This window comes from Streptomyces sp. TLI_55 (assembly GCF_900206255.1).
Taxonomy (GTDB): Bacteria; Actinomycetota; Actinomycetes; order Streptomycetales; family Streptomycetaceae; genus Streptomyces; species Streptomyces aquilus.
This window is the reverse complement of record NZ_OAOJ01000001.1, coordinates 9,232,790-9,346,478: the sequence shown is the minus strand read 5'-3', so window position 1 is coordinate 9,346,478 and position 113,689 is coordinate 9,232,790. Positions and strand designations below refer to the sequence as shown.

Annotated in this window: 99 protein-coding genes and 16 pseudogenes (2 of these 115 cut by a window edge); 65 read left to right on the top strand and 50 right to left on the bottom strand. The window is 69.0% G+C overall.

What is annotated here, in order from left to right:
• Together ptsP and CRP56_RS42730 are read right to left on the bottom strand one after the other, a co-directional pair.
• A protein-coding gene (ptsP, locus tag CRP56_RS42735) for a phosphoenolpyruvate--protein phosphotransferase (protein WP_218878030.1) crosses the window boundary here: on the bottom strand, positions 1–1,239 show its 5' portion. Its footprint begins 438 nt before the window's first position; 1,239 of the gene's 1,677 nt are visible here — the first part of the coding sequence; its start codon is at positions 1,237–1,239; its stop codon lies beyond the left edge, outside the window.
• Between the two features lie 15 nt (positions 1,240–1,254).
• Positions 1,255–1,512 carry an HPr family phosphocarrier protein gene (locus CRP56_RS42730; RefSeq protein WP_079658482.1) on the bottom strand — a complete coding sequence of 86 codons (258 nt, stop codon included), beginning with the start codon at positions 1,510–1,512 and terminating at the stop codon, positions 1,255–1,257.
• A gap of 793 nt (positions 1,513–2,305) precedes the next feature.
• On the opposite strand from CRP56_RS42730, the gene CRP56_RS42725 reads away from it, so the two are divergent.
• The 3 genes from CRP56_RS42725 to CRP56_RS42715 all read left to right on the top strand — a co-directional run bounded on the left by CRP56_RS42725 (position 2,306) and on the right by CRP56_RS42715 (position 6,579).
• Complete coding sequence (locus CRP56_RS42725; RefSeq protein ID WP_097273480.1) at positions 2,306–4,213, top strand: beta-glucoside-specific PTS transporter subunit IIABC; 1,908 nt, start codon at positions 2,306–2,308, stop codon at positions 4,211–4,213.
• A complete protein-coding gene (locus CRP56_RS42720; RefSeq protein ID WP_097273478.1) occupies positions 4,200–5,651 on the top strand; it encodes a glycoside hydrolase family 1 protein in 1,452 nt (483 codons plus the stop codon). The genes CRP56_RS42725 and CRP56_RS42720 overlap by 14 nt, the downstream gene beginning before the upstream one ends.
• An 88-nt stretch (positions 5,652–5,739) precedes the next feature.
• Positions 5,740–6,579, top strand: coding sequence for a PRD domain-containing protein (locus tag CRP56_RS42715; protein ID WP_218878029.1), 840 nt, complete (start codon positions 5,740–5,742; stop codon positions 6,577–6,579).
• Positions 6,580–7,052: 473 nt separating this feature from the next.
• On the opposite strand, the gene CRP56_RS42705 is transcribed toward CRP56_RS42715, so the two are convergent.
• Positions 7,053–7,901, bottom strand: coding sequence for an SDR family NAD(P)-dependent oxidoreductase (locus tag CRP56_RS42705; RefSeq protein ID WP_097273474.1), 849 nt, complete (start codon positions 7,899–7,901; stop codon positions 7,053–7,055).
• Between the two features lie 152 nt (positions 7,902–8,053).
• On the opposite strand from CRP56_RS42705, the gene CRP56_RS42700 reads away from it, so the two are divergent.
• Positions 8,054–8,659 carry a TetR/AcrR family transcriptional regulator gene (locus tag CRP56_RS42700; RefSeq protein ID WP_257041806.1) on the top strand — a complete coding sequence of 202 codons (606 nt, stop codon included), beginning with the start codon at positions 8,054–8,056 and terminating at the stop codon, positions 8,657–8,659.
• Positions 8,660–8,991: 332 nt separating this feature from the next.
• Here the strand turns inward: CRP56_RS42700 and CRP56_RS42695 are convergent, their stop codons facing one another.
• Positions 8,992–9,582 carry a TetR/AcrR family transcriptional regulator gene (locus CRP56_RS42695; protein WP_097273472.1) on the bottom strand — a complete coding sequence of 197 codons (591 nt, stop codon included), beginning with the start codon at positions 9,580–9,582 and terminating at the stop codon, positions 8,992–8,994.
• 105 nt (positions 9,583–9,687) lie between these two features.
• Here CRP56_RS42695 and CRP56_RS42690 point away from each other — a divergent pair, with 105 nt between their 5' ends.
• Positions 9,688–11,913, top strand: a complete 2,226-nt coding sequence (locus CRP56_RS42690) for an MMPL family transporter (protein WP_097273470.1) — start codon at positions 9,688–9,690, stop codon at positions 11,911–11,913.
• A 348-nt stretch (positions 11,914–12,261) separates the two neighbouring features.
• On the opposite strand, the gene CRP56_RS42685 is transcribed toward CRP56_RS42690, so the two are convergent.
• Positions 12,262–13,026, bottom strand: coding sequence for a glucose 1-dehydrogenase (locus tag CRP56_RS42685; RefSeq protein ID WP_097273468.1), 765 nt, complete (start codon positions 13,024–13,026; stop codon positions 12,262–12,264).
• Positions 13,023–13,493, bottom strand: coding sequence for a VOC family protein (locus tag CRP56_RS42680; protein ID WP_179851269.1), 471 nt, complete (start codon positions 13,491–13,493; stop codon positions 13,023–13,025). The genes CRP56_RS42685 and CRP56_RS42680 overlap by 4 nt, the downstream gene beginning before the upstream one ends.
• A 160-nt stretch (positions 13,494–13,653) precedes the next feature.
• On the opposite strand from CRP56_RS42680, the gene CRP56_RS42675 reads away from it, so the two are divergent.
• The 3 genes from CRP56_RS42675 (at position 13,654) to CRP56_RS42665 (ending at position 17,364) form a co-directional block, all read left to right on the top strand.
• On the top strand, positions 13,654–15,111 hold the full coding sequence (locus tag CRP56_RS42675; RefSeq protein ID WP_097273464.1) for a benzaldehyde dehydrogenase: 1,458 nt from the start codon (positions 13,654–13,656) through the stop codon (positions 15,109–15,111).
• A 44-nt stretch (positions 15,112–15,155) separates the two neighbouring features.
• A complete protein-coding gene (locus tag CRP56_RS42670) occupies positions 15,156–16,856 on the top strand; it encodes a thiamine pyrophosphate-binding protein (protein WP_097273462.1) in 1,701 nt (566 codons plus the stop codon).
• Between the two features lie 61 nt (positions 16,857–16,917).
• Positions 16,918–17,364, top strand: coding sequence for a MarR family winged helix-turn-helix transcriptional regulator (locus CRP56_RS42665; RefSeq protein WP_097273460.1), 447 nt, complete (start codon positions 16,918–16,920; stop codon positions 17,362–17,364).
• Positions 17,365–18,076: 712 nt separating this feature from the next.
• Here CRP56_RS42665 and tcuA read toward each other — a convergent pair.
• Entirely contained in the window at positions 18,077–19,549 is a 1,473-nt protein-coding gene (gene tcuA, locus CRP56_RS42655) for an FAD-dependent tricarballylate dehydrogenase TcuA (RefSeq protein WP_097273457.1), read from the bottom strand.
• A gap of 243 nt (positions 19,550–19,792) precedes the next feature.
• Here tcuA and CRP56_RS42650 point away from each other — a divergent pair, with 243 nt between their 5' ends.
• Entirely contained in the window at positions 19,793–20,698 is a 906-nt protein-coding gene (locus CRP56_RS42650) for a LysR family transcriptional regulator (protein ID WP_097273455.1), read from the top strand.
• A gap of 305 nt (positions 20,699–21,003) precedes the next feature.
• Here CRP56_RS42650 and CRP56_RS42645 read toward each other — a convergent pair whose 3' ends face one another.
• Positions 21,004–21,909, bottom strand: coding sequence for a LysR family transcriptional regulator (locus tag CRP56_RS42645; RefSeq protein WP_097273453.1), 906 nt, complete (start codon positions 21,907–21,909; stop codon positions 21,004–21,006).
• Between the two features lie 145 nt (positions 21,910–22,054).
• Here CRP56_RS42645 and CRP56_RS42640 point away from each other — a divergent pair, with 145 nt between their 5' ends.
• The 4 genes and pseudogenes from CRP56_RS42640 (at position 22,055) to CRP56_RS47870 (ending at position 26,161) form a co-directional block, all read left to right on the top strand.
• Positions 22,055–23,173 carry a PrpF domain-containing protein gene (locus CRP56_RS42640; protein WP_097273451.1) on the top strand — a complete coding sequence of 373 codons (1,119 nt, stop codon included), beginning with the start codon at positions 22,055–22,057 and terminating at the stop codon, positions 23,171–23,173.
• The gene (locus CRP56_RS42635) at positions 23,170–24,567 is read left to right on the top strand and encodes a dicarboxylate/amino acid:cation symporter (RefSeq protein WP_097273449.1); all 1,398 of its coding nucleotides are present in this window, start codon (positions 23,170–23,172) and stop codon (positions 24,565–24,567) included. The genes CRP56_RS42640 and CRP56_RS42635 overlap by 4 nt, the downstream gene beginning before the upstream one ends.
• A gap of 561 nt (positions 24,568–25,128) precedes the next feature.
• Positions 25,129–25,825, top strand: a pseudogene (locus CRP56_RS42630) (transposase); the annotation flags it as partial.
• Entirely contained in the window at positions 25,808–26,161 is a 354-nt protein-coding gene (locus CRP56_RS47870; protein WP_257042091.1) for an NADAR family protein, read from the top strand. The pseudogene CRP56_RS42630 and the gene CRP56_RS47870, both read left to right, overlap by 18 nt.
• A 409-nt stretch (positions 26,162–26,570) precedes the next feature.
• Here the strand turns inward: CRP56_RS47870 and CRP56_RS42620 are convergent, their stop codons facing one another.
• The 5 genes and pseudogenes from CRP56_RS42620 to CRP56_RS42595 all read right to left on the bottom strand — a co-directional run.
• Positions 26,571–26,918 (bottom strand): DNA-3-methyladenine glycosylase I, encoded by a 348-nt coding sequence (locus CRP56_RS42620; protein WP_097273444.1) that lies wholly within the window; start codon positions 26,916–26,918, stop codon positions 26,571–26,573.
• Entirely contained in the window at positions 26,885–27,268 is a 384-nt protein-coding gene (locus CRP56_RS42615; protein WP_097275064.1) for a cupin domain-containing protein, read from the bottom strand. Before CRP56_RS42615 ends, CRP56_RS42620 begins: the two co-directional genes overlap by 34 nt.
• Before the next feature lie 92 nt (positions 27,269–27,360).
• Positions 27,361–27,657, bottom strand: a complete 297-nt coding sequence (locus tag CRP56_RS42610; protein ID WP_257041798.1) for a YciI family protein — start codon at positions 27,655–27,657, stop codon at positions 27,361–27,363.
• Positions 27,658–28,163: 506 nt separating this feature from the next.
• Positions 28,164–28,435 (bottom strand): annotated as a pseudogene (locus CRP56_RS48795) (ISAzo13 family transposase); the annotation flags it as partial.
• A 395-nt stretch (positions 28,436–28,830) separates the two neighbouring features.
• Positions 28,831–29,823 (bottom strand): annotated as a pseudogene (locus CRP56_RS42595) (RHS repeat domain-containing protein); the annotation flags it as partial.
• 47 nt (positions 29,824–29,870) lie between these two features.
• Here CRP56_RS42595 and CRP56_RS47860 point away from each other — a divergent pair.
• Positions 29,871–30,041: a hypothetical protein gene (locus tag CRP56_RS47860; RefSeq protein ID WP_179851267.1), complete on the top strand. Its 171-nt coding sequence runs from the start codon at positions 29,871–29,873 to the stop codon at positions 30,039–30,041.
• 78 nt (positions 30,042–30,119) lie between these two features.
• Here the strand turns inward: CRP56_RS47860 and CRP56_RS42590 are convergent, their stop codons facing one another.
• Entirely contained in the window at positions 30,120–31,028 is a 909-nt protein-coding gene (locus tag CRP56_RS42590) for a LysR family transcriptional regulator (RefSeq protein ID WP_097273440.1), read from the bottom strand.
• 137 nt (positions 31,029–31,165) lie between these two features.
• Here CRP56_RS42590 and CRP56_RS42585 point away from each other — a divergent pair, with 137 nt between their 5' ends.
• Together CRP56_RS42585 and CRP56_RS42580 are read left to right on the top strand one after the other, a co-directional pair.
• On the top strand, positions 31,166–31,984 hold the full coding sequence (locus CRP56_RS42585) for an inositol monophosphatase family protein (RefSeq protein ID WP_097273438.1): 819 nt from the start codon (positions 31,166–31,168) through the stop codon (positions 31,982–31,984).
• A gap of 42 nt (positions 31,985–32,026) precedes the next feature.
• A complete protein-coding gene (locus tag CRP56_RS42580; protein ID WP_097273436.1) occupies positions 32,027–32,623 on the top strand; it encodes an NADPH-dependent F420 reductase in 597 nt (198 codons plus the stop codon).
• A 147-nt stretch (positions 32,624–32,770) separates the two neighbouring features.
• Here CRP56_RS42580 and CRP56_RS42575 read toward each other — a convergent pair whose 3' ends face one another.
• Positions 32,771–33,571, bottom strand: a complete 801-nt coding sequence (locus tag CRP56_RS42575) for a hypothetical protein (RefSeq protein ID WP_257041795.1) — start codon at positions 33,569–33,571, stop codon at positions 32,771–32,773.
• 172 nt (positions 33,572–33,743) lie between these two features.
• Between CRP56_RS42575 and CRP56_RS42570 the strand changes: the two genes are divergently transcribed.
• The 4 genes and pseudogenes from CRP56_RS42570 to CRP56_RS48790 form a co-directional block, all read left to right on the top strand.
• A complete protein-coding gene (locus CRP56_RS42570; protein WP_097273434.1) occupies positions 33,744–34,418 on the top strand; it encodes a hypothetical protein in 675 nt (224 codons plus the stop codon).
• A 310-nt stretch (positions 34,419–34,728) separates the two neighbouring features.
• Positions 34,729–34,875 carry a hypothetical protein gene (locus CRP56_RS47855; RefSeq protein ID WP_179851266.1) on the top strand — a complete coding sequence of 49 codons (147 nt, stop codon included), beginning with the start codon at positions 34,729–34,731 and terminating at the stop codon, positions 34,873–34,875.
• A gap of 122 nt (positions 34,876–34,997) precedes the next feature.
• Positions 34,998–36,473: an alginate lyase family protein gene (locus tag CRP56_RS42565; protein WP_306459464.1), complete on the top strand. Its 1,476-nt coding sequence runs from the start codon at positions 34,998–35,000 to the stop codon at positions 36,471–36,473.
• A gap of 30 nt (positions 36,474–36,503) precedes the next feature.
• A pseudogene (locus CRP56_RS48790) lies at positions 36,504–36,608 on the top strand (Lrp/AsnC family transcriptional regulator); the annotation flags it as partial.
• A 486-nt stretch (positions 36,609–37,094) separates the two neighbouring features.
• Here the strand turns inward: CRP56_RS48790 and CRP56_RS42555 are convergent.
• From CRP56_RS42555 to CRP56_RS42540, 3 genes are all read right to left on the bottom strand, one after another.
• Entirely contained in the window at positions 37,095–37,886 is a 792-nt protein-coding gene (locus CRP56_RS42555) for a bestrophin-like domain (protein WP_097273429.1), read from the bottom strand.
• A 546-nt stretch (positions 37,887–38,432) separates the two neighbouring features.
• Positions 38,433–39,890, bottom strand: a complete 1,458-nt coding sequence (locus CRP56_RS42545; protein WP_179851265.1) for an RICIN domain-containing protein — start codon at positions 39,888–39,890, stop codon at positions 38,433–38,435.
• Positions 39,891–39,966: 76 nt separating this feature from the next.
• Positions 39,967–40,893, bottom strand: a complete 927-nt coding sequence (locus CRP56_RS42540; protein ID WP_097273425.1) for a hypothetical protein — start codon at positions 40,891–40,893, stop codon at positions 39,967–39,969.
• Positions 40,894–41,483: 590 nt separating this feature from the next.
• Between CRP56_RS42540 and CRP56_RS42535 the strand changes: the two genes are divergently transcribed.
• A complete protein-coding gene (locus CRP56_RS42535) occupies positions 41,484–44,363 on the top strand; it encodes an ATP-binding protein (protein ID WP_097273423.1) in 2,880 nt (959 codons plus the stop codon).
• A 295-nt stretch (positions 44,364–44,658) separates the two neighbouring features.
• Here CRP56_RS42535 and CRP56_RS42530 read toward each other — a convergent pair whose 3' ends face one another.
• The 3 genes and pseudogenes from CRP56_RS42530 to CRP56_RS42520 all read right to left on the bottom strand — a co-directional run bounded on the left by CRP56_RS42530 (position 44,659) and on the right by CRP56_RS42520 (position 47,293).
• Positions 44,659–46,203: a CYTH and CHAD domain-containing protein gene (locus CRP56_RS42530; RefSeq protein WP_097273421.1), complete on the bottom strand. Its 1,545-nt coding sequence runs from the start codon at positions 46,201–46,203 to the stop codon at positions 44,659–44,661.
• A gap of 76 nt (positions 46,204–46,279) precedes the next feature.
• A pseudogene (locus tag CRP56_RS42525) lies at positions 46,280–46,643 on the bottom strand (zinc ribbon domain-containing protein); the annotation flags it as partial.
• A gap of 8 nt (positions 46,644–46,651) precedes the next feature.
• Entirely contained in the window at positions 46,652–47,293 is a 642-nt protein-coding gene (locus CRP56_RS42520; protein WP_257041790.1) for an IS5 family transposase, read from the bottom strand.
• A gap of 76 nt (positions 47,294–47,369) precedes the next feature.
• Here CRP56_RS42520 and CRP56_RS42515 point away from each other — a divergent pair, with 76 nt between their 5' ends.
• Together CRP56_RS42515 and CRP56_RS42510 are read left to right on the top strand one after the other, a co-directional pair.
• Entirely contained in the window at positions 47,370–47,558 is a 189-nt protein-coding gene (locus tag CRP56_RS42515; RefSeq protein WP_257041787.1) for a hypothetical protein, read from the top strand.
• A 410-nt stretch (positions 47,559–47,968) separates the two neighbouring features.
• Positions 47,969–48,112: pseudogene (locus CRP56_RS42510) on the top strand (IS110 family transposase); the annotation flags it as partial.
• A 198-nt stretch (positions 48,113–48,310) separates the two neighbouring features.
• Here the strand turns inward: CRP56_RS42510 and CRP56_RS49485 are convergent.
• Together CRP56_RS49485 and CRP56_RS42500 are read right to left on the bottom strand one after the other, a co-directional pair.
• Positions 48,311–49,474: pseudogene (locus tag CRP56_RS49485) on the bottom strand (IS30 family transposase).
• Between the two features lie 153 nt (positions 49,475–49,627).
• Positions 49,628–50,083: a carboxypeptidase-like regulatory domain-containing protein gene (locus CRP56_RS42500; RefSeq protein WP_097273419.1), complete on the bottom strand. Its 456-nt coding sequence runs from the start codon at positions 50,081–50,083 to the stop codon at positions 49,628–49,630.
• A 458-nt stretch (positions 50,084–50,541) separates the two neighbouring features.
• Here CRP56_RS42500 and CRP56_RS42495 point away from each other — a divergent pair, with 458 nt between their 5' ends.
• The 6 genes and pseudogenes from CRP56_RS42495 to CRP56_RS47850 all read left to right on the top strand — a co-directional run bounded on the left by CRP56_RS42495 (position 50,542) and on the right by CRP56_RS47850 (position 55,247).
• Positions 50,542–50,787 (top strand): ABC transporter permease, encoded by a 246-nt coding sequence (locus CRP56_RS42495; RefSeq protein ID WP_257041785.1) that lies wholly within the window; start codon positions 50,542–50,544, stop codon positions 50,785–50,787.
• A 394-nt stretch (positions 50,788–51,181) separates the two neighbouring features.
• Positions 51,182–52,420, top strand: coding sequence for a hypothetical protein (locus tag CRP56_RS42490; RefSeq protein WP_097273415.1), 1,239 nt, complete (start codon positions 51,182–51,184; stop codon positions 52,418–52,420).
• A gap of 203 nt (positions 52,421–52,623) precedes the next feature.
• A pseudogene (locus CRP56_RS42485) lies at positions 52,624–53,285 on the top strand (IS5 family transposase); the annotation flags it as partial.
• A 302-nt stretch (positions 53,286–53,587) separates the two neighbouring features.
• The gene (locus CRP56_RS42480) at positions 53,588–54,355 is read left to right on the top strand and encodes a GNAT family N-acetyltransferase (protein WP_097273413.1); all 768 of its coding nucleotides are present in this window, start codon (positions 53,588–53,590) and stop codon (positions 54,353–54,355) included.
• Between the two features lie 152 nt (positions 54,356–54,507).
• A pseudogene (locus tag CRP56_RS49395) lies at positions 54,508–55,068 on the top strand (glycoside hydrolase family 48 protein); the annotation flags it as partial.
• Between the two features lie 38 nt (positions 55,069–55,106).
• Positions 55,107–55,247 carry a hypothetical protein gene (locus CRP56_RS47850; RefSeq protein WP_179850905.1) on the top strand — a complete coding sequence of 47 codons (141 nt, stop codon included), beginning with the start codon at positions 55,107–55,109 and terminating at the stop codon, positions 55,245–55,247.
• Between the two features lie 315 nt (positions 55,248–55,562).
• Here CRP56_RS47850 and CRP56_RS42465 read toward each other — a convergent pair whose 3' ends face one another.
• Genes CRP56_RS42465 through CRP56_RS42455 form a run of 3 tightly spaced genes read right to left on the bottom strand, consistent with a single transcriptional unit; the run spans position 55,563 to position 57,117 of the window.
• The gene (locus CRP56_RS42465) at positions 55,563–55,979 is read right to left on the bottom strand and encodes an arsenate reductase ArsC (RefSeq protein ID WP_097273411.1); all 417 of its coding nucleotides are present in this window, start codon (positions 55,977–55,979) and stop codon (positions 55,563–55,565) included.
• 32 nt (positions 55,980–56,011) lie between these two features.
• Positions 56,012–56,746, bottom strand: coding sequence for an aquaporin (locus CRP56_RS42460; protein ID WP_097273409.1), 735 nt, complete (start codon positions 56,744–56,746; stop codon positions 56,012–56,014).
• Positions 56,743–57,117 (bottom strand): ArsR/SmtB family transcription factor, encoded by a 375-nt coding sequence (locus CRP56_RS42455; protein WP_097273407.1) that lies wholly within the window; start codon positions 57,115–57,117, stop codon positions 56,743–56,745. The genes CRP56_RS42460 and CRP56_RS42455 overlap by 4 nt, the downstream gene beginning before the upstream one ends.
• Before the next feature lie 104 nt (positions 57,118–57,221).
• Here CRP56_RS42455 and arsM point away from each other — a divergent pair, with 104 nt between their 5' ends.
• From arsM to CRP56_RS49385, 4 genes and pseudogenes are all read left to right on the top strand, one after another.
• Positions 57,222–58,115, top strand: a complete 894-nt coding sequence (gene arsM / locus CRP56_RS42450; protein ID WP_097273405.1) for an arsenite methyltransferase — start codon at positions 57,222–57,224, stop codon at positions 58,113–58,115.
• A 67-nt stretch (positions 58,116–58,182) separates the two neighbouring features.
• Positions 58,183–58,404, top strand: a pseudogene (locus CRP56_RS49390) (transposase family protein); the annotation flags it as partial.
• 195 nt (positions 58,405–58,599) lie between these two features.
• A complete protein-coding gene (locus CRP56_RS48770; protein ID WP_257041784.1) occupies positions 58,600–58,725 on the top strand; it encodes a hypothetical protein in 126 nt (41 codons plus the stop codon).
• Between the two features lies 1 nt (position 58,726).
• A complete protein-coding gene (locus tag CRP56_RS49385) occupies positions 58,727–59,047 on the top strand; it encodes a transposase (protein ID WP_097273400.1) in 321 nt (106 codons plus the stop codon).
• Between the two features lie 189 nt (positions 59,048–59,236).
• On the opposite strand, the gene CRP56_RS42435 is transcribed toward CRP56_RS49385, so the two are convergent.
• Positions 59,237–59,521 (bottom strand): DUF7336 domain-containing protein, encoded by a 285-nt coding sequence (locus CRP56_RS42435; RefSeq protein ID WP_097273398.1) that lies wholly within the window; start codon positions 59,519–59,521, stop codon positions 59,237–59,239.
• A gap of 344 nt (positions 59,522–59,865) precedes the next feature.
• A pseudogene (locus CRP56_RS42430) lies at positions 59,866–60,762 on the bottom strand (IS701 family transposase); the annotation flags it as partial.
• Between the two features lie 339 nt (positions 60,763–61,101).
• Here CRP56_RS42430 and CRP56_RS42425 point away from each other — a divergent pair.
• From CRP56_RS42425 to CRP56_RS42390, 8 genes are all read left to right on the top strand, one after another.
• On the top strand, positions 61,102–62,049 hold the full coding sequence (locus CRP56_RS42425; RefSeq protein ID WP_097273395.1) for a phosphotransferase family protein: 948 nt from the start codon (positions 61,102–61,104) through the stop codon (positions 62,047–62,049).
• An 887-nt stretch (positions 62,050–62,936) separates the two neighbouring features.
• Positions 62,937–63,776: a TauD/TfdA family dioxygenase gene (locus tag CRP56_RS42420; protein ID WP_218878027.1), complete on the top strand. Its 840-nt coding sequence runs from the start codon at positions 62,937–62,939 to the stop codon at positions 63,774–63,776.
• Between the two features lie 623 nt (positions 63,777–64,399).
• The gene (locus CRP56_RS42415; RefSeq protein WP_097273391.1) at positions 64,400–65,458 is read left to right on the top strand and encodes an aromatic ring-hydroxylating oxygenase subunit alpha; all 1,059 of its coding nucleotides are present in this window, start codon (positions 64,400–64,402) and stop codon (positions 65,456–65,458) included.
• A gap of 7 nt (positions 65,459–65,465) precedes the next feature.
• Entirely contained in the window at positions 65,466–66,260 is a 795-nt protein-coding gene (locus CRP56_RS42410; protein ID WP_097273389.1) for a PDR/VanB family oxidoreductase, read from the top strand.
• Between the two features lie 131 nt (positions 66,261–66,391).
• Positions 66,392–67,498: an ABC transporter substrate-binding protein gene (locus CRP56_RS42405; RefSeq protein WP_097273387.1), complete on the top strand. Its 1,107-nt coding sequence runs from the start codon at positions 66,392–66,394 to the stop codon at positions 67,496–67,498.
• 83 nt (positions 67,499–67,581) lie between these two features.
• On the top strand, positions 67,582–68,454 hold the full coding sequence (locus CRP56_RS42400; RefSeq protein WP_097273385.1) for an ABC transporter ATP-binding protein: 873 nt from the start codon (positions 67,582–67,584) through the stop codon (positions 68,452–68,454).
• Positions 68,451–69,230 carry an ABC transporter permease gene (locus CRP56_RS42395; protein WP_097273383.1) on the top strand — a complete coding sequence of 260 codons (780 nt, stop codon included), beginning with the start codon at positions 68,451–68,453 and terminating at the stop codon, positions 69,228–69,230. Before CRP56_RS42400 ends, CRP56_RS42395 begins: the two co-directional genes overlap by 4 nt.
• Entirely contained in the window at positions 69,227–70,072 is an 846-nt protein-coding gene (locus tag CRP56_RS42390; protein ID WP_097273381.1) for an ABC transporter permease, read from the top strand. Before CRP56_RS42395 ends, CRP56_RS42390 begins: the two co-directional genes overlap by 4 nt.
• A 452-nt stretch (positions 70,073–70,524) precedes the next feature.
• Here CRP56_RS42390 and CRP56_RS42385 read toward each other — a convergent pair whose 3' ends face one another.
• From CRP56_RS42385 to CRP56_RS42375, 3 genes are read right to left on the bottom strand one after another with little or no spacing between them, the layout of a single operon-like run.
• Positions 70,525–71,214, bottom strand: a complete 690-nt coding sequence (locus CRP56_RS42385; RefSeq protein WP_097273379.1) for a CE1759 family FMN reductase — start codon at positions 71,212–71,214, stop codon at positions 70,525–70,527.
• A 5-nt stretch (positions 71,215–71,219) separates the two neighbouring features.
• The gene (locus tag CRP56_RS42380) at positions 71,220–71,699 is read right to left on the bottom strand and encodes a MarR family winged helix-turn-helix transcriptional regulator (protein WP_097273378.1); all 480 of its coding nucleotides are present in this window, start codon (positions 71,697–71,699) and stop codon (positions 71,220–71,222) included.
• Complete coding sequence (locus tag CRP56_RS42375; protein WP_097273376.1) at positions 71,696–72,883, bottom strand: CE1758 family FMN-dependent luciferase-like monooxygenase; 1,188 nt, start codon at positions 72,881–72,883, stop codon at positions 71,696–71,698. Before CRP56_RS42375 ends, CRP56_RS42380 begins: the two co-directional genes overlap by 4 nt.
• A 661-nt stretch (positions 72,884–73,544) precedes the next feature.
• Between CRP56_RS42375 and CRP56_RS42370 the strand changes: the two genes are divergently transcribed.
• From CRP56_RS42370 to CRP56_RS42360, 3 genes are all read left to right on the top strand, one after another.
• On the top strand, positions 73,545–73,730 hold the full coding sequence (locus CRP56_RS42370; RefSeq protein ID WP_097273374.1) for a hypothetical protein: 186 nt from the start codon (positions 73,545–73,547) through the stop codon (positions 73,728–73,730).
• The gene (locus tag CRP56_RS42365; RefSeq protein WP_097273372.1) at positions 73,727–74,674 is read left to right on the top strand and encodes a DUF6286 domain-containing protein; all 948 of its coding nucleotides are present in this window, start codon (positions 73,727–73,729) and stop codon (positions 74,672–74,674) included. Before CRP56_RS42370 ends, CRP56_RS42365 begins: the two co-directional genes overlap by 4 nt.
• A gap of 570 nt (positions 74,675–75,244) precedes the next feature.
• A complete protein-coding gene (locus CRP56_RS42360; protein WP_097273370.1) occupies positions 75,245–76,162 on the top strand; it encodes a YihY/virulence factor BrkB family protein in 918 nt (305 codons plus the stop codon).
• Positions 76,163–76,605: 443 nt separating this feature from the next.
• Here CRP56_RS42360 and CRP56_RS42355 read toward each other — a convergent pair whose 3' ends face one another.
• Complete coding sequence (locus CRP56_RS42355) at positions 76,606–77,415, bottom strand: maleylpyruvate isomerase family mycothiol-dependent enzyme (protein ID WP_097273368.1); 810 nt, start codon at positions 77,413–77,415, stop codon at positions 76,606–76,608.
• A gap of 571 nt (positions 77,416–77,986) precedes the next feature.
• On the opposite strand from CRP56_RS42355, the gene CRP56_RS42350 reads away from it, so the two are divergent.
• Both CRP56_RS42350 and CRP56_RS42345 read left to right on the top strand, forming a co-directional pair.
• Complete coding sequence (locus CRP56_RS42350) at positions 77,987–78,898, top strand: alpha/beta hydrolase (RefSeq protein ID WP_097273366.1); 912 nt, start codon at positions 77,987–77,989, stop codon at positions 78,896–78,898.
• Positions 78,899–79,085: 187 nt separating this feature from the next.
• Positions 79,086–80,975: a propionyl-CoA synthetase gene (locus CRP56_RS42345; protein ID WP_097273364.1), complete on the top strand. Its 1,890-nt coding sequence runs from the start codon at positions 79,086–79,088 to the stop codon at positions 80,973–80,975.
• 72 nt (positions 80,976–81,047) lie between these two features.
• Here CRP56_RS42345 and CRP56_RS42340 read toward each other — a convergent pair whose 3' ends face one another.
• On the bottom strand, positions 81,048–81,680 hold the full coding sequence (locus CRP56_RS42340) for a TetR/AcrR family transcriptional regulator (RefSeq protein ID WP_097273362.1): 633 nt from the start codon (positions 81,678–81,680) through the stop codon (positions 81,048–81,050).
• A 94-nt stretch (positions 81,681–81,774) separates the two neighbouring features.
• Between CRP56_RS42340 and CRP56_RS42335 the strand changes: the two genes are divergently transcribed.
• Both CRP56_RS42335 and CRP56_RS49480 read left to right on the top strand, forming a co-directional pair.
• On the top strand, positions 81,775–82,752 hold the full coding sequence (locus CRP56_RS42335; protein WP_179851364.1) for a zinc-binding dehydrogenase: 978 nt from the start codon (positions 81,775–81,777) through the stop codon (positions 82,750–82,752).
• Positions 82,746–82,851: pseudogene (locus CRP56_RS49480) on the top strand (IS982 family transposase); the annotation flags it as partial. The gene CRP56_RS42335 and the pseudogene CRP56_RS49480, both read left to right, overlap by 7 nt.
• 40 nt (positions 82,852–82,891) lie before the next feature.
• On the opposite strand, the gene CRP56_RS42330 reads toward CRP56_RS49480, so the two are convergent.
• Positions 82,892–83,500: a TetR/AcrR family transcriptional regulator gene (locus CRP56_RS42330; RefSeq protein WP_097275058.1), complete on the bottom strand. Its 609-nt coding sequence runs from the start codon at positions 83,498–83,500 to the stop codon at positions 82,892–82,894.
• A 511-nt stretch (positions 83,501–84,011) separates the two neighbouring features.
• Here CRP56_RS42330 and CRP56_RS42325 point away from each other — a divergent pair.
• Together CRP56_RS42325 and CRP56_RS42320 are read left to right on the top strand one after the other, a co-directional pair.
• Positions 84,012–84,863, top strand: a complete 852-nt coding sequence (locus CRP56_RS42325) for an alpha/beta fold hydrolase (protein ID WP_097273360.1) — start codon at positions 84,012–84,014, stop codon at positions 84,861–84,863.
• A gap of 797 nt (positions 84,864–85,660) precedes the next feature.
• Entirely contained in the window at positions 85,661–86,527 is an 867-nt protein-coding gene (locus tag CRP56_RS42320; protein ID WP_097273358.1) for an alpha/beta fold hydrolase, read from the top strand.
• A gap of 224 nt (positions 86,528–86,751) precedes the next feature.
• Here CRP56_RS42320 and CRP56_RS42315 read toward each other — a convergent pair whose 3' ends face one another.
• The 3 genes from CRP56_RS42315 to CRP56_RS42305 form a co-directional block, all read right to left on the bottom strand.
• Entirely contained in the window at positions 86,752–87,345 is a 594-nt protein-coding gene (locus CRP56_RS42315; RefSeq protein WP_097273356.1) for a TetR/AcrR family transcriptional regulator, read from the bottom strand.
• A gap of 452 nt (positions 87,346–87,797) precedes the next feature.
• The gene (locus tag CRP56_RS42310) at positions 87,798–88,865 is read right to left on the bottom strand and encodes an alkene reductase (protein ID WP_097273354.1); all 1,068 of its coding nucleotides are present in this window, start codon (positions 88,863–88,865) and stop codon (positions 87,798–87,800) included.
• A 201-nt stretch (positions 88,866–89,066) separates the two neighbouring features.
• The gene (locus CRP56_RS42305; protein ID WP_097275056.1) at positions 89,067–89,906 is read right to left on the bottom strand and encodes an alpha/beta fold hydrolase; all 840 of its coding nucleotides are present in this window, start codon (positions 89,904–89,906) and stop codon (positions 89,067–89,069) included.
• Positions 89,907–89,974: 68 nt separating this feature from the next.
• On the opposite strand from CRP56_RS42305, the gene CRP56_RS42300 reads away from it, so the two are divergent.
• Positions 89,975–90,646 carry a TetR/AcrR family transcriptional regulator gene (locus tag CRP56_RS42300; RefSeq protein WP_257041775.1) on the top strand — a complete coding sequence of 224 codons (672 nt, stop codon included), beginning with the start codon at positions 89,975–89,977 and terminating at the stop codon, positions 90,644–90,646.
• A 171-nt stretch (positions 90,647–90,817) separates the two neighbouring features.
• Here the strand turns inward: CRP56_RS42300 and CRP56_RS42295 are convergent, their stop codons facing one another.
• Entirely contained in the window at positions 90,818–91,222 is a 405-nt protein-coding gene (locus CRP56_RS42295; protein ID WP_179851264.1) for a DUF4345 domain-containing protein, read from the bottom strand.
• A 375-nt stretch (positions 91,223–91,597) separates the two neighbouring features.
• Positions 91,598–92,384 (bottom strand): annotated as a pseudogene (locus tag CRP56_RS49175) (LysR family transcriptional regulator).
• 81 nt (positions 92,385–92,465) lie between these two features.
• Between CRP56_RS49175 and CRP56_RS42280 the strand changes: the two are divergent.
• Together CRP56_RS42280 and CRP56_RS42275 are read left to right on the top strand one after the other, a co-directional pair.
• Positions 92,466–92,960, top strand: coding sequence for a cupin domain-containing protein (locus tag CRP56_RS42280; protein WP_179851263.1), 495 nt, complete (start codon positions 92,466–92,468; stop codon positions 92,958–92,960).
• 114 nt (positions 92,961–93,074) lie between these two features.
• Positions 93,075–93,406: pseudogene (locus tag CRP56_RS42275) on the top strand (DoxX family protein).
• Between the two features lie 170 nt (positions 93,407–93,576).
• On the opposite strand, the gene CRP56_RS42270 reads toward CRP56_RS42275, so the two are convergent.
• Together CRP56_RS42270 and CRP56_RS42265 are read right to left on the bottom strand one after the other, a co-directional pair.
• Complete coding sequence (locus CRP56_RS42270) at positions 93,577–94,407, bottom strand: enoyl-CoA hydratase/isomerase family protein (RefSeq protein WP_097273348.1); 831 nt, start codon at positions 94,405–94,407, stop codon at positions 93,577–93,579.
• Between the two features lie 453 nt (positions 94,408–94,860).
• Complete coding sequence (locus CRP56_RS42265; protein WP_097273346.1) at positions 94,861–95,559, bottom strand: SDR family oxidoreductase; 699 nt, start codon at positions 95,557–95,559, stop codon at positions 94,861–94,863.
• Between the two features lie 228 nt (positions 95,560–95,787).
• Between CRP56_RS42265 and CRP56_RS42260 the strand changes: the two genes are divergently transcribed.
• A complete protein-coding gene (locus CRP56_RS42260; RefSeq protein WP_218878025.1) occupies positions 95,788–96,192 on the top strand; it encodes an amidase family protein in 405 nt (134 codons plus the stop codon).
• Positions 96,193–96,247: 55 nt separating this feature from the next.
• Here CRP56_RS42260 and CRP56_RS42255 read toward each other — a convergent pair whose 3' ends face one another.
• Positions 96,248–97,261, bottom strand: coding sequence for an NADP-dependent oxidoreductase (locus CRP56_RS42255; RefSeq protein WP_097273342.1), 1,014 nt, complete (start codon positions 97,259–97,261; stop codon positions 96,248–96,250).
• A gap of 160 nt (positions 97,262–97,421) precedes the next feature.
• Here CRP56_RS42255 and CRP56_RS42250 point away from each other — a divergent pair, with 160 nt between their 5' ends.
• Positions 97,422–97,934, top strand: coding sequence for a winged helix-turn-helix transcriptional regulator (locus CRP56_RS42250; RefSeq protein ID WP_097273341.1), 513 nt, complete (start codon positions 97,422–97,424; stop codon positions 97,932–97,934).
• A 505-nt stretch (positions 97,935–98,439) separates the two neighbouring features.
• Here the strand turns inward: CRP56_RS42250 and CRP56_RS42245 are convergent.
• Positions 98,440–99,267: an SDR family oxidoreductase gene (locus tag CRP56_RS42245; RefSeq protein WP_097273338.1), complete on the bottom strand. Its 828-nt coding sequence runs from the start codon at positions 99,265–99,267 to the stop codon at positions 98,440–98,442.
• Positions 99,268–99,330: 63 nt separating this feature from the next.
• Here CRP56_RS42245 and CRP56_RS42240 point away from each other — a divergent pair, with 63 nt between their 5' ends.
• From CRP56_RS42240 to CRP56_RS42220, 5 genes and pseudogenes are all read left to right on the top strand, one after another.
• On the top strand, positions 99,331–100,557 hold the full coding sequence (locus CRP56_RS42240) for an acyl-CoA dehydrogenase family protein (protein ID WP_097273336.1): 1,227 nt from the start codon (positions 99,331–99,333) through the stop codon (positions 100,555–100,557).
• A gap of 133 nt (positions 100,558–100,690) precedes the next feature.
• Positions 100,691–101,185 (top strand): MarR family winged helix-turn-helix transcriptional regulator, encoded by a 495-nt coding sequence (locus tag CRP56_RS42235; protein ID WP_097273334.1) that lies wholly within the window; start codon positions 100,691–100,693, stop codon positions 101,183–101,185.
• A 30-nt stretch (positions 101,186–101,215) separates the two neighbouring features.
• Positions 101,216–101,365: pseudogene (locus CRP56_RS46910) on the top strand (transposase); the annotation flags it as partial.
• 219 nt (positions 101,366–101,584) lie between these two features.
• Positions 101,585–102,340 carry an SDR family oxidoreductase gene (locus CRP56_RS42225; protein WP_097273330.1) on the top strand — a complete coding sequence of 252 codons (756 nt, stop codon included), beginning with the start codon at positions 101,585–101,587 and terminating at the stop codon, positions 102,338–102,340.
• 39 nt (positions 102,341–102,379) lie between these two features.
• Positions 102,380–103,066, top strand: coding sequence for a TetR/AcrR family transcriptional regulator (locus CRP56_RS42220; RefSeq protein WP_097273328.1), 687 nt, complete (start codon positions 102,380–102,382; stop codon positions 103,064–103,066).
• Positions 103,067–103,352: 286 nt separating this feature from the next.
• On the opposite strand, the gene CRP56_RS42215 is transcribed toward CRP56_RS42220, so the two are convergent.
• The 4 genes from CRP56_RS42215 to CRP56_RS42200 form a co-directional block, all read right to left on the bottom strand.
• On the bottom strand, positions 103,353–103,598 hold the full coding sequence (locus CRP56_RS42215; RefSeq protein WP_179851262.1) for a hypothetical protein: 246 nt from the start codon (positions 103,596–103,598) through the stop codon (positions 103,353–103,355).
• A gap of 29 nt (positions 103,599–103,627) precedes the next feature.
• Positions 103,628–104,692, bottom strand: coding sequence for an LLM class flavin-dependent oxidoreductase (locus CRP56_RS42210; RefSeq protein WP_097273326.1), 1,065 nt, complete (start codon positions 104,690–104,692; stop codon positions 103,628–103,630).
• Complete coding sequence (locus tag CRP56_RS42205) at positions 104,692–105,222, bottom strand: SRPBCC family protein (protein ID WP_059210380.1); 531 nt, start codon at positions 105,220–105,222, stop codon at positions 104,692–104,694. The genes CRP56_RS42210 and CRP56_RS42205 overlap by 1 nt, the downstream gene beginning before the upstream one ends.
• A gap of 111 nt (positions 105,223–105,333) precedes the next feature.
• Positions 105,334–105,831, bottom strand: coding sequence for a winged helix-turn-helix transcriptional regulator (locus CRP56_RS42200; protein WP_097275052.1), 498 nt, complete (start codon positions 105,829–105,831; stop codon positions 105,334–105,336).
• Between the two features lie 106 nt (positions 105,832–105,937).
• Between CRP56_RS42200 and CRP56_RS42195 the strand changes: the two genes are divergently transcribed.
• Positions 105,938–106,834, top strand: a complete 897-nt coding sequence (locus CRP56_RS42195) for a short-chain dehydrogenase/reductase (RefSeq protein WP_097273324.1) — start codon at positions 105,938–105,940, stop codon at positions 106,832–106,834.
• Between the two features lie 34 nt (positions 106,835–106,868).
• On the opposite strand, the gene CRP56_RS42190 is transcribed toward CRP56_RS42195, so the two are convergent.
• Complete coding sequence (locus tag CRP56_RS42190; protein ID WP_097273322.1) at positions 106,869–107,552, bottom strand: TetR/AcrR family transcriptional regulator; 684 nt, start codon at positions 107,550–107,552, stop codon at positions 106,869–106,871.
• Between the two features lie 261 nt (positions 107,553–107,813).
• Here CRP56_RS42190 and CRP56_RS42185 point away from each other — a divergent pair, with 261 nt between their 5' ends.
• From CRP56_RS42185 to CRP56_RS42170, 4 genes are all read left to right on the top strand, one after another.
• Entirely contained in the window at positions 107,814–108,782 is a 969-nt protein-coding gene (locus CRP56_RS42185; RefSeq protein ID WP_097273320.1) for an enoyl-CoA hydratase/isomerase family protein, read from the top strand.
• Between the two features lie 7 nt (positions 108,783–108,789).
• Positions 108,790–109,713, top strand: coding sequence for an alpha/beta hydrolase (locus CRP56_RS42180; protein WP_097273318.1), 924 nt, complete (start codon positions 108,790–108,792; stop codon positions 109,711–109,713).
• 37 nt (positions 109,714–109,750) lie between these two features.
• A complete protein-coding gene (locus CRP56_RS42175) occupies positions 109,751–111,226 on the top strand; it encodes a class I adenylate-forming enzyme family protein (protein WP_097273316.1) in 1,476 nt (491 codons plus the stop codon).
• A gap of 464 nt (positions 111,227–111,690) precedes the next feature.
• Positions 111,691–112,005: a hypothetical protein gene (locus CRP56_RS42170; protein WP_143664992.1), complete on the top strand. Its 315-nt coding sequence runs from the start codon at positions 111,691–111,693 to the stop codon at positions 112,003–112,005.
• 536 nt (positions 112,006–112,541) lie between these two features.
• Here CRP56_RS42170 and CRP56_RS42165 read toward each other — a convergent pair.
• Both CRP56_RS42165 and CRP56_RS42160 read right to left on the bottom strand, forming a co-directional pair.
• Positions 112,542–113,275: pseudogene (locus CRP56_RS42165) on the bottom strand (transposase).
• Positions 113,276–113,329: 54 nt separating this feature from the next.
• Positions 113,330–113,689: the 3' portion of an SUKH-3 domain-containing protein gene (locus CRP56_RS42160; protein WP_179851261.1), read on the bottom strand. It continues 90 nt past the right edge of the window; the window shows 360 of its 450 coding nt (coding positions 91–450); its start codon lies beyond the right edge, outside the window — the gene reads right to left on this strand; it ends in the stop codon at positions 113,330–113,332.

Here is a 113,689-nt window from a genome sequence, read left to right as displayed (position 1 = left end):
GCCGGCGGTGAGTCCACGGGAGCGGACCTCGGCTGCGAAGCCGGCCGCCTCGTCGACGGTCGCGACCATGGGCGCCATCACCCAAGGGGAGGTGCCTGTCGTCGCGGCGGCAAGAGCGACGGCGTCCAACTGCCGCTCCAAGAGGCCGGAGTTGGCGAACGAGAGGCGCAATCCCCTGACGCCGAGGGCGGGGTTGTCCTCGCCTGCCGACGTGGCGTAGGGGATGGGCTTGTCGGAACCCGCGTCGAGGGTGCGGATCACCACGGTTCGTCCCGTGTCGAACGCGGCGAGCACCTCGGCGTAGATCGCCGCCTGTATCTCGACGTCGGGCTCGGTTTCGCGGCTGAGGAAGCAGAGCTCGGTCCTGAACAGCCCGACACCCTCAACGGGCTTCGGGGCCGCGGCTCGGGCTGACCGGCCGTCGGCCACGTTGGCGAGCAGCTTTACCGGCGCCCCGTCGGCAGTTCTCGCGGGGCCGCACCAGGTCGCCAGCCGCTCACGCCACGCGCGGCCCTGCGCGACCCGCCGGTTCGCGTGGGTCGCGTCGGGCTCGGACTCGATGGTTCCTGACGTGCCGTCGACCAAGAGCCGTGTGCCGTCCGGGACAGAGGTGACGCCGGACGCTGCGACGATGCAGGGAAGCCCCAGCTGCCGGGCGATGATGGCGGTGTGGCTGGTGGGGCCGCCCCTCTCGGTGACCAGGGCGAGGATGCGCCCAGGGTCCAGACCGGCCGTGTCGGCCGGCGCCAGATCCTCGGCAACGAGGACGCTCGGTTCGGCCGGGAGCACGAGCCCCGGCTCCGCCACCCCCACGATCCGTGCGGTGATCCGCCGCTCGATGTCCTCCAGGTCGGTGACCCGTTCGGCCATGAGGCCGCCCATCTTGGTGAAGAGGACGGTGAACTCCTCCACGGCCCCGGAGACCGCGGTCAGCAGCGGCTCGCGCGCCTCGAGCCGCTTGTGTACAGCGTGACGCAGGCCCTTGTCCCGGACGAGTCCGGCGGTCGCGACGAGGACCTCGGCCGCGCTCCCGGAGGCGTTGGCGGAGCGGGTGTGCAGCGACTCGGCCACCCGCGCCACGGCACTGTCGTACGCGAGGAGGAGTTCTTCGGGGTCGCCTGGCGGGCGGCGGCGGTAGGCGTCAACGGCACTGAGGGGAATCTCGTTGGTGATCCGGGCCGCCGGGCCGTAGACGACACCGGGCACCACAGGCGTGCCGCTGAGGATGTTCGACGTCATGGTCATCATCGCTCCTCAGGCATCCAGGTCGCGTGCGATCAGGTCAGCAATCACATCGATAGCCGCCGGATCCTCACCGGCCACCTCTACGGTGTCCCCCCGCTGGGCGCCAAGGGTCATGATCAGCAGCGCCGAGGAGGCGTCAACCGCTTCCTCGCCCGGCTTGGCGAGTGTGATGCCGGCGTCGTACTCGCTCACCGCTGCCGCGATGAGTGCGGCGGGACGGGCGTGCAGACCGACGGCGGAACCGACGGTCACAGTGCGGGAGGGCATATCGGACCCTTTCGAGACGTGTTGGCCTGCCGGTTCCGGCACTCGACGAGCATCCGGACGACGTGCAGATGAGGGGGCGGCCTCGCCCTCGGTGAGCGGCTCTCCCGGACGGAACTCCAGGACCTGCAGCCGGGAGCGGCTCGTCAGGCTGGGGTCGGACGGTGCGCGTGGCGGTGCTCTGCCGGTGCGATCGCCCTTGAGCTTGCGACCGTTGGGAGATCGGACGAAGAAGTACCACAGGGCAGTGATGAATTGCGCCGCGTCGACCTGTACCTCTGAGAGGTCCGTCCGCTGGACCGCTCGCAAGGAGGTCGAAGAGCTACTGGAGAACCCCCGGCCGTCCGACCGGAGATGACCCGCTGGGGCGGCAGCCAAGGTAAAGCGGGACACCCGCCACACGCAACTGTGACGCAGGCCACGTCACCCGGGGCCTCGCTGCGCGCGGAACGCCCACCTGCCGGCATGGCCGGCGTCTTGCCGGCGTCGGCCAGGTCCGGCGGGCACGGCCGTGGAAGGAACAACTCGCTTGCCCCGCGCGGGCCTTGACGCGCTGTTCGCCGTCACCCTCGACGACCTGTCGCGAAACGTGCCGTGTTGTTTCTTCCCGCTGTATTGACACCCCTGTCACCTTCCTGCAACCTGTCGCCAGGACATGTGACTGGTCATGCAGGCAGGATCCGAGCGGAAAACGCGTAACCGAACGCGTTTGCCGCCGGGTCCTTTTTTGTTGCCCGAAAACACCCTGCCTCCCAGATCAGTCCCGTACCGGGCCACAGGCGCAAGGAGTATTGGTATGGACGTGAACGGGAGCGCGAAAGCGGTTCTCGACGCCCTGGGCGGCGCGCAGAACGTCGCCGCCCTGCAGCACTGCTCGACCCGGCTGCGCTTCACCCTGGCGGACGACGCGAAAGTGGACGCACAACACCTGCGGGCCATCCCGGGTGTGGTGGGGGTCGTGACCGGCCCGCCGCAGACGCAGGTCGTCGTCGGCAGCAAGGTCATCGACTTCCACAACGCCTTGAGCAGGCTGCTCGGTGACCGTGACGGGGATGGTGGGGCGGTGCCCGCCGCCAAGACGCCCTGGACCTGGAAGCGCCTGGGCGGCACGGTGATGGACTTCGTGGTGAGCGTCTTCACCCCGGTGGTCCCGGCCATCGCCGGCGCGGGCGTACTGAAGTCACTGCTGCTTCTGCTGACAACGATCCACTGGGTGTCGGACACCGATCCGACCTACCTCCTCTTCGCTGCCATTCCGACAGCGGTCTTCACTTTCCTGCCACTCTTCGTCGCCTACACGACGGCGCGGAAACTCAACGTGAACCGGCCGGTCGCGCTCGGCACCGTCGGGGTGCTGCTGCATCCCGGATTCACCGAGCTGATCACGCGAGAAGGTGGAATCTCGATGTTCGGGATCCCTGTGACGAACGTGCCTTACAACGCGCAGGTATTCCCCGCAATTCTCGCCGTTCTGTTCCTCGCGATCGTCGAGCGGTTCTTCAACAAGTACACGCCGGGGCCGATCCGGGTGTTCTTCGTACCGATGATGTGCTTCCTGATCGTCGTGCCGGTGACGATGCTGGCGCTGGGCCCCCTGGGTTACGGCATGGGCACTCAGCTCACCTCGGCGATGCTGTGGATGCACTCCACGCTCGGCTGGGTCGCGGTCGCACTGCTCGCCGCACTGCTTCCCTTCGTGATCTCGGTCGGCATGCACAAGGCGTTCATTCCTCCGACGATCAACACCATGACCGCGACCGGCTCCGAGAGTCTCTACAACCCGGCCTCGCTGGCGCACAACATGAGTGAAGCGGGTGCGACCCTGGCCATCGCCCTGCGCACCAAGAGGCAGGAACTGCGCGCCACCTCCCTCTCTGCCGGCGTCTCCGCGCTGTTCGGCATCACCGAGCCCGCTCTCTACGGCGTGACCCTGCAGAACAAGCGGACCCTGGTGGCGGTGGTCGCCGGGGCGTTCAGCGGGGGCGCCTACGTCGGCATCACCCACGTCTCCTCGTACGCCGTGGTCGGCCCGGGTCTGGCGAGCATGTCGATGTTCGTCAACGCCGACGATCCGTCCAACATCGTCAATGCGGTCGTAGGCCTGCTGGTGGCCTTTGGGGTCGCCTTCGCCATCTCTGCGCTGACCTGGAAGGACTCCACGTCCGCGGCCGTCGCCGAAAAGACCCGTCAGGCAGGTCCCGAGTCCGTGTCCGCCGGGGCGTCGGGCGCCGGCGAGCTGCTGATCACTCCGGTCAGCGGCGTCGTGGTTCCGCTCTCCGAGGTCGGAGACCAGGTGTTCAGCTCGGGAGTGCTCGGTGCGGGAGTGGCGATCGAGCCGACCTCCGGCCGGTTCGTCGCGCCCGTGGACGGCACCGTCACCTCGCTGCTCCCCTCCAAGCACGCCATCGGCATCACCACACCGTCAGGCGCCGAGATCCTGGTCCACATCGGGATCGACACGGTGAAGCTGGCCGGTGAGCACTTCACCGCGCATGTCGCCCAGGGCGACACCGTCACCGCGGGCCAGCTCGTCGTGGACGTGGACATCGAGGCGGTCAAGGCCGCAGGCTACGTGCTGACCACGCCGGTCGTGGTCCTCAACTCCGCCGACCACCCGCTCTCCGACATCGCCACCGGCCCGGTCGGGACCGACGGCCCGCTCGCCACCCTCCGCAAGAAGGAACTCTCCGATGCCGCTGCCTGACAACTTCCTCTGGGGCGGCGCCGTGGCCGCCAACCAGGTCGAGGGCGCCTGGAGCAAGGACGGCCGAGGTCCCGCCGTGTCCGACGTAGCCGCCTACAAGCCGCACCTGTCTCCCACGGAGTACGCCGCCTTCCACACCTGGACCCGGGACAGCGTCGAGAAGGCGATCGCCGACACCGACGACTCCCGCTACCCCAAGCGGCGCGGCATCGACTTCTACCACCGTTACCCCGAGGACTTGGCGCTCTTCGCCGAGATGGGATTCAAGACGCTGCGCGTCTCGATCTCCTGGACCCGGCTGTTTCCGACCGGGGAGGAAACGGAACCGCTACAAGCAGGCATCGACCACTACCGGGCGATGTTCCAGGAGATGCGCCGCCTCGGCATCGAACCGCTCGTCACCCTCTCCCACTACGACCCGCCCCTGCACCTGGCGCTGAAGAACAACTGCTGGGTCGAGCGCTCCACGATCGAGCTGTTCGAGCGCTTCGCCCGGGTCTGCTTCACGGAGTTCGGCGCGTACGTGAAGTTGTGGCTCACGTTCAACGAGATCGACGGCATCCTGCGCCACCCGTTCACCTCGGGCGGCATCATCCCGGACACCGTCGAGGGCAGCCTCGACCAGGCCTGCTACACGGCCCTGCACCACCAGTTCGTGGCCGGTGCCCGCGTCACCGCACTCCTGCGCGAGCTGGTCCCGGACGCTCGCATGGGATGCATGCTCACCATGCTCCTGACGTATCCGAACACATGCCGACCCGAAGACGTCGCCGCCACCCAGCTCAAGGAGCGCCTGCTGTACCTGTGCACGGACGTTCAGGCCGGCGGCTCATATCCGAGGCTGGCCCTGCGCGCCCTGCAAAGCAAGGGGGTGACCATCCCCTTCCAGGACGGCGACGAGGAACTGCTGGCCGCGCACACCGCGGACTTCATCTCCTTCTCCTACTACAATTCCTCGACGGAATCCGTCAGCCCCGACGCCGAGCGCACCCCCGGCAACACCATCCTCGGTGTGAAGAACCCCTACCTCGACTCCACCGAGTGGGGCTGGCAGATCGACCCGGTCGGCCTGCGGATCGCGCTGATCTCCCTCTACGACCGCTACCACCTCCCGCTGTTCATCGTCGAGAACGGCCTCGGCATGCGGGATGAGCTGACAGCAGACGGAAAGGTGCACGACCCCTACCGCATCGATTACTTCCGGGCCCACTTCGCGCAGATGATCCAGGCCGTCGACGAAGGCGTGGACCTGATGGGATACACCAGCTGGGCGCCGATCGACCTGATCAGCTCGTCCACCTCACAGATGTCGAAGCGCTACGGGTTCATCTACGTTGACCAGGACGACGAGGGCAACGGCAGCCTCAACCGCTACCGCAAGGACTCCTTCGACTGGTACCGCAAGGTCATCGCCACGAACGGAACGGACCTGACCTGAACCGGACCGTCCCCGCCCTGCCCGTGCCGTCCGCTCCAGTGCGGGTAAGGCCGCCCGACCCGCTTTCACCCCGTTGAGGATGCAGACAGTGTCGTCTCGCCAGACCATCAAGAAGGTACTCAACTCCAGCGTCGTCCTCGTGGAGGACGACACCGGGGTGGAGCGGGTGCTGCTCGGCAAGGGCATCGGCTTCGGGCACAAACCGGGCGACACGGTGCCGCCCAACGCCCCCGACCGCGTATTCGTCCCCCTACCGGACGACGACCGCCAGCACCTCACCGAGCTCCTGGCCGCGATACCGCCCGGCTACATCGAACTCACCCGGGAGATCGTCGCGCTGGCCGCAGACAAAGGACTCGACCTCGACCCGCACATCTACCTGGCCCTCACAGACCACCTCCATTTCGCAGCCGAACGGACCAGACAGGGACTGCGGGTCGCCAACCGCTTCGCATGGGAGATGCGCACGCTCTACCCCGCGCAGTGGACGATCGGGGTACGCAGTGTCGAACTCCTGCGGGAACGACTGGGGGTTCAGCTGCCCGAGGACGAAGCGGCCAACGTCGCGTTCCACTTGGTCAACGCGGACACAGGAGCCGAGCACGCCGACCCGATGCGCGTCGTTCAGCTGCTGAACTCGGTGCTGCAGATCGTCACCCACACCACCTCGGCCCGGTTCGACGAGGACGATCTGCACAAGGCCCGGTTCATCAGCCACCTGCAGTACTTCGCTGAACGGCTGTTCAGCGGAAAACTCCTGACCAGCACCGACGACTTCCTCTACACCCAGCTCGCGGGCCGATACCCGCGTGCGGTGGACGCGGCCGGGCGCATCGCCACGTATGTGCGGCAGACCTACGGCGCGGAACCGCCCAACGAGGAGATCGCCTACCTGGCACTCCACATCGCCCGAGCGGCACCAGAGTAGGAAAGCCCCTGCCCCACCCTTGAGGCGACTTGGCATGTGAATGGGTTTCCGCGCACCTGCGGTGGATTGACAGTGCTTCCCCGACCAACGCGCCCCTGCGAGCCGGGCTCTGGCGGGCAGGTACGTGCCGGTGGCAGTAGCCCTCCGGCTGCCCGCCCCGTCCCTGCAGCCACGGCGGCACGGGCATCGCGTCCCGTACGATGACCCACTCGGTCTCCGTCATGTCCGAGTCGTAGCCGCGCACACGGTCCGGACGGTCGCCCGCATTCCCGAACCGGTGAGCGAGGCAATCACACGACCGGGCAGGCGAGTTGGACGACACGGGCATAGGAACGCAAGACCGCGACACCAGGCCTCCTGGCCGGCTCGTTTGGACTTCGACAATCCCGAGCTGGACAGGAGGCCCTGCCTTCATACGCGAACCCGCTGGAGATCACCCGACCGAGTCACCTCAACCGAACCGATGCCCACCACTAGGCCGCCTCGGGAAGCGGGAAGCTGCGGCGCATCAGGGCGTCGAAGGCGGCGTCGGGGAGCAGGCGCTTGGCCAGCATGGTGGCGCGGGCGAGCGCGCCGATCGCGTACCGGGCGCGGGGCTTGGCGGTGGTGGCGGCACGGACGATCACCTTGGTGGCGGCCTCGGCGGGGACGGCGCCGCTGCGGCGGGTGAAGGCGTGGTTGGCGTACATGTCGGCGAGCTTGGCACGGAAGCCGGCGTACGGGTCGGCGGCGTCCGAGGCGGGGGCCATGGTGCCGACCGCGGTGCCGCTGAACTCGGTGATGGTGGGCCCGGGTTGGACGACTACGACCTCGACGCCGAAGGGTGCGACCTCCAGGCGCAGTGAGTCGCTGATCGCCTCCACGGCGTGCTTGCTCGCGTGGTAGAAGGCGCCGCCGGGAGGGGAGAAGCGGCCGGCCATGGAGGAGAGGTTGACGATCCGGCCGTGCCCGGCGCGGCGCATGCCCGGCAGCACCAGCTGGGCCATCCGGACCAGGCCGAAGACGTTGGTGTCGAACTGGGCGCGAACCTCGGCCGGGGTGGCGGACTCCACGGGCAGGTGCAGCCCGAATCCGGCGTTGTTGATCAGGATGTCGACGCTGCCGTGCTCGGCCTCGACGGCGCCCACCGCGTCCGCCATCGACCGCTCGTCGGTGACGTCGAGCGGCAGGGTGGATATGCCGAGCGCGGCCAGGTCGGCCAGGGTCTCGGGGCGGCGGGCGGTGGCGTACACGCGGTGGCCGAGCCGGTGCAGGGCCAGCGCGGCCTGTCGGCCCATGCCGGAGGAGCAGCCGGTGATCAGGATGGTCCGGGTCGGGGTCATGGGGTGGCCTTTCGGTGCAGGAGGTCCCAGACGGCGTTTTGGCGCGGTCCAGGTCATCGGTGGGGAGGGAGTCGAGGCCGCCGGGGCGGTCGAGTTTCACCCTAAGCCTTTCTGCAGCAGACTGCAACATTGCGGTGGACTGCAGTTTGCGAGTGTTCTGCGAGCAAGGTCTGCGGGAGCGCGGTAAGGCAAGGCGCAGCGAGGCGGTCATCCGTGCCGCCTTCGAGTTGTTCGCCGAGCAGGGCTATGACGCCACGACGGTGGCCGAGATCGCGGAACGGGCCGAGGTCTCGCCGCGCACGGTGGCCATGTACTTCCGCTCCAAGCAGGACATCGCCATGTCCAAGTTCAGCGAGGGCGCGGACCGGCTGACCGAGGCGATGCGCGAGCGGAGCCCCGACGAGCGTGCGGTGGACGTCCTCGGGCGGTGGCTGCTGGCGGAACACGAGTCGGGCGACGACGAGATGGTCGAACTGGAACGCCGCATGTTCGTCGCCAACCCCGAACTGGCTGCGCTGCGGACGGCGCGGATGGACGCCGCCATCCGCGAATCGACCAGGGTCGTCGCCGAGGACCTCGGCGTCGCCCCGGAGACCGTCGGGCCATCATCACCGAGCCGTACCGCTGCGCACCACACTCCGCGGACACCGCACCGGCCCCGCCCCGCCGCGCTCCAGCTCACCCGGGCGACGCCGACCGGCCGCACCACCGGACGCCGGCAGCGCACCCCGCCCCGGCACGTGAACCACCCCCAGTGACCTCCCGCCCGCGGCCCTGCTCCCGCTGGTCGATTCCCGGGCCCCCAGACACACCCCACCCCGCGCTCCGCCTCACCTTCGCGATGCCCGCGGCCCTGGCGCTCCTACCCCTGGTGACCGCTCGCGCTTTCGCCCACGGGGTGCACCACTCCTGAGAGTGCGGAGAGCCGGCGTGCGGTGCCAGTGTCGCGGCAGGCAACCTTCGCCCCGAAGCGACGGCTTCCCCCCGGCCCCAAGGGGAGTGGGAGGTGCCCCCATGCACGCTCGCCCAGCCTTCGGCAGGGAGGTGCCCCCTTCGCCGCGACTGGCCGAAAACCCAAGGACACCCGGCGCTAGCCGGCGTCCCGAGGGAGGGACTCGATGGCCGCCTCAATGAGGCGCAGGGCGACCACCGCGGCCTGTTCGAGGTCGGACTCCTGGATGCCGGTGAAGAGCTCGATGATGATGGCGGTCGCCGCGACGGCCACCATCCGGGGCCCGACGGTCTCCGGGGCGACGCCGAGATCCTCGGCGACGACCCTGGTCGATTCGCGGATGGCGGCGTCCATCCGTGCCGTCCGCAGCGCAGCCAGTTCGGGGTTGGCGACGAACATGCGGCGTTCCAGTTCGACCATCTCGTCGTCGCCCGACTCGTGTTCCGCCAGCAGCCACCGCCCGAGGACGTCCACCGCACGCTCGTCGGGGCTCCGCTCGCGCATCGCCTCGGTCAGCCGGTCCGCGCCCTCGCTGAACTTGGACATGGCGATGTCCTGCTTGGAGCGGAAGTACATGGCCACCGTGCGCGGCGAGACCTCGGCCCGTTCCGCGATCTCGGCCACCGTCGTGGCGTCATAGCCCTGCTCGGCGAACAACTCGAAGGCGGCACGGATGACCGCCTCGCTGCGCCTTGCCTTACCGCGCTCCCGCAGACCTTGCTTCACCATGGCGCCAAGATTACTGCAAAATTACAGCTCCTCGCAATATTGCAGCGCACTGCAAATTTAGCTTAGGCTGCAGTCGTCTCGACGGATCGGCGACAGGGAACAGTCATGGCTGGAAAGTTGTACGCACTTGGCCGGTGGGCGGCGCGCCGCCGGCGCTGGGTGGTGGCGGGCTGGCTGCTGCTGCTCGCGGTGGTGGGCGGGCTCGGGATCACCCTCCACGGGAACCTCTCCACACAGTTCAGCGTGCCGGGGATCGAGGCGCAGCGGGCCACGGACCTGCTGAAGAAGGAGTTTCCGGAAGCTGCCGGCGCCGACGCGCGCGTGGTGTTCGCCGCGCCACCCGGTGCCACGCTGCTCGGCGGGAAGGAGCAGGCCGCGATCGCCACGAGCCTGCACAACGCCGCCTCGGTGCCCGGGGTGCTCTCCGTGTCCGACCCGGTGACGGGCCAGACGATGTCCGCCGACCACACGATCGGCTTCGCCGACGTCCAGTTCGCCAAGGCGGCAGGAGAGGTGCCGAAGTCCGCCACCGATGCGCTGACCTCGGCGATGGGACCGGCCCGGGACGCCGGCCTCACGGTCGAGTACGACGGCTCGGCGATGGATCCGACCGTCTCGGTGAGCGGCCCCGCCGAGATCATCGGGATCGTCGTCGCGTTCCTCGTACTCGCCCTCGCCCTCGGGTCGCTGGTCGCGGCCGGGCTGCCCATGGTCACCGCCTTCGTCGGAGTGGCGATCGGCGTTCTGGGCGTCGAGTTCGTGGCCGGCTTCGTCCAGATGACCGAGACCGCGACCACCCTGGCGCTGATGATCGGCCTGGCCGTCGGCATCGACTACGCCCTGTTTCTGGTGTCCCGCCACCGCGAGCAGCTGGCCGGCCAGGGTGACGACGAACTCGACGTGCAGGACTCGATCGGTCGCGCCACCGCCACCGCGGGCAGCGCCGTGGCGTTCGCCGGCCTCACGGTGATCATTGCGCTGGCGGCCTTGTCTGCCACCGGCATCCCGTTCCTGACCGTCATGGGCCTGGCCGCGGCCTTCACCGTGCTCCTCGCCGTCCTGGTCTCGCTCACCCTGGTGCCGGCCGTGCTGGCCTTCGCCGGTGAACGGCTGCGTCCCCGCGCCAAGCAGCGCCGCTCCCGGAGCGCACGTCCCGACTCCGCCGGGGCGTGGGGCCTGGCCTGGGCACGCATGATCACCCGTCGGCCCGTCGCCGCCCTGCTCGTCTGCCTGGCGGCTCTCGGAACCGTCGCGCTGCCGGTCGGCCACCTGCGTCTCGGCCTGCCCGGCAGCGAGACCCAACCCGTCGCCAGCACCCAACACCGCGGCTACGACCTGCTCGGCCAGGGACTCGGGCCGGGCTACAACGCCACCGTCACCGTCGCCGTCGACACCGCCCGCGTCCCGGACGCCCAGCGCACCGCGCTCCTCGACAACCTGGCCGACACGCTGCGGGGCGACACCGGCGTCGCCGCCGTCGCCCCGCCGGTGACCAACCAGGCCGGCACGGTCTCCCTCCTCAGCGTCATCCCCACAACCGGACCGGACGACCAGGCCACCACCGACCTGGTGCACCGGATGCGCGACAACGACAAGCAATCCGTCACCCAGGCCGGCGGCGTCATGTACGTCACCGGCACCACCGCCACCGCCATCGACGTCTCCGCCAAACTGGCCGACGCACTGCCCCTGTTCATCGCCATCATCACCATCCTGGCCATCGTCCTGCTGACCATCGCCTTCCGGTCACTGCTGGTCCCCCTCAAGGCCGTACTCGGCTTCCTGCTCTCCACCGCGGCCAGCCTCGGCTTCGCCGTCTGGGTCTTCCAGGACGGCAACCTCACCGACGCCTTCGGAGTCGCCGCCGCCGCACCCGTGGTGGCCTTCCTCCCCGTCCTGCTCGTCGGAGTGCTCTTCGGCCTCGCCATGGACTACGAGGTCTTCCTGGTCAGCCGCATGCGCGAACACTTCGAGCACACCGGCGACGCCCGCGAAGCCGTCGCCCACGGCGTGGCCAGGAGCGGACGCGTGGTCGTCGCCGCCGCACTGATCATGATGGTCGTCTTCGGCGGGTTCATCTTCACCGACGACCCCGTCATCAAGTCGATCGCCTTTTCCCTCGCCTTCGGCGTGCTCTTCGACGCCTTCGTCGTCCGCCTGACCATCGTCCCCGCCGTCATGGCCCTGCTCGGACACCGTGCCTGGTGGCTCCCCCGCTGGCTCGACCGCGTACTGCCCGACGTCGACATCGAAGGCGCCCGCCTGCCCGCTACCACACCGACCGCCAACACCCCGGCGACCAACCCGGTCCGGCAGCTCGACCACGTCTGAGCCGAACACCCGCTGACGCGCAGTATGACGGTGCGTCAGCGGGTGCTCCCGGCTGCGGCCTCGCGCGGTCAGCCGCCGCGAACCTCGAATCCCCACTGCCGAACGCCGGTCAGACAGACACAGGGTGATGTCGTGTCAGGAGATCGTCGCCTCACTGGGGCTGGCGCCGGTCACGGCCAGTGTGGAGGGCGTGCAACGGCTTCTGACAGCACATACGTGAGTCGGGCCCGCGGCACCAGGCCGCAGGCCCGACGTGTCTCACGCAGAGGTGTTCGGACACAAGAGTGCCGGGGGACCGAACTCGCGGGTCACGCCCGGCACTTGCCTCGTCCTCCTCCGCCGGAGGGTTCACATCGCCGACGCCCCCGCGTCGACCGGCAGACCGACCCCCGTCACGAAGCTCGCCTGGTCCGAGCAGAGCCACACCACCGCCGCCGCGACCTCCTCCGGCTCACCGAGCCGCTTGATGGCCATGCGGCTGACCCACTGGGCGAGCTGATCGTCCGTCAGCGCGTCCATGAGCGGTGTGCGAATGGAGGCAGGACACACGGCGTTCACCCGGATTCCGGACTCCGCGTACTCCACGGCGGCCGTCTTGGTGAGGCCGAGCACACCGTGCTTGCTCGCCACGTACGCTCCGAGCAGCGGCGGCGACACCAGCCCGGCCAGCGAGGAAGTGTTGACGATCGCGCCGGTGCCGCCCTGGGCGAGCATCTGCCGGATCTGGTGCTTCAGCCCCAGCCAGACGCCCTTGAGGTTGACGGCGATGACCCGGTCGAAGTCGGCGGCCTCCATGTCGACGAGGCTCGCCTGGTGCTCGACGCCGGCGTTGTTCAGCGCGAAGTCCAGCCTCCCGTAAGCTCGTACGGTTTCGGCGACCAGCCGTTCCTGGTCCGCTTCGCGGGTGACGTCGCAGGGAACGAAGGCGGCGCGGCCGCCCTCCTTGCCGATCAGCTCGACCGTCTGCTCCCCGCCCTCCCGGCAGCTCTCCAGGTCGCTGACGAGCACCGCGGCACCCGCCCGTGCGAAGGCGAGCGCGCTGGCCCGGCCGATACCGCCGGCGCCGCCCGTCACCAGTCCGGACTTCCCCTCCATGAACGGTGTGCCGGTCACAGCGTTGCTCCCTCGCGAATCTGGATCAGCTCGATCAGGTTGCCTTCAGGATCGGCGAGATAGCCGAAGCGGACATCGGGGTGGGGGGCCGGGCCCGGTGGCACGATCGCCGAGGCGCCCGCGGCGAGCACTCGGTCGTAGAGGCCGTCCAAGTCGGTCACCCGAAGGCAGAAATGCCCGTAACCCTGGCGCAGTACGGCCGAGTTCGGGTCGGACGCGGGGGGCGAGGGGACCGAATCGGGGCGGGACATGAGCTCCACCGCGTAGCCGTCGGCGCCGCGCAGCACCACAACACGCATGCGCTGGTCCTCGACCTCGAAGCGGAACTCCTCGGTGAGTGCGAGGGCCTTGGTGTAGAAGACGACGGCCGCGTCGAGATCACGGACCGACAGTCCGACGTGGTCGAGGGTCGTGGTTGCGGTCGAGGCGTGGGGCGCCGCTGCCGCCGTGGGGTGCATCGAGCACATCGCTGCCTCCTGCGAGGTAGTCAACAATCTGAGATATCTAAGCAGTCTGACCATGTCGGCAACAAGGCTTCTGCAGGTGGAAGGACCATCTGGGCACAGGTCTTGCGAATTTCAGATACTCGACAATAGTGTGATGTCTAATCACTTCAGGGAGTGCATCGTGAGCCTTCTCAACGCGGACACATGGACTGAGAAGATCTTTACCGGCGGCTGGTCCGACGGTTCCGGCGGGACCGCCCCGGTCATCGAGCCCGCCACCGGGGACCGGCTCGGCGTCATTGGGCTGGCCGACGCGGAGGACGCGCGCAAGGCCTCCGCCCGAGCGGCGGCCGCGCAGGCACAGTGGGCGGCCCGGCCGCCCGGGGAGCGGGCCGCCGTCCTGCGCAGGGCCGGCGCGCTGTGGGAGGCGCACGCCGAGGAGATCCAGGACTGGATCGTCCGCGAGAGCGGCGCCATCCGCGCCAAGGCGGCGCTGGAGACCCACATCGCCGCCCAGGAGTGCTACGAGGCCGCCGCGCTGCCCAGCCATCCGCACGGCACCGTGCTGCCGTCCGACGAGGCACGCTGGAGCTTCGCCCGGCGCCGCCCGGCGGGCGTGGTCAGCGTCATCGCACCCTTCAACTTCCCGGTCATCCTGTCCATCCGTTCCGTCGCCCCGGCCCTCGCGCTGGGCAACGCGGTACTCCTCAAGCCCGACCCGCGCACGGCGGTGTGCGGCGGAGTCGCCCTCGTACGGATCTTCGAGGAAGCCGGTCTGCCGGAGGGACTGCTCCAACTACTGCCCGGCGGCGCCGACGTGGGCGAGGCCGTGGTGACCGCTCCCGAGGTCCGCGTCGTCTCCTTCACCGGATCCACGGCGGCGGGCCGCCGGGTCGGAGAGCTGGGTGCCCGCCATCTCAAGCGCACGCACCTGGAACTCGGCGGCAACAACGCCCTCATCGTGCTGCCCGGCGCGGACCTGGCGCTGGCCGCCTCCGCCGGCGCCTTCGGCTCCTTCATGCACCAGGGCCAGATATGCATGTCCACCGGCCGCCACCTGGTCCACGAAAGCCTGCACGACGCCTACGTGGAAGCCCTGTCCGCCAAGGCCACCCACCTGCCCGTCGGCGACCCGGCGTCCGGTCAGGTCGCGCTCGGCCCGCTCATCGACGACCGGCAGCTCGGGCGCGTCGACGACCTCGTGCGGCGGACCGTGGCCGCCGGCGCCCGGCTCGCCGCCGGCGGCACCTACCAGGACCTCTTCTACGCCCCGACCGTGCTGGCCGCCGTGACCCCGGCAATGCCCGCCTGGACGGACGAGGTGTTCGGCCCCGTGGCGCCCGTCGTGCCCTTCGCCACGACGCAGGAGGCCATCGCTCTCGCGTCCGAGAGCGAGTACGGACTCTCCCTCGGCATCCTCGGTGACGTCGGCGACGCCATGGCCATCGCGGACGCGGTTCCCAGCGGCATCGTCCACATCAACGAGCAGACCGTCTCCGACGAGGCCAACGCCCCCTTCGGCGGCGTCGGCGCCTCCGGTACCGGGTCACGCTTCGGCGGCCCCGAGGCCAACATCGAGGCCTTCACCGAGACCCAGTGGCTGACCGTGCGGCCCCGGATCGCCCCCTACCCCTTCTGACCGGACACCCACAACCAGCATCACAGAACAGGAGTCGCGCCGCCATGGGCGAGATCAACGCCGGTCAGGCCATCGTCAATGCCCTGCGGGCCGAGGGCGTCAGCCATGTCTTCGGCATGCCGGGCGGCCATGTTCTGCCCCTCTACGACGCCATCCACCGCACGCCCGGCATCAGCAGCTTCCTGGTACGCCATGAGCATCACGCGGCGGCCATGGCGGCGGCGTACGCCCAGCTCACCGGCCGGCCCGCAGCGGTCCTGGTCACCGCCGGACCGGGCGTCACCAACACCCTCACCGCGGTCGCGGAGGCATACGTCGGGGCCCTGCCCATGATCGTGCTCGGAGGCCGCGGCGCCACGGCGACCGCGCACCGGGGCGCCAGCCAGGAGGTCGCCACCGACCAGGTGTTCGCCCCCGTCACCAAGTGGTCGGTCCGGGTCGACCGGGCCGACCTCCTCACCGACGTCCTGCGGCAAGGCTTCGCCCGCGCCCGCGGCGGCAGGCCGGGCCCCGTCCTGATCGACATCCCGCGGGACCTGCTGACCCTCGACGTCCCCGACAAGCCGTACCTGCCGGTCGGCCCGCCCGCCCGGCCCGCCGCCGACCAACCGGCCGTCGACGCCGCGGCAGCGGCCCTCGCCCGTGCCCGCAGCCCGCTCCTCGTCGCGGGTGGCGGAGTCGCCTCCTCCGGCGCCTTCGACGCACTGCGCGCCCTGGCCGAACGCCTGTCGGCCCCCGTACTGACCAGCCTCGCCGGACGCGGCAGCCTCCCCGACGACCACCCCCTCGCGGCCGGTGGCCTCGGCGCCCACCGCAACCCGGTCGCCAAACGGCTGCTCGGCGAGGCGGACGTGGTCCTCGGCCTCGGCACCCGCTTCGAGGAGATGGAGACCAACTGGCAGCCCACCGCCCTCCCCTCCCCCGACGCCACCTACATCCAGGTCGACATCGACCCGGCCGAACTGGGCCGCGCCATCCCGGCCCACGTCCCCGTCACCGGCGACATCAAGAGAGTCCTGGAGCAACTGCTCACCGCCCTGCCCGAGGACACACACGCCTCCCCCGGCCGCACGGAGCACCTCCTCCAGGACATCACCGCCCTCGACACCGCCGTCGACCGCATGGCACTCGACGACAGCACCCCGATCCATCCCGCCCGCGTCATCCGCACCGCCCGCTCCGTCTTCCCCCGCGACACCGTCCTCGGCGTCGACGTCGGCGCCCTCGCCCAGCACATCGGCGGCGCGTTCCCCTTCTTCCGCGTCTACCAACCCCGCTCCGTCATCACCCCGTCCAGCTTCTACGGCATGGGGTTCGCTGCCGCCGCCCTGCCCGCCGCCCGCCTGGTCCACCCGCAGCGGCCTGCCCTGTGCTTCGTCGGCGACGGCTCGTTCCAAATGGTCATGAACATCGTGCCGATGGCCGCCCAGTACGGACTCGCAGTCACGTGGTGCGTGCTCAACGACGACGCCCTCGGCTCCATCCGGGACCTCCAGGAACACACCTACGGCAACCGCATCCAGGACACCGAGTTCTCCTTCCAGCCCGACTTCGCCCGCCTGGCCGAGGCCTGCGGCGCGTACGGCGAACGCGTCGACGACCCGGCCGCCGTACCCGACGCCCTGAAACGCGCCCTCGCGGAGAACGCGACCGGCCGCCCCGCCGTCCTGGACTTCGCCGTCGCGCGCACCCGGCTCGCGCAGACCAGGGAGCACTACTTCACGACCTACCCGCAAGACGACTGATCGGCGCCAGCCTCAGACCCTCCAAAGCGGGCACCGCCCGATCGAGTGAGCAGCGCTCGGGCTGAGATCAGCCGTAACCGAGCGGCTGCGCAGTCCCCCCACGCGGCCGCTGTCCCGCGCCGCGATCCATTCCGATCGTCGGGTCAACAAGGCGCTGGCTCGCGCGGACGCCCGAAAATGGCACTACGCGGTACTCGCGACGCTGGACGAGTTCGGTCCCGCCAGCCAGGCAGAGCTGAGCTCGCGCACTGGCATCTATCGCAGCGACCTGGTCGCGGTCATCAAAGAACTGACAGAACGGGGTCTGACCGAACGCGCACCCGACCCTGCCGACCGCCGACGGAACATGGTCACGCTGACCGAACCGGGCCGCCGGCAACTGCTCAGACTGGGCAAGCTGCTCGCCGACGTGGAAGACGAGGTGCTGGCCCCGCTGTCGCCGGCACAACGCGAACAACTGACCTACCTGCTCACCACCCTGGTAAATGACCACGGCCAGCAGATATGAACGATCGAAGTCGGTGACAGCCATCCGTTGACCCCGACGATGTGCACGGCGGCCTCATAACGAACACGGCCTGGAAGACTGATTGATCGCCTCCCGAATGGTCTTGCCGGAGACGGCCCGCCACTGGCCACCGCTGGACCCCTGGAAGCGCAGCGGAGCCGGTGACGGAGCCCCCGAATCCTCGGGCCCTCCTGACGACGAGACGTCGTGTACGGGGTGCGGATGGACTCGGACGACCACGGGTTGGTCAGGGCGAGATCGGATCTGCTCGTTCGTCGGGGTGGGCGGTGCTGGAACGGGACTGCCTCGATCCCGCACGGCATCACCGTGCCGTCCTGGGACTCGCCGACCAGACTGGGCAACCTCTGCGCGGCGACCGGCAGATCACCAGTCGGCTCGCCCGCACGGTTCGGTAGGCCGACCGCAGCTTCACCAGCCGCACGCCCACCCTTCCGGAGCCCGCCAATCACTCACTCGCGGTCGCGACAGCTACCCTCGGCCTGCTGAACGCCCCGGCAACGACCGCGCCCGCGCAGCGGAAGCCGCCGCCGGCCGCGCCCGCCGACGCTTCGGACCGGAGATCGTCCGGCCAGCGACTCTGGCCGGCCGACTGCCTTGAGTTCCGCGCGACTTCTGGCACGGCTTTCATTCATGCGCGGGTGAGTTGTGCAGCGGACATGGTCCAGTGAGCTGTCATTCGGCTGGGGCGCCGTCAACGCGTGCCGGAGGCTGCTGAGTGCCCGGCGCGCCTGCCCAGCACCGAACCGGCGGTGAGGCCAGAGCCACCGGGGTAGTTGAACCAGAAGAGCCCGCCGACGAGTTCGCCGGCCGCGTACAGCCCCGGGACGGGGCGGCCGCTCAGATCCAGCACGCGCGCGTCGGCGTCGATCCGCAGCCCGCCGAAGGTGAAGGTGATGCCGCAGGTCACCGGGAAGGCGACGTACGGAGGAGTGGTCAGCGGCTGGGCCCAGTTGGACTTGGGAGGGGTGATGCCCTCGGTCCGGCAGCCGTCCTTGGCCGTCGGGTCGAAGCGACCGGGGACCACGGCGGCGTTGAACCGCTCAACCGTCTCCGCCAACTGGCCCTCATCTATGCCGAGTTCCTTGGCCAGGCCCTCCACGGTGTCGGACTCCACCCTGGTGACGCCCGCCGAGGCGTACTCCTCGGGGCGCAGCAGCGGCGCGGACGTCGCGTCGAAGAGCTGGTAGGCGACGCCTCCCGGTTGCTTGAGGATCTCGGCACCGTACTTGGCATATGTGTAGTTGCGGAAGTCCGCTCCCTCGTCGACGAACCTGCGGCCCTCGGCGTTGACCACGATGCCGAACGGGTAGCCGCCGCGCGTGAGTTGGTTGGTCAGCTCACGGTCGCCGGTCGCTTCGGCTTGGCTGTCCCAGGCCACCGCGTGGCAGCCGCTCCAGTGGCCGTAGGGTTGCGCGCCGGCCGCCAGGGCCATGCGGATGCCGTCGCCGGTGTTGTGCGGGGTTCCACGCACCAGGGCCAGGTCCCAGCCCGCGCCCAAGTAGCCGGCCCGCATCTGCGGGTTGGCCTCGAAGCCGCCGCTGGTGAGGACCACGCCGTCGGCCGCGATGCGCTGCCCGTCGGCGAGCATCACGCCGCGGACGGAGCCGTCGGATCCAGTGGCCAGACCGGTGACAGGGCTGTCGAAGCGGACTTCGATGCCGCTGCGGTCGGCGGCGGCAAGGTGCTGGTCGATCATTCCTTTGCCCCCGCCGACCACGCCGACGGCCAGTCCGCCCCAGAACCGGTAGCGCCCTTCCACCTCGTAAGCCTGCCGGTGGAACATGAGCTCGAATCGCAGGCCGAGGCTGCGCAGCCAGGTCATCGTCTCGCGGGATTCACCGACCAGGATCCGGGCGAGTTCAGGGTCGGTCCTTCCCTGTGTCACCCGGTTCAGGTCGGCGAGGAACTCGTCGTCGGTGTAGGGGGCGAGGTCGACGCGTCCTGCGCAGTCCGAGGGAAGTGGCTCGACCAGCGAGGTGAGGTCGGTGAGCCCGCCGTGGCTGGTGCGCATCGCCCCGGCGGTGAAGTAGGAGTTGCCGCCCGCCCATCGGCGGGGGGCCTTCTCCAGCAGCAGCACCCGTGCTCCCTGCTGCCGGGCGGACTGAGCCGCGCTGAAGCCGGCGTTCCCGCCGCCGACCACGACGACGTCCCACTGCTCGTTCATGTGTACTCCAGAGGTTTCGGACAGCAATTGCCCGGATCGGAGGTCCCTATCGGGGCTGGGGCGTACGGATCAGGGCTGTGTGCGTACGCGACCGCAGCATGGGGCTCTTTCACCAGGGCCCGGTGAGCGGGGGTCGCCGGCTGCGCGGCCCGCCTGCCGGCCAGTACGACGATGCGCCCGCAGCACCATCAGTACAATCGAAAGAAATTGAAGTTGCTTTCAGGAATACTTAAGGCGGTTGGGATGAGCCTCGACGTACGCCGCATGCTGGTGCTGGCCGAAGTGGCTCGCCGGGGTTCCATCACGGCGGCCTCGATCGCCCTGAGCTATACGCCCTCGGCGGTGTCCCAGCAGATCAGCAGGCTGGAAGCGGAGGCCGGGCAGCCGCTGATCGCGCGGCACCCCCGGGGCGTCACCCTCACCGAGGCCGGCCGCACTCTGGTCGAGCATGCCGCACGGATCGATCGCCAGTTGCGGGCCGCACGCCGATCCCTCGACGACATCGCGGGCCTGCACAGCGGGACCTTGCACATCGGCACCTTCCCCACCATCGCCGCATCCCTGCTGCCCCGCGTCGTGCGCGCCTTTCGCACCCGGTACCCGCAGGTTGAGCTGGCCGTGCACAGCGACCGCAACGCCGGCCTGATGGACATCCTGGAGAGCCGGGAGATCGAGCTGTCCCTGATGTGGGACTACCCGTGGCGGCGCCTGGACGAGACCAACCTCGATGTCATCCATCTGCTGGACGATCCCACCTGCCTGGTCGTCGCCACCAACCACCCGCTCGCCGCCCGGCACTCCGCCGGTTTCGAGGAGCTGGCCGAGGAGAACTGGATCGTCCGGGGCGATCACCCGGTCGCCGAGCTGCTCACCCGTAGCTGCCGTGCCGCCGGCTTCGAGCCGAAGATCGCCTACCGGGCACACGACTACCAGGAAGCCCAGGCCATGGCAGCGGTCGGCCTGGGCATCACGCTCGCCCCCAGGTTCGCCCTGGCCAGCCTGCGGGATGACGTCACCACCGTCGATCTGGGCCCCGCGGCCCCGGTTCGCCGCATCCTGCTCACCCGGCTGCGCGACATCCCACCGACACCGTCAGCCAAGGCCATCACGGAATTGTTCATCGAGACCGCCCGGGCGCTGTCTTCATAGACGGGCCCTCCGCGGTGTGACTGCCGTGACCGCCGCCGTCCTGCGGGGCCATGCCCGGGCCCCGTGGCCGCCGAGATGCGCGAGCGGACGCGGGCGTCGCCGTTGAGATGCGCCGCCCGTCCCTTGGCCAGCACCTGCTCGACAACTGCGAACAGTGCCGCACTCAGCTCGGTCCTGGACGCTGACACGTAACTGCCTGGCGATGGCGGCGTTGTCGTGTCCCGGAGCGAATGACCCGGCTGCCTGCATCCGGGATCGGCGGCGATGAGCGCGACGGTTCCATGACGGGTGAGCGTGGTTCGGTGTCAGAGGGTTCGGGCCGCAGCGGCGTCGCGGAGGAGTGCGGCGAAGGTCTGGGCGGCGGGGGTGAGCGAGTGGTCGGCCATGCGGACCAGAAGGATGCGGCGGATGGGGGCCGGCGCCTTGAGGGGCAGGACGCTGACGCCGCGTCGGATGCCTTCCAGGGCCAGGGTCGGGGCGAGGGCGACGCCGATACCGGCGGCGACCATGGCCTGGGCTTCCTGGTAGTCGTGGGCCTCGTAGGCGATGTGGGGCTCGAAGCCGACGGCGCGGCAGCTGCGGACGAGGGCTTCGGCCACCGGGTGATGGTCGGCGCGGGTGATCCAGGGGTCGTGGGCGAAGTCGGCGAGTGAGGCGGTGTCACGGTTGGCGAGTGGATGGTGGTCGCTGACGAGAAGGGCCGGCGGGTCGTCGAGGAGTGGAGTGACGACGATGTCCTCCCGGTCGATTCGGCTCCAGTCGTAGTCCCACATGAGGGACATTTCGATCTCCCGGTTCTCCAGCATGGTCCAGAGTCCGGCGATGCGGGCGCTGCGGACGGTCAGCCGTACGTCGGGGTGGGCGTCCCGGAAGGCGATCACGGCCTGCGGCAGGAGCGAGGCGCCGACGGTGGGGAAGGTGCCTATGCGCAGGGTGCCCGCGCGCAGGCCGGCGTAGTCGGCGAGTTCGTTTTTCGCGGCCTGCAGTTCGCGTGCGATCCGCTGCCCTCGTTCGGCCAGCGCTCGTCCGGCGTCGGTGAGGGTGACACCCCGGGCGTGACGTTCCAGCAGGGGCTGGCCTGCCTCCGTTTCCAGGCGGCTGATCTGCTGCGACACCGCTGACGGGGTGTAGTTGAGGGCGCGGGCGGTCGCGGTCACCGAGCCGCGCCGGGCGACCTCCGTGAACAGCAGGATGCGCCGGACGTCGAGCATGCCACCACCTACAGCGTTCACTTGAGCTTAATAGCCATGCAGATTTCCGAGATTGTACTTCACGCTGCCGTAACTCACCGTGGAGGACACCACGCACGGCGAGACCGCCGGCGGGCTTCCCCTTCCCTGGCTGTGAGGAGTTGTTGTGCTGCGTCTGCAGGGCGAGATGATCCGCGGAGGTACCAGCAAGTGCTGGATCTTCGACCACGGCGACGTGGTCGCCACGGGCGTGGACGTCGATGCCCTGCTGCTCGCCGCTTTCAACGCGGCCGACCCCCGTCAGATCGACGGCGTGGGCGGCGCCTCCTCCACCACCTCCAAGGCCGCCGTCGTCCAGGCATCGACCAAGGCCGGTGTGGACGTCGAGTACGCCTTCGCACAGGTCGGCATCGGCGACGAGCGCGTGGAGTGGGCCAGCAACTGCGGCAACTGCGCCACCGCCGTGGCCCTGTACGCCGTCCACCACGGTCTCGTACCCACCGCGTCGGACACCACCACCGTCCGCATGCTCAACGTCAACACCGGCGCCCGCCTCACCGGCACGATCCCCACCCCGGCGGGCGTGGCCCCGGAGCAGGGCACGGCCGTGGTGCCGGGTACCTCGGCGCCGGGCGTGCCGGTCCTGCTCGGGTTCCAGGACCCGGCGGGCTCGACGACCGGCAGCGCTCTGCCGACCGGCCGGACACTGGACGAGCTGACCGGCCCGGACGGTCCCGTCGAGGCATCCCTGGTGGACGCCGGCGCGCCGGCCGCGCTGTTCGAGGCCAAGGCGTTCGGCCTCGACGGCACCGAATCCCTCACCACATTCGCCACCGCCGTGCCCGCGCTGACCCTGCTGCGCCGCCAGGCAGCGCTGGCCATGGGCCTGGCCCGCGAGAGCGATCCGGTCAGCCACGCGGTGCCGAAGGTGGGCATCGTCGCCCGCCCCTCCCCCTATCGCACCACCCAGGGCACACTCGTCAACCAGGACGAGTACGACCTGGCCGTGCGCATGGTCTCCATGCACGCGCCGCACCCGGCGATCGGCCTGACCTCAGCCGTGGCCCTGGCCACGGCCGCCGCCACCCCCGGCACCCTCGCCCACCGCGTCGCCCGGCAGACCACCGACGGCACACTGCGCCTGGGCACCCCCGCCGGCGTGATCACCACCCGAGCCGTCCCCGCACCGGACGGCGCGTCCCCCACGGTGCTGCTGCACCGCGCCGCCCGGCGTATCGCCCGAGCCGAACTCCTCGTTCCCGTCCTGGAAGGACGCCCCGCATGAGCCGCAACGTCGCCGCCCCGGGTACCGTCACCGCACCACCTGGCCGCATCCGCCGCATGCTGTCCCACCTGTACATCCAGTGCCTGATCGGCGTCCTCCTCGGCGCGGCTCTGGGCGGGCTGTGGCCGTCCGTCGGCGCTGAACTCAAGCCGCTCGGCGACGGCTTCATCGCGCTGGTGAAGATGTTCATCGCACCGATCATCTTCTGCACGGTCGTCCACGGCATCGCCTCCATGGGCAACCTCCGCGCGGTCGGCCGCGTGAGCCTCAAGGCTCTGATCTATTTCGAGGTGCTGACCACCGTGGCCATGGTGATCGGCCTCGTCGTCGTCAACATCGTCAAGCCGGGCAGCGGTCTGCACGTCGATGTCTCGACCCTGTCCACCAAGGGCCTGCCACCAGAGGCGACCACGGCCCACGAGGGCTTCGCCGAGTTCATCCTCGCCATCATCCCGGCCACCCTGGTCAGCGCCCTGACCGGCAACGAGATCCTGCCGGTGCTGCTGGTGTCGGTGCTGTTCGGCTTCGGACTGCACGCCAGTGGGGAGGCGGGCCTGGGCATCGCCCGGGGCATCGAAAAGTTCTCCACCGTCCTGTTCACGCTCATCCGCTGGATCATGCGGCTCGCCCCCATCGGCGCGTTCGGCTCGATGGCCTTCACCATCGGCAACTACGGCCTGGGGACCCTGCGCCATCTCGCCCTGCTGGTCGGCTCGTTCTGGCTGACCGCCCTCTTCTTCGTCCTGGTCGTCCTCGGGACCGTGATGCGCCTGAACGGACTGCGGCTGCTGCCCTTCCTGCGCTACATCAAGGAAGAACTGCTGATCGTCCTGGGCACCTCCTCCACCGAGCCCGTCCTGCCGCGCATGATGGCCAAACTCCAGCACGCGGGCGCCTCGAAACCCGTCGTCGGCATCACGCTGCCCGCCGGGTACTCCTTCAACCTCGACGGCACCGCCATCTACCTGACCATGGGCTCGGTCTTCCTCGCCCAGGCTCTCGGCATCGACCTCAGCCTCACCCAGCAGCTGACCATGCTCGCCGTCATGCTGCTCACCTCCAAGGGCGCCGCAGGCGTCACCGGCTCCGGCTTCATCGCCCTGGCCGCCACCCTCAGCGCCATCCCGCACGTCCCCGTCGCCGCCCTCGCGCTGATCTTCGGCATCGACCGGTTCATGTCCGAAGCCCGCGCCCTGACCAGTCTGGTCGGCAACGGCGTCGCCACCCTGGCCGTCGCCCGCTGGGAGGGCGAACTCGACGAGGACCGCGCCAGGGCCGTCCTGCGAGGAGAGATCCCCTACGCCCCCACGCCCGCTCTCTCCGCGGTGACAACCGAGCCCGGTCCGAAGGAGACGCCCGCACCAACCCACGACCCCGTCCCCGCCGCGAACTGACAGTGCGTGGGCGGGCCGGCCTGGAGTGTCTGCTTCGGGTCGGCCTGCCCACGTCTCAGCAGGGCGTCGTACTCGGCGCCGGTTCGAAGATGACGAGCCCGCGATGAATGACCGAGCATCTGCTCGTGGTCGATGGGATGACAGAGCCGCGGCGCGGGCGGCCAGCAACGAGGGTTTGTCGATCTTGCCGACGGCGTTCTTGAGGATGGGGTCGACCACGATGAACGGTGTCGCCGCCTCGGGCCAGTCCCGCCGCGAGCGGGATCGCAGGCTCTGGCGGATCAGATGGACCACGATCGCTGCACGACGGTCTGCGGCCACACGTTGCCCTCCGGCGCGTCGGGCAGCATGCTCAGCCCGTCGCAGACGGGCTGAAGGGTGTCGGAGGTTGGTGGGGTCGTTCGTCTCCATGCCAGCAGCGTTGGCTGGCTAGGGCGGCGTCATTTGGCTCCACTCAGGGCGACCTGGGTTCTAGAGGTGGTTGCAACACCTGACCCTCGGGGTTGTACGCGCGTCGTGCCGCCCGCCCGGTCGGCGCCGGAATGCTGAAGCACTCTCCAGGTGAGCAAGCGTGTCGGGTGGTACCCGCGTGTCCGCGTCGAGGGCGACGGCCACGGGGCGGTCTCGCAGGCCGGGGCCGTGCTGCTCGTCGCTACGGTCCGCAAGGTGGGTCTGGACACCGCGATATCGGCGGCAATGGCGCCCTGCCGCAAGCCGCGGACGGTGCACGACCCGGGCAAAGTCCTGCTGGATGTCGCGCTCGCAACAGCTCTCGGCGGGGACTGCCTCGCCGACGTCGCCATGTCACCGGGCCGAGCCCGACGTGTTCGGCCCGGTGACATCCGACCCCACGGTCTCCCAGCTCGTCGACGCCCTCGCCGCAGCCGGGCCGAAGGCCCTCACCGCGATCCGCGCGGCCCGAGCCGAAGTACGCACCCGGGTCTGGGAGCTGGCCGGGACGAACGGCCCGGCCGCCGACGGCAGCGTGATCGTGGACATCGACGGTGTCCTCGTCCTCGCGCACTCCGAGAAGCAGGACGCCACCGCGACCTGGAAGAAGACCTTCGGCCATCATCCGCTCGTCGCGTTCGTCGACCGCGGCCAGGCCGGGTCCGGAGAGCCGGTGGCTGCCCTGCTGCGCCCCGGCAACGCTGGCTCCAACACCGCCGCCGACCACATCGAAACCGCCCAGCTCGCCCTGGCCCAACTCCCCAGACACCTGCGGCGGGGACACCAGACGCTGATCCGCGACGCCTCCAAACTCCTGCGCAGGGACTGGGAGCGGGTCAAGGACGACGTCATGCGCCGCGCAGTGGCGACCAAGTTCCGTGCACACGACGACATCCGCCAGATTCTGCTGTCCACCGATGACGAAGAGATCGTCGAGGACACCACTACCGATCACTACTGGGGCCAAGGCAGAAGCGGCAACGGCAAGAACATGCTCGGGAAGATCCTGATGCGCACCCGCAGCCGACTCCGCACCGAACGCGCCGAAGCCCACGACGGAGACAGCCGTACGTGGCCGCTGAGGCTCCGCCACGATGGCGAGCGATCCACGCGACCTCCGCCTTCACGCCGCCGCGCTCCGTGACCGACTGAGCCAAGCGGTCGTGCCGCAGGGCAAGCCCACGTCGGAGGAGTTTTTGTTCACCGTCTGCTGTCCGGCGGGCCTTGACTGTGATCCGGGATTTCCGCTGTTGTACTCGGAGTCGGGCAGCCACCAGGCCTCCCTGGACGTCGAGTTGAAGCCCTGCTTGAGCAAGGAACAGCACGAGGAGGCGCCTGGCTGCAGACCTGCGAGGGAGGCTTCTTCCAGGCGGGCAACCATCCCGTGACCGCCCCACACGGCTGCCCGGCGATCGAGGAACTCTCGCAGCGGCTGCGTGCGGTTCCCGGCTGTGCGCAGCCGGATGGACGGCACACCTCACCGGATGGACACTCGTATGCCTGCCCACCAAGGAACAGGCCGAGATCACCGGCACGGACGACGACGGCAACGACTACGAGACGCTCACCAGCACCTGGGGCGCGAACACCGTGGTGGGCCCGACGAACTTCCAGCCGCGCTTCTTGAGGTCCTTCGACAGGGCGACCGAGGCGGGTGAGGTCGAGGCGGTCTGCGGTTCGGCCAGGTCGGCGGCGTCGGGTTCGTAGTGCCAGACGAACGCCGCCAGCGACCCCTCGCGCTCGATGAGGTCCTCGGCCAGACGGGCGTTGTTGATCACCGCCTCGATCTTGCCGCGGTGCCGGACGATGCCGGCGTCGCCCAGGAGGCGCTCAACGCCGCGCTGGTCGAACCGGGCGACGGCCGGGCCTACGGCGTACCGCCCTGCTGACGGCTCATCCACTCCTCGATCGCCCGCTCGGTCCTGGCGAGTTCCTCGGTCGGACTGAACTGCAGCAGCTCGGTGCCGGCGTCCACGTACGGCCGGTGTCCCGGCGGCTGGTAGAACGCGTCACCGGCCTCGTACACCTCCTCCTGGTCCCCGGAGGTGAAGCGCACACGTCCGGCGATGACGTAGCCCCAGTGCGGACACTGGCAGGCCCCGCCGGGCAACGCCTGCAGCGGATCGTCAAGGTCGGCGTCGGCTGCGAAGGACACGAATTCGACGGTATAGCCGTTCATCTCCTCGCGGCGGTCGGTCACCGGTCCGAATTCCTGGACCTTCGTCGCGGACAGTTTGGATACTTTTGGCATCGCTGTGGCTCCTCTCCGTGATGACTCCGAGACGTCCCACCCTTTCGAGTCGACCACTTCGCGCAGCGGGGCGCATCCGGGGAACGGTGTCGTCACAGCAGGAAGCTCAGCCGCTCGTCCGCCATGCCCGGCGCGACCTCGATGATCTCCGCAGTGACGACGTCCTGGGCGACGAACGGGTCCTCGCCGACGCGCTTGTGCAGTTCCTCGGGCGAGGTGTTGTGCGCGAGGACCGCGCCGCCGAGGCCCGGCTGGATGCTGCCGACCAGCAGGAAGACCCCGTCGTCCAGCCCGCGCTTGATCCACTCCTGATGGCCGGCCATGTGCTGGGCGGCGCCGACCTTGTTGCCGGAGAACCGGAGCAGGACCACGAACATGCTTTCTCTCATCTCTCGTAGGTTTGCAGCCACTGGCGCATCCGGTCGACTTCGCGCTGGATGAACGCCTCGTCGTGGAAGGCGTTGGCCATGACGGCCACGCCCTGGCTGAAGGCGAGCACGGCTCGGATGGGAGACGCGGCCGCAGTACTGTCCGGGTCTGCACGCTGATCAGCCCCTGGCCGGTTTCTGCGGCTCAGTCCCGGCCAGGGCGGCGCGTGGCCACGTCAGTGACGCCCCGGCGCGCGGCTAGGTCCTGCTCCGGAGCGCTGTTCACCTTCCTCAGCGCGTTGCCTTCGAGCTCCAGGACGTGGACGACGCGGGCGAGCTGCTGGGTCAGGACCGGTGTCCGGGGCGGGGTCGATCAGCCCGGGCCTGGCCGGGTCGGTGGCGGTGGTGGTCACGGGGAGCCTTCGCTCCAGCATGCGGTCGATCAGGTCCCGGTCGCGTTCGGTGAGGGCGGCGGCGAGCTAGAGCCTGCTGTCGGCAGGGGTGTGGGTGGTCAGGAAGTCGCCGATGGGGAAGGCGGGCTGGGGCGGGCGGCCGCGCTTGACGTCGCCGCGGAGGGCCAAAGTGTCGGTGAGTTCGCTCAGTTTCTGCCGGGACATGCCGGTGAGGGCGGGGTCAGACAGGAAAGCGTGGTCCCACTCCGGGGTCGGCTTGTGCGGAGCCCGGGGTGCTGGGATGGCTGGGCAGGGCTGTGGGTGCAGGGCATAGTTCCAGTCGCCGTGGAAGGCGTGTCGGTCACTGGCAGGGGCGCCATCTCCGCGTCGCCGATCTGGACTGCGGTGGAATCCGCTCCTTGCCGGCCAGCAGCTTCTCCAGTTCTCCCGCCGTCGCCCCGCGCAGCGACTCCGGGTCGTCCAGACTGCGCACGACCTTCTCGGCCTTGTTGGCGCCCTTGCTCGCCGCCTCGGCAGCCTCCAGGGCGTCGTCCAGATGCTTCAGCTGGTGCGGGAACTTGGCGAGGTCACCGAAGAACGGCAGAAACCGTAGGCGTCACAGCCCGCGCCCAGGACGGGGATCCAGCCGCAGACGATCAGTCCGAGTTCCTTCACCAGGACCGCGTTCTTACCGTCTCCCTCGCCTGACACCGCTCCGGGCGCCACCGGATAGCCACCGGTGTACCCATTGCCGGCACTGCTGTAGGCATCGCCCGGCCCCGCGACCGCGCCGCCGCCGGTGCAGCCGGCGGTGGCCGTCGTACGCAAAGCACTGGAAGTCAGCCTTCGTGGTGCCGCCCTGGGTGGTGGCGTCGAAGATCGAGGTGACGTTGCCCGCGTCGTCCCGGGTGTACCTCAGCTCCTGCGGCATGAAGCCGTGCACGTCATCGGTGACGTACGACCGGGTTAGCCGACGGGTGCCGGTCTCGTAGTCTCCCAGTTCAGATACGCCTTCTTCGCCGAACTGGTGCCGTCCGTGCCGAGGGTGAGCTGCCGCAGATCGCCCTGCGGGGAGAATGCGGCACCCTGCAGATAGCCGGTGGTGCCCTTCGAGGTGAGCTGGTGGCCGGTGGAGTCGTAGGTGTACGAGACCGTCTCGGCGGCGAGCCCGCCGACCGCCGGGGCGCCCTGCTGGCTGACCGTGCCGTCCAGGTTGTAACCGGTGCTGAACGACAGCGTCTTGGGTACACCCGCCGACACCAGCGCATCGGTGTCGGGCAGGATCAGCTGGCTGCTGGTGACCTGGAAGAGGCTGTCGTAGGCGGTCACTTTCTGGGTGTACGCCTTTCCGGCCGCCCCGCCGTCGTAGCGCACCGCGGTGTCCTGCTGGCCCTTGGCCAGCGTGTCGAACGTCCAAGCGGCGAGCTTGTTGGCGTGCGTCTTGTCGGTCTGCCACATGCCGGTCCGGCGCCCCAGGTCGTCGTACTCGTACAGGACCTTGCGGTTCTCCGAGTCCAGCGTCCTGTCCGCCTGGTCCAGGGTGTCGTAGTGGGTGGTCGTGGTGCCCCCGGTCCGGGTCGGTCACGCCGGTCTGGCGGCCAAACAGGTCGTAGGTGTAGGACCACGAGGTCTGGTCGGGGCCGGTTACGGTCTTCTGCTGTCCGGAGGGCGTGTAGCCGAACCCGGTCGTGGTGAAGTCCTGCCCAGTCGGCTGCGGGCCGCCGTACTCACGGCGTTCGGACGTCCGGCCCAGGACGTCGGTCACCACGGCCGTGGCCTGACCGCCGGCCGGGGCGTGGACGTCGCTTCACCCACGCCGGGTCGTGGACGGCGGACGTGGCCATGACGGTGCTACTGGCCGCCGTCACCTTCTATCTGTCCGGCGGCGCTGTCGACCTCATGAGCGGCGAGAGCAACCCATGGGTTCTCGCTCCGCTGCCCGCCGCGGTCCTGTTGTGCTGGTCCTCGGTCGCAGCGTGGGCTACCCAGAGCTTCCGTGACCGTCCACGCTGACTGGCCCTCCAGACTCTGCCCCGAGAGGCCCTCATCCTGTCGGCGTCCCACCTCCTGGTACGCGGTCAGATGTCGCAGTTACAGCGCCGCCCCGCCCACAGCCAGCGCCGTCCGCGCCAGCCCACGCAGCCAGGCGTGGGCATGGTCGTTGTCGTAGCGCTGATGCCATGACAGGTACACCGGTGCCGAAGGCAGTTCGAGCGGGAGAGGGAGAGCGACCAGGCCGAGGTCGGCGACTGCTGACCGTGTGGTGGCTTCGGGGACGCTGAGCAGGAGGTCGGAGGCCCGTGCGAACTCGAGCGCCGCAGCCTCCGTGGGCGCGGTCGCCACCACGCGGCGGGTGAGGCCGAGCTGCGCGAGGGCGTCGTCGAGGGCATTGCTGAGCCTTCCCCTTCGCGAGACGGTGACGTGCTCCGCGGCGGCGTACCGCTTCGCGGTGACGGTCTTGACGCGGGTGAGGGGGTGTCCCTTTCTCACGACGATGACGAGGCGGGTCTCGCCCACGTTCTCGGCGCGGATGTCCGGTGCGCCAGGGCGGTTGGCGTTCGCTTCCAGGTCGACCTCGCCGCGTCGCAACTCGGGGGTGTCGATGCTCGACTCCGCGATGAAGCGCAGCCGCACGCCCGGTGCCTCTTCCCGCACGGCCGCGAGCAATGCGGGGCCGCTCAGGGCGACCAGCGAATCGTGCCAGCGAAGTGTGAACGTGCGCTCCAACGAGGCAAGATCGATGTCACGGCTCGGTGCCAGCACCCCTTGGACCTGGTGCAGCAGCTCATGCACCTGCTCCCGGACGGCGATCGCGTACGGCGTCGGAGTCATCGTCCGTCCCGTGCGCACCAGGATCTGATCCCCGGTCGTGCGCCGAATTCGGCCCAGGCTCCGGCTCATCGCAGGGGCGGTGACATGCATGCGTGCTGCCGCCCCGGCCACGCTGCCCTCCTCCAGCAGCGCGTCGAGCGCGGCCAGCAGATTCAAATCCAATTGCATGCCAGTAATCCTAGCCGTACTTGACATGCATTTGAAGTTAATCCATGGGCTCTATATCTTCGAGAACAGAGCGCGGAAAACAGCGCGCAGATCGACCTGAATGATCCCAACGCCGCTTTCTCATAAGGGAGTTCGCCATGTCCGAAATAATTCGGAACTCTGACGTCACCGCCTCCGACGCCGACCTGCTCACCCAGACCGCGATCGCCGTGCGCGCGGCCGGTTCGGCGCTGCGCGAGCGCTTCGGTGAAGTGGTCCGTTACCAGAGCCGGGAGGAGTTGATGCGCGCGCTCGCCGCCAACGACGACGCGGCCCTCGACATCCTGCGCCCCCGCCTCACGCACCTGCGCCCGGACGCCGGCTGGGTGGAGGACGAACTGGACGGCGGGGCACTGCCGCCCGGCGAATGGTGGGTCGTGGATCCGGCCGAAGGCAACGTCAACCACCTGCACGCGCTTACCGAGTGGGCGGTGACCGCCACCCTCGTGCGGGACAACCAGCCGGTGCTCACCGCGGCCCACCTGCCGTTGACCGGCGAAACCTACACCGCGCTGGCCGGCGCCGGCGCACACCTCGACGGCCGGCCACTGCACGTCTCCCCCACCGCCGACCTCGGCCTGGGCATCGTGGCCACCAGCCAGGCCCGGCCGGACGAGGACGAGAAGGTCGTACGGCGCGTCGGCTCCTCGATCACCGCCATGCTCTTCGACGCGCTCGTCGTGCGCACCGCCGTGCCCGCGACCCTGCACCTGCTGAACGTGGCCGCCGGCCGGATCGATGCCTTCTGGCAGTTCGCCGGTGCCCGAGCGGACCTGCTGCCCGGTGCGTTGCTCGTCACTGAGGCCGGCGGTCAGATCTCCGACGCCGAAGGCCGTCCCTGGACCCCGCAGAGCGGGAGTTTCCTGGCCGCCGCGCCCGGCGTCCACGCCGAGGCCGTCGCCACGCTCTCGCGCTGACCGCGCACCACAGCCCGACATCCACGGAAGGACCACATCATCATGACCACGATCGCAGTGCTCGGAAACGGCCGCGTAGGCAGCAACCTTGCCCAATCCCTCACCCGGGCAGGGCATGAGGTGACCGTGGCGGACCGCACGCCCGGCGCCGCCGCCGACGCCGCCCGCACAGCCCAGATCGTCATCAACGCCACCCCGGGCGCCGGCTCGTTGGAACGGCTCGTCTACCTGCGCGAAGAACTGCGCGACACGATCCTCGTCGACGTCTCCAACGCCACCGTCGACGGACCGGACGGACTGCCCGCCGACCTGATCCACCCCGGCTCAAGCCTCGCCGAACAGCTCCAGGAAGCGCTCCCCGAAACACGTGTCGTCAAGACACTCAACACCATGCTCTTCCCCGTGATGACCGCACCCGCCATGCTCACCCAGCCACCCACCGCCTTCCTCTCCGGTGACGACCCGCAGGCCAAGCAGACCGTCCGAGAACTGCTGATCAGCCTCGGCTGGCACAAGGAATGGATCACTGATCTCGGCGGGATCCAAACGGCCCGCGCCACCGAGGCCGCGATTCTGTTCGTCCCGCACGTGATCCGGTCCGGCGGATTCGCGCCCTTCGCCATCGCGATCGCCCGCTGACCCAGCCACAATGCGCGGCCGTCGGCGATCCCACACCCAGCACGGATACGCCGCCGGCCGACCACCATCGAGCGACCTGCTCGAGCCCTGCTCAGCCCGATGGGCAGTTGGGCCGACGCCATGCGTGCGCGTTGGCCGACGGGCCGATCACCGGCCACGGCATCCTGTGTCTTGCTCCGCAGCCCAGGCCCTCAGCCGGGCGACGGCCTCTTCCCGTGAAAGCGGGCCGTGTTCGAGATGCAGATCTTGCAGATAGCGAGTGGCCGCACCGACCAATGGACCTGGAGGCAGGGCGAGCAGCCCCATGATCGCCTTACCGTCCAGCGCCACCGGGACGCCGGGAAGCCTCCTGAATTTCTCGAACTCCGCGACGGCACGCGCTGCTCTCTCTTGCTTCGCCAGGTACTCCTGATGCCACTCGTTGTAGGTCGCCGCCCATCGAGCAGCCTGGCCGGCCGACTGCCAGCCGTCCATGTCCTGTTCCCAGCCGAGCCCCACCTCCAGGAACAGGTCGTGGTAGCTCACCCGCTCGGAGCTGCTCGCAACGACATCGAGCAGAGCGAGAGCGGCATTGATCGGCCAGTCTTCCCGTGGACCGGTGAAGTCCCAGGTATGGGCCGGACCCCACGCCTTCGCACCGTTACGCCATACGGCGGCTGTCTGGTATCCGTCCCCTCCGTGGAAGTCTGCCTCCACGTAGGCGATCGGCCCGCCCCGGGACCAGTAGCTCAAGGTCTGCTCGAATGCCGGCGACGTTACCGTGCTTGGTCGACCGGGCCCGGCGCCATCCTGATCGGTAAGCCCAGCCGTCTCCCCGAGGAGCTGTGTGGTGACAGGTACCAGCCCCATGCGCTGCCGGAGCGGGGCGACAGCCGTCTCCCGAATCCCGGCAGTCTGGCTCCTGAGCACGTCGAAACGTCCAATGACGGCATTGAGCTCGTACGACATTCCCGCAGGGTAACCGCACAGCAGCCACACGGAGGTTCGATTTATGAGCGCCCTGTGGGCCCGAACCCGGTGTCGGTGGGTGAGGTTATCGTGCGAGGCACCCGACGTTTTCCGGGCCGTTGGTCGGCCGGTGCCGGTCCGGTCCGCTGTTCTTGCCCCGAGGAGGCACCAGATGGGCGCTCGTTCGTTCATGCTGGCGGCACGGATACCGATGTCGCGCGACGGCTTCGACGAGTGGCTGCGCACGCCCCTGCCGGGCCTCGACATCATCGAGAACCCGTCCGCGATGTACGCGGGGTGGGCCGCCGACGGTGCCGCCCCGGACTGGGACCTGACCGAGACCGCCGCCCACTCCCCACAGGCGGTGGCCGGGATCCGCGCCGACCGGGACAAGACCCCCCTGCAACTGCTCGCCCTCCGCGCCACCGGGGGTTTCAACCTGCTCCGCCACCGTGATGAGGCGCTGGAGGTCTATCTGTACGACTACCACGGCGAGGCCACCAGCACTCAGACCGACCTGCTGATGCTGGCCGGCGCGGGCCGCTTCGCGCACCGCGGCACCGAGACACCGGTCATGTACTGGGGCGGCGACATCTACCCCGGTCTCCCAGTGCCCGGCGATGAGCCCCTCGCGGTCATGCTGGTCACCAGCACCCGAGCCCGCTTCGTCGACACCTACCCACTCGACGCCCTGATCACGGACCTGACGCCCATCGAGACCGACTTCCTCACCGCAACCGAGGACGAAGACCCAGCCCGGTCCTCCCCCGACCTGCTCGACCCCGCCCTCCGCGCGCAGCCCACCGAACTCCCCTGCCCACCTCCCCTCTCCACGAAAGACCACTGACACACAACGGCCACCCATGTCGCTTCCGTCGGCAATGCTGCTCCTGCGATAGTCGCCCTTCCCCGAACCCGGGTGCCCCGAATCCGTAGCAGCAGGGGCTGAACCTGACCGCATGACGTCACTCCAAGTCCCCTGTCATGCACCTGGACCCGGTGGCCACGGGCAGCGCGGACACACCGGTCCAGGACCTGCTCGCGGGGCAGGTCCTCGAGCAGGGCCCGGTCGACGACATCGGCCTCCGCCGCCGGGTGGTCGGCTCCGGGCAGCCACAGCCCAGACCTGGCTCCGCGGAGGGGCCCCAGAACGTGTCGTGCTCGTGCCCGCGACGGAAGGCATCCAGTTCGATCGCCACCAGCGCCAGCATCAGCGGCTGCGCGAGGCCGACGGCGTCGACCGGCGTACCGCGCGGCCGTTCCCGGGCAAGGTGTCGCGCATATTCGCCATTGCGCAGGCCTAACGGAGGACCGTCAAGACCACCTGCCCTCCATCGGTGGTGCCCAGTTTTGTGTTATCGACCGCTCCGCATCACGTCTCCCCTCCATAGGCACTGTCCCCAGCAGGAACCCGAGGAACGACGCTGTGACACTTCAGATCAGCCGACGCACCATGCTCAAGGCTGTCGGAGCGGCGACCGGCTCTGCCGGAATCGGTATCGGCACGGGAGTGACCGCCACCCCCGCGACGGCGGCACGTGCATCCTTCGCGCACCCCGGGATGCTCCACACCCAGGCCGATCTCGAGCGCATGGCCGCCAAGGTGAAGGCGGGCGCTGCCCCCTACACGGCGGGTTTCGCCAAGCTGACCGCCAACCGTCATTCGCAGAGCGCATGGGTGCCCAACCCGCTGACGACCCCGGCCCGGGGAGGCAGCTATGTCCAGAACTACGGGGCTCTCTACCACGACGTCCACGCCGCCTACCAGAACGCGCTGCGCTGGAAGATCACCGGCGACACCGCGCACGCCGACACCGCACGGGACATCTGCAACGCCTGGTCGGGGACGCTGAAGGGCATCGCAGGAGGCTCCGAAGTCGTGCTCATGGCGGGCCTCCAGGGGTACCAGCTCGCCAACGCCGGCGAACTCCTGCGCGGCTACCCCGGCTTCGACCTGGCCCGTTTCCAGGACATGCTGGTCAACCACTTTTATCCGATGAACCACGACTTCCTGCACCGCAAGACCAATTGCATCGGCCACTACTGGGCGAACTGGGACCTGTGCTCGATGGCCTCAGCCATGGCCATCGGGATCCTCTGCGACGACCGGGCCAAGTTCAACGAGACGGTCGACTACTTCTACAACGGCGAAGGCAACGGCGCGCTGGACAAGGCAATCCCCCATGTCTACGGCAATGGCCTGGCCCAGTGGCAGGAGAGCGGGCGCGACCAGGGCCACAGCCTGTTGGGCATCGGCCTGATGGGCACCATCTGCGAGATGGCCTGGAACCAGGGCGTCGACCTCTACGGCGCGCAGGACTCCAAGTTCCGCAAGGCGTGCGAGTACGTCGCCCGGTACAACCTCGGCCACAAGGTGCCCTACACCACCTACACCTGGACCAACGGCGTGCACTGCGTGAACACGGAGGAGACCGCCATCTCCGAAGGCGGCCGTGGACTTGGGCGCCCGGTCTGGGCGCGGGTTTACAACCACTACGCCAACAGGCGCGGCCTGGCCATGCCGAACACCGGCGAGATGGTGGCCCGCAGCGGGCCCGAAGGAGGCGGCGGCGACTACGGCCCGAACAGCGGCGGATTCGACGAACTCGGCTTCGGCACACTGGCCTACACCCGGGACAAGGCCACCACGGCCGAGGCGACGGCCTCACCGGCCCCGACGAAGTCGGCGGCCACCGAATCCGGAACATCCGGTTCTTCCACGCCCCGTGCCGGGCAGCCCTCCCAGGACGCCAGCCCCCAGAACGCCCAGGGCGACGAGGACCTGGCCGCCACCGGTACCTCGGACCTCGCTCTGTGGACGGCCGCGACCGGCGTCACCGCGATAGCCGGCGGCCTCCTGCTGCTCCGCCGCCGTGGCCAGGCGCGCCGCGACGCGGAGTGACATGCGCGGTGACACGAAAATCCGGTGACGATCGTCGACCCGGAGCGGTTGGGCCTGCTGACCCTCGTCTTTGTGCGGCTCGGATATCCGAATGGCGACCACAAGCTGTTCCACCGCGTGGTCGCCGTGACGCCCCGTTCCCGCGGCGCCGCTGGTATCCGTCTGACACCTTCGACGACGAATCGGTGCTCATCGAACCGGTGCCGCCGGCCCCGGCCTGCGAGACCAGCACGGGCGAGCGTCCGGCGAAGCACTTACGGCGCGAGATCGTGGACGCGCTGCGGCTGGACTATCTGGGCTGGTGGCCATGCAGGTTCGCCGTTCCGTTCGGCTTCGGACCGCTCGTGTTGTCAGTGGTGCGGGATACGGTGCGAGGTGATGGGCCGGACGGAGATCGTGAGGGACTCGCGGCCATGGGGGGTGGGTCGTACAGGCCCCGGCACCCAGCTCGGGACTGGAGGTATCTTGCCGTGTCCCCACCCCCCACCTCCGCACCCTGTCGTGAGAAGCACGGTTGGCCAGCCCACCAATACAGGCTGGAAACCACCGACCACATCGCCGACGCGCTGCTGTCCGCTCCCTGACAGACCCCGCCGACCAGCGCCCCGCCCCGTCACCGCGTCACTTCACCCAGTACTGGGCAAGCGCACCCTCGTGGTACGGGGCGGGGCTGACGTCGAGGTCGCCGGCGAAGGGGCGGTCCAGGACGACGACCAGGAGCAGGCTGAACCCGACGAGCGCGGCGACCGAGGCGACGAACAGCATCTGGACCCGCCGTTTGCGCAGGCCGTAGAGGAAGGTCAGCGGAACCAGGACCAGTGCGCCGCCGAACGCTAACACCTGGAGCAGTACCGGGAGTTCCTGGCGGGCCATGGTGATACGGGCCCGTCGCTGTGTGGCGACGTCGTCGAGGTGAGCGACGGCCTGTTCGTAGAAGACCTGCTCCCGTTCGTCCTTCGGGTCGTACGCCTGGAGTGCCTGGTAGGCGGCCCGCAGATGGGTCTCGGTCGCCCCGTAGCTGGGGTTCCCCTCGCGCATGCGGGGCCACTGGTCCTCGACGACCGCGTGGACGTAGCCGCTCAGGGCGGAGTCGAGGCGGGCGTGCACCGGCGGTGGGAAGGCGGCGGCGTCGCGGGCGATGAGCGCCGTGTCGGTGGCCTCCGAGGCGACGATGGTCTGAGTCTGCTCCACCTGGGTCCACAGAGTGACGATCACGAACGCGAGGATGATCCCGTAGATAGCGCCGAACATCCCGAGCGTCACACCGACCATGTCGTTGTGTTCCCCTTGGGCCAGCGAGGGGTACCTGCGCCGCAACAGCACACTGCCGGCGACGGCCAGCACGACCGTCCCGCCGACGGTGATGACGGCCAGCGTGAAGGTGCTGAAATGGTTGAGCAGCCACAGTGACATGAGCGCGGAGTCTAGGCCCGGCGCAGCAGCTCAAAACCGCGTGCATGAAGGCAACTGCGGGCGTACGCGAATAAGTTCACCCCGCCGAGTGAGCCCGATACCGCATCCAGCATCTGCCGGTGGCAGTAGCCCTCTGGCTGCCCGCCCCGGCCCTCCAGCCGGGCCGGCACCGGCAGTGCATCCCGCACGACCGTCCACTCTGCATCCGTCATGTCCGGCGGATACCGCCGCACCCTGTTCGGACGGTCGGCCGCGCTCCCGAACCGGTGCGCGAGGCAATCACACGACGACACGCAGGAGTTGGACGGGGCGAGGACCGTCACGCAGGACGGAAACAACAAGGCCTCCTGGTACTCGAGTGGCGTCGCAACGCCGAGCTACCAGGAGGCCCTGTACTCATGCATCCATCTGGCCAAGATCACCCGCCCAGCACCCTGTTCGATCAGAACCGACCTCATGATCGATAGGTTGTGCGCGACGGGTGCGCGCAGCCCGGGCCGGTTCGCCGTCCGCCCGGGCGATGCCCGCGGTGGCGGCCGCCGCTCGTCAGCTGATCGGAGTCAGCTGCCAGAGCTCGGAATCGGCCCCGTTGTCGGTGTTCTGGAGCGCGCTCGCTCCGGGGTCGGTCGAGGCTCCGGAGACGTCCAACGGAAGCCCGCTGCGCACGTTGACCAGCTTGACGTAGCCGTGACCGGCGTCGACCACCTTCCACAGGTGGTCGTCGTGGCCGTCGTCGTCCCATTGCACGGCGTTGGCGCCCGGGTCGCCGGAACCGCCGGCCATGCCGAGCAGCAGGCCGCTGTTGACGTTCTTGAGCTTGTACTGGCCGTTGCCGGCGTCGATCAGCCGCCACTGCTGGTTGGCGGTGGCGTCCGCGGTCTGCTGCACGACCGCGCCGCCGTCCGTGGTGGAGGCGCCGTCGATCCCCAGGTCGAGGTTGCTGTGCTTGTTGGTGATCTGGATCGCCGGGGCCTTCGTGCTGGCGATGGTGACCTGGTCGGGGTAGGCGGCCACCAGTGGGTCGGTGACCGAGGAGGGGGCGTCGGTGTTCACCACGATCCGGTCGTGCATCCCGTCGTAGTGGGCGGCGGCGTAGTAGATCGTCGAGCCGACCGGCTCGATCTGGTCGACGGCGGCGACGATGATCTTCTGGACCTGCTCGTTGGTGAACTTCGAGCTGCGCCAGGTGGTCGGGGTGGGCCAACTGGTCGGGGTGTTGCCGTTGGAGTCGGTCCAGTGCTGCGGGATCTGCAGGTTGTCGATGTCACCGGCGAAGTCGGACGGGAAGATGATCACCGGGCCGGTGGTCGGGTCCTCGTAGGCGGACAGGGCGCAGTTGTAGTCGGCCAGGGCCTGCAACTGCTCGCTCGCCGCGGTCGCGCCGCCGGTGTTGCCGGGGTTGGACGTGAGCGAGAGCTGCGGCTCGCACACGGTGGGCGGGGTGCTCGCGGGCGGGCCCTGGATGACGACCTGGTCGGGGTACTTGGCGGCCAGCGGGTCGGTGACGGACGAGGGGGCGCTGGTCTGCACGATCACCCGGTCGCTCGCGCCGTCGTAGGCGGCGGCCAGGGAGTAGGTGGTGGTGTCGTCGCCGGGCTGGATGGCGTCGAGGACCGCGTTCTGCACGGTGTTGAGCTGGTCCTGCGTGAACACGGAGCTTTTGGCGGTCGTGGGGGTGGGCCAACTGGTCGGGGTGTTGCCGTTGGAGTCGGTCCAGTCGCTCGGGTGTTGCAGGTTGTTGATGTCACCAGTGTAGTCGGACGGGAAGATGATGATCGGGCCGCTTTTCGGGTCCTCGAACGCGGTGAGGGCGTGGTTGTAGTCCGCGAGTTCCACCACCTCCTCCCAGTCGGAACCAGTGGCAGTGTCGGCGTGTGCGGCCGCGGCCGGCAGCAGTGACCCGCCCGCCAGCACAAGCGACAGGAGGGCGAGCAGGGCGGCGTGCGGCCGCTCCCGCAGCGCGGAGCGCATGCGGCGCGGCGCTGTTGATGCGTTGTCCAACATGGTCTTCCTTGAGTCCGAGGGGCGGGCGATCACGCCGTCGTCTGCGTGGTCGGTTGTGTCGAGAGTCGAGCCGGTCTCAGCCATGGTTGTCGCCGCCCCTGCACCGGGTGATCGCTGAGCAGCCGCGGGTATACGGGTTCGCCGCGATCGAGGGCACGCCGAGGTAGGTGTCCCTGTTGAAGCGGGCGCTCGGGTCAGCGGACGGGTCATAGGTCATCCGCGCCTGGGCATGGGCGGGGTTGCCTATGAAGCGGTCGTACCTGAACGTCTCACCCCGGTATCCGAGCTGGCCATTGATGACCTCATCCCTCATGCGGTACACGCGCACGCCAATGATCGCGGTGTTCGGGATGTGGTGGATGTACGCCCACTCCTGCTGGCCCCCGAAACGCGCCAGTCCGGGGTTTCCGCGCACCTGGTCGTCGGTGTAAAGAGCGTTCCGCGCCATGCGGGCATCGATGACGTACACGTAGGCGTTCGCCTCCACCCAGTTGCCGGTGCACTGACCGGTCAGCGTCCAACCCATCCCCGGAAAGGGAGCCCACTGCGCACTCGGGCGGCCGGACCGGCAGGGATTCGTCATCGCCGCACCCAGATTGTTGCGACCCTGGCTGCGGGCGAAGGTTTCCGACACCGACACATTCGCGCTCGTGGAGATGTAGCCGCTGCCGTCGCGGCCTTGGATGTGGCGCGGGAGGTCGTAGTCGGTACCGACCGCTGTGAAGCCGTTGTTGAAGATCTCGTACGGCGACCGCGAGTCCCCGCGGTACACCTCGTTCGGCAACTGCCGTTCGCTCACCGTGTCGGTGTTGACGATGTTGGAACACGAGGAGGAGTTGCCGAAGCCGTTCGGGCAGTCCCAGAACCCTGCCGCGTGCGCCGGGCTGGTTGAGACGAGGGCCTGGGTCAGGATGACCGCGACGGCCGCGAGGAGCGCCGCGAGTGCTGATATCCGGTAGCGCATCTGCCAGTTGGGCAGACGCGTTGCTGCTCGATTGAACATGAGCTCTCCGTCGGGGAGTGGTTGCGGTGTGCCACTGCACCCGCCGGTTGGAGTGCGAGAGCGTTCTCACGCCTTGTCGTGGCTTTCACCTGTGTGGATGCCATGGACGATGCAGGTGAGGGGCAGGCCGAAACAATGGGGGACGGATTGAATGGGTAGGCGGCCGCTTCAGGATGGGTGGGGCCGATGACGCCGGCCAGGGCGGCCACTGCGGGCGACCGGATCGGGGCGTCCCGTGAAGGAGGTTGTGGACGTGCTTGGCAAGGTCGGTCCGTGGCTGCCGGCCACCGCGTGATCGCGGCGAACGCGATGGCGGCGGGGCGACGGCGGCGACGATCGTGGGGCCGTCCCGCGCCAGGGTCCTCATGGTGTGACGGTCTCTGTTCGGACGCCCATGACCGTGGTGGAACGGCACTGACGATGCAGATCCGCAGTGCGGTGGAGCAATGAGGCGCGCGTCACAAACGTATTGATTGGGTAGGCAGCCGCAATAAAGTGGGTGCCGCCGACGAGGGCGGGCCGACCAGCCTCCGCCGGTCATCTTCCGTCACCAGTCGAGCCATGATGTGTCCGTAAGGGACGGTGCTCAGGTGGCTGACCAGCAAGGCTCCTCCGGTCTTGGCCGGGGCTTCACATTCGTCGGTCGCCGCCAGGAACTCGATCTGCTACTCGCCGTCACCAGACGGCCGCCCGCCGTGGTCATGATCGAGGGCGAGGCGGGCATGGGCAAGTCCCGGCTGGTGCACGAAGCCACCGCGATCCTAAAGACCGAGGGGTGGCGGGTGGTGACGGGCTTCTGCTGCCCACTGCGCGAACCCCTGCCGTACGGGCCGGTGGTGGACGCGCTCGGCAAGGTCGGTCCGTGGCTGCCGGCCACCGGGCTGCCGCCGACGGCCGGGGCACTGGCTCCGCTGCTGCCGGACCTGGCCGACCGCCTCCCGCTGGCGCCCGCCACACCGGGCCACCCAGGTGCGCTGCGCCACCAGTTGATCCAGGCCGTGCGCTCCGTGCTCGACGCGGTCGGGCGGGTGATCCTGGTCGTCGAGGACCTGCACTGGGTCGACGACGCCACCCGCGAACTGCTCCTGCTGCTCGCCCGCGACCTGCCCGACCAGTTCGTCCTTGTGGTCACCTACCGGGCCGAGGACCTGCCGCCCGGGGCCGCAGCCCTGGGCGCGGCCTACCGGCCTCCGCCCGGTGCCGGCGGCACGGTGATCCGGCTGTCACCGCTGACCGAGAACGATGTGGCGGATCTCGCCGGGGCGGCGCTCGGCAGCCATGCCACTCCAGAGCTGTGCGCGGTGCTCCATCGCCGCAGCGAGGGCCTGCCGCTGGTCGCCGAGGAAGACCTGATCACGCTGCGGGACCAGGCGTGTCGCGACGTCAGGGAGCTGGAGCGGGCCGAAGTGCCCACCGGTCTGCAGGAAGCGGTCACCGAGCGGCTGACCTCGCTGTCGCCGATCGGCGCCGCGGTCGTGGACGCGGCGGCGGTCCTGGCCGTACCGGCCACCGAAGAACTGCTGGCCGAGGTCGCCGGCCTGGACGGTGACGCGGCGGCCGAGGGGCTGGTCGACGCGCTGCGGGCGGCGGTGCTGCGCGTGACCGATTCCGGCCGCTACACCTTTCGTCACGTGTTGGCCCAGCAGGTCGCCTACCGGTACATCCCGTGGCCTCGCCGGGCCCGCCTGCACCGGCGGGCCATCGACGAGCTCCAAACCCAAGACCCCCTCCCGCTGGTGCAGATCGCCCGCCACACGCTGGCCACCGGCGACCAGGGGGGCTGGCTCGAACAGATCGAGCAGGCCGTCGACCAGGCCGTCGCGCTCGGCGACACCGGCACCGCGGCGACCCTCCTGCACCAGATCCTGGACCGACCCCACGTCGACACCGAGCGGCGGTCCCGAGCCGCGCTCACGCTCGCCCGGATCGTCAACTACGGCGTCGACTACGCCGTGACCGCCCGCGAGCTGCGGACCGTGCTGGACGATCCGAGGCTGCCGGATGCCGTCCGGGGCGAGATCCGCCTGGGGCTCGGACTGGTCATGCTCAACCTCGGCGCCGACCCGGCTGGTTTCCGCGAACTCGCCCACGCCGTCGACGAACTGGCGGCCACCCAGCCGCACAAGGCGGCTGTGGCGATGTTCAACCTGGCCCTCAACGAGCGGGACGGTGCCGCCGCGCACGCGTGGGACTGGCAAGGCCGAGCCGAGCGGACCGTCCGCGACGGCGCCGACGAGAGAAGCCGGAGACTGGCCCAGATCAACCGGCTCATCCTGATGGGCCGGGACGGCGATCCCGCCGTCTGGCCGCTGCTGGACCGGCTACCGCGCCGAGATGCCGCCGGCGCGGTGCCGCGCGACGCCACCTACGCGCTGTACGCCCTGGCCGAGGTGGCGATCCAGCTCGGCCACGACCGGCGGGCCCGCGCTCTGCTGCGCGAGGTCGAAGACTTGGTCGAACACGCAGCTCACGGGCGCATCGAGTGCCTTCCCCTCGTTGTTGAGCTGCGCCTGGACTGGCTGGCCGGGCGCTGGACCCGTCTGGAGGAGGATTACGCGGCCCTGGCGCAGGCACACCCCGACGTGAAGCAGATCAACGTGGACCGAACTCTGTGCCAGGGACACCTCGCCTTCGCCCAGGGACGGCGCTCCCTGGCCCACGACCACTTCGCCACCGCGGCAGCGGCCGCCAACGGCACGAGCGAGGTGGACGTGAGCATCCGGATCGCCGCAGCGCTCGCCGCGGTCCGGCTCGGCGAGGGTGACCCGCAGGCGGCCTGGACGATCGCCGAACCCGCGCTGTCGATGCTGCGAGGACTCAGGTCCTGGACTCGGACCATGGACCTCGTCCCGGTCGCGGCCGAGGCCGCGCTGGCCTGTGGACACCACGCATTGATCGAACGACTCGTGGCGGCAGCCGAGTCGGACCTGTGCGACCGCGACGCGCCGGCCGCCTCGGCCGAACTGGCGCTGGCCCGAGGTCTGTTGCTCCGCGCCACCGATCCCGCGCGGGCCGCCGAGCACTTCGCCGAGGCGCAGCACAGATGGCAGGACATCGGCCGTCCCTACGAGGTCGCCAAGGCCGCCGAACGCCGGGGTGAAGCCTTGACCTGCTCGTCTGCCGAAGACGCGACGACGCACCTGGCCGACGCCGCGGGCGGCTTCACCGAGCTCGGCGCGACCGGCGACGCCGCACGCTGCCAACACCGCCTGCGCGAACTCGGTGCCCAGACGTCGCGGCGACCGGGGCGCCGCGGCTACGGCGGCGAGCTGTCGCCCCGTGAACTGGAAGTCGCCAAGCTGCTCGCCGACGGCGCCACCAACCAGGACATCGCCCAGACCCTGTTCTTGTCCCCCCGCACCGTCGAGAAGCACGTGGCCCGCGTCCTGGCGAAACTGCGCACCGAGCGGAAGGTCATCCAAGGCGGCCTGCCGAACTCCGACCGGCCCGGATCCCACGAACCCGTCTGAGAAACGCGCCGAACACCATCGATGAGACTGCGGAAACGCCGAGCAGAGCCGCTGGAGCGCGAGGTCGCCACTGACGTCGGCAGAGCCGATCGCATGTCTACCGGTCAACTCGTCTCCACCCCGACCGGCCCGTGCTGCGCGACTCCCTCCGCAGCCTCGGCGAGACATTCACCAGCGCCGCGCTCAGCACGGACGGAACCCAGGCGTAGGCGGCCGGTGGCAGGCGATCAGCTGGTGACCACGAAGGGGGCGGTGTCACGGACCAGTTGGGATCCGGCAGCCTCGAAGGTCGCCCTCAACGGTCGAGCGCCTTGCGCAGGCCGCTTCGCGACGCCTCTGCCCATACGGCCGGCAGCTCCCGTTCGCGGCGGTCGGCCGCGGCTTGTTCCTGTCCGTACAACAGACCCCAGACGAAGCCGGTTTCCCCGGCCGCGTGGGCTGCCAGGGCTATCTCTCGCAGGGCGTCCCGTGCCACGACGCTGTCCTGGTGGTCCCCGAGCACCTTCTGGACGGCCTTGACGCGCTTGCCGAGTCGCTTGGCGGGCTTTCCGAGAGCGTCGCGCGCGGGCTCCGTGGCGTACCGCGTCCGTTTGGCCGCCTTGCGGGCCTCGTGGAGGGCCGTGTCGCGTTCCGTGCCGGGCGGCAGGTCCAGCGCGAATGTCACGCGGTCGGACAGCCGGCCGTACTCCTTCACTATGGCCTTGGTCATGACTTTCTCCGGTTTCCGGGCGGCCTTCGCGCGTAGCGGGGGCCGTTCCGTCAGCACTGCCAGAGAGTCCAGAAGGGCCAGGTAGCGGTCCGAGTTCAGGGCGTCCAGAGTGCGTCGGCGAGCCTCGGAACTCTTGCCGGCGTCCCAGATCCGCAGCCGGGCCGAAACGGGCCCGAAGGCCAGCTCCTGAGGCAGCGCCTCGAGCCTTGAGCTCAGCCGTTCCAGGAGGACCTCCTGGTCGCGTTCCGCGCCCAGCTCACCGCCCAGCCACTTGAGCTCCTTGCGGACCGGGTCGGTGGCCTTCCGGTCCAGGACCGCCCGGTAGGAGCGCAGGACGCTGCGCAGCCGCCGAGAGGCGACGCGCATCTTGTGCACGGAGTCGGGCACGTCACGCCGTACCGCGGGGTCCAGCCTCACCAGGGCGCTGATCTGATCCGCCACATGGCCGAGGACCGCTTCGCCGGCGGATCCGCGGGCCACGGTTTCTCCGGCGCGTTCGCCCGCAAGACGGGGCGCTCCCACCGCTGTCTCCTCCAGGGCCCGGGCCAGCTTCGACGGGGAGTCGGCACGCTCCACGCCGCTCTTGCGCAGCGTCTTGTCCACGACGTCCAAAAGAGCTGGGTCGCCGTCCGGTGCGAGCTCGACCTCCATCTCGGTCCAGGAGGTGACCGGCGTGCCGGTGGCGAGCAGTGATTCGGCGCGGACCGCGTCGATGCTCAGCTCGGCGAGGGCGGTGCCCTGCGAACCGACGAGCTGACGCACACCACGGGTGGAACGGATACGGACGACCGGCCGCAGGTCCGCGCCTCGGGTACGGGAGAGAGCCAAGTCACTCAGCGTGTCCGGAACAGTGTCGGAGAGTGGGGCCCTGACCTCTTCCCTGCTGTCTCCCGGCAGCGGCAGCTTGAGATGCCAGCCCTCGTCCGCCCCGCCCGTCCTTCTGCGGAGCGTCACCGAGGCACCGGCCAATCGCAGGTCTTCGGTGTCGTAGTACACGGCGTCCAATTCCTCGGTGCCCTGGTCCACGACGGACTCGATCCCGCCCACACCTGTGAGGTCGGGCAGCCAGGTGGTGCCGTCGGCCGACGGGGCTTCGTACTTTCGCTCTGTTTCCCGCTGGGACTCGGTCATGTCCTACGCGTACACGCCTGGGCGCCAAACAAACACCGCAGGTCTCCCCCCTTCCCGACATGTCAACGACCCGTCGTTAAAGCGACGGGCTTGCACAGCGGGCGCCACTGGCTGTGGTGCTGCGCTTGCGTGGGCGTCGGGGGTGGGTCTGGGGCGGTTGACTGCGCCCCGCGTCGCCACAACGCCTCCGCACGTGCACCTATGTTGCGGGAGCCGTTCCGGTCAGCGTGATCAACGAATCCGCAGGACCGGTACACGAACCAGGCCTGGGAGACCCGGTTCGCCCTGTCGCGGTGGCCGCATTCGGCGCAGGTGCGGGAGGTGTGTGCCGGATCGACGTACACCACTGGCACTCCCGCTTTACGGGCCTTGTACGCGATGAACTGCCTCAGCTGGGCGAAGGCCCAGCTGGATTGGGTGGCCCTCCCCCACTGCCTTACTGATCGTTTCAGAATGAGGTCCGCAGGCGGCGGAGGCGTATGAGGCTGCAGGCCAGTTCGAGCAGTCCCTGATGTAGGTCCACGCGTCGTTCGTAGCGGGTGCGGAGTCGCTTGAATTGATGGAGCCAAGCGAAGGTGCGCTCGACCACCCAGCGGACCTTGCCCAGCCCGGAGCCGTGGGCTGTGCCGCGTCGGGCGATCATGGGCTTGATGCCGCGCTTCCACAGCAGGCGGCGGTATTTGTCGAAGTCGTAGCCGCGGTCGGCGTACAGCCGCCGGGGCCTGCGGCGGGGGCGGCCCGATAGGCCCCGGATCGGCGGGACCGCGTCCAGTAGTGGCAGGAGCTGGGTGACATCGTGCCGGTTGCCACCGGTGAGCGTGACGGCGAGCGGGGCCCCGTGACGGTCGACGATCAGGTGGTGCTTGGAGCCGGGAGGGCCCGGTCGACGGGAGAGGGACCGACGTGATCCCCCCTTTGAGAGCCCGGACGTGCGAGCCGTCCACGGCGCTGTCGTCCAGGTCCAGCAAGTCGGCGCGGCGCAACTCGCTGAGCAAGGCGGCGTGCAGGCGGGCCAGACGTCGGCCTCGGTCCAGTCCCGCAGCCGGCGCCAGGCCGTCACGCCGGAGCAGCCCACCGTCTCCGCGGACATCACGCCAAGCGACGCCGGTCCGCAGCACGTACAGGACGCAGCGCGCGCAGGGCGAGCCCGAGGGTGGCGTCGGGCCTTGGTCGCCGTCGGCCACGCGATCCTGACCTCGATCTGGCACATACTCACCAACAACGCCGAGTACGCCGATCTCGGAGCGGACCACTTCCTCCAGCGAACGGGCCGGGCACGCCAGACGCGGCGTCTGGTCAGCCAGCTCAACATGCTCGGAAATCAAGTGTCCCTCCAATCAGAAGAATCGGTCTGAACTGCGGCGTTGGGGGATTTTCGAATCAGACTCACTCGACCAGGGCGTGCGGCAGGATACGGAACCAACGCGGCTCCTGTGCCTGTGGGTTGAGACTTCGAACACCCCCCAACGGCACGGGAGTCTCGTGCGTTGCGCACACCACCCGCGTCACCCGATCGATGGCCGAGCTGAAAATGCTCCCTACGTTGTTCTGCGGGAGGCGGTGAGCCCTTCGTATGGTTCACCCACCCAGGGGTGCCGGGTGTGGTTCAAAAGGCTCTGCCGCTTGTGGCTTTCAGTGATTGGCCGCCCGGCGCCCCACGACGACTCGGCTGCCAATTAGGAATTGCGAATGATCGCTGTGTAGGGAATCGACAGCGAGGTCGTCCGTCGGGAGGCACCAGCACCACACAGCACGGAGGCACCACATGGCCGCGATCTGGGCCGGCATCGACGCAGGCAAGACCCACCACCACTGCGTCGCGATCGACGACAGCGGCCGCCGGCTGCTGTCCCGACGCGTCGCCAACGATGAACCCGAACTCCTCCAACTCCTCGCCGACGTACTGGCGTGGACCGTGGCGGAGGAGGCGCTACACGCCGCGATTCCCTCAACTCGCTTACTTCCAGCGCCGTTACGGCTGTATCGATGCCGTCGAGGTGCATTGACGCGAGGGTCTCGAAGAGGGGTACTCCGAGGGCCCGGAAGGGCACCCCTCTCATGGCCAGGTCGGCTCAAGTTCTACCGCTGCCCAGAAACGTGGGCGAGCTCAAGCGGTCAACGCATCACCGCTGTTCAGGAGGTCAGCGTAGACCTCTGCCGGAGTGCAGTAGCCGTGGGTCTTGCGTGGACGTAGGTTGAGCTCGTGGGCGATGGCGTCCAGGGCGGCCTGGCTGAACGTGCGAAGGTCCGCGCCCTTGGGGAGGTACTGCCGAAGCAGCCGGGTGGTGTTTTCGTCGGTCCCGCGCTGCCACGGACTGCGCGGTTTGCAGAGGTAGATCGGCATCGCGGTCTCGGCGGTGATGGTCTGGTGCATGGCTATCTCCCGCCCCGGTCCCAAGTGAGCGTTCGTCGTAGCTGGGGCGGGATGCCGAGGAGACTCCTGGTGAGGTGTGAAGTGACCTGCTCAGCCTTGATTCCGTTGGATAGCGCGACGATGGCTGTGTAGCGGCTGGTGCGCTCGACGAGCGTGGCGACGGCCGAGGGACGGGTGCCCATCACGAGGTCGCCCCCCGTGGCCGGGAACCTTCCGGTCCTCGACCTCCGCGGGTCGGGCGCTGATGGACACCATGCCGCGGATGATGCCCCGCCCGGTGGGCGGACGAGCGATCTTCGGGCGGCGCATGGGCCTGCCTGACTGCAGCCGCTGTGTGAGGCTGCGGTCGATTGCCTGGGCGGCGACGAGGGTCGTATAGCGAGAGGTAGATCGCTTCGTGCGAGATCTGCATGGCGGCGTCACCAGGAAACTGCCGCTGCAGCCAGCCTGGGATCTGCTCGGGTGACCAGCACAGAGCCAACTTGGCTTCCACCAAGGCACGTAGACGGCCGTTGGGCGAGCTTGGCCTGCTAGGGGGCGGCGGCCGCGTTCGTAGGCGGCTGCATGAGCCGAGGCGGCTCGGTAGCGGTGCCGGCCGCCGTTGCGGGCGATCTCGCGGGAGATGGCCGAAGGGCATCGGCCCATCCGCTTGGCCAGCCGCCGGGCCGATTCCCCGGCGGCGATGCCGCGGGATATCTCCTCACGTTCGCTGCCGCTCAGATGTCGCTCTGAACGCGTCTGCGGCGTGAGGCGGACGCCGCCGCTCTGGTACAGGAATCGACGAGCGTGCTGCATCGGCGCCCCGAGCGCCCGCCCGATCAAGCTGAACGACTGCCCCTCGCGCCAGCGTCTCCAATTCTCATCCTGCTGAGCCGGCGAAAACCCGTAGTCAGGCACCAGTGCCTCCACGATCACGTGATCATCCGTGGGTGGTGCGTTGATCACTTGAGGGTCAGACCGGACCACGAGACCCCGAGGAGGAGATGGTCCAAGGATCGGACGAGGAGGAAGTTCGGCACGAAAACCACCGGCCGGGTCGGGTGCGGCGCCTCAGACGTCGGCCTGCTCCGTGAAGTGCTGGAGGAGGGCTGTCTGGATCTGATTGAGGAACAGGTTGTTCTGCTTGAGCTGGGTCAGCCGGGTCGTAGCGTGGGCGGCGTACTCCGGCTCTTCCACGGCCGAAGCGGCGAGGAAGGCGGCGAGGATGTCTATGCCGCGCGCCGTGTCCGCGAAGTGGCCCACGGGGACCAGGCGGCGGTCGAGCGGGACGGTGTCGTCGGCGGCCACATTCGTGACCAGCGAGGGCTGCCATTCGTCCGCGTTGGTGAGCGAGTGATGGGTGTCGAAGCGCACGGTGACCGTCTCACCGGCAGGTACGTCGACGCTGTACGCGCCGTCGTCGTCGGTGTAGGCGCGGTCGATGAAGGTGAGGTCGGGGCGGTAGACACTGACCTTGATCATGAAGATCGGCTCATCCCCGGTGACGGTGCGCACATGCCCGTGCATGTGAGTCTCCTCTCGGGCAGGGCCGGGATTCTCGTCGACGATGTGCGGGCGCGGCCGAATGCAACGAACGCAAGCCTGACGGAAAGACCGCAAGTCCGATTGAAGGGCGAACTTCTGAGGGGTCATTCGGACGCACCTGATTCCAGGTTCGTCCCGTGCGCGGACCATGTCAATTTCAGCCGTGGCCAGCTTGGCATGAAAACGGCTACAGGAACAGCACGGGAAGCAAGGGGTGTGCCGCACAGGGTGACCCCATGTCCGTCGAGGCAATCCGATGCCGTATCACCTACGAAGGACAGGACCCTTCCAGACACTTCAGGTAGTTGTTGAAGCGGAAAAATGTGAAAGAGAAGCAACAACATTCGCCGTAGTGGCGGAGTTGACGGCTTCCGACTCCTGGCGCGTAATGGAATTAAGCATAGGAAATCCAGGGTGGGATGCCATCACTAGGAGCGTCCATGATGATGCGGAATGTGCACATGCGGGCGTGGATCGAAACAATTGCCGCTGCCATCAGTGGGACCCTGTTCGTCGTCACCCTGGTCTGGCGCGATTGGATTGAGCAGGTTTTCGGTGTCGAACCAGATCTGGGAAGTGGCGCCCTGGAATGGGCCATCGTCGCTGTGGCGCTGTGCACCACGGTCGGTTTCTCGCTACTCGCACGGAGTGAATGGCGCAGGGTCAGAGAACGCCCCACCGCGTGAGCGGACTTGAGCGGTCCACGGTTTGACGACCGGGGTCCGGGACGATCGCGACATGACCAGCAGGAGGTTGCACCATGCCGAACGAACCGCGCAGCGGCCGAGCATACGAGGCACAAGACGCTGCTCTGGCACAAGCCGGCCCGGCGCAGTCCCTCTCCGATGATGAAGCGGATGCCCGGTCCGATGTCCACCCTGACGAGCGACAGCGAATGCTGGATGAGCGTGAGGAGAAGTTCACTCGACGGCGTAAGCCCATGGGCCCCACTCCTGGCCAGACCCCCGAAACCGTTCCGGAGGACGCCACGTCGACGTCCGATGAGCCCAGTACCACGCCGGAACCCCACGAGCCCTAAGGCGACCGCAGTGACGTGACTTCGCTGGGAGGACGGCAGTCATGGCAACAGTTCGTATTGTCCAGAGCACGGGCCTGGACGACCATGCGACAAGCACCCAGACGAGCACCATCAACGAAACCACGGCCGCGGCGTCGAACAGCAACATCTTCGTCACAGGCAACTGGTTCGCCAGTCGCAGCAGCACAACGGGCAAGGAATGGGAGCTGGTGGATCCGTTCACCGCTCTGCCCTCTGCGGCTGGAGGGTTCTGCTGCGACCAGATCGTGGTGTATGAGCCGAGCCGAGACATCTGGATCTGGATACTGCAGTACATCGCGCACGAGGATCCCGCGCAGCCCGGTGTCCGGAACAACGTCTTCCGAGTGGCGGTCTCCCCCGGTACGGACCCCTCCGCCTTTCACTGGTGGGACTTTGCTCCGATCTCCCTGAACGCCGATTGGCGGGACATGTGGTTCGACTATCCAGACGCGGCAACCAGCGCGAACCATCTCTATGTCACGTTCAACGCCTTCAACGCCGCCGGCCACTGGCAGCGGGCCTTCGTGTTCAAATTCCCCCTGGACACACTCCGGGCAGGGACCTCTCTGGGCCACCAGTGGTGGTCGACCACGGACCACGGCTCTCTGCGGCTTACCCAGGGCGCCACCGGGAGCATGTTCTTCGCCAGCCACAACAGTGGCACAACCCTCCGCGTGCACGGCTGGCCGGACAATTCCAATACCGTGGGGTGGTTCGATGTCCCGGTCAGCCAGTGGAGTGCCGGTCCCTACAGCGCTCAAGGGCCTGACGGCAAGGACTGGCTCGCCAAGCGGGTGGACTCCCGGATTACCGGCGGCTGGGTGAGCGGTACCCGGGCTGGGTTCCTGTGGACTGCCGCGGCACGCGCTGGCCGTCCCATGCCCTACACCAAGGGTGCAGTCGTCGACGTCACGACGCAGACTCTTGTCGAGGAGCCTGAGATCTGGAACCAAGAGTCCGCTTATGCCTTCCCGGCAGCCTGTCCGAACGCCCAAGGTGTCATCGGCGTGAGCCTGTTCATGGGCGGCGGCCCGCTGCACCCGAGCCATGTCGTCGGCTTCCGCGACGGTGGCGACTGGCGTCTGGTCTTCACACGGCAGAGCACGCAGGGTCCAGATACTGGCACGTGGGGCGACTACCTCACTTGCCGCCAGTACCACCCGGAGACGTCCGAGTGGGTGGCCTCCGGCTACACGCTTCAAGGCGGAGGCGACCGGAGCGCGGTTGAGCCACAGTATGTCCACTTCGGTATCGGCTGATTGACGTGTGGGCGGTGCCGTCGTACTTCTACCGTGTCGAGGTGGAGGTGGGGCGCCATGGTGTCGTTGCCGGAAGAACTCCAGGCGCGGGAGGCCGCGGCTCAACAGAGGGTCAAAGAGCTGCAGGCCGAGGCCGCGGAGTTGGCCGTCCGTCTGGAGAAGGCACGGGCTGATCTGTCGCGGTGGAGATCACGCGGGAGACCGTTGTGTTCGTGGCCACGACCGGCTGCACCTGGAGGCAACTGCCGCCGGTCTTCGGCCCGTCAGGGGTGACCGCCCATCGCCGCTTTACCGAGTGGAGCCGGGCCCGCGTCTGGGGCAAGCTCCACCGCTTGGTCTGGACGAACTCGGACCACGCGGGGAACTCGACTGGTCGCGTTGCGCGATCGACTCGGTAAACATCAGGGCTCTCAAAGGGGGGAACTGACAGGTCCGAATCCCGTAGATCGCGGCAAGAAGGGATCAAAGATCCACTTGCTCAACGAGCGGACCGGTCTGACACTCTCAATCGGAATCTCCGCCGCAAACACTCACGACAGCCAGGGACTCGAACCGCTCGTCCGCGGCATCCCACCTATCCGATCACGCCGTGGACCGCGCCGGCGCGCCAAGCTCCATGGCGATAACGGCTACGCCTGCAACTACCCGCAGCGATGGCTACGCTCGCGGCACATCACTCCACGTATCGCACGCAAAGGCATCGAAAGCTCCCGGCCTGTCCCGTCACTGTTGGACCGTGGAGCGCACGGTGGCCTGGCCATTCGGGTGCCGCCTGCACCGCCGTTACGAGCGTAAGGCCGAACACTTCCTTGCCTTCGCGGGCATCGCCGCCACTCTCATCTGCTACAAACGTCTGGTTCGGTGACCTCGTCCGCTCCTGACCGACTACGGGAAAATCACTTGCCCGCTCCAGTCAGTCGTGGAACAGTGTCCCACGCTCTGCGACCTTGCGGGCACACTCACGGTGAGGAACGAAGCCATTGTTCTCGGCGTCCCCCAGCGGCCGCCGTCGGCACTGAGCGCCTGCTCTGCAATAGCCTCAGCCTGCCGCGCTGTTTCCTACGGCGGCCCCACGATCGATGCCTGACGCATCGCCACTCTCCCGCGCCCCGAGCTTCCCGAGTTCGCCAGGGGCCCTCCAGAGACTTCGTGAGGTCAACACCCACCATGGACATCCAGGTCCAGAGCTTTGCCGTCACCAACCTCCGCCGTCGTCCCATGGTCGTCGAGACCGGCGGCTTCGTCGCGGGATTCACCCCCGATACCGACAACCCCTACCTCAACTATGCGACCCCGCTACCCCGCTCCGAGCCGACGGAGCAGGACATCGCGGCGCTGATCGGGATCTTCCGAGAGCGGGGCCTGCTGCCCCGGCTGGAGTTCGCACCGCAGGCCGCCCCCGCCGTGGCGCCGGCCCTGCGGGCGGCAGGCTTCGACACCGAGGCGGTGCACGAATACCTCGTCTGCACCCCCTACACGCTGATGGTCCCCCAGTCCGCCGACTCTCCGCATGTGGAGAGCCCAGCCACCGACGAGGAGTTCGCCGAGCTCGATGCTGCGCTTGCCGAGGCATTCGGTGGCGTCTTCGCACCCTCCGCACAGGGTGCAGCCCGACTGCGCCGCACCCAGCAGAGCGGCGGAGCAGTGCTCTTCGTCCGCGACCCGCAGGGGGGCATCGCTGGCGGGGCGTCCTGCTCCCCCTCGGCCGAGGGCACCGCAGAGCTGTCCGGTGTCGGCACTCGGACCGCCTACCGCGGCCGCGGCATCGCAGCCGCAGTAACCGCCGCGCTGACCGAAACGATGTTCGCCCAGGGAGCCGGGTCAGTCTGGCTGGAGTACTCCGGAGACGGTTCCCGTCGCGTTTACGAGCGGGTTGGCTACCGACCTCAAGGCACTCGCCTCTACCTCTCATTGCCCCACGCGCAGCAACCCTGACGGCACCAACCGCTTGGGGGCGGCCTCCTACCGCCCCCAAGTTCCCGGTGCCCTCCAGTTGAGACGACCTCTTACGCGGCCGCCCCGGCCCACTGCGCCGCCCTCGCCCTGACCGCCCTCCTCACCCAGCTTGGATACGCAACCGCCGCACCATGGCCGCGTCTGCCGCACATCACCGCGCGCACCCTCGCCGTCTGGGCCTTGGGCGACCACTTATCGCTCCCTTCCCTCCAGAAGGTCGCGGCGGCGCTCGGATGCGCAACACATGTGTTGTCCAACAGACATGTGGCCGCTCCGGAGCAGATCCCTGCAGAGTTCGCCCGGAGGATCCTCGAATGAGTCGGCCAGGATTGACACGAAGGCGTGCCTGGCACGCCGGCCCGTCACCTCAGACCGACGCCTCCCCCGTGGGCTGGCGCGCGGTCTCCGCTGCCGTCAGCAGGGCCACGAGGATGGGCGACTGCCTCAGCCACGCGCTGTACGACAAGCAAGCCAAGAAGATCGGCAACTGGTTCGGGCTCTCCTCCTACGCGGCCGACAGCAACAAGAACTCCTCGAGGTACCTGATGTTCTGGTACTACGGGTGGGGCGGCGCGGCCGACACCTCGGCAGACTGGGGCACCGCGCTCACCCGGCAGCTGGAGTTCTCCCGCTGGCGGCAGTCGAACGAGGGCGCTATCGCGGGCGGTTCGACGAAACAGCCGGCGGGCCGCTACGCCAGTCCCCGGCCGACGAGTCGACCTTGGAGCGGGTGGCCGGCACCCTCAAGGCATTGGCCCGGCACAGCTCGCCCACCAGCGTCTCCGGCATCGCCCGGCAGGCCGGGTTGGACCGCACGGCCCTCTACCGGAACCGCGACCTGCTCGTCCTGGTCCATGCCGCTGAACATTGAGCCCGCCGCGCAGAATCCGACAGGCCCCGACCGTCAGCCGCGCTGCGCTCCAGGCCGACCGCGCAACGCGCAGGCACTCAACCCCCGGCTCGTCGCCCGCGTCTGCCCGAGGCGCCGGGGGAACAGGTCTGGCGCCAGCCCGGCCTCGCTGCCCCTCCAGCGTCGAGGAACTCCAGCACACGATCACCCGCCCGGAACAGCAGGCCGTTGATCCCGAGGCGGTACTGGAGGACGTAAGGCCGAACCGACGGCTGCTGCCCGGGATGCCGACCGGCAGCTGCTTGCGGCTCGGAATCAGTGCAAGTGACCAGGCCGTCAGTCCGGCGCCACTTCCGAGATCAGCGCCCGGACCCGGGTCTCGATCGCGTCGCGGATGGGGCGTACGGCGTCAACACCCTGCCCCGCCGGGTCGTCGAGCTGCCAGTCCAGGTACCGCTTGCCGGGGAAGACAGGGCAGGTGTCGCCACAGCCCATGGTGATCACGACGTCGGATGCCTGGACCGCTTCCACCGTGAGGATCTTCGGAGTCTCGGCGGAGACGTCGATGCCGACCTCCTTCATCGCCTCCACGACGGCCGGGTTGACGGTGTCCGCGGGAGCCGAGCCGGCGGAGCGGACCTCGATGCGGCCGCCCGCGACGTGCGTGAGGAAGGCTGCGGCCATCTGGGAGCGGCCGGCGTTGTGGACGCAGACAAACAGCACAGACGGACGTGACGTGGCGGAAGAGCTCATGAGCAGGGGCTTTCTCTCGGGAACAGATTCGGTCAGGTGACGGCGGGTTCCGGGTCGCCGTGCGGGACGGCGACCTCATCCGGGACGGCAGCGGGCCGGCCGTAGACCACAGCGACAGCCGTCAGCCCGAGCACGGCTCCCAGCAACTGCGTCGCGATGAACGGGGTAACGGAGGCAGGTGCGATGCCGGCGAAGGTGTCGGTGAACGTCCGGCCGATGGTCACCGCCGGGTTCGCGAAGGACGTGGAGGAGGTGAACCAGTAGGCGGCGCCGATGTAAGAAGCCACCGCGGCCGGAGCGAGCGCGGCGCGGCCGATCCGGTTCAGGCCGAAGATCAGCAGGATCAGCCCGGCCGTGGCGACGACCTCGCCCACCAACAGGTGCCCGGCCGACCGGTTGTGGGCGGAGAACTTGACCAGCGGCTTGGCGAACATCGCGTCGGCCAGGATCGCCCCGCTGATCGCGCCGGAGATCTGGGCGGGCACGTAGGCGGCGACATCCCGCAGGGCCAGGCCGTCAGGATCACGACGGCCGCTGAACCAGGCGGCGAGCGTGACGACCGGGTTGAAGTGGGCGCCGGAGACGGGCCCGAGCAGCAGGATGAGCACGCCCAGGCCGAAGACGGTGGCGAGGGAGTTGGCGAGCAACTGCACACCGACGTCGTGCGACAGCTCGGTGGCCTGGATGCCGGATCCGACCACCACCGCCACCAGCAGTGCGGTGCCGATCGCCTCAGCGGCGAGGCGGCGGCCGAGGGAGGCGCTCACGCGGTGGCGCCGGTGGGCTGCGCGGTGGCGAGGAACGCGGCGAGCTTGTCGAGGACACCGGGCAGCACCCAGTAGTAGACCCACGTGCCGCGGCGCTCGCAGTCGATGAGGCCGGCCTGGCGCAGGAGCTTGAGGTGGTGGGAAATGGTGGGCTGGGACACGTCGAAGGCCGGGGTCAGGTCGCACACGCAGATCTCCCCGCCCGGTCCGCGCGAGGCGATCATCGACATCAGGCGCAGTCGGACCGGGTCGCCCAGGGCCTTGAAGACCTTCGCCAGGTCCGCGGCCTGGTCCTCGTCCAGCGGTGCGGCAGACAGCCCTGCGCAGCAGGCGGCGTCCTGGCCGACCACCTCAAGCTCTTGTTTCGACATGCCTCTATGTTGACGTTTTTCAATTCAAGGCGCAAGGTTGCATCAATGAACGTCAATACAGGCCGTTCCGGGGCTTGCCATGCCCCGTCACCCGGGAGTGAGTCATGACCGAGCAGTCCACCGACCTGCGTGAAACCGTCCGCCGACGGTACGCCGCGGCAGCCGTGAAGGTCACCGAGGGCGGCACCGCCTGCTGCGGGCCCGAGCCGGTAGAGGTCGACGAGAACTTCGGCTCCACCCTCTACGCCGCCGACGACCGCGAGGCCCTGCCCGCCGCGGCCGTCGCCGCTTCGCTCGGCTGCGGCAACCCCACTGCCGTCGCCGAACTGCGCGAGGGCGAGCGGGTCCTCGATCTCGGCTCCGGCGGCGGCATCGACGTCCTCCTCTCCGCCCGCCGCGTCGGACCGACCGGCAAGGCATACGGGCTGGACATGACCGACGAGATGCTCGCCCTGGCTCTCGCCAACACGGCGAAGGCGGGCGCCACGAACGTCGAGTTCCTCAAGGGCACCATCGAGGCCGTCCCGCTGCCCGCGAACACCGTCGACGTCGTCATCTCCAACTGCGTGATCAACCTGTCGACGGACAAGCCCGCCGTGTTCGCCGAGATGTTCCGGGTGCTCAAGCCCGGCGGCCGGATCGGCGTCTCCGACGTCGTCGCCGACGACTCCCTCGCCCCCGAGCAGCGCGGCGAGCGCGGCGACTACGTCGGCTGCATCGCGGGCGCGCTGTCCTTCGCGGAGTACCGGGAGGGCCTTCAGGCCGCGGGGTTCACCGACATCTCGACCACCCCGACGCATGCCGTCGCCAACGGCATGCACTCCGCCATCATCCGCGCCGCCAAGCCCGCCGCCGGACCGGTCATCGCTACGGCATCGGCCACGGGCGACTCCTGCTGCGGTGTCACCGCCTGCTGCACCTCGGCTGAGCAGTCTGCCGATCCGTCCGTCACCGTCAGTGAGGCCAAGAACGCCGCTGGATGCGCCTGCCAGAGCTGACCTTGCGCCTCCGGCGACAGGCGCGCAGATCGCCTCTGCCGGGGATGGCTCACTTGTGAGGGTCGAGATGTTCACAGACCTGCTCGTGCCCGGCTCGCAGGTCGCAGTGTGCCAAGTCAGCGTGGTGGAAGACGCGTTGATGGTCGATGCAGCCGGGTGCGGTCCTCCATGGCTGTGCCCGGACTGCGGCCAGCGGGCCACCCGTGTCCACAGCCGCCACTGGCGCCGACTCGCTGGCATGCCCGTTGCCGGTCGGGAAACGGTGGTCCGTCTGCGCGTCCGCCGCTTCTTCTGCGACCACACCAGATGCCGACACAAGACCTTCGTGGAACAGATCAGCGAACTGACTGAGCGATACCGGCGGCGGGCAACACCGTCCCTGCGGTCGGCGCGGCGCTCGGTCGCCGTGGAACTCGGAGGCCGCCCCGCCCAACCTCTGTGCGAAAAGCTCCGGTTGTACGGTGGGCGAACAGCGCTGTTGAGCATGCTCACGGCTCCGCCGACACCGCCGCGGGCCCCGAGGGTGCTGGGCATCGACGAGTTGGCCTTCCGCAAGGGACGTACCTACGGGACGGTCCTCGTCGACATCGAGACCTCCCGCCCGGTTTGACGTGCTGCCCGACCGGGACACCGCCACGGTCGCCGCCTGGCTGCGTCAGCACCCTGGAGCACAGATCATCTGCCGCGGCCGATCCATGATGTTCACCAAGGCCGTCCACCAAGCCGCACCACAGGCCCAGGAAGCAGCAGACCGTTGGCATCTCCCGGAAAATCTCTCCTCCGCCGTGGAGAAGACCTGCCGCCAGCACCGCGACTGCCGGCGCGCCCACGCCGCCCGGCACCTCCCGCCTCGGCCAGGGGCTGTCCGGAGCGGTCGTTCAGGCACTCGTGCTCACGGTGTTCCGCACGAGGGATGCGCGTGCCGCCGATGAACTCGAGCCTGTCACGGCTGCCTGAAGACGCAGCAGAAGCACGCCTCCACACGACTCCGCAATGACGTCGAGGCCGCGACGGCCAACTATCTCTGAGCGAAATGGCCAACCGTCTCTCAACACAGCCGGGTCACCAGCACTCTTGCCACCACCCCTGACCAAACCAACTACCGAGACTCTGCCACGGGCCTACTCGCCCGGCGGAACTCGAACGAAACCCTCGGTCCAATGGTCCTCATCGAGCTCGCAGGGGTCGAAGTAGAAGCACTCCGGTTCATCACGGAAGCCCGGTAGTAGTCGAGCCTGCCGCACACGCTCTTCAACCCGTTCAAGGGTTGAGTAGATGCCGAGCAGCTTTACGTCGTCGCCGTCCAACTCGTCGCAGAACACGCCGTTCTCATCGACGTGCACTGTCGAGCCGTCGTCGCCGGCTTCGTTCTGGTGGCCGACATGCCACAGCGGATACACGATCACGGACGCGAAGCTATCAGCAGGCGAGTTCGTGGGACCTGCGGTGTTCGGCGCCCCCTCACCTTCTGGGACCTCACGAACACAAACCGGGCATCATGCGACTTCGCCGAGGCCCTGGGGGACGAAGTGGTGTCTCACAGGGTGCGGCGGCATACGAGGGACTTTAGCCGTGCCCCTAAGCTTCTGGGCCCCCGGAGCCCGTCGGCACCCAGGACGAGATACCCCCAGCCCCCAGGGAATTTCCGATTACTGCCCAGCAATTCGACCCGGATTCGACCCGACACGTTCACCTGCCCCTGCACGCCCGCCTGACCTGCACAAATAGTTGCGCGAAGCGGTCATAGGCAGTACTGGCGGCAGTAGACGATCTGCCCGGGCTTGCTGACGCTGCGGCGGGCCAGTGCCCAGCGTTGGTGGGTGGGCATCTCGCCGTCGAAGTCCTCGATGGAAGTGATCTGCAGGGCGGCCCAGTGGTAGACGCGCGGGCCCTTTGCACCGTCGCCGCACGAACGTCGCTCCCAGGCTTCGTCGAGTGCCTGGGCGCAGAGGTGATCGATGCGTCCGAAGTGCGGCACCTGCTGGGACTTTGGGACCGCGAGCACGTATCCCAGGCCGGTCTCCTCCAGCATGCGGCGCAGCCGCCACTCCTGGCCGTAGGCGGCGTCTGCAGTCACCCAGGCGATGGGCAGCGGCGAGGCGATCGCCCGCAGCACCATGGCCTTGGCCAGGTCGGGTTTGGTGGCGAAGGCCCGCTCGTCAGGGATATGGGCGGCGCGGCAGCGGTCGCGGTCGTCGGTCCAGGCCTTGGGTAGATACAACTCCCGGTCCACCAGGGCGCGTCCGCGGGTGGTGGCGTAGTCGGCGAACACTCCGATCTGGCAGTAGTTTTCGGTGCGGCCGGCGGTGCCGGAGTACCGGCGTCGCAGGCCGGCCGAGGTGGTGCCCTTCTTGAGGAAGCCGGTGTCGTCGAGGATGAGGATTCCGTCGGGTACGCCGAGCCGTTCGGCTACGTAGTACTGGAGGTCGTCGCGGAGCCCGTCGGCGTCCCAGCGGGCGCCGTTGAGGAGCCGCTGGAGGCGGTCGGGTGTGCGGTGTCCGGCGTATTCGCCCAGCTGCCAGCCGTTCTTGCGGCCAACCGGACCCAGCAGCCCACGGATGTGATCACGCATCCTGCGACGCGGCTCAACCCGCTTGAAGCGGTGGCCCGTACGCAGGAACAGTTCCTCGAGTTCTTCGTTCCGGATCTCTTCTGCACGCTCGTCGATCACGCGGGAGGCTGCCCGGACCGCTGCCGCTATCAGCGGCGGCTGCACACGATCGAGGGGCGGTCCGGGAAAGAGAACACGGGCCGACCACTGGGCGGGGGCGGGGTCGGAGCATCGAGCACCGGATGCAGGCTTCTCTGAACTAACCTCGCGCTTTCACGAGCTGGGCTGTCCGGCAGGTGATCAGAAAAGTAGAGACTCCCTCTGACCAGCCAGAATGAGGATCATCGAGGGCCTGTTTCCCGCACCAGTCAGAGGCACTTCCCAGGTGCGGCATAACCGATTGCCGCGTTGCACCTCGGTGTATATGGTCCACGCATGTCGCAGCCTGATCAGCCGTCTCCAGGGACAGTCTGGGCCGAAGGGCTGCTGCGGGAGGTGTACCCCGCAGCAGAGGTGATCGAGGCGGTGCCGCGTACTGGCGGCCAGTTGAGTGCGGTGTATGAGATCCGCTGCGCGGATCCTGCGCATACCGCGATCTTCAAGGTGTATGCGCCCGAGTGGGAGTGGAAGCAGGCCAAGGAAGTCCACGTCTATCAGATGCTTGCAAGCCTTCGATCCCTGCCAGTGCCGAACGTGCTGCACCACACGCCGGGCGGAGGGCCTGGAGGCCAGGCTGTCACGATCCTGAGCCTGCTTGAGGGGCGCCCGCTGTCTGAGGTGTCAAAGGATGTGGACCAGGGCGGGATTCCGTCGTTCTACCGCGAGATGGGCGCCGCCCTGGCAACGGTGCACCAGATCGGCCAGGAGGCATACGGCTACCTGACCAACCGCATCCTCGATCCGCTTGCCGACAACGGGACCTACATGCGGCGCCAGTTCGCCAAAAAGCTCAAGGAGTTCAGGGAGTTGGGCGGCGACGGTCGGCTGCATGACGCAGTCGCGCGGCGGGTCGAGCGTGACGGGGCGCTGTTCGGCAACTGCGAGTCCGCTGTGCTCTGCCACAACGACCTGCACGAGGGCAACGTGCTCGTCGCACCCCGTCCGGGCGGCTGGGAGGTGACCGGCGTGATCGATGTCGAGAACGCGATCGCCGCCGACCCGCTGATCGACCTGGCCAAGACCGACTACTACTCGCTCGGCCGCGGCGAGCCGGAACGCGGCGCCCTGCTCGAAGGCTACGGACCGCTTCCCGCCGACGCCGCCGAGCGGCTCGACCTCTACCGGCTCTACCACGCGGTCGAGTTGTGGGACTGGTTCCGTTCGATGGGCACGGTCGAGCCTTTAGGGGGTATCGCCGAGGACATCGCCCGCTTGGCGGGCTAGCCTCGCGACTTTCGCGGAGCGGAAGCGGACTGTCCGACAGGTGATCGGATCAGAGAAAAGTCGGGCTGCTCGACTGCCGCGGCGGCGATCTCTCTGGCGAGCCGAGCGCGGGGGGCCGGGGGGCGGGGGGCAGCATCGGTAGCAGACCGAGGAGGGCATCTGTGCGGTTGCAGTGCGAGGCGGTGACGCGTGCGGACGCGGTACAGCACACGTTCCGGCTTCCGTGTCCCACCCGTGCCTGGGACCACGGCACAGGGGCGGTACCGGTCAGGTGGCAGCGGTAGTGGCGTGACGACGACCACAGCCAGCAGGCGCAGGACAACGCAACGTCGCCGCGACGAGAGTCCGCGGCGACGTCATGACCGGGCAGCCGCGCTCGGCCCGCCTCGTGCCGGCGGATCAGTGCGGCATGTCGTCCAGCGCGGTTGACACGCCGTCGGCGTTCGGCGGCTCGACCGCGAACAGCACCACACTGCCGTCCGGCAGGTCGGCCTTCGCGATCCGGAGAAGGCCGCCCGCCGCCAGGGCGAGCTGGGCGGCGGTGTCACTCCTCCGGTGCCGCGACGATGCGGCGGCAGCGGGGATCTGCGGCGAACAGGGCGGGGACGCTCGAACGCGACTCGGACATGGGCGGGGCAGACAGGAGAACGCCCCGCCAGGACATCGTCAACGGCATCCGCTGCTCAGCCCCAACTCCTGGGCCACCTGCGCCACCTGATCGAGGACGGACAGCCCATCATTGCGAGTCGCCGCAGCGGTGACTCCTGCCCTTCCCCAGCCGCAACTCAGAGCACGCGGGAGGATCACTTTCGTGAAACATGGGGCTTCTACTGTGAATGAACCGGTTGGTTCAATCGGGCTTCGCTCCGGGGACTTCAGGAGGCGCTGTGCCGGACGTCAGCTCCGCAAGTTTCATCCCGCGCAGGGTGACCGGCCCGCAGGAGGCGGCAGAGGTGCTCGCCGCCGAGGGCGCGGCCATCGTGAGCGGGCTGGCGGACGAGGAGAGCGCGGTCGCGATGGGCCGCGCGATCATGGGGGACCGGTCGGTGCGGTGCGGCACCCAGTTCGAGGCGACGAAGGAGAGCGCCCGGGTCGAGGCGATGCAGATGAAGGCGCAGCCCGCCGACAGGCGTGGCCGCAAACGCGACGCCAGCGGCCCGTCCGAGGAGCGGATGGTCGCCCACAACGACGGCTTCGCTTTCGGCGATTACGCCCCCGACCATCTGTTCCTGTGGTGCGAGCGGCCCGCGGCCCGCGGCGGCGACTCCTTCCTGATCGACACCTCCCGGCTGCTGGACCTGTTGGCCGCCGATCCCGGCAGCGCCGCGCTCGCCGACTTCTGCCGCACGATCGACATCGACCACTCCGAGCCCAACTATCCGCAGCGCGGCTTCTCACCGATCGTCCGGCAGACCCCGTCGGGCCGCTTCCAGGGCCGTCACCATCCCTATCTCGCGCCGGTCGAGGGGCCGTTGGAGCTGGAGCACTGGACGTATGTGCGCGCCTGGCAGGCCGCGGTCGTCGCGGCCCGTGACAGCGGGCCGATGTTCCGGGTGGGCCCGGGTGAGATGATCTGCATTGACAACTACCGGGTGTTGCACGGCAGGGACGGGTACAGCGACCCGCTCCGCAGGGTCTGTTCGATCTGGGGCTGGAGCCAGGACGCGGTCGCGGTTCCGGACGGCCCGCTGGACATTGTCGTCCCCCGGATCCCCATGGCGTCGTGAAATCTCCGCGCCTTCAGGGGGGAGCTCGCGCCGCGGGCGCAGCCGGTCGTCACGGACGTTCGAGGACCGCACCGCACTCCCCCCACGTCACCACCGTCACCGACCCTGACTGCGCGACCGGCCCCACCTCCAGCACCGCCCCCGGCGCCCTCCTGGCCACACACCACAACGGCGAGCCCCTCACCGCCGACGGCCCTCCGCACCAAAACCGGGCATGGAATCCGTAAGTAACAAACACGGAATGGCAGGGCAATCTACGTGCGTCAGTCTCGGCTTGGTCGTCCGGCGGCAGACAGTCGGCACTGAGCACGGAGGGATGCGCGATGAGCTTCCACAGCGCGTGCAGCACGGACCTCCGGTGCCGTGCCCACCAGTCGGCCTGGACACGCGGACGCGTGGCACACGGTTCACATCCGGAATCCGAGGACTCTCACACCTGACCTCGTACCGATGACCGCGCCCGGCGCCCTGCCCGCTCAGCGGTTCCACCGTGCCTCCACCCCGGGATCGGCTTGTCACCGCACTCGCTCGCCTCACACGTGTCCACGCCGCCGTACCGGCGTGCGCGCTGCACAGGTGTCTGTCCGGCCGTTCCCCGCCGCGCCACGCAGAAGGACTTCCGCATGACCACCGCTCCACCCCAGCCTGCTCTTCCACCCCCGCCTGCTCTGCCGCGGGACTGCACCTTCGACGCCGACGACTGGGCGATCCTCGCCCAGCACTGGTATCCGGTTGCCCTGTCCAGCGAGATCGGCGACGCGCCGACCGCCGTGCGGCTGCTCGACGAGACCCTGGTGGCCTACCGGGTGGGCGGCAGCGTGGTCGTGGCCCACGACATCTGCCCGCACCGCGGGGTGCCGCTGAGCCTCGGCCGCGGCGACGGGAACGGCATCACCTGCGCGTACCGCGGACTGCGCTTCGGTGAAGGCGGGCGGTGCGTGCAGGTGCCGGCCCATCCGGAGTCGAAGATCCCGTCCCGGCTGAACCTGCGGACCTACCCCGTCGTCGAGCGGTACGGGCTGGTGTGGACCTGCCTGCGCCCCGAGCCCGACACGCCCCCGGTGATCCCGGCCATGGCCCACTGGGACGAGACAGGCTTCCAGCAGATCAACTGCCCCTGGATCGACATCGCCGCGTTCGCCGGCCGCCAGGTCGAGGGCTTCCTCGACGTCGCGCACTTCGGCTTCGTCCACCTCGACTCGTTCGGTGACCCCGACAACACCGAGGTCCCCGACTACACCCCGGTACGCCACCCGTACGGCCACTCCGTCGACTACTGGAGCAGCGTCAGCAACTACCCGCACGGCACCAAGGAGGCCCCGCCCGGCTTCCGGTGGCTGCGCCACTTCGACGTGCACCTGCCGTTCACGGCCACGCTCGTCGTGCACTTCCCCGACGGCGGGCTGCTCAACATCATGAACGCCGCCTCCCCCGTCTCCGCCCGCCGGACCCGCATGTTCGCGCCGATCGCCCGCAACTTCGACACCGACCAGCCCGTCCAGGCCGTATACGACTTCAACCGCACGGTCTTCGAGGAGGACCGCGCCGTCGTCGAGGTCCAGAAACCCGAGAACCTCCCCCTCGACCCGAGACTCGAAGTGAACATCCCCGCCGACCGCAGCTCCATCGCCTACCGCCGCGGCCTGCGCGACCTGGGCCTGAGCCACTTCTTCACCGCGTAGGCCCACCGTGCAGACACTCGACGCCCGACTCGGGCCCTCCCTCGTCCGGCCGCACTCCCTGTGCAACTCCCCCAGGGAAAAAGGCCGTTACCTGATCTGCGTACGGCGTGACGATGCCGGCCGGGGCGGCTCCCGCACCCTGCACCGTGACCTCACCATGGGCCGACGGCTACGGATCTCGCCCCCGCGCAACCACTTCCCGCTCGCGGCGGCCGGGCATCACGTGCTCGTCGCGGCCCGTGTCGGCATCGCACCCCTGCTGTCGATGGCCGAAGCCCGGGCCGCGCGGGGAGCGTCGTTCGTCCTGCACCACTACTCCTCCAACGCGGCGGAGGCCCCCCTGCCGGAGCGGCTCCAGACCTCCGCTCTCGGCGAGCGGGCAGTGACCCACCACAGCGACCAGGGGGACACGGTCCACGCGGGGCTGCCCGCCGAACTACAGGTCCCGGAACCGGACACGGCCATCCATGTCTGCGGGCCTGACGGCTTCATGACCCACGTCGTGACCGAGGCGACCGCTGCGGGCCGGCGCCCCGGCCAGCTTCATGCCGAACGCTTCGCCCCGGCGGCTCCACCATCCACCGAGGACCGCGCACCGGCCCTCCGGGATGACCAGGGACGTCGGCCTGGCGTGCTGCTCGACTGCGCGCAGGGCACCCGCGGCGCCTGCCCCACCCCCGTCCTGACCGGCGAACCCGACCACCGCAACGAGGTCCAGACCCCGGACGAGCGCGCGGCGGGCGACCGGATCACCATCTGCCGCTCCCCCGCCCGCACCCCCGAACTCCTCCTCGACTTCTGACCCGGGATCCCTGATCCCGGGCCGGCGCTCGACCGGAGAACGGCCCGGCATTGGCCGGGCCTCGCCCCACCCATGTTCCTCAGATCCGCCAGGAGCCGGTGCCGACCCGGCCAGTGAAAGGAAAGCGCGCCATGACCAGAAGCACGAACAGTGACGACAGAGCGTTCGCCGCCACCGACCGACGTCTCTTCCTCAGGCGGGGACTGCAGCTGGGCGGCGCCGTGCTGCTCGGCGGCCCGCTGCTCGCCGCGTGCGGCGATTCGGACTCGTCGTCCTCTTCCTCCTCCCCCTCATCCTCCGGTTCCAAGAGTTTCGGTGAGCTGACACTCCGGCTGTCCTGGATCAAGAACGTCGAGTTCGCGGGCAGCTACATAGCGGACAGCAAGGGCTATTACACGGACGAGGGCTTCTCGAAGGTCACGCTGATCGGCGGCGGCCCGTCCGCGACACCGATGGAGACGGACGTCGTCACCAAGAAGGCGCTCGTGGCGATCAGCGCCCCCGACATCACCGGCGCGGCCGTCGCCAAGGGCGCACCGCTGAAGATCATCGGTGCGCAGTACCAGAAGAACCCGTTCTGCATCATGTCGATGGCCAAGGCCCCGATCGCCAAGCCGGAGGACATGTACGGCAAGAAGATCGGAGTCCAGGCGGGCAACGAGTCCGTGTGGGCGGCGTACATCAAGGCGACCGGGCTCGACGAGTCGAAGATCACGAAGGTACCGGTGCAGTTCGACCCGCTGCCCCTGACCCAGGGCACCGTGGACGGCTGGTTCTCCTTCGTGACGAACGAGCCGAACTCGCTGCGTCTGAAGGGTTTCAAGGTCGCCACGATGCTGCTCGCCGACACCGGCTATCCGCTGGTCTCGGAGACGTACTGCGTCCGCCAGGACACCATCGACAAGCAGCGTGACCTGCTCAAGGCGTTCCTGCGCGCGGAGATCAAGGGCTGGAAGGCGAACATCGCCGACCCGGCGCTCGGCGCGAAGCTCGCAGCCGAGACGTACGGCAAGGGGCTCGGGCTGACGACCAAGGAGCAGACCCTCGAGTCCAAGGACGAGAGCGAGTTGATGGTGAGCGCCGACACCAAGAAGAACGGCCTGTTCACGGTCACGCAGGCGCTGATCGACGAGAACATCAAGACGCTGAAGTACGGCGGCCTCGACATCACCGCCGACAAGCTCTTCGACCTCTCGATCCTCGAAGAGGTCTACAAGGAAGACCCCAGCCTCATCTAAAGGCCCCCGGCGGTACCGGTGCGGCCCCGTCGGCCCGCCGGTACCGGCTTCCCACTACCCGCACCGCACACAGAGGTCAACTGATGAGTACCGCAGCAGCTGTTCCCGAAGCCTCCGACGACCCCGGAAAACAGGCCGACTCCGGCACCGGGCTGTCCCTGCGCGGGCTGAGCAAGGAATTCAAGCTCGGCCGACAGCGCATACCCGCACTGGCCGGCGTCGACCTGGACACCGCCGAGGGCCAGTTCCTCACCCTGCTCGGGCCGTCGGGCTGCGGCAAGTCGACCGTACTGCGGATCCTCGCAGGTCTCGACAGCCCGACCTCCGGTACGGCGCTCGTGCACGGCGAGGATCCGGAAGCAGCCCGAAAGCGGCACCACTTGGGCATAGCCTTCCAGGACGCCGCGCTGCTGCCGTGGCGCTCGGTCGCCGCCAACATCCGCCTCCCGCTGGAGATCAGCGGCATCAAGGCCGACCCGGCAGCCATCGCCGACCTCATCAAACTGGTCGGCCTCGAAGGCTTCGAGAAGGCCCGCCCCGCCCAGCTCTCCGGCGGCATGCGGCAACGCGTCGCCATCGCCCGCTCGCTGGTCGTCGACCCCAAGGTGCTGCTGCTGGACGAGCCGTTCGGCGCATTGGACGACATGACCCGCCAGCGACTCAACCTCGAACTCCAGCGCATCTGGCAGGCCCGCGCGGTGACCACTCTGCTGGTCACCCACTCCATCAACGAGGCCGTGCTGCTCAGCGACACCGTCGCGGTCATGTCGCCCCGCCCGGGCCGGATCGTGGAGAAGGTCACCATCGACCTGCCCCGCCCCCGCACCCCGGAGATGATGCGCTCGCCCGAGTTCCACGCCTACGCCGACCAGTTGTCGGAACTCCTGTTCGGCCGCGTCGACACGCCCGCCGACAGCGCCGAAGACGCTCCTGGTCCCGCCGCGGAGGCGTCATGAGTGCCCGACGTTCCGCCTGGACCGGCGGGGCCCTCGGCATCGCGGCCCTGATCGGGGCGTGGTCGCTGCTGTCCACCACGGTCGTCGGCACCGGGGACGGCGTACCCACCCCCTGGGCAGTCGTGGCGAGCGTGTTCGACGACGGCTGGACCTTCTACAGCCCGCATGTCGAGCAGACCGTCGGCGAGGCCCTGACCGGCTATCTGGTCGGCAACGGGCTGGCGCTGGGCCTGGCGGTACTGGTGCTGCTGGTGCCCGTGCTGGAGCGGGTGGTCACACAGATCGCGGTGGCCTCCTACTGCCTGCCCATCGTGGCGATCGGCCCGATCCTGTCCCTCGTCCTCGACGGGGACAAGCCGATGTCGGCGATGGCCGGGCTGTCGGTCTTCTTCACCACCCTCATCGGCGCACTGCTCGGGCTGCGCTCGGCCGACCCGGCCGCGCTCGACCTGGTACGCGCCTACGGCGGCGGCCGCTGGCAGCAGATGCTGCGGGTCCGCATGATCGCCGCACTGCCCAGCACTCTGGCCGCACTCAAGATCGCCGGTCCGGCGGCACTGCTCGGCGCGATCATCGGCGAGTACCTCGGCCGGGTCGACAACGGCCTAGGCATCGCCATGACCATCGCCCAGCAGCAACTCGACGTGCCCCGCACCTGGGGCATCGCCCTGGTCTCGGGCGCGGTGGCAGGCGTCGCCTACGGCGCGGTCGGGCTCGTCGCCCGCTACGCCCTGCCGTGGTCGCGCACGACAACAGTGGAAGGCGGAGGCGCATGAGCACCGCGACGGAGACGGGGACCAGGACGGACACGGCCCCCACGCTGCGCTTCGCGGCGGGCGTGCTGCGCCCGCTGCTGAACGTGGTCGTGACGATGGCGGCCGTCATCGTCCTGTGGATCATCTTCCTGCAGGTCTACGACCTCGACCCGCTGGTGGCCAAGTCACCGGTCGACATCTTCCACTACCTGTTCACCGCCCCGGACGCGGGCGCCCACCGCTCCCTGGTCTCCTCAGGTCTGGGCCGCACGCTGCTCGACGCCGGGTCCGGCTTCGTGGCCGGGCTGGCGGCGGCAGCCGGCGTGGCCGTCGTCTTCGTCCTCCTCCGCAGCGTCGAGCAGGCCCTGCTGCCGATGGCGGTCGTCGTACGCTCCGTACCCCTGGTGGCGATGACCCCGCTCATCACGCTCGTCTTCGGCCGCGGCCTGATGGCCACCACCGTCATCAGCGGCCTGATCGTCTTCTTCCCCGCCCTGGTCACCATGACCTTCGGCCTGCGCTCCGCGTCCCGCCAGGCCGCCGACCTGTGCCGGGCGTACGGCGCCGGAGACTGGACCGTCGCCCGCAAGGTCATGCTGCCCAGCGCGGTCCCCGCGTTCTTCGCCAGCGCCCGCGTCGGCGTCCCCGGAGCCCTGATCGGCGCGCTGCTCGCCGAATGGCTCTCCACCGGCCAGGGCCTCGGCTACGCCATGCTCAAAGACTCCTCCACCTTCGACTACGACCACCTCTGGGCGTCGGTCGCGGTCCTCACCGCGGTGTCCGCACTGGCGTACAACCTCATCGCGGCCGTCGAGACCGTCGCCCTGGCCCGCTTCGCGCCCAACATCCGTCCGGGCACCTGACCCCGTCCCGCCCGGTGCGGGCTGGAGCGGTGGAAGACGTTGACGATGCCTGCGGCTTCGCTGGTCGCTGCCGGAGCCGATGCGCGCCGTGTCGGTCAACGACCCAGCCCTGCCCCCCGGGGGGGGGCACGCCGGACAGCCCTGTGGGACGGCTAGCGCGCATTCGCCGGTAATGGGGCGACGGTGGTGTCGCCGTCCGCAGCCGCCACGCCACCGATCGCACCCGGGCGTTCCCGGAGATTGAGAAGGCGGTGCGCCGGTTGCCGGACGATACGGCCCTATATGGGCCGCGACAGCACCGAGGTGATGGAGGGGCTGCCCGAGGATGTGGTCGGCCTGGTGCGGATCGCTCTGGACGCCACCTTGATGGGCGCGGTCACCACCATGACCACGGGCGCGGGCGACGCTCGCGGAGTCCGTGGAGAACACCACAGACGTCGCCCGGCTGCTGCTCAGCCGCCCGTGGCCAGCCGCATGAGGTCGGAGTCGAAGTCGATCTCACCGAGTTCCGCTGCCACGCCGGTCGGGCGGGCGCTGCTGCCGAAGGTGTGCTGGTAGCCGGACCAGGCGCCGTCCGTGATGGAGGCGGTGACGCCGGACTCCACCAAGGCGGCGAGTTCGGTTGCGGCGCGCTCTACGCGGGTGCTCAGGGAGCGCTCCGCCCAGTCCTCCGGAGCGGCGAACAGCGAGGTGGGGATGGTCAGGGCGCGCAGGTAGGCGAAGATCGGGCGCATCCGCTCGTCCGGAACCAGCGCATGCCGGGAGGTGCCCGCGGTGGCAACCAGGGCGACCGGTTTGGCGATGAGCAGGTCGTTGTCCAGCACGTCCAGGAAGGACTTGAACAGGCCGCTGACATCAGCCTTGTAGACCGGGGTGGCGGCGATGACGGCATCGGCACGGGCCAGCCGGTCGATGGCGCCCTGCAGCTCCTCCCCGACGAAGCCGACCACGCTCGCCTTCCCGATCTCCTCGATGAGGGCCGGGAGTTCGATCGTGGAGACCTCGGCCCGGATGCCGCGCCCGCCCAGCAGGTCGATGCTCTTCTGGGCGAGCCGGTTGGCCAGCAGCGTGGTCGAGGAGGGATCGCTCACACCGGCGGTGACGACGACGATGCTGCGCGGCTCCGCAGTGGGGATGGTCATGGGGATCAGTCCTTCTCTTCCTTTTCCTCGCTGGACGGCGGCCGTTCCGCGTCGTTCGCGGCGACCAGGTCGGCGCACAGGTCGCGCAGGGTGCGCAGTTGCCCGGGTTCCAGGGCACCGGCCATGGCCCGGATGACCTGCCTGGCGTGCCGACGGCCCACCTCCCGCTGCAGCTCACGGCCCGGTTCGGTCAGCACGATGCGCTGGGCGCGGGCGTCCTGCGGATCGGGACGGCGCTCTACCAGACCGTGCTCCTGCAGCCGGGCGACGAGGCGGGAGACCCCGGACTGGGTGAGCATCATCTGCTGGTGGATCTCGGTCATCCGCAGCCCGTGCGGCGCCTTGGACAGGGTGTAGAGCACGTCGTACTCGCGCGGCGAGCAGCCGGCCCACTCCCCGTCCTCGGCGAAGCGGCGGGAGATGACGACCTGGGCGCGGAAGAGGCTCTCCCAGGCCTCCAGCGCCAGCCGGGCGCTGCCGCTCACGGCTGCGGGTGGACGGCGACCGCGGACGGGTCGCTGTCCTGGTAGGGCGAGGCTCCCGCGGTGTTGTCGCCGCGGTTGCGGTTGGGGGTGGGGCGGCGCACCGGGCCCTCCCCGTACTTGGCCTTGACCAGCTGGGCGTGGGTGGGCGCCGCGGACGGCACGCCGGGGGCGCGGCGCGCCTCCATCTCCTTGCGCAGCACCGGCACGACCTCCTCCGCGAGCAGGTCGATCTGCTTGAGCACCTCGGCCAGGGGCAGCCCGAGGGTGTCCAGCGCCCACAGCTGGCGCTGGTAGTCGCCGTAGATCTCCTGGAAGGACAGGGTCTTCTCGATGACCTCCTGGGGGCTTCCGACGCTGGTGGGGGTGGCCGAGGCGTACTCCTCCAGGGACATCTGGAAGCCGAACGGGTTGTTGGCGAAGTACGGGCGGAAGTTCTTGAAGGCGTCCTGGGAGCGCTTGGCTATGTACGCCTGTCCGCCCAGGCCCACGAACGCGTCCTGCGCACGGCCGTGCCCGTAGTGCTCGAAGCGCTGCCGGTAGAAGTCGACCAGCGGCTTGAAGTGGCCCATCGGGGCGAGGATGTTGTTCGCGAAGAAGCCGTTGCCGTAGTAGGCGGCCTGCTCGGCGATCTCCGGGGTGCGGATCGAGCCGTGCCACACGAAGGGCGGCACGTCGTCCAGCGGGCGCGGGGTGGCGGTGAAACCCTGCAGCGGGGTGCGGAACTCGCCGTCCCAGTCCACCACGTCCTCCCGCCACAGGCGGTGGAGCAGGTTGTAGTTCTCCAGGGCGAGGTGGACGCCCTTGCGGATGTCCTTGCCGAACCAGGGATAGACCGGGACCGTGTTGCCGCGGCCCAGCATCAGGTCCAAGCGGCCCTGCGAGAGGTGCTGCAGCATCGCATAGTCCTCGGCGATCTTCACCGGGTCGTTGGTGGTGATCAGCGTGGTCGAGGTGGACAGCTGGATCTGCCGGGTCTGCGCCGCGATCGCCGCGAGCAGGGTGGTGGGCGAGGAGTCGAAGAACGGCGGGTTGTGGTGCTCGCCGATCGCGAAGACGTCCAGCCCCGCCTCGTCGGCATGGCGGGCGATCTCGACGGTCGCCTGGATCCGCTCGGCCTCGCTCGGGGTGTGCCCGCCGACCGGGTCGCTGGTGACATCGCTGACGGAGAAGATGCCGAACTGCATGACGGGCGTTGTCCCTTCCACATGCTGATCCCCATCGGGGCTGGTCTTGATCCCTATCGGGAATCACCCGTCACAACATGCATGAGAAATCATGTATTCCCCGATGCTGCCACCCGCCCTGCCGAGCAGCCGGGAGGGATCTCACCTCCCGGCCCCATTTTGACCGTTGTGAGGGTCATGTCTCGTTTGGCGCCCCTCGATCATGGGCTCCAGCCCTTCGCTGTCGTGGACGTTGACTGGCGTGCGGTGTCGCTGCCAGACGTGGCCGCGACACCGCCCGGCGCCGGCTCCCTCGCCGGCTGGACCCACTCTCGGCGCCCGCCGGGCGTTCCTCAGAACCTTTTCCGGGCATTCGCGTCACAGCAGCGGCCGTTGCGGGTCGAAAAGAGTCCAGGCACCACGCACACGAGCCACGGCAGGAAGGCCACCATGACCACGCAGACCCCGACGCCCACCGAGGACACCCCTGCACCCCCGACGGGCCGCACCATCGGCGCGGCAGACGGCCATCAACCTCGATCTGGTCGTCGCGTAAAGCGTGCCCAACACCGATGTGGCCGGCCGCCCGCCGACGAAGAGTCCTCCACGACCGAGGCACACGTCGCCTGGCGGCACCCGGTGTGTGCGGACGACAGCTGATCCAGGTGGGAGGTGGACGAGCGTGAACCCCACGTCCATAGGGGTGATCATGGAAATGGCCCTGGCTTTCGCGGGGCTCTTCGGCGGATTCGCCGCGTTCCCGCTCGTGGGCGCGCTCGGCCTCTTCGGCCGGGCGGCAGGCCGGTGGGGCGAGGGCGGCGGCAGTGTCGGGGACGTACGGGACGCGTTCGAGCGGAGCCGCCGATGACCGCCGCCACACAGCGGGGTACCACGACGGTCACGGACCAGGCCGTCCGCAAGATCGCCGAGCGGGCCGCCGACGAGAGCGCGACGGCTCAGGCGCCGGGCACGGCGGCATCCGCACACGCATGCCGGGCACGGGCGAACCTCGACGTGTCGCTCCCCTGCCCGCCGCCGCCGGCCGAGACGGTCCACAGTCCGCACGAGCATGTCGCGGACCACACAGGGGAGTTGACCGGAATCGACGTGACATCCGCACGGATCAGGGTGACCTCGCTCGCTCCCGCCACAGGCGTCGGCCAGGAGCATCGGTCCGCGCCCGCCGACCGTGCGCCGCGACGTCTTTCGTCCCGGCGCCGCGTGCCGGCCGCCGTACTGAGCGCCGTGGCCACCGCGGTGTGCGGCGTCCTGGCTCTGGATCTGGTCCTGGTGCACGCAGCGCATCACTCCACGGCCCTGTGGCGTAGCGAAACCGTCCGCCGGCTGTCCCAACACGGGCCGGGCGACCGGTCGGTGACCGTGGCGAGCGGTCTGACGGTCCTGCTCGGCCTGTGGATGATCGTGCTCGCCGTCACCCCGGGACTGCTTCGGCGCAGGACCGTACACTCCCCTGCCCCGCGAGTCGCCGCAGCCGTGGACCGCCCGGTCATCGAGTCCCTGGCACGGGACGCCGTGGGCGGCGTACCGGACGCCGGCACCGTCCATGTCAGCGGCCGTCGCCGCCGACTCTCGGTGCGGGCCTCGCTCCTGTTCGGGGAGCGCTCATCGGCGAATGCCGCCGTCACCGCCGCGGTCGACTCCACGCCGGCGTCCTGCGGCCCGCGCCGGCCTCACCGGCTACGCGTGCGCCTCACCCCCGCGGCCGTCCCGAAGCCCCCGACACCCAACACGCCGTCAACTCAGGCCCACACACCTCCCGCCCTCGGCACGGTCCCGGGAGGCGAGGCGTGATGCGGCAGTCCCGTACCACCAGCAACCGACCCGTGATCGGCAGTACAGGACCGGCGCTCCTGACGCCGGGCGGATGGCTCGCCCCCTTCGATACCACCCTCGCGCAACTACTGCCGGCTCGACGGCCCGAGCCCTCGGCCGCTCACGATGTCCTGCCGGACGCCGACCGACGGGTACCGCTGCGCGACGCAGTCCGGCGGACTCCCGCCGTCTTGGCGGCCGCGATCGCGCCCAGCGTGCTCTTCAGGTGCCGGTTCCTCGCACAGATCGGTTCCCGGCCGGCGCAGCCGGTGTCACCGGACACACCCAAAGCCCCCGTTCGGGCACCGGCGCTCGCCGAGGCACTGGCGGCGCGGGCCATGCCCGGTGACGCCCGCAGCCGAGCACGGGTCCTGCCCCACTCCCGACGCTGCCTGGTGGTACGGCTGCGAGTCCGGCGCGAACCAGACACCTCCCTGCGGGACATGCTGCCCCACCTGTGCGCGCTGCCCGCCGAGGCCAGGGAGTCCGCCGCACCGTACAGCGCTCACACCCGCCTGCGCCCCAGCGCCGTATCGAAACACGTGCCCCATGTCCGCTGACCCCTACCCCGGCGGCACCCGCCGCGTGCTCCCCCGTCCCGGCCACCCCCGGCCGGTCGACACCTGGTGGCCGGCTCTGCGGCAGACACCAGTGTCGCTGTGGAACGACGACATATCCGACTACGCCGCGGCCCTGACGTACTACGCCATTCTCTCCGTGCTGCCCGCGCTGCTGGTGACGGTCCTGTCGTTCGGCCTGATCAGCCCTGGCACTGCGCGGGAGTTCGTCACCCAGGTCACCGCGTACGCGCCTGCAGAGTCGGCCGACGACCTGCACGCCGTCCTGTCGCGGATGCTGGGCGCGGACGGCACGGCCTGGCCGCTGCTGGTCGCCGGGATCGTGAGCGCGCTCTGGTCCGCCTCCAGCTATCTCGCCGTCTTCCGTCGCGCCCTGCATCGCATGCACCGCGTCGAGGACCAGCGCTCGCCCTGGCGGCGGGCCCATCGCATCCTGCTGACCGCGCTCGCGCTGCTGGTCCTGCTGTTCACCGGCTCCCTGGCCCTGCTGCTGACGGGGCCGTTGGCCGGGCACCTGGGCCAAGCGCTGGGTCTTCGTGCCACGGTGGCCTGGGGTTGGAACGTGTTGCGCTGGCCACTGCTGCTCTTGCTGGTGGCGCTGCTGGTCATCATCGTCTTCCACACCGGCCCGACCGCGGCCCGTCAGCGCGCGAACAGTCTGCCCGGCGGCCTCCTGGCGGCGGTCCTGTGGCTGACCGTCTCCAGCGGCTTCGCGGTGTACGCCTCCACCCTGAGCACGTACAGCAGGCTCTACGGCTCCCTCGCCGGCGTCGTCGTCTTCCTGATCTGGCTGTGGCTGTCCAACCTCGCACTGCTCAGCGGCGCCCAGTTCGCCGCCGAACTGAGCAGAGGCACCACGCAAGGCACCACAAGGGGTCCGGACTTGTAGCACGTCATCGCCGCACGGTGAAATGAAGTCCCGCCGGCGACGACGGCTCACGCCGGTCATCGCACGGGTCCACGGCACCGGCTCGGCATCGACGAGAGGCTCGCGGACCCGGTCGGAATGCGGTTCACGACAGAGGGCTCGGCTCCCGACCCGATGTACGTCGCCTACGGCTTCTCCCCGCGATGCCCTCCTCGGCCCGGTCCTCTACGACGGTCACAACTAACGTCTCTGCTACGCCATCCAGACCACCAGCTGCGACAGCGGCTGGGACGGCCTGCCAGTCCGGCTTCTCCAGCAACTCCTGGCTCGTGGCCCCGGGCCTGGAGACGATGGACGACTCCGCGAGTACCGCCCAACGCGAGCACGCCGCAGCCGTCGCAGAGCCGTCACCTCGAAAGGCACGATGACCACCCGCTGCCGAGCAACCGTGCGTGGCACCCGAGTCAGAACGCCGTATGTGCGAACCAGCGCTCCAGGAGCCCGGTGTCCCCCGACACCTTGAAGACCGGCTCCCGGTAGGACCGGCGTCCGTAGAGCAGCAGCAGGAGGTCCGCGGCCGGCGCCTGCACGGCCGCGTCGTCCGCCGCCCCAAAACCGCTCTCGCCGCCCGCCACCGGCCGGAAGCCGTCGGGCTCCAGCCGTACCCGCCACTCCTCGCCGACCGCGCCATCGGCGCCCGTGCGCCCGAACGCCAGAACCTCGCCACCGCCCCGCAGTTCGGTGACCCCCGGCGCGAAGAGTCCCGCGTAGGGGAGGTTGACCAGGAACTCGTCGACGCCGTCCGCGGCCAGCTCCGGGTCGACATCCGCGTCGCGACCGACGGCACGCTCCGCGTCCACCCGGTGCACCAGCGTCTCGAACAGCATCCTCCGGGCCCAGAACCGCGCATGCGGGTCTGCGCCCCACGTCCACATCGCCGCACCGGGATCGGTGTCCCGCAGCACAGCCGCCACCGAAGGCGCGCCTGCCGTCAGCCAGTCGGCGTAGTCCCGCACGTCCTCGGGAAGCCCCAGCTCGACGTCCCGATCGCGAGGAGCCTCCTGCACCCGCCGGGACAACAGGACGCAGAACCAGCGCTGCAGCGCTCCCACGTGCCGGGCCAGATCGGCCATGGTCCAGCCGGGGCAGGACGGCACGGCGCCGGCCGGGTCGGCGTCCCGCACTGCGTCCGCGAACCGGCCGGTCTCCCGCCCGATCGCCTCAATGTAGGTGTCATACGGCAGGGGGTGCCCCGCCGGGTTGGTCGTCGTCATCAGTAGCCGCCGCTCCGTGCCATGCTCTCGATCTCAAGGTCAGTGTGGCGGCTGGAGCGCACTCGAACGTTAATCGGCCCCAGGGGCCGGCCTGAGGACAGCTCGAAAGGGACGCCCGCGAACCACAAGGGCATTTCCTGATCTCGACGGGCACCCTGAGGAACCCCGGTAATACCAGGTCCGACGGCTGCCGGCGCTTCTCCCACCGCAGTCACCCCGACCACCCCGGCGGCCGGCGCCACAGGCGACTGCGTTGACGTGCAGCAAGGATGCTCGGCTGCCGTTGCCGCACAAACGGCGATGTACTGACTGCCACTTCAGCTGCTTCCCGTCCGCGGCCTCGACCAGCTCGTTCGCACGACACTGCTGCCCCCTCAAAACGAGAGCCGACCGCAGGCTTCAGCGGGTTCCGGTCGGGGGCTGCCGGGCCGTGAGAGCGATCACCACGGTAACGGCGAGGGCACCGCATCTGAGTTTACTTTCTTATACTCAGAAGGTAGCGTCACCGGTACAGCGATCCGGCTGCCGCACGGACACCTGTCACGGCACCCATCTGAGAAGGAGCGCCACCATGGGCGTCAGCCAAGAAGCACACGAGTTCGCGGAGTTCCTCGCCGGCGTGAGCGCGAAGTCCGCGACACCGGGTCTCGGCCTGAGCGTCGTCCGAGACATCGTCGACTCGAACCACAAGGCGTCGACCGAACCGGAAGGCGTCACCTACGCCGAGGTCGACGCGGACGGCGTAGCCGCCCTCTGGGCCATCCCCGAGGGCGCCGACCCCGACAAGGCGCTGCTCCACTTCCACTTCGGCGGATCCGTCACCGCCTCCATGCACTCCGACCGCAAGGCAGCCGGCCACATCGCGAAGGCCGCCGGAGTCCGATCCCTGGTCGTGGACTTCCGCCTCGCGCCGGAGCACCCCTACCCGGCACAGCTCGACGACGTCGAGACGGCTTACCGGTGGCTGCTCTCCCAGGGCTACGAGCCGCGGAACATCGGCAGCACCGGCCACTCCATCGGCGGCACGCTCGCGATCATGCTGGCGCTGCGTCTGCTGGCCATGGGCGAGCCCACCCCCGGTGCGATCGTCAGCGTCTCGCCCTGGACCGACCTCACCCTCCAGAACCCGTCGGTGGACGCCAACGAGGCGAACGACAAGATGCTCAGCCGCGCCACCCTCGAGCTCTTCCGCGGAGCCTGGGTGCAGGACCCCGCCATCGAGCCCGCCGACCCCCGGGTCAGCATCGCCAACGCCGACCTGACCGGTCTGCCGCCCACCCTCGTCTACTACGGCGAGTACGAGACCCTTGCCGACGACGGTGCCGAACTCGGGCGCCGGCTCGCCGACTTCAAGGTCACTTCCGAGACCAACGGGCTCCCCGAGGGGCAGCACTCATTCGTCCTGGGCGCGGGCCGCGTGCCCGAGGTGAACGCTGCGATCGACCGGATGGGTCAGTGGCTGCGCACGTACCTCGGCGCCTGACCAGAGCCTGAGGGCGGGGACCGCAGACAGGGGCTCGCCCACCATGACGTGACGCGTTGCCGGTGACCGGGAATCCGGGTCACCGGCATTCTGCTCGGCCATTGCGGCCAATCTGAGGTATGCGTGGAGGCAGCGTTCTGCACGCCGCCCCTCCCCCCGGTCCCTGGACGCCACAAAGGAGTGCGCAATGGGAAAGTACGAGGACGTCTTCCGCACCAGCACCGAAGATCCGGAGAACTTCTGGCTGACGGCGGCGGCAGGCATCGACTGGGATGTCGCTCCGCACCGCGCCCTGGACGACTCCGGCGCACCCTTCTACCGCTGGTTTCCCGACGGCCGGCTGAACGTCTGCTTCAACGCGCTCGACCGGCACGTCGACGCGGGCCGCGGCGATCAACCTGCACTCGTCCACGACTCCCCCGTGACCGGCACCCGGCGCACCTACACCTACTCCCAATTGAGGGACGAGGTGGCGGCCTTCGCCGGAGGGCTCGCGCAACTCGGTGTGGAACAGGGCGACCGAGTGGTGATCTACATGCCGATGGTCCCCGAGGCCGCCATCGCGATGCTGGCCTGTGCGCGCATCGGCGCCGTGCACTCGGTGGTCTTCGGCGGGTTCGCCCCGCACGAACTCGCCCTCCGCATCGACGACGCCGCCCCCAAGGTGGTCGTCTCCGCCTCCTGCGGCATCGAGGGCAAGCGCGTCATCGCGTACAAGCCGCTGCTCGACCGGGCCATCGAACTCGCGGTCCACAAGCCGGAGAAGAGCGTGATCCTGCAACGTCCGCAGGAGCGGGCCGAGTTGGGGGCCGACGATCTCGACTGGGCCGACCTGGTCGCCGCGGCACCACCGGCCGACTGCGTTCCCGTCCGGGCGAACGCGCCCCTGTACATCCTCTACACGTCCGGAACGACCGGGAAACCGAAGGGAGTTGTCCGTGACAGCGGCGGCTACGCGGTCGCCCTGCACTGGTCGATGGGCGCCGTGTACGACGTGGGCCCGGGCGAGACGATGTTCACCGGCTCGGACGTCGGCTGGGTCGTCGGCCATTCGTACATCGTCTACGCCCCGCTGCTGGTCGGCGCGACCACGATCCTGTACGAGGGCAAGCCGGTCGGCACCCCGGACGCGGGGCAGTTCTGGCGCGTCGCCGCCGAGCACCGCGTCAAGACGATGTTCACCGCGCCCACCGCTTTCCGGGCCATCCGCAAGGAGGACCCCAAGGGCCTGCTCGCCGCGGACCACGACCTGTCCGGCCTGCGCCACCTCTTCCTCGCGGGCGAGCGCCTCGACCCCGAGACGTACCACTGGGCGAGCGCCCTTCTGGACATCCCGGTGATCGACCACTGGTGGCAGACGGAGACCGGCTGGCCCATCGTCGCCAACCCGGTCGGCATCGAGGCCGCGCCCGTCAAGCCCGGCTCCCCCACCCGCCCGCTGCCCGGCTGGGACGTCCGCGTCCTCGATCCCTCGGGCGATCCGGTGCCCGCGGGCGTCGACGGCGCCATCGTCGTCAAGCTCCCCCTGCCGCCGGGCGCGCTTCCCACCCTGTGGAACGACGACGAACGCTATGTCGCCTCCTACCTCTCCGCCTTCGACGGCTACTACCTCACCGGCGACAGCGGGCACATCGACGACGACGGCTACGTCTTCGTCATGGGCCGTACCGACGACGTCATCAACGTCGCCGGACACCGGCTGTCCACCGGCAGCATGGAGGAAGCCCTGGCATCTCATCCCGATGTCGCGGAATGCGCCGTCATCGGCGTCGCCGACGCTCTGAAAGGGCAAGTGCCGCGCGGTTTCGTCGTCCTCAAAGCCGGCATCAGCCGCGAAGCGAGCGATGTCGAGGCCGAACTCGTCCAGCTCGTACGCGACCGCATCGGTGCCGTCGCCTCGCTCAAGAGCGTGGCGGTCGTGGCCGCCCTGCCCAAGACCCGATCGGGAAAGATCCTTCGCAAGACGATGCGCGGCATCGCCGACGGCCTCGACGAACCCATCCCCTCCACCGTCGACGACGCGAGCGTCATCGAGGCACTCCGCCCTGTCCTTCGACGCACAGGCCGCGCCGTATGACCGTCCATCTACTCCTAGATGATCTATTCCAAGGGGTTCAGTGGTTCGTGCGTAAATACCGCTCGCCCACGGTCAGGTGCTGTCCGGTGCTGCGGATGCCAGCCGTGCCGCTGGTGGTAGTGGTGCGTGCCGAGGGCAGGCTTCGAACGCCTGGATCGCCAACCCTGCGAAGCGCCGGGAGGCCTTGACCTGCCCGGCTGTTGATGTGGCGTGGATCCCCTTGTTGGCCATGAGGATGAGAATCAGGTCGTCCAGGACGAAGTCGGACCGCAGGCGCCCCGCCTCCTTGGCTCGCTGAGCCAGTTCGGCGACTGCTTTCACCGTGTACTCACGGCCTGCGGCGACACCCTTCATCTCCGGGTAGGTCGACAGGAAGGCTTCGGTGAAGCCCCGATCGCGTGCGTGCAGCTCACAGATCCTCTCGATCACCAGGCACAGGCCACGCCACGGATCAGGATCGGCGCACCCCTCGTCGACAATGGCGCGACATGCATTCAGCTGGTCCGCGAAGACCTCGGCGACCAGCGTCTGCTTGGTCGGGAAGCGACGGTACAAGGTGGCAGGTCCCACCCCGGCACGCCGCGCGACCTCCCGCATCGGCACGTCCAGGCCATCGGTGGAGAACAGCGCTCGGGCCGCGTCGAGGATGCGTTCGCGGTTGTCCAGCGCGTCGGAACGCAGCGTGTGAGGCAAACGGTCGGTCACCACTCTCACTTTAGCTAAGCGGACGGGGGCGTCCGTTACCGTCCGAGACGCAGAAGCTCTCGTGCTTGAGCTGTCCGGGAACCTGGAGACCACGTTGAAGGCGATCTCGATCCAGACGTTCGGAAGTCCTGACGGTCTGGCTGTTGTCGGCCTGCCGATACCCGCACCTGCTGCGGGGCAGGTACTGATAGCCACCGAGGCGGTGGGCGTCGGTGGTGTCGACACCCTGATCAAAAGCGGAGCTCTGGCCGCCTACGGCTTCAAGGAGGGCCACATCCCGGGCAGCGAGGTGGCGGGCACCGTGACCTCGGTCGGCGACGGCGTCGACGCGTCGTGGATCGGCGAGCGGGTGTGGGCCTTCACCGGCACCGGCGGAGGCTACGTCGAACAGGCCCTCGCGCCGGTCGAGGAGGTCGTTCCCCTGCCCGCGAACCTGTCCTCAGTCGCTGCGGTAACACTCGGCAGCTCCGGCGTGGTGGCCCACTTCGGGCTCCGCCACGCCCACTTCGCTCCCGGGGAGACAGTCCTGGTGCGTGGTGCGGCCGGCAGCATCGGGATCATGACAGTGCAACTCGCCGCTCGCGGCGCCGCCGCCGCAGTGGCGGTCACCACCTCCTCGGCCGAGCGCGGCGAGCGGCTGCGACGCCTCGGCGCGACCCACGTGCTGGACCGCTCCGGCGACGGAGGGGAACCATCACCCGCGGGCTATGACGTCATCATCGACGTGGTGGCCGGCAAGGACATGCCGTCGTTCTTCGACCGCCTCAACCCGAACGGCCGCATGGTGGCCGTGGGCGCTGTCGCAGGCCAGCCACCGGCGGATTTCGGTACGAAGATCATGGCGGCGTTCCAGAAGTCGATGTCCTTCGCCGCTTTCAGCGCAGCCACCGTCACCACCGCCGAACGGCGTGCCGTGCGGAGCGAGCAGTTCGCCGCAGCGAGCCGGGGCGAGATCGAAACAGTGGTGCACGAGGTGCTGCCACTGGACGCAGCCGTGCTGGCGCACCGGAAAATGGACGCGGGCGAGGTCTTCGGCAGGATCGTGCTGACACCGCAGTCGAAGGTCTGCTGAAGGGTTCGCCGCAGTTCGGGCCCTGGCGGCCGGGGGCATGCGCCGCAGCTCAGCGACGCCGAGCTGGTGACCCTGGCGATGATGCAGGCCATGCTCGGCGGTGTCATCGCCCGCTCCCGGGTGTCCGCTCGCACGCCGGTCAGTGCGCCGTCCTGGTGTCCCCTTCGTGCTCGATGCCCAGGAGGGCGAGGGCGTTGTGGATGCCCTGTTCGAGGACTTGATCAGCGAGCTGCGGGTCGGCGAGGGCCCGTGAGAGCTGGAGTGTGCCGGCCATCATGGCGTACGAGCTCAGCGCCATGGGGCGGACCGAGAGCGGGTCGTCCGGCGCCAGGCGGGCGGCGATGCCGTCGGCGACCACCAGGACGCCCTCGGTGTACGCCTGCTTGGTCGGGTGTGTGCAGCGCCCAATCTCGTCGAGCAGGGCGGCGGAAGGGCAGCCGACGTCACGGCTGTCACGGTGCCAGGGGGACAGGTACCAGCGCACGATCTGTTCGAGGCCGGCGCGGCCCGGTTCCGCGTGCGCGACGATAGTCGCGTTCTGGGCCTGCAGCTGGTCGGCGATCGTGGTGGCCACCAGGTCGTCCTTGGACGTGAAGTGGGTGTAGAAGGCGCCGTTGGTCAGCCCGGCGTCCCTCATGAGCGCCGCGATGCCCGAGCCGTCGATGCCGTCCTCCTTGAAGCGACGGCCCGCCGTCTCGATGATCCTCTGCCGGGTGGCCTGCTTGTGCTCTCTCCCGTATCGCACCACACACTCCTCTACGTACCGGGCGGGCAACTCGCCCTCCATCGGCTCCTCCAACGTATTGTATTGTGAACGTAATTCAATAGCTCTGAATTCCGGCACCCTCGCGGCCGGGGCGGGGCCACGGCCTCTCGGTCCCCGTCGCGCTGGACCGCTTGCGCCGCCGGTCCACGTTCGACTCCACGGCCGACCACGAACTCCGCTCACTACAGGGACCTCCTTGCGCGCCGGGGGCACTCATGCTTAATATTATGACCGTAATGCAATAACCTCGGGGCTCGGCGCGGTGGATTCCGAGGTGATCGGAGCGCGCCGGAAGCCCCTTGGGTGGCCCCAGGGGTCGAGAAGGTGTCGAGCGATCCGAGCGGATCGGATCGTCGGCCTGGTTCACAACTCCGGCTCGCCTCCTCGAGCGCCGGCCAACGACAGCGGCTGCACAGGCCCAGCACGTCTGCCCGTGTGCCGCGTGAGCAGACCCGCCAGAACTGACGGGCACCCGCCAACAAAGAAGGACGTCATGAGCACATATCTGGCCGACACGGCCGAGAACCTCACCGTGGAGGGGCCCTCCGCGACCTTCACCTACCGGCGCATGGGACCGCAGGGCGGCGTCCCGCTGGTCCTGCTGCAGCGTTTCCGCGCGACCATCGACTGGTGGGACCCGGAGTTCCTGGACTACCTGGCGGCCGACCACGACGTGATCGTCTTCGACAACGTCGGCGTCGGCTACACCACCGGAGAGCCGCGCGACTCCCTCGACGGATTCGCCGAAGGCGCCGCCGAGTTCATCGAGGCCCTCGGCCTCACGCAGGCCGACCTGCTCGGCTGGTCCCTTGGCGGCTTCGTGGCCCAGCGCCTGGCCGCGCGCCGCCCGGAGCTGGTACGCAAGATCATCGTGGCGGGCAGCGGCCCGACCGGCTGGGTGCCCGGTGCGCCCGAGGCGAGCGAGAAGGTCCTGGGCATCATGGCCAAGCCCGACGCCGACCTGGAGGACATGCTGTACCTGTTCTACCCGGAGACGGACGCGGCCCGCGCCTCAGGGCACGAGCACTTCACCCACGTCGCGACCCGGCTCGCCGCCGACAGCCCCGCGGTCACCGAGGCGACGGCGCAGGGCATGCTCGCCGCGATCGGCCAGCTCCTGGCGGCCCCCTTCGACGAGGTACGGGCCGAACTGGAGTCCATCAAGCATCCGGTCCTGTACGCCAACGGCCTGCACGACGTGATGGTCCCCGCCCACGCGTCCTACGTCGCCGTCCAGCACCTGGCCGACGCCACCCTCCTCCTCTACGGCGACGCCGGCCACGCCTTCCTCTTCCAGCACGCCAAGGCCTTCACCAAGCAGGTGGCCGACTTCCTCGCCTCCTGAGCACGCCAACCCGCGCCACCGATCCAGAAGCCCGGCGGCCGATCAACCATCGTGCAAGCGCCGCCTCACGGCTGTGAGGCGGCGCTTGCACGATGGTTGATCGGCGTCGCCATCGAGGCTGGGCAGTCGGTGCGCACCGGCGACGTGACGATACTGGATTGCCGGTTCCGAGTAGTTCACCTGCGAGGCGGCCCACGGCGTTCTGTCCCAAGTCTCCGAAGTCGAGGAGAAGCGGGCCCGGAAGCGCCGCGCCAGATCCGCCCCAAGTGCACTTGGGCATGCGCCGTACCGGCGGCCCGGGATCGGGGCTGAGGCGGGCGTTGTCGAGACGATGCAGGCTCCGGCTGAGCCCTCGTCCGGGATTCCGGGGCGCAGCCAGGCGTCGCCGTCACGTCGGCATCGATGTCCTGACCGTCGTTGTCACCGCTCCGGGGCCGGACGTTCACGACTCGCCGGTCACGATCAGCGTCTCGTGGCCGTCAGCGTAGGTGAGCCGCTCCTGCCCTGGTGGTGCGTTGCGCCATGCGCCATGGCGCATGGCGGAACTCGGGATTCCACAGCTGCGCATCCAGTTCGGCTCCCCCACTTGCACCCTGATTAAAGTACGGTCATACTTCAATAGTCGACGGGTTGTTCAGGGACCTGATCCAAGGGGTTTCCCACTTCCCGGGGCTCCTCTGACCGCCGACACCGGACTGCAAGTCGCAGCCGGGAGACCGGGAACCGCTCCGCGCCCACCTGCGAGGAAGCAGAAATCGGCCCACAGTGGCGGTAACCACACATCGAAGGGCACGACCGTGAACACACACGAAACGCGAGGCGACGTGGTGACGTCGTACAAGAACGCACAGACCCGCACCGTCACCGCCGACGGAGTGACCTTCGCCTACCGCGACCTCGGCCCCCGGACCGGCATGCCGGTCATCTTCATCACCCACCTCGCCGCGGTCCTGGACAACTGGGACCCCCGGGTCGTCGATGGAATCGCCGCCAAGCACCGGGTGATCACGTTCGACAACAGGGGCGTGGGCGCGTCCACCGGCAAGACGCCGAAGACCATCGAGGAGATGGCCAAGGATGCCGTCACCTTCATCCGGGCGCTGGGCTTCGAGCAGGTGGACGTCCTCAGCTTCTCGATGGGCGCCATGATCGCCCAGGTGATCGCCCAGACCGACCCGCAGCTCATCCGCAGGCTGATCCTCGCGGGCACCGGTCCGGCCGGAGGCGAGGGCATCAAGAACGTCACCCGGATCTCGCACTTCGACACCGTCCGGGCGCTGCTCACCCTTCAGGACGTGAAGCAGTTCCTCTTCTTCACCCGCACCCCGAACGGGATTCGGGCCGGCAAGGAGTTCCTGGCCCGCCTCAAGGAGCGCACCCAGGACCGGGACAAGGCGATCCGCCCCACCTCCTACTTCTCCCAGCTCAAGGCCATCCACCGCTGGGGGCTGGCGCAGCCGCAGGACCTCTCCCGCATCCAGCAGCCCGTGCTCGTCGCCAACGGCGACAACGACAGGATGGTTCCGACATCGAACTCGGAGGACTTGGCCCGGCGACTGCCCAACGCCGAGCTGGTGATCTACCCCGACGGCGGCCACGGCGGCATCTTCCAGTACCACGAGCAGTTCGTGCCGACGGCTCTCGAGTTCTTCGGCCGGCCGTAGGGCCGCGGTGCGGTCTGCGTACGGACCGAGGACGCCGACTCAGAGCTGTGACGCCCCGCGGGCGTCACGGCTCTCGGCACCTGTTCGACGTAACCGACCTGCCAGCGGAGGATCGCCGCATCGGTGTCACTTCCGAGATCACGCCTGTCCCGGCGACCGCCCGTTCACACTGACGGCCGGAATCGCGGGTGCGTGGCAGCGGCGTCCCGGCCCTTGCCAGGTGGTCAGCCAGCCGGTGTCGACTGCTGTTGCACGAAGGTGAGGGCGTTCTCGATTCCCTGCTCGAGGACCTCGTCGGAGAACTTCCGGTCGGAGAGCGCGCGGGACAGCTGCAACGTTCCCACCACCATGGCGTAGAGCCCGATGGCCTTGCCGCGCGCGGACTGCGGATCCGCGGGTGCCAGGCGGGCGGCGAGCTCATCCACGATGGCCCTGGCGCCGTCGGTGTAGGCGTCCTTGGTCGCGTCACCGCAGCGGCCGATCTCGTCGAGCAGGGCGGCGGACGGGCAACCGTCACCGGGGTTGTCCCGATGCTCGGGCGTCAGATACCCGCGGATGAGATCCTCAAGTCCCTCGCGGCCGGGCCGGAGCGTGTCGTACTGCTTGACCTGCGCGCGCAACTGCTCGGCGACGACATGGGCGACGAGGTCGTCCTTGGACTCGAAGTGGGCGTAGAAGGCTCCGTTGGTGAGCCCGGCGTCCGACATGAGCGTGGAGATGCCGGAGCCGTCGATGCCGTCCTGCTTGAACCGGTGGCCGGCCCGCTCGATGATGCGTTGCCGCGTCACCTGCTTGTGCTCCTTGGTGTAGCGCGCCACAGTGCTCCTCCGTCAGCTTCGCCGGGCCATTGCCTCTTCCCCATCGTAATCTATGGTCTGATGCATGTAATATTACGGTCAGCAGGTGATTTTGCGGTCTGCTGCGATCTCCGGCACATCCGGACGCAGATCCACGATGCCGACCCGGGCACCGCGGGAGAGAAGGGCCCGGGCCGTGACGCTGCCGAGTCCGCCGGTGCCGCCGGCGATCAGGACGACCTTGTCGGCGAGTTCGAATGCATTGAGGCGGATGTCTCGTCTTCCGTCATGGGATGGGGCCGAGTCCCCGTCCGGTGCGGCGAGTCCGGATCCAAAGCCGCGGGGCGGGACCTCGTCGTCATCGCCGGCGTCACCGCTCGCGTCTTGAGCGCATGTGCCCCGCTGCCTGGCTGCGCCGCGTGCACGCCGAAGCGCCCGGGGAAGGCGACTCCCCCGGGCACCAGGCGCTCTGGTCAGGCGGCGTAGGTGGGGTAGTCGGTGTAGCCGGCCGCGCCACCGCCGTAGAAGGTGGCCGGGTCGGGGGTGTTCAGGGGCGCGCCCGCACGGATGCGCTCGACCAGGTCGGGGTTGGCGAGTGCCATGGAGCCCACGGTGATGACGTCGGCGATGCCGTTCTCGATGTCCTTGGCGCGGGTGGCGATGTCGGTGCCCGCGCGGTTGAGGAGCAGCGTGTTCGGCCACAGCTCGCGCAGCGTGCCGAGGAGTTCCTCGTCGCCGCCGTGGGCGAGGTGCAGGTAGGCGAGGTCGAGGGGGGCGAGGGCGCGCACGAGGTGCGGATAGAGCTCGTGAGTGTCGTCCTCCACGAGGTCGCCGAGCTGGAAGGGGTTGCCGGGAGAGAGCCGGATGCCGGTGCGGTCGGCTCCGATCTCGTCGGCTATGGCGGTGGCGACCTCCACCGCGAAGCGGGTGCGGTTGTCGAGGGAGCCGCCGTACTGGTCGGTGCGCTGGTTGGTGTTGGCGGCGAGGAACTGATGGACCAGGTAGCCGTTGGCGCCGTGGATCTCGACGCCGTCGGCACCGGCCGCGATGGCGGCCGCGGCGGCCCGCCGGAAGTCGTCGACCGTCGCGGCGACCTCCTCGGTGGACAGTGCGCGCGGTTCCGGCATTTCCTGCATCCCGGAGCCGGTGAACGTGAGGCCCCCCGGCTTCATCGCGGAGGGGGCCACCGGCTGCCGGTGGTGGGGGGTGTTGTCGGGGTGGGAGATCCGCCCGACGTGCATGAGCTGGATGACGATACGCCCGTCGGCCCTGTGTACGGCGTCGGTGACCTTGCGCCAGCCGGCGATGTGCTCGTCGGTGTAGATGCCCGGCGTCACCGGGTAGCCCTGGCCGTCGGCGGAGGGCTGGGTGCCCTCGGTGATGATGAGGGCGTGCGAGGCGCGCTGGGCGTAGTACTCGGCGTTGAGCTCGGTCGGCACGCCGTCCGGGGTAGCCCTGCTGCGGGTCAGGGGGGACATCGCCAGACGGTGCGGCAGAGAGATCTTTCCGGCGACGGTCGGGGTCCACAGGCTGTCGAGCATGCGTGTTTCCTCAGGTTGTTGATGGTGCGGGTGGCGGACATCCGGCAGACCTACGCCCCGGGCTGTGATCCGATGAGGCATCCGCCGTGAGCATGGATAATTGACGTACGTCCGTACTTCTTGACTGGGCGGCGGACGGCGCAGGGATGGCCGGGAAGGCCGTCGGCCGAGGACGTGCCGTTCGCCTTGGCGCGCAGCTGGTTACTCATCGAGGAACTGAAGCGCGTGCTTCAGGAACCGCTCGGGGTACTGGAAGTGCGCTGCGTGCCCGGCGTCGGGGTAGATCAGCAGTTGGGCGTTCGGGATGTTCTGCGCGAGGTGCCAGGAGTTGATCGAGGCGATCATCACGTCGTTCGTGCCGTTGAGGACCAGTGTCGGCTGGGTGATCGCGTTCAGGAAGGCGTAGGGGTTCTCGCCGGGCAGCGGTTCCCCGTAGGCGGTGAACGCTTCGAACTGTGCCTGCCCGACTGCGGGCGAGCTCGGCGGGTCCTGGTCGGCCCGCTGGTGGCGTCGCTCCCAGAAGGCCCGGCCGGCTTCGACCGCGGCCTCGGAGCGGCCGAAGAACAGGAAGAGGAAGTCCTCCAGGCTGTGGACCGGATTCAGAGCCACCTCGGGCACCTTGGGGTCCATCGTCGGGTCCCCGCCGCGCAGGCCGGTGCCGAGCAGAAGGAGCTTGCGCACCAACTGCGGGTGGCGCAGCGCGACCTCCTGCACCTGCAAACCGCCGATGGAGAAGCCGAGCAGATCGACCTGCTCCAGCCCCAGCGCCCGGATGACCACGGCGATGTCGTCGGCCATGTCCTCCATCCGGTTGCGCGGGGTGCCGGATGAGGAGGCGATGCCGCGCCCGTTGAAAAGGATGACCTCTCGGCCTTCGGCCAGGCTGTCGGTGAGCAGGGGGTCCCAGTGGTCCATTCCCCCGCGGAAGTGCTGGACCAGGAAGATCGGGACGCCGGAGGGCTTGCCCCAGCGGCGGTAGGCGAACTGGTCGCCGTCGACCTCGATGTACTGGGTCGGTGCGGTCACATGCTTGTCAGTCATGACCTGGGCCTTTCTAGTGGGAATGAGCAGCACGATGACGTTCATAATCTAAAAAGTCAACCCCTTAGATGTCGATCGACATCTATGTATGCTTGATGGCGGAGCGCCGGCCGAGGAAGGGGTGGCTGGACATGCGAGTGACCAGGGCACAAGCGGAGCAGAACCGTGCGCACATCGTCGCGACGGCGGCCAGGCTGTTCCGTGAGCGCGGCTATGACGGTGTCGGCGTGGCGGAACTGATGGCAGCCGCCGGGTTCACCCATGGCGGGTTCTACAAGCACTTCCGCTCCAAGGCCGACCTGATGGCCGAAGCGTCCACGAGCGGGCTCTCGCAGATCGCGGCACGGACGGAAGGCCTGGACCCCGCCGAGTTCGTCGAGCGCTACGTCTCCCGGGAGCATCGCGACGGGCGCGGTGACGGTTGCACCATCGCGGCCCTCAGCGGCGACGCCGCACGTCAGTCGGCAGACATAAAAGGAGAGTTCGCCGCCGGGATCGAGCAATTGCTGACGGCCCTTCAGGCCCCAAGCGACACACCGGGGGATGCGGACCAGCGCGCGTCCCGCACCACGCTGATCGACATGCTCGCTCATTCGGTCGGCGCGGTCGTGGTGTCGCGGGCATGCCCCGACGATTCTCCGCTGGCGGACGAAATCCTCGATGTCTGCCGCAAGGAGATCCTCGCGTCGCTGGCACACGGCAGCGACGGCCAGCCGGCGGCACTGAGCCCAGAAGCCTGAGCTTGTCCTACGGTTCTGGCGCCGGCGGGCTTGATGGCCTGGGCTGTTCAAGAGCCGGTGCCGATGGTCCCGTGCGCGATCGAGCCGCAGATCCCCGTTCTCGCAAGTCACGCCTCTGTACTGCGAGAGCGAGCCATCAGATGGCCCGGCCGTCATCGCGCGACACTACTGTCAGACGGAATCTTTCAGCTGCGGGGACGAGTCCTCCACCCGCAACACATAGGCCGCGGCGACGGCGTAGGAAGCCTCGATGACAAGAACGGCGATCAGCACCGCATGGGGCCACCCATCTGCCACGATGCTGACCACGCGCCCCACAGCCAGGCCGCTCATGAAGGTGAACAGCGTGATGAGCGAAGTCCTGGTGTAACGCGTGTTGAAGGCTCCCAGACAGAACAAGATCGCCACGGCTACGAACAGCGAGCCGGAACCGCTCCTGAAAATGTTCGCCTCCGATGGCGACTGGATGTCGACACCGTAGACGTCGAGCAAGAGGTGGGGGGCCAAGAGATAGATCAACCCGATCACGGCGATCCCAAGGCCCGCCGAACCAAGAACCATCTTCTTCAGACTCATCTTTCTGATACCTCCGGTGTGGGAGCTCATCGAAGAAGCTCCGGAACATGCGGCACGAACTGCTCGTGGTGCGGGACGACACCGCCATGGCCGGCACCGGGGTAGATCCGAAGTGAGGCGTTGGGCAGGTGATGCGCGCCCGCCGGGGAGCCGGCGGGCGGGACTGCCGTTGAGGCGTACCGGCCGCCAGAGGGACCCTGGTGGGTCGGAGATGGAACCAGTCGAGGGTGTCGCGGCGCCTACGGGAGCCCTCTGGGGCGCTGCGGTTGGCTTTGTTCACGAGAAGCGACAGCAGATGTTCACCATCTCGGGAGGCGGTCACGAGGGTGCGGGGTTCGAATTGTTCACGAGCTGCGGCAGCGCCATTGCCGATCCTCAGTGGCGGTACGCGGCTGTCGCGATCTCGATGAATGATCGGGTCAACGGGTTGGTATCTCCTTCGTTACACGCCGCCACCACTCGGCTCGGCGCCATGTCAGTCAGCGGCACCACGGTCAACTCCCCGGGCAGGTCGTGTCCGAGCGGGGCCAGGCCGACCGTGCCGTTCCACAGCACAGCCTGCAGGCATTCCTGGACGGCGCGCACCACTGGTCCCTCCCGCGGCCTGCCACCGTTCCAGTACGACTGCCAGATGGGATCTGTGCCCTGCGGGAACTGGAATCATCGACGGTCGCGCAGCTCGGCCAGGCGCAGCGCATCGCGGCGGGCCAGCGGATCATCGGCGCGCAGGACCACGCCGACCGCATCGGTCCGCAGCGCACGCACCTTCAGGGCGGTCTCGTCGAACGGCGCCCGGGTGAGGGCGACATCGACCAGTCCAGCGCGCAGTCCACACGTCGGATCAGTCAGGTCGGTGTCGCGGATTCGGATGTCGACTCCGGGGTGCTTGCGGCGGTAGGCCGCGGCCAGCCTGGCCACTGCCGGGTCGGTGGCGTCGCCCAAGATGCCGACGGTGATGGTCGCGGCGCCGGCTGCTGCGCTCACGCGCATACGGACGCGGTCCGCGTGGTCGAGTAGCGAAGAGCAGAGCCCCGACCTCGGCCTCCAACTGCTTGATCGCCCGGCTCAGCGCCGGCTGACTCATGTGCAGTCGGGTGGCGGCCCGGCCGAAGTGGAGTTCCTCGGCGACCGCCACGAAGTAGCGCAAGGTCCGTAGCTCCACACTGCGACGATACCCATGAGGTATCGGCTCCGCTGAATGGGTCTTGGACACCGGCGAGGTCCCGGCGGTGCACTCGTGACCATGACCGAAAAAGCCAAGACCAGCGAGCCGCAGACCGACCCCGCCGTATCGGTGGTGGGTCCCCACGACGGCGAGACGATCGTTCTGGGCACCACGCGCATGCGCGTTCTCGAGGACGGCAGCCACACCGGGCACCGCCTCGCGATCGCCGAGTCCGTCCTCGCCCCGCACACGCAAGGTCCGCCGCAGCACCGCCACGGCCAACACGACGAGGGCTTCTACGTTCTCTCCGGCACCGTGCGGTTCACCGTCGGGAACGAGGACTACGACGCCACCGCGGGGACGCTCGTCATGGTTCCGCCCGGCACCCCGCACACCTTCGCCAACCTGAGCGACCAACCCGCCGTCATGCTCAGCACATTCACCCCCGACCTGTACTTGCAGTACTTCCGAGACCTTCAGGAGGTGCTCGCCGGCGGTCGGCCGCTGACGCCGCAGGCCAACATCGACGCGATGAGCCGCTACGCGACTCAGCCCGCCGCCGACCTCGCCTGAAGCCGAAGGGACGGGGAGCGGCCTCGGGCGACGGACCGGCCGCCTCCAGGGGCTTACCCGGCAATCGACGCACTCGACAGGCCCCGTGAAACGGGGCCCTGGTGAACGGGAACCATGAACATCGCCTATTGGATCGCCGCGGGACTGCTCGCGCTCTTCTACTTCTACGCAGGCACTCTGAAGGTGATCCGCAGCCGCGATCAACTCCGACCGATGATGCCCTCAGGGCGCTGGGGGCGGTCGAAATACTCGGCGCGGCCGGTCTGATCCTGCCACCGCTGACCGGCGCCGCTCGCTGGCTGGCAACGGCCGCAGCCATCGGCTTCGTACTTCTGCAGACCGGTGCGATCGCCGTTCACCTGACCGGCGACGACCGCCGGATCACACTCAATGTCGGACTCACCGCCACCGCGGCTGTGACCGTCTGGATGGCCACCAGGTCATGATCGTTGGCTCAGTCCTCGACCTGCCGGGCCAGCCGCCTCACGGCCGCTGTCACTTCTCACGAACATCGAACACGCCGCCGTCCACGCGCTGCCCGGCGAGGCGGGCGTACATCTGCTGTCGAAACTCGCGTACAAAGCGACGCGGTCGGTGTTGGCGCGGCCGGGGGCGATCAGAGGGCTTCGCTGACCCTGCCGATGTACTCACCCAGCTGGTACTCGACGTCGAGGCCCTTTTCGGCAACCAGTGCGCCGAGTCCCACCGCACGCGCGGCGAATCCCGGCTGCGTCAGGGTGCCCGCGAACTCGCCGAAGGCGGCGACCAGGTGGGCGTCCGGCGGCAGTGTCGCCCGGTTTACCTGGGACTTCGCGGTCGCCAATGCCTGCCGGTCGAAGGAGGCGAGGCGGGCGACGGTCGCGTCGACGAAGGAGTCGAGTTCCGCGTCGGGCAGGGTCCGGGTGACCCACCCCCAGCGTTCGGCCAGGTCGGCGTCATAGTCGGCGCTGGTCAGGATGGCCTCCAAGGCGCGGTCGCGGCCGATGGAGCGCGGCAGCCGCTCGGCGCCGCCTCCGCCGGGGACGAGGCCGAGGCCGACCTCGGGCTGGCCGAAGAACGCCTTCTCGCGGCTGGCGTAGCGCAGGTCGCAGGCGAGGGCCAGCTCGTTGCCGGCGCCGCGGGTACGGCCCCGGATGGCCGCGATGCTGACGAACGGAGCCTTGCTCAGCCGCAGGACCATGTCGGTCCACAGCGGGTTGTCGTCCTCGTGCTCGGGCACGGGAAGGTCGGCGGCCGCGGCGGCGTCGAAGTGGTTGATGAAGAAGTCGGGAAGTTCGCTGGCGAAGACGACGACCTGGATGTCCGGGTCGTTCTCCAGCTCCGAGACAATCTTGTGCAGCGTCACGATGGACTCGGGAACCACCAGGTTCACGGGGGGATTTGAGAACGTGATCCTCGCGGTCCGCGGGGTCGTCCGCTCCAGGCGGATCGTGCTGGGCTGGCTCATGGCGTGGTTTCCATTTCGTAGGGGCTCGGGCTTGCATGACCGTGATCGCGTCCGGCGACCACGGAGGTGTTGCGCCTGGCGGGGTGCAGGTGTCGCCGACTTGTCCGTCGGAGCGGCGTCGGCTGGGGCGAACCACCGGCCAGCCGATTTCGTATGGATGGTCGACCGGCGAACCGCAGCCGTCGAGACCGTCCGGCGGCGCAGGAGAGTGGGAAAGGTCAGGCGCGCGGAGGAGCTCCTCGCTCTTGAGCGAGGCCGCCGCCGAGGTCTTGGCGGATGGGGGGGAGGGTGGCGGGGACGATCAGGGTGTCGAGTGCGGTGATGGCTCCGGCCAGGCTGGTGATGACCGCAGCCCCAACGGCACTGCCTTCCGAACCGGTCGCTTGTGATGCTGTGCCAGGACATTCCCTTGACGGACGCGCCTGGCGGTTGGCCGGCGAGGGCGGGCCCTCGTCAGGGAAGCTGCGGGTAGAGCGCCGAGACTCCCCCGGACAGTGCCGCCTGCGCCTGGCGGGCCGCGTTGTCGGCGAGGATCTCGTAGGCGCCGGCGGCGATGCCGTCCACGGCGATGCGCGCGATGTCGGCCGGGTCGGACTTGGCCGCGTCGACGGTTCGGACCATGTCGGTGTCCATGTAGCCGACGTGCAGACCGGCCACGCGGATGCCCTGGTCGGCCAGTTGCACGCGCAGGGTGTTGGTGAGCGACCACTCCGCGGATTTGGCGGCGCAGTAGGCGCCGAACTCCGGGAAGCTGACCCAGGACAGGCCGGACAGGACGTTCAGCATGGCCCCGCCACCGTTGGCCGCGATCTGGGGTGCGAAGGCGCGGGCCACTGTCAGGGTGCCGAGGTAGTGGGTGTTCATCTCCAGGCGGATCTCGTCCAGGTCGGCGGTGAGCAAGTCGGCGCCGGTGGAAGATCCCGCGTTGTTGACCAGGATGGTCACATCGCCGGTGGCCGCCGCGGCGGCCGCGACGGAGGCGGGGTCGGTGATGTCGAGCGCGATCGGCTTCGCGCCGGGCAGGTCGACCTGGTCGGGGTTGCGGGCGCCTGCGTAGACGGTGGCGCCGCGGCTGAGCAGTTCGGCGGCGAGGGCCCGACCGAAGCCCCGGTTCGCTCCGGTGACGAGGGCGGTACTGGCGGAGAGGTCCATGGAGGTTCCCGGTGAAGTGGAGAGGAGATGACCAGGGCGGTGACGGCGTGACCTGACGCGACCCCAGTCCATTAGATTACGATCGTAAGAGTAAGGGGGCCGAGTCGGTGATCGCAACCGATCCGCCTGGTGAATGACGCCGAGCCGGGCTTCTTGCCGGAACACTGTCAAGGAGTTGATCGATGTGGGCAAGGCCGAGTACTTCGGCGTGGAGAGGCGCTGGACGCAGTGAGAGGAACCTTCCAGTCCCACTACAGCTGGCTGCAAGCGGACGTCGCACGCCATGAACTCCGGCACCGCTGGGCCGAGTTCTTCCGTGAGTTCGACGTCCTGCTCATGCCGGCGACTCCGACCACTGCGCCACCTCATCACACCAAGCCGATCGACAGGTTCGGCCGACGGATCCAGGTGGACGGGCATTCCCGTTCCTACTGGGATCAGGTCAAGTGGAGCGCCATCGCCAATGTGGCCGGCTCTCCGGCGACGACCATCCCCGTCCGAACGGGCCGGGACGGTCTGCCCGTCGGGCTGCAGGCGATGGGGCCGAGCGGCGGCGACCTCACGACCATCAAGTTCGCCGAGCTCCTGGGCCGGGAAATCGAGGGCTACCAGCCTCCTCCGGCCTTCGCGTGACGATCAGCCGGCCGTCCCCGCACGGGTGAACGGCCACCGGATGGCCCGCACGGCTTCACTCGCCGTCGGGCGCCATCGAGACCACGACCTTGCCTGCCTTGGTGCGGCCCTGCTCGACGTACGCCATCGCCTCGAGGGTCTGGTCGAAGGGGAAGGTGCTGTCGACGACCGGGCGGAGCTTCCCGCTGTCGTAGAGGGCGCCGAGCTTGCGCAGCTGAGAGCCGTTGGCCCGCATCCAGAGGAACTCGTAGCGCACGCCCAGCTTCTTTGCCTGCTTGCGGATCTTGCGGCTGAGGGTGTTCATGACCAGGCCCAGGACGGCGGGGGCGCCGACTTGCTTGGCGAAACCCGCGTCGGGCGGGCCGACGACACTGATGGCCAGGCCGCCGGACTTCAGTACGGTCAGTGACTTCTCGAGGTTCGCCCCGCCCAGGGAGTCCAGCACCAGGTCGTAGCCCGAGAGCACCGTGGAGAAGTCTTCCTTGGTGTAGTCGACGACGACGTCGGCGCCCAGGCTCCTGACCAGCTCCTCGGACCTGGTGTTCGCGGTCGTCGCCACCGTGGCGCCGAGGTGCTTGGCGAGCTGGATGACCGTCGACCCGAGGCCGCCGGCTCCGGCGTGGACGAGCACTTTCTGGCCCGGCTTCACGTGCGCGCGCTCGACGAGGACCTGCCAGGCGGTCAGGGCCACCAGCGGTACCGCGGCCGCCTCCTCCAGGGAGAGTGAGGCCGGCTTGGGCGCCACATCGTCCACGTCGATCGCGATGTACTCCGCGAAGCCCCCGACCCGCAGGTCGCGCGGGCGGGCGTAGACCTCGTCGCCGACCTCGAAGCCGTGCACGGCGGAGCCGACCTGTGTCACGACGCCGGCCACGTCGTGGCCGAGCACGAACGGACGCTTGTACTTCAGGATCTGCTTGAAATCACCGTTGCGGACCATCTTGTCCAGCGGGTTGATGCTGGCGGCGCTCACTCTGACCAGAACATCGCGGGCTCCGACGGTGGGCTTGGGCACGTCGGCGGCGCGGGCGCCGTCCTTGCCGTACTTCTCGACGACGAATGCCTTCATGGCGGCCGCCTTTCTGCGTGGGTGTCTCGGTGGTCGGTGTGATTCTTGGGACGGGTCCCCTGTGCGCCTGCTTCTCGTCTGCGGCAGGGGTGACGTGCCGATCATGACGGTACTAGCTGAGTATGGAAAAGTAAACTCAGAGGAGGTTAGAATCACCCCCATGGACGCAACGACCGAAGCCCTGCAGGACGACGCCGGCACGTTTCCCCATCTCGACCGGGACACGTCGAACTGCTCGATCGCCCGAACCCTTGAGATCGTGGGCGAGAAGTGGACGATCCTGATCCTGCGCGAGGTCTGGTACGGCTCGTCCCGTTTCAGCGAGTTCGAACGCGTCCTCGGCTGCCCTCGCAACCTCCTCGCGGCGCGACTCAAGATGCTCGTGGAGGAAGGGATCCTGGCCACGGAGACCTACAAGGAGCCGGGCTCACGCAGCCGGCCGAAGTACGTGATCACCCCCAAGGGCATGGATCTGGTCCCGGCCGTACTGGGACTCCTGCAGTGGGGGGATCGCTACCGCGCCGACCCGGAGGGCCCGGCCATGCTGTCCCGGCACCGTGGATGCGGCGCACATGTCGACGCCCAGATCCGCTGCGACCAGGGCCACGCCGTACTGCCGGAAGACATCGAGAGCATCCCCGGCCCCGCGTTTCGCCTGAGGCCCGCCGAGTGAACTGAGCGCGGTGGCGCCGGGACCTCGCGACGGGCCCGGTCCGTTCAGGTGCGCTCACACTCGCCCGGTCCGGCCCGGGTCCGCGTTCCGACGGTCGCCACCGGGACGGCCTGGACCACCCGTGGCGATTGCGGGCGTCGGTCGCCGGACGTGGACCAGGCGGCCCCGAGAATCAAACAATGCCCGTTCCCGCCCCTGCCGAGCGCGGCCCGGAAGCGGTCACGCACCCACCACTACTGCAGGCAGGTCACACCACAGGAGCAGGCAATGCCCGCACAAGTAGCGCGGCAATCACGGCGGCGCGTGCGGCGGGCACGGTCGGAACCCTGCACCCCGGCTCGGCCGTCGCCATCCTGAGCTGCGTCTCCAGCGCCCACACGACTGCGATCGCGCGGACCGAGTAGTGCAGCCGTGAGCGGGGGGTCGCGCACGCCTTGCGCACCGGGGCGCGGCTCGTCGCCGTCCGAGAGGGGGAGTTCCGCCCGCGCCCCGAAGTGGCGCGGGATCAGACCGGATCGACGAAGATGTCGAGCGCGAGATCGCCCGCGAAGTCGGCGGGACTGTAGGCGGACAGGTCGGTGACGCCTTCGTCGAGCAGGACCTCGTCGTCGATGAACAGGTTGCCGGTGCACTTGCGCGCGTCACGCGTGAGGACGGCGTAGGCGGCGTCAGCCATGATCTGCGGACTACGGGCCTGTCCGGCGCCGCCGACCACGTTGCGTACGGCGGCGGTGTCGATCAGGGTCCGCGGCCACAGTGAATTGGCGGCGATGCCGTCGGCGGCGAGCTCCTCGGCGAGCCCAATGGTGCACAGACTCATCCCGTACTTCGACAGCGTGTAGCCGAGATGCCTGCCCACCCAGTGCGGCGCGAGGTTCAACGGCGGCGAGAGCGTGAGGATGTGCGGGTTGTCCGCCTCCCGCAGGTGCGGGATCGCGGCCTTGCTCAGCAGAAACGTGCCGCGCGTGTTGATGTCCTGCATCAGGTCGTACCGCTTCATCTCCAGCTGCTCCGTCGACGACAGGTCGATCGCGCTGGCGTTGTTCACCACGATGTCGACGCCGCCGAAGGCAGTGACGGCGGCGTTGACAGCGGTGCGTACGTCGTCGTCGTCGCGGACGTCACCGACGACCGCCAGCCCCTTGCCGCCCGCGCGCTCGATCTCCTCGACCGCGGTGTGAACCGTGCCTTCGAGCTTCGGGTGCGGTACGGCGGTCTTGGCGAGCATCACCACGTTCGCACCGTCGCGGGCCGCGCGCAGGGCGATGGCGAGTCCGATGCCGCGGCTGCCGCCCGACATCAGGACGGTCTTGCCGACCAGCGTCTGTGTCATGGTCGAACCTCCACAATCGATTGGTGAACTAATCATAAGCAGCACGAATGATATGGTCCGCGCATGACTTCCACTCCCGCACGCCAGAGCGACCGGCTCTACCACGAGCTCCTCGCCCCCAAAGAGACCCAGTCCGTACGCGCCGCCGTGCGCCGGATCGCGGAGCAAGAAGTGGCTCCGCACGCCGCGGCGATCGCGAACGGCGACGAGCGCACCGACGGCTTCCCCCGGCAGGTGTTCGACGCGCTCGCATCGGCGGGGGTCTTCCGGATCCCCTTCCCCGGCGAGGTCGGCGGCGACGGTCTGACCCACCCGGCGACCGCCACCGCAGCGGCGATCGAGGAACTGGCCTACTACTCCAGCAGCGTCGCGGCCGTCTTCGACGTGCACTGCATCCTGGCGGGCAACGCCCTGCGCCAGGGCACCGAGGAGCAGCAGCAGCGCTGGCTGCCCAAGGTCGCGGAGGGCTCGGTGGTCGGCGCGTTCGCCACCACCGAGCCGGACGCCTCCAGCGACCTGTCTCCGCAGGCCGTTCGGACCGAGGCCGTACGCACCGAGACCGGCTGGGTGCTCAACGGCCACAAGCGGTGGATCTCCAACTCGCCCGTGGCCGCCTTCGTGGTGGTTCTCGCCCGCACCGGCGAGCGGCTGAGCATGTTCATCGTCGACACAGCACTTCCGGGCGTTCACGTCGGCCTCGCCGACCGCAAGATGGGCAACCGCGGCCAGCTCACCGCGGACATCCGCTTCTCGGACGTACACCTGTCCGACGACGACCTCCTCGGCGGCACCGAGGGACACGGACTGCGCCACGCACTGACCACCCTCACCTACGGCCGGATCGGCATCGCGGCCGCCGGGGTCGGCATGGCACAGGCCGCCTTCGACCACACCGTGAGCCACCTGTCGGCGCGCCACGCCTTCGGCAGGCCGGTGGCCGCCAACCAGCACTGGCAGTTCCTGCTCGCCGAGCGGGCCACCGAGATCGACAACGCCCGCACCCTCGTCACCAAGGCGGCCCTTCGCCTGGACGCCGGCAACCCGTCCCCGGAACCCGAGGCCGCGATGGCGAAGTACTACGCCACCAAGCTGTCGGTGGACATGGCACGCGACGCCGTCCAGGCCTTCGGAGGCCTCGGCTTCGCCCGCGAACTCGGCGCCGACGGCAGCCCCGGCCCCGTCGAGGCGATCTACCGGGACAGCAAGATCGGCGAGATCTACGAGGGCACCAACGAGATCCAGAAGTGGGTCATCGCCCGGCAGATCTTCGGCCGGGCCATCGTCGGCTGACGGCCCCGCCGCGTTCCCTGCCCTGTGAGCCCCTCTTCCCCGCACCGAGACCGCCGCCCGGACCGGCCGCCTCCGGCGTTCTCGTACGATGGACCCAGACGATACGCAGGGCTAACCATAGGCGGGATAAACGATGTCCGAGGCTCCGCTGGTACCGGGGACGGTGGCCGAACACACCATCTGCCTGCTGGTCAAACTCGGACAGGTGGCATTCAGGATCGCCGAAGACGGCCTCAGCGCCACCGGCCTGCGCGTGCGTCACTACAGCGTCCTGCAGGCCCTGGCCGACAACGGGGCCATGCCGCAGCTGGCGCTCGGCTCGTTCCTGCGCATCGACCCGGCGACGATGGTGACGAGTCTCGACGACCTGGAACGGGCCGGATACGCCGAGCGGACACGCGATCCGCAGGACCGACGCCGCTACGCCGTCAACATCACCGACGACGGGCGCAAGGTCCTGGCCGACCTCAACCGCACACTCGTCGGCCTCGACACCGAAATCCTCCCCGACCTCGGCACCCCTGAGCGGCACTCGCTGCACGCCCTGCTGAGCAGCCTTGCCGAGAGTCCCGCTCTCACCGCCATGTTCGACGCCGTCCGCGAGCAGAGCGGCGCGAAGAGGGCTTGACGTGCTCCCCGGCCCAGGCCGTGGGGTGAGTTGACAGATGCGGCGTGGGAGCGGACAGCTCCGCTGCTGCCGGGTGCGGATGGTCGTGGGCGGTCCTGGCGGGAACACCGGCAGGTCGTGAACGGCGTGTTGTGGCGGTTGCGGACGGGAGCGCCCGACGACGCGGCCGGGCGCCGATACCTCTTGCCCGGTCACAGCCTGGGGACCCGCCTGCGGCCCGAGAGGCCGATGGAACCGACCGCAGAGATCCTGCCGCTCTTCGACGAGAAGCCCTCCCAGCCAGTCGCCGACCTGACCATCGATGGTAAGTGGATCGACTTGCCTTAAGGGTGGTGAGGGAGTTACCTTCCGATAGTAAGTCCATCGACTTACCTTACTTCTCGGCAAGGAACAGAGAACATGAATCGTCTTGCGGGCAAGCGTGCCCTCATCACCGGCGGCACGAGCGGGATCGGTCTGGAGACCGCCCGGCGGTTCCTCGCGGAGGGGGCCGACGTACTGGTCACCGGCGTGACCCCCGCCAGCATCGACAGGGCCCGGCAGGTCCTCGGGGACAAGGTGCCCGTCGTGCAGGCCGACGCCCGCGATCTCGATGCACAGCGCACCCTGGCCAAGCAGGTCGGTGAGCACTTCGGGAAACTGGACGTGGCGTTCCTGAACGCGGGCGTCTCGGACTGGCGGCCCTTCGAGGACCACACGGAGGACAGCTACGACCGGCTCTTCGACATCAACGTCAAGAGCGTCTTCTTCCTCACCCAGGCCCTGGTGCCTGTGCTGGCCAACCCGTCCTCAGTCATCCTCAACGCGTCCAGCAGCGCGCACGGCGGCTACGGGAACTCGAACGCCTACGCCGCGACGAAGGCGGCTGTCGGCTCCCTGATGCGCTCATGGAACGCGGACCTGCTCAAGTCGCACGGCATCCGCTTCAACGCGGTCAGCCCCGGCCCGGTGGACACCCCGCTGTACGCCAAGCTCGGGATCGAGGACCCCGCGGTGCAGGCGGCGGTCCTGGAGCGGATCAGCGCCGGCATCCCGCTGGGCCGCATGGGTCTGCCGGAGGAGGTCGCGGAAGCCGTCGTGTACCTGGCCTCCGACGCCGCCGCCTTCGCGGTGGGCCAGGACCTTATCCTGGACGGCGGCCAGACCGTCCTCTGACAGCGAGGACGCGGCCGGGAAACGGGCGAGGGCGAGGGCATGGCGGTGGCGGAACGAGCGGGAACCGGTGGCGAAGCGAGCCAGGCCGGGTATCACGCGCAGATCAAAGCGGAGAACCGCGCCCGCATCATCCGCGCCGCCCGCGACCTCTTCCTCGCCCGGGGATACGACAAGACCTCCCTCGCCCAGATCGCCAAGGAGGCCCGCGTCTCCACCGGCACCCTCTTCAAGCGGTACCCCACCAAGGCCGCGCTGTTCGCGGCCGTCACCTCCGAACAATGGCAGCTGGACGTGGAGTACGCCGCGCCGCCGCCGCCCGGCGACCCCCGGTACGGTCTGGACCACATCGGCCGCGACTACGCCTGCCTGGTCTCGCGGCCGGGCACGGCGGCGCTGTGCCGCCTCATCATCACCGAGCTGCCCCAGATGCCGGAACTCGCCGACATCGTCGGCACCGGCTTCGCCATCGACCGTGGCCCGTTCTTCGACCGGCTCCGCGACTACCTGGAGGCCGAGGCAGAGGCGGGCACACTCGACTTCCGTTCGGCCGACGAACAGCGGCTGTCGGCATCCGAAGTGGCCGAACAGTTCCTCGGCATGATCTGCAGCCAGTTCCTGTGGCCCCAACTCGTACGGACCGACTTCGTCCCGCCCAACCCCACCGACGCCGCGATCGTGGACGAAGCGGTCGCCCTCATGCTCAGCCGCTACGGCACCGGATCCTGAACCCCGGACCTCCGCTTCACACCGCAAGGACTTCGACACATCGCCCTACCGTCGGCAGCGCTCGCGGTCGTCCGTCCAGGAGGTGGGCAGATACTGCCGCCGGTCGATCAGCGTGCGCCCGCGCCGGTGGATTGACCATTCTGTTCATCAACCCGCCAGCAGCAGCATCCGCCACCGGCCGCCGCGCGGGGAACCGGTGGAGGCGGCGGCCGTACGGTCACCGTCTCGGCGGCTTCCGGAACGTCGGCTTCAGTGCCGCGGCGTGGTGATCTATGCCCGCTCACCGTCATCGACGGCGGGCCGGCGCCCCGTCGACTTCGTGTACTCCGGCCTCGGCGGCACCGAGCCTGAGAGTGTCGAGGCCGAAGGCGGCGACCGGGCCGTGCGCACCGGGCTTGAGTACGGCATCCGGCTGAGCCGCGTGGGCGGCGCCCCACGCCAGGAGGGATCCCGTCATCTCGTACGGATCCGGTCCGGTGAGGGCCGTCGCGGCCAGGGCTAGGCCGTGGCCGTCGCGAGCGACGGCGGTCACCAGGGAACTCGGGCCACTATGGCCTGTCGTCAGCGTGCCACCTCGTCTCGATCGAGGTCGCGGACCAGGTCGATGGCCCGGCCCAGGGTGGCGACCCGGGCGTCGAGAGTCTCGCCGGCGGGGTAGAAACGGACGGTGTCGACACCGACGTCGCGCCACACGCACAGTCGCTCACGCACCATGTCCTCGGTTCCGATCAGCGTCGTCGCCAGCACCATCTCGTCGGTGACCAGACCGGCCGCGCCGTCCCGGTCCCCGGCCTGCCAACGGGTCCGGACCTCGGCCGCGACCTCGGCCCAACCCTGGCGGCTGTAGGCGTTGTTGTAGAAGTTCGTGGTCGCCGAGCCCATGCCGCCGAGGCTGAAGGCCAGCTCCTTCTTGCGTCCGGCCACCATCATGCGCAGGTCGTCCTCGTCCTCCGCGAAGGCGACCTCGGCGCCCTGGCAGATGTCGAGGTCGGCGCGTGTGCGGCCGGCGTTGGCAAGGCCCCGGTCCAGGTGGTCGAAGTACGCCTCTTTGGCGCCTTCGGGGACGAAACTGGTGCCCAGCCAGCCGTCGGCGATCTCACCGGTCAGGTTCAGCATCTTCGGTGAGAGAGTGGCCAGGTAGACGGGGATGTCGTGCTCGGCGCGCATGGACAGACGCATCGGCCTGGTCTCCCCGCCGGGCAGCGGGATCTGGAATTCACGGCCGGAGTGGGAGACCTTCTCCCCCGAGGCGGCCTGTCGCACGATCTCGACGGTCTCGCACATCCGGGACAGCGGCCGGTCGAAAGGCACGCCGTGCAAGCCTTCGATCACCTGCGGTCCGGAGGGGCCGAGGCCGAGGAGGAAGCGCCCCTGGGAGATCTGCGACAGCGTGATCGCGGCGCGCGCGATGGCCATCGGTGTGCGGGTGCCGAGCTGGATGATTCCCGATCCGAGAAGCATGCGCTCCGTCTTCGCGGCGAGATAGCCCAACGGCGAGGGCGCCTCGGAGCCCCATGCCTCCGCCACCCAGCAGATGTCGAGACCGAGCCTCTCCGCCTCGGTGACGTAGTCGACGATCTCCCGCCAGTCGCCGCCGGAGGCTTCGATCGTGGTGGACGTACGCATCACAGACTCGCCTCCCCCGAGGTCCGGGGGCTCTCGGCCAGCTTCTTGACCCCTTCGAGGGTGACGGCCATGTTGGCCTCGAACTCCCGCATGCGCACGAAGACGATCTTCTGTTCCTTCTCCGGCATGCGTTCGATGGCGAAGGAGAGCCCCGAGGGGGCCGGCCCCATCTGCATCCATTCCCGCAGCACCGTGCCCCCGTCCTGTGGCTCCAACGTGAACCGCCAGATCGCCGAGGGGTACTGCGGATCCTCCACCGCCCAGGCGAGCCGCTTCGGCGGCTCCCACTCGACGATGTGGGACGTGGTGGCCCACTCCCCGAACGCTTCGTGCTTGCTCCGGCCGACGAACCGGGCTCCCAGAGCGGGCCCGCCGCCGTCCAGCCATTCCACCGACTGCAGCTCGGAGCTCATGCGCGGCATCAGTTCGATGTCGGACACCAGCCTCCACACCTGGGCCGGTGGTGCGGCGATCCAGGTGTGGACCTCAACCGTCGGTTTGTCCGCGTAGCGTGCGCCCGTCCACTCCATGAACCCGCAGCCCCTCTGCCGCCAAGAGCGCTCGGATGAGCGTCTGACCAGTAAAGTTGCGTAGATAGACCCACTTGTCAAGGGTGACCTGCCGCGCAGGGCACTGCCCGGTCAGCCCGTGAACCGGGCCCGCACATCCGGGCGTTCGGCCAAGTGCGGTGGATAGCCGGGGCCCATCCGGGGGTGGGTGTTGTCCAGGGTCATGGGCTCGCCGCAGGCGGCGCACACCACCTCGGCATGCGTCTCCTGCCCGCACGTGTCGTGGCGCATCGTCACCGGTGGGCCCGCTTCGCCGGAGAGCCAGCGGTCCCCCCACCGGTTCATCACCAGCAGCACGCCGTAGAAGTCGCGCCCCTTCTCGGTGAGCACGTAGTCATGGCGGACCGGCTCCGTCTGGTAGGGCCGCTTCTCCAGCAGCCCCTCCTCCACCAGCCGGCGCAGCCGGTCCGTCAGCGTGTTGCGGGCGATCCCCAGCGACTCCTGGAACGCATCGAACCGCCGGATCCCGTAGAACGCCTCACGCAGCACCAGCGGCGTCCACCAGTCCCCGAGCAGGTCCATGGTGCGCGCGATCGAGCAGGGCCACTGCGCAAAGGATGTCCGTCTCATGACGGCCAGCATAGGTTCGTCCAGTCGTGAGACCCAGCAGGTGAACGGAGCAGCGACCGGTGCGCGCTCTCTTGTGCTCCATCAATAACGAAGTTATGTTGCCGCCATGAAACGTGACTTGCTGGGCAAGAACCTGGTTGTTACCGGAGCAGCACGCGGCATCGGCGAGAAGGTGGCCCGCCTGGCCGCCGCCCGAGGGGCCCGGGTGACCGTGATCGGCCTCGAAGCCGATCGGCTGCGCGCCCTCGCCGACGATCTGGGTCCCGGCGCCGCCTGGCGTGAGGCCGATGTGCGCGACGGGGCTGCGCTACGGTCGGCGATCGACGAGGCCGCCGAGGTCATGGGCGGCGTCGACCTCGTGGTCGCCAATGCCGGCGTCGTGGCGTACGGGACAGTGCGGCAGACGGACGAGGCGTCGTTCGAGCGGGTGCTGGACATCAACCTGAACGGCGTGTTCCGCACCCTCAAGTACGCGACGCCGCACCTGGAGCGCAGTCGTGGCCATGTGCTGGTCGTGGCGTCTGCGCTGTCGTTCATGCCGCTGGCCGCGATGGCCTCCTACGGCGCGAGCAAGGCCGGGGCCGAGCTGCTCGCGCTGACCTACCGACAGGAGGTGGCCCACCTCGGAGTCACGGTCGGCGTGGTGCACCCCTCATGGATCGACACGGACCTCGTGCGAGGCGCCGAGGCGGACCTCCCCTCGTTCCAGGACCTTCGCGCGCGACTCCCCTATCCGGGCAATGTCACCACGAGCTCCGACCGTGCGGCGGCCGCGATCGTCGACGGGCTCGTGCGCCGACGCAGCCGCGTGTATGTCCCGCGTGCGGTCGTCGTGGCCAACTGGGCCAAGGCGGCGCTGAATTCACCGCTGGCCTGGCCCTGGGCGAGGCGCTTCGCGGCCCGGGCGGTACCGTCCCTCGAACGCGAGGTCGCGGCGCTGGGGAGGCAGGACCAGGTCACGCCGGGCACAGATGCCCCTGCCCCGGAGACCAGGTCGTCCTAGCCGCGCCCGCGGCAGCGCCCAACCGCCCGGCGTCTCAGCGGCCTTGGACGATCGAGTCGTACAGGCGCGCGCCGGCCTCGTGGGAGGCTTCGGAACGTTCGCGCTCGTCACCGAGTCCGACAGTGAAGTTCACACCCATCGGCACGAGCACCTGCGCCACGGCGTCGTCGAACTCGACGAAGTGCTCAGCCAGTTCAAGGGTGATGTAACCGTGCACGTAACTCCACAGCTGGGCGGCGACGGCCTCGGGTTCCTGACGCTCGATCCTGCCGGAACGCACGAGCCGTTCGCACGCCGCGGTGACATGAGCGTGGGCTTGCCGAAAGGCCTGGGAATGCCCGCTCAGGCGACGGTCCGTATCCGGCAGCGGCCGGTATGTCGCCCGAGTGGACAGACCGAACATCAGGTCATAGAGGTGAGGGTTCTCCCGGGCCTGCCGACGGCAGGTCAGGGCCATGGCGAAGAGGTCCGCGATCGGATCCTCCGTCACCGGTACCCGGCCGAACGCCGCGCCGAGTTCCTTGAACCCGTGGTCGGCGACAGCCCTCATCAGCTCGGGGATCCCACCGAAGTGGCTGTAGACCACCATCGTCGACAGCCCGCTCGCGGACGCCACCGCGCGCACCTTCAGAGCCGACGGACCCTGCTCGGCCAGCAGGCCGACGGCCGCCTGCACAAGTCGCTCCGGTGCGTCATCGAGCCTCGCCCGCCCTGCCATGTTCCGTACGCCTCCACCGTTGACACACCAGAAATAACTTGGTTATGTAATTCTTCACGGCAATAGTACACATCATGTGTGTCCTGCCGCCTCGGATACACGCGTCCGCTCTCGGACACGTCATCACGCGCTGATCCAGTCTTCTGCCGCCCGTGCGGGCACAGCGTGTCGGGCCGAACCCGACCTCATCGCTGCGACACGCATCCGCGGCCGTTTCCACGCACTTTCCCACCCCATGAACTCAGCACGGGAGCAGAACTCATGCCATACAAAGACCAGGGCCGTCTCACGGTCGAAGATCGCGGCGCCGTTCTGATCGCGCGGGTCGACGGCGGCCCGCACCAAGAGTTCGGCCTCGACATCGCCCAGCAGCTGGAGAAGCTGGTGGCCCGAGCCGACCGTGATCCGAACATCCGTGCCGTCGTCTTCACCGGGGCACATCCCGAGCGGTTCGTCAGCCACGCCGCGGTCCGGTGGCTGCAGGAAGAGGGCGCCGCGAGCCCTACGGTCGGCCGGCGCGCTGCCTCCGCCGTCGTCCGCATGGCCAAGCACGTGGACCGATCCCGTCTCCTCGGGTCCGTGATGCGCAAAACCCCGATGCGCGGGGCTCTGCAGCTGGAACGGCTGCACAGGACCTTCCTGCGGATGAACGCCAGCGGTGTGCTCTACGTCGCCGCCCTCAACGGTTCCGCTCTCGGCCTCGGCGCAGAGTTCGCCTGGGCGTGCGATCTGCGGGTCATGGCCGAGGGCGACTTCTTCATCGGCCAGCCGGAGATCCTCCTCGGCATCATCCCGGGCGGAGGCGGCACCCAGCGGCTGACCCGCCTGATCGGCACCCACCGGTCCCTGGCCGCGATCCTCGAAGGCAAGCCGTTCACGCCCGAAGAGGCCCTCGCCAACGGGGCGGTGGACAAGGTCGTCGCGCAGGAAAAGGTGGTCGCGCAGGCGGTCGAACTCGCCGAGCACTTCGGGAAGCGGTCGAAGGGGTCGGTCGCGGCCGCCAAGAGGTCGGTGTACTTCGGCGGCTCGATGTCACTGGAGGACGGTCTGCACGTCGAACGCGCCGAGTTCTTCGCCCAGATCATGTCGGAGGAAGGCCAGAGGCTGATGCTCGACTACCAGGCCACCACCGCCGCCACCGGCGAACTCCCCCTCTACACACCGGCCACCTACGCACGAGCCCTCGCCTCGGGCAGCGTGCCGGGCCGTCGCTCGACGAGCGGGCGGTGAACCGACGATGACCACTCAGCAGTCCTTCACCCGTCACGACATCACGTTCCCTTCCGGCGACAGCAACTGCGCCGGCTGGCTCTACCTCCCCACGGGCGTCACCTCTCCGCCCGTCGTCATCCTCGGGCACGGCCTCGGCGCCGTCCGCGAGATGCGCCTGGACGCCTTCGCCGAGCGCTTCGCGCAGGCCGGCATCGCCGCGGTGGCCTTCACCTACCGCCACTTCGGCGACAGCGGCGGCCACCCTCGCCAGCTCCTGTCGATCAAGCGTCAGCTCGCCGACTGGGACGCCGCCCTCGCCTACGTCAAGGCCCGCACGGACGTCGACCGGACCCGTATCGCCGTATGGGGCAGCTCGTTCGGCGGCGGCCATGCCATCACCGTCGCCTCCCGCCACCCCGAACTGCGCGCGGCCGTGTCGCAATGCCCCTTCACCGACGGTCTCGCCTCCGCGCTCGCGCTGGGCCCTGCCGCCTCACTCAAGGTCCTCCCCGTGGTCGCCCGCGACCTGGCGGCCAGAGGCCGCGGAAAGCCGCCCGTGATGGTGCCGATCGCCGCCACCCCCGGCTCGTCGGCCCTCATGAACGCCCCGGACGCCCTGCCCGGATACCAGGCGCTCCAGCCTCCGGGAACGACGTTCCGCAACGAGGTGGCGGCGCGGGTCATCCCGACCATCCTCACCTACCGGCCCGGGCGCGCGGCCAAGAAGATCGCCATGCCGATCCTCTTCTGCGTCAGCGACACCGACTCCGTCACGCCTCCCGCCCAGACCCTCCGTTACGCGCGCACCGCTCCCAAGGGAGAGATCAAGAGGTACGACGCCGGCCACTTCGACTTCTACACCGGCGAGACCTTCGAAGTACTGGTGCGCGACCAGATCGATTTCCTCACCCGCCAGCTGAAGCCGGCAGCCGCCTCGTCAGCTCCGTGACCGGACCGCATCACACCCAGACAGGTACGCCCTCGCCATGAATTTCGCATCTCTGCCCGACCGCCGCGCGTCCCTCGACCCCGACGGGGCCGCGGTCTCGGACGGCCGCCAGACCCTCACCAACGTCCAGTTGCTGCGTCGCGTCCAGGCGGCGACCCGTCACCTCCAGGATCTCGGGATCGGCCCCGGCGATGTCGTGGCTCTCAAGCTCACCAACCGCGTGGAGTTCGTGCTCCTGCTGTTCGCCGCCTGGCGGCTCGGCGCCACCATCACGCCGGTCAACCCGAGCATGACCGACGTCGAAGTGGCCCGACAGCTCAAGGACTCCCGCGCACGCCTCCTGGTGAGCGAGGACGGCGAGGCCGCAGTGGCAGACGGGACTGACGTTCTCGCCGTCGGCGAACTGCGCGACGACGCGGCGGCGGAGCCGGATGAGGCCCCCCTTCCGGACCCGTCCGCGCTGGCCCTGCTCATCTACACCAGCGGCACGACCGGGGTTCCCAAGGGGGTGATGCTCGATCACGCCAACATCGACGCCATGGCGGACATGGGGCGTCAGGCACTGGAGGTCGGTCCGGCCGACCGGTGCCTGCTGATCCTGCCGCTCTTCCACGTCAACGGCATCGTGGTCAGCACCCTCGTACCGTTGCTGGCGGGCGCGAGCGTCACCATCGCCGACCGGTTCAATCCCCAGACGTTCTTCGAGGTGGTCGAGCGCGAGCGCCCCACGTTCTTCAGCGCCGTGCCGACGATCTACAGCATGCTCGCGGCGCTTCCGGACCAAGTCCGCCCCGACACGTCGTCCCTGCGCTTCGGAGTCTGCGGTGCGGCACCTGCGTCCGCCGAGCTGCTCACCCGGTTCGAGGCCCGTTACGGGTTCCCGCTCGTCGAGGGGTACGGGCTGTCCGAGGGAACCTGCGGCTCCACCATCAACCCTGTCGCGGGCCCTCGCCGCGCCGGAACCGTGGGACTGCCCTTCCCCGGACAGGAGATCCGGATCGTCGACGCCGACGGCAGCGAGGTGCCGCCGGGCGGGGACGGAGAGGTCGTCGTGCGGGGCCCGAACGTCATGCGGGGCTATCTCGGTCGCCCGGAGGAGACAGCCAAGGTCATCGTCGACGGCTGGCTGCACACCGGCGACGTGGGCCGACTCGACGCCGACGGATACCTGACCCTGGTCGGACGCTCGAAAGACATGATCATCCGGGGTGGGGAGAACATCTACCCCAAGGAGATCGAGGACGTCCTCGTCGGTGACCCGTCGGTACTCGAGGCCGCCGTGATCGGCGTCCCCGACGAGAAATGGGGAGAGGTCGTCGTCGCCTACGTCCAGCCCCGACCGGGTTCGACCGTCGATCCGTCTGCACTGCAGTCCCGCTGCGCGCGCAGCCTCACCGGCTTCAAGCGCCCGACCGCGTTCTTCGTGGTGGATGCCATCCCGAAGAACCCGGTCGGCAAGATCGACAAGGTCTCGCTGCGCGCTGCCCACGCCGAGGTCTCGGCGCGGTCCTGACCTCCACGGAGGGCACTTGGGCTGTTGCCGGTGGCGGCCCTCGGCTCCGTGCCAGGGACCGAGTCCAGATCCGGGACCCCGGTGCGTGAGGGCTTCGCGTCGTTCGGAGCTGAGTACCGGAGCGGGGCACCTGCCGGTCGCAGGTGCCCCGCTACGCGCTCAGCATGCGCTGGTAGACCACGGGGCGGGAAGGACACGAACCCGCGTCCACTCACCACAACCGGGCCCTTCCTCCTCGTTACCCGGCCTCCCCAGCCAGTGGGCAGAGCGGCGAAGGGGCTGTCCGATCCTTGACGGCCCCTGCGTCATGCCCCAGCAGCACGCCCCGCTCGTACGAATCCCGGCACCGTCACTGGGACTCGCTTCTATCCGGGGGCTCTGCTATCCCTGGACCCGCACAGCAGGAGGCACCAATGCAAGATCACCGCTCGGATCGGCCGACTCCCGAGCAGTGGGAGAGCACCGTGGAGCTACTCAAGGCGGTCGAGGGGACCCTGGCTGAGTCCATCGACTCCGGGGTCGTCGAGGACCACGATCACCATGTGCTTGGACTGCCCTCAGGTCTGGAAGGAGGGGCGCCCGGTGGCGCCAGAATCGAGGCGGCTCTCCACGCGATCGTGGCTGCCCGGCATCTCATTCAGCAGGCCGCACACGGAGTCGAGTTGTCCGGTCTTCCGATCCTGGAGCGGGCGCAAAAGAACTTGGCGATTGCGGGCGGGTACGTCGCCACCACTTGGACCACCGAGCTGTCCCAACACGTCAACCGGCGCCCCCGTTAGGCATCGGCTCCGCAGGATCCTCGTCTCCAGCGCCATCGCATGCCGTCTCGGCATCAGCGTCGACGCCGTCTGCTGGGGAGGGTCAATCTAACGGCCCTGCCCCCCCAATTGGCGGTGACGCACAGTCGTGCGGGGGCGTTGGCATCCGTGTAAAAGACGTCAAAGAGCTTGTACTGACGGTGTTTTCAGGGCTGTCCCCGCTGGTCATCGAGGGCGAAGTCAACGAGGGCCAGCGGGTTGTGATGCGGGCACGCACTGCGCAGGACACCTCGGTCTGTCCGGTGTACGGCGCGTCGTCGGGGCGACTGCACGGCGCTCGCCGGCAGTCGGTGGACGACCCAACTGGCGGCCGGAACCGTGGGCTTCGCCCCGCTCCTCACACCGCACGCCGACAACACCGACACGCTCACGCGCTGGATCGCCCAAATCCGCACGCTCCGTCACCACCGAAAGCGAGACAGGGCTGTTGAATTGACACACCCAAGGGCTGTCCCATAAATGATCTACGCGTGTTCGTTGACCTGCCTGCCCTCTTGTCACCCACTCAGGGCGAGGTTGTACAGGCGGGCGATGCCGAGCATCGCATGGTGGATGCCGTCGCCTCTGAGACGCCAATCGCGGAGGATCCTCCAGGTCTTCATCCGAGCAAAGACACGCTCGACACGGGCGCGGACCTTGCGGTGGGACGCGTTGTGTTCCTCTTTCCAGGCCGGGAGTTCGGTCTGGCCAGGTGCGCGGCGGTGCGGGATGATCAGGCCGGTGCCCCGGTAGCCGCTGTCGGCAATCACAGTGGTGGTGCCGACGGCGTCCTTCGCCCGGACAGCTCCCATGCCTTGCAGTCGTTGCGGTTGCCCGGCAGTGGCCGGCCGACCACGACGACGAGACGGGTGTCGGCGTCGATGACGACCTGATGGTTCGTCGAGTACCGATAGTTCTTGGACTGCTCGGCAACCGTATGGTCACGCGTGGGTACCAAGGTGCCATCCACGATCAGCACAGTGTCCTGAGTGAACCGCTTACGGGGCTGCAGCGCGAGCGCCGGCCCCAGGTGGCCGATGATGCGGTCGGCCGCGGACTTCGAGACGCCGAACAGCAGCGCCAGCTGCCGCAGCGTCAGGTTCGTGCGCCAGTACGCGGTGACCAGCAGCACCCGGTCCTCCAGCGGCAGACTCCAGGGCCTGCCCTTACGGACCGGGTCCGCGCCCTCGCTCCGCAGCGTAGTGAGTAACTTGGCGAACTGCCGTGGGCTCAGCCCGGTGAACGAGGCTATTCACGAGGGCTCCGACGCTGTGATCACACCAGCCACAGCAAGATCGTCTCACCTCTAGTACTGGCAGTTGTCGAGCCAGTCCGCCTCTTGCGCACGGCTGACGCCTCCATCACCGTCCACTACATAGGCCAACGCCTCCATGAAGGTAGATCCCAGCGGCCAGAGGCAGTGCGGCCCCACGGCGACGACGCGACCGCTGGCCGCAATGTACGCAGGGAACTGGCTCGACCACATGCCCAGAGGACTGAAGTTCTCTCCGTAGTGCCGCTCCAGCGTGGCCGCTTCCGTGGCGCCGTCGATGCAGGCGTCAACGGGGTCCATGTGCAAGCGCGAACCGGGGACACGGGACGGAGAGCTCCTGATCATCAGCTCGCCGAACTCGGCCCAGACCGCTATCGCCAGGTCGTTGAGTTC

Bases quoted from the DNA above. Each gene is read 5' to 3' on its own strand.
- CRP56_RS42270 (WP_097273348.1), bottom strand. From the start codon at position 94,407: ATGAGCCAGCCCAGCACGATCCGCCTGGAGCGGACGACCCCGCGGACC.
- CRP56_RS42615 (WP_097275064.1), bottom strand. From the start codon at position 27,268: ATGCCAAAAGTATCCAAACTGTCCGCGACGAAGGTCCAGGAATTCGGA.
- arsM (WP_097273405.1), top strand. From the start codon at position 57,222: ATGACCGAGCAGTCCACCGACCTGCGTGAAACCGTCCGCCGACGGTAC.
- CRP56_RS42650 (WP_097273455.1), top strand. From the start codon at position 19,793: ATGAGCCTCGACGTACGCCGCATGCTGGTGCTGGCCGAAGTGGCTCGC.
- CRP56_RS42480 (WP_097273413.1), top strand. From the start codon at position 53,588: ATGGACATCCAGGTCCAGAGCTTTGCCGTCACCAACCTCCGCCGTCGT.
- CRP56_RS42355 (WP_097273368.1), bottom strand. From the start codon at position 77,415: ATGACGACGACCAACCCGGCGGGGCACCCCCTGCCGTATGACACCTAC.
- CRP56_RS42705 (WP_097273474.1), bottom strand. From the start codon at position 7,901: ATGACCCCGACCCGGACCATCCTGATCACCGGCTGCTCCTCCGGCATG.
- CRP56_RS42225 (WP_097273330.1), top strand. From the start codon at position 101,585: ATGAATCGTCTTGCGGGCAAGCGTGCCCTCATCACCGGCGGCACGAGC.
- CRP56_RS42195 (WP_097273324.1), top strand. From the start codon at position 105,938: ATGAAACGTGACTTGCTGGGCAAGAACCTGGTTGTTACCGGAGCAGCA.
- CRP56_RS48770 (WP_257041784.1), top strand. From the start codon at position 58,600: ATGCTCACGGCTCCGCCGACACCGCCGCGGGCCCCGAGGGTGCTGGGC.
- CRP56_RS42295 (WP_179851264.1), bottom strand. From the start codon at position 91,222: ATGAGTCTGAAGAAGATGGTTCTTGGTTCGGCGGGCCTTGGGATCGCC.
- CRP56_RS42585 (WP_097273438.1), top strand. From the start codon at position 31,166: ATGTCCGAAATAATTCGGAACTCTGACGTCACCGCCTCCGACGCCGAC.
- CRP56_RS47860 (WP_179851267.1), top strand. From the start codon at position 29,871: ATGACGGTGCTACTGGCCGCCGTCACCTTCTATCTGTCCGGCGGCGCT.
- CRP56_RS42575 (WP_257041795.1), bottom strand. From the start codon at position 33,571: ATGTCGTACGAGCTCAATGCCGTCATTGGACGTTTCGACGTGCTCAGG.
- CRP56_RS42190 (WP_097273322.1), bottom strand. From the start codon at position 107,552: ATGGCAGGGCGGGCGAGGCTCGATGACGCACCGGAGCGACTTGTGCAG.
- CRP56_RS42305 (WP_097275056.1), bottom strand. From the start codon at position 89,906: ATGACTGACAAGCATGTGACCGCACCGACCCAGTACATCGAGGTCGAC.
- CRP56_RS42720 (WP_097273478.1), top strand. From the start codon at position 4,200: ATGCCGCTGCCTGACAACTTCCTCTGGGGCGGCGCCGTGGCCGCCAAC.
- CRP56_RS42520 (WP_257041790.1), bottom strand. From the start codon at position 47,293: ATGTCCGCGGAGACGGTGGGCTGCTCCGGCGTGACGGCCTGGCGCCGG.
- CRP56_RS42325 (WP_097273360.1), top strand. From the start codon at position 84,012: ATGAGCACATATCTGGCCGACACGGCCGAGAACCTCACCGTGGAGGGG.
- CRP56_RS42540 (WP_097273425.1), bottom strand. From the start codon at position 40,893: ATGTTCAATCGAGCAGCAACGCGTCTGCCCAACTGGCAGATGCGCTAC.
- tcuA (WP_097273457.1), bottom strand. From the start codon at position 19,549: ATGAACGAGCAGTGGGACGTCGTCGTGGTCGGCGGCGGGAACGCCGGC.
- CRP56_RS42695 (WP_097273472.1), bottom strand. From the start codon at position 9,582: ATGGTGAAGCAAGGTCTGCGGGAGCGCGGTAAGGCAAGGCGCAGCGAG.
- CRP56_RS42240 (WP_097273336.1), top strand. From the start codon at position 99,331: ATGACTTCCACTCCCGCACGCCAGAGCGACCGGCTCTACCACGAGCTC.
- CRP56_RS42465 (WP_097273411.1), bottom strand. From the start codon at position 55,979: ATGAGCTCTTCCGCCACGTCACGTCCGTCTGTGCTGTTTGTCTGCGTC.
- CRP56_RS42365 (WP_097273372.1), top strand. From the start codon at position 73,727: ATGACCGCCGCCACACAGCGGGGTACCACGACGGTCACGGACCAGGCC.
- CRP56_RS42280 (WP_179851263.1), top strand. From the start codon at position 92,466: ATGACCGAAAAAGCCAAGACCAGCGAGCCGCAGACCGACCCCGCCGTA.
- CRP56_RS42180 (WP_097273318.1), top strand. From the start codon at position 108,790: ATGACCACTCAGCAGTCCTTCACCCGTCACGACATCACGTTCCCTTCC.
- CRP56_RS42500 (WP_097273419.1), bottom strand. From the start codon at position 50,083: ATGCACGGGCATGTGCGCACCGTCACCGGGGATGAGCCGATCTTCATG.
- CRP56_RS42210 (WP_097273326.1), bottom strand. From the start codon at position 104,692: ATGCGTACGTCCACCACGATCGAAGCCTCCGGCGGCGACTGGCGGGAG.
- CRP56_RS42310 (WP_097273354.1), bottom strand. From the start codon at position 88,865: ATGCTCGACAGCCTGTGGACCCCGACCGTCGCCGGAAAGATCTCTCTG.
- CRP56_RS42635 (WP_097273449.1), top strand. From the start codon at position 23,170: ATGAGCCGCAACGTCGCCGCCCCGGGTACCGTCACCGCACCACCTGGC.
- CRP56_RS42495 (WP_257041785.1), top strand. From the start codon at position 50,542: ATGATGATGCGGAATGTGCACATGCGGGCGTGGATCGAAACAATTGCC.
- CRP56_RS42725 (WP_097273480.1), top strand. From the start codon at position 2,306: ATGGACGTGAACGGGAGCGCGAAAGCGGTTCTCGACGCCCTGGGCGGC.
- CRP56_RS42185 (WP_097273320.1), top strand. From the start codon at position 107,814: ATGCCATACAAAGACCAGGGCCGTCTCACGGTCGAAGATCGCGGCGCC.
- CRP56_RS42350 (WP_097273366.1), top strand. From the start codon at position 77,987: ATGGGCGTCAGCCAAGAAGCACACGAGTTCGCGGAGTTCCTCGCCGGC.
- CRP56_RS42205 (WP_059210380.1), bottom strand. From the start codon at position 105,222: ATGGAGTGGACGGGCGCACGCTACGCGGACAAACCGACGGTTGAGGTC.
- CRP56_RS42300 (WP_257041775.1), top strand. From the start codon at position 89,975: ATGTCGATCGACATCTATGTATGCTTGATGGCGGAGCGCCGGCCGAGG.
- CRP56_RS42530 (WP_097273421.1), bottom strand. From the start codon at position 46,203: ATGACCGAGTCCCAGCGGGAAACAGAGCGAAAGTACGAAGCCCCGTCG.
- CRP56_RS42670 (WP_097273462.1), top strand. From the start codon at position 15,156: ATGGGCGAGATCAACGCCGGTCAGGCCATCGTCAATGCCCTGCGGGCC.
- CRP56_RS42400 (WP_097273385.1), top strand. From the start codon at position 67,582: ATGAGTACCGCAGCAGCTGTTCCCGAAGCCTCCGACGACCCCGGAAAA.
- CRP56_RS42610 (WP_257041798.1), bottom strand. From the start codon at position 27,657: ATGAGAGAAAGCATGTTCGTGGTCCTGCTCCGGTTCTCCGGCAACAAG.
- CRP56_RS42235 (WP_097273334.1), top strand. From the start codon at position 100,691: ATGTCCGAGGCTCCGCTGGTACCGGGGACGGTGGCCGAACACACCATC.
- CRP56_RS42680 (WP_179851269.1), bottom strand. From the start codon at position 13,493: ATGTGCTCGATGCACCCCACGGCGGCAGCGGCGCCCCACGCCTCGACC.
- CRP56_RS42580 (WP_097273436.1), top strand. From the start codon at position 32,027: ATGACCACGATCGCAGTGCTCGGAAACGGCCGCGTAGGCAGCAACCTT.
- CRP56_RS42345 (WP_097273364.1), top strand. From the start codon at position 79,086: ATGGGAAAGTACGAGGACGTCTTCCGCACCAGCACCGAAGATCCGGAG.
- CRP56_RS42490 (WP_097273415.1), top strand. From the start codon at position 51,182: ATGGCAACAGTTCGTATTGTCCAGAGCACGGGCCTGGACGACCATGCG.
- CRP56_RS42405 (WP_097273387.1), top strand. From the start codon at position 66,392: ATGACCAGAAGCACGAACAGTGACGACAGAGCGTTCGCCGCCACCGAC.
- CRP56_RS42455 (WP_097273407.1), bottom strand. From the start codon at position 57,117: ATGTCGAAACAAGAGCTTGAGGTGGTCGGCCAGGACGCCGCCTGCTGC.
- CRP56_RS42220 (WP_097273328.1), top strand. From the start codon at position 102,380: ATGGCGGTGGCGGAACGAGCGGGAACCGGTGGCGAAGCGAGCCAGGCC.
- CRP56_RS42425 (WP_097273395.1), top strand. From the start codon at position 61,102: ATGTCGCAGCCTGATCAGCCGTCTCCAGGGACAGTCTGGGCCGAAGGG.
- CRP56_RS42245 (WP_097273338.1), bottom strand. From the start codon at position 99,267: ATGACACAGACGCTGGTCGGCAAGACCGTCCTGATGTCGGGCGGCAGC.
- CRP56_RS42645 (WP_097273453.1), bottom strand. From the start codon at position 21,909: ATGCTCGACGTCCGGCGCATCCTGCTGTTCACGGAGGTCGCCCGGCGC.
- CRP56_RS42390 (WP_097273381.1), top strand. From the start codon at position 69,227: ATGAGCACCGCGACGGAGACGGGGACCAGGACGGACACGGCCCCCACG.
- CRP56_RS42250 (WP_097273341.1), top strand. From the start codon at position 97,422: ATGGACGCAACGACCGAAGCCCTGCAGGACGACGCCGGCACGTTTCCC.
- CRP56_RS42255 (WP_097273342.1), bottom strand. From the start codon at position 97,261: ATGAAGGCATTCGTCGTCGAGAAGTACGGCAAGGACGGCGCCCGCGCC.
- CRP56_RS42385 (WP_097273379.1), bottom strand. From the start codon at position 71,214: ATGACCATCCCCACTGCGGAGCCGCGCAGCATCGTCGTCGTCACCGCC.
- CRP56_RS42265 (WP_097273346.1), bottom strand. From the start codon at position 95,559: ATGGACCTCTCCGCCAGTACCGCCCTCGTCACCGGAGCGAACCGGGGC.
- CRP56_RS42395 (WP_097273383.1), top strand. From the start codon at position 68,451: ATGAGTGCCCGACGTTCCGCCTGGACCGGCGGGGCCCTCGGCATCGCG.
- CRP56_RS42590 (WP_097273440.1), bottom strand. From the start codon at position 31,028: ATGCAATTGGATTTGAATCTGCTGGCCGCGCTCGACGCGCTGCTGGAG.
- CRP56_RS42200 (WP_097275052.1), bottom strand. From the start codon at position 105,831: ATGAGACGGACATCCTTTGCGCAGTGGCCCTGCTCGATCGCGCGCACC.
- CRP56_RS42555 (WP_097273429.1), bottom strand. From the start codon at position 37,886: ATGTCACTGTGGCTGCTCAACCATTTCAGCACCTTCACGCTGGCCGTC.
- CRP56_RS42375 (WP_097273376.1), bottom strand. From the start codon at position 72,883: ATGCAGTTCGGCATCTTCTCCGTCAGCGATGTCACCAGCGACCCGGTC.
- CRP56_RS42175 (WP_097273316.1), top strand. From the start codon at position 109,751: ATGAATTTCGCATCTCTGCCCGACCGCCGCGCGTCCCTCGACCCCGAC.
- CRP56_RS42415 (WP_097273391.1), top strand. From the start codon at position 64,400: ATGACCACCGCTCCACCCCAGCCTGCTCTTCCACCCCCGCCTGCTCTG.
- CRP56_RS42730 (WP_079658482.1), bottom strand. From the start codon at position 1,512: ATGCCCTCCCGCACTGTGACCGTCGGTTCCGCCGTCGGTCTGCACGCC.
- CRP56_RS42570 (WP_097273434.1), top strand. From the start codon at position 33,744: ATGGGCGCTCGTTCGTTCATGCTGGCGGCACGGATACCGATGTCGCGC.
- CRP56_RS42360 (WP_097273370.1), top strand. From the start codon at position 75,245: ATGTCCGCTGACCCCTACCCCGGCGGCACCCGCCGCGTGCTCCCCCGT.
- CRP56_RS42690 (WP_097273470.1), top strand. From the start codon at position 9,688: ATGGCTGGAAAGTTGTACGCACTTGGCCGGTGGGCGGCGCGCCGCCGG.
- CRP56_RS42545 (WP_179851265.1), bottom strand. From the start codon at position 39,890: ATGTTGGACAACGCATCAACAGCGCCGCGCCGCATGCGCTCCGCGCTG.